We start from the raw sequence: 110,061 nt of genomic DNA, 5'->3' as shown, positions 1-110,061 counted from the left end.
GCGCCGTGACATGCCGGAGATTTCCCAGCGGGTGCTGACCGCCGAGCTGCGTGCGCTGGAAGAGGCGGGGCTGGTGACTCGCACCGTGTATCCCGAGGTTCCGCCGCGCGTGGAGTACTGCCTGAGCGATGACGGCGACCGGCTGCGGCCGGTGGTCGAGGTGATCAAGACCTTCGGCCTCTGGCTCAAGGCCCGTCCGGAGCTGTAGGACGGGGGCGCCAGGCCCCACGGAACGCTGCTGAAGGCGCGCTTCGCCGCTACCGCTGGCGGTTGTGCCGCTGCCAGCGCAGGCCGTGCCGGCCGATCGCAAGCATGGCTCGCTCCTACAGGGTGTTCCCCTGCGAATTTCGGGTTGCACCTTTTCCAGCCCTGGCACGAACACTGCTTTCTTCCTGCCGTCCAGCCAGCCCCTGCGGGTTGCAGCCGGGCGAGCCCGTGGCCGTGCTCCGTTTGGTAGCGCCGTGTGTGGGAAATGTCACCGGTTGCACCGGATCTGCGCGTACGACCAACGGCTTGTTTTTATTGGGTTGCACCTGGTTGCACCTTGAGAATCGGCGGTATAACCTTGCGCCGTTTTCAGGCAAACCTTCTAACAACAGGAAGCCCCATGGCCACCACCACCCTTGGCGTGAAGCTCGACGACGCCACCCGCGAGCGCCTCAAGCTGGCTGCCCAGCAACTCGACCGTACCCCGCACTGGCTGATCAAGCAGGCCATCTTCTCCTACCTGGAGCAGGTGGAAGGTGGGCTGACCCCGGCCGAACAATCCGGCCTGGCAGCGGCGGCGGGCGAGGAGTCGCTGGATTCGCTGAACGAACAAGGGTTGCAGCTCTTCCTCGATTTCGCCGAAAGCATCCTGCCGCAGTCCGTGCTGCGTGCGGCCATCACCGCCGCCTACCGCCGCCCGGAAACCGAAGCGCTGCCGATGCTGCTGGACCTTGCCCGCCTGCCGAAAGAGCAGGCCGGCGCCGCCAGCAAGATGGCACTGGGCATCGCCGAGAAGCTGCGTAACCAGAAGAACGCCGGTGGCCGTCAGGGCCTGGTGCAGGGTCTGCTGCAGGAGTTCTCGCTGTCGTCGCAGGAAGGTGTGGCGCTGATGTGCCTGGCCGAGGCGCTGCTGCGTATCCCGGACAAGGCCACCCGTGACGCGCTGATCCGCGACAAGATCAGCAACGGCAACTGGAGCCAGCACCTGGGCCAGAGCCCGTCGATGTTCGTCAACGCCGCCTCCTGGGGCCTGCTGATCACCGGCAAGCTGGTGGCGACCCACACCGAAGCCGGCATGTCCTCGTCGCTCAACCGCATCATCGGCAAGTCCGGCGAGCCGCTGATCCGCAAGGGCGTGGACATGGCCATGCGCCTGATGGGCGAGCAGTTCGTCACCGGCGAAACCATCGCCGAAGCCCTGGCCAATGCGGCCAACATGGAGTCCCGCGGCTTCCGCTACTCCTACGACATGCTCGGCGAAGCGGCGCTGACCTTTGACGACGCCAAGCGCTACCTGGCTTCCTACGAGCAGGCGATCCATGCCATCGGCAAGGCCTCCCACGGCCGTGGCATCTACGAAGGCCCGGGCATCTCGATCAAGCTCTCCGCGCTGCACCCGCGCTACAGCCGCGCGCAGTACGACCGCGTGATGGACGAGCTGTACCCGACCGTGCTCGGCCTGGTGAAGATGGCCCGCGACTACGACATCGGCATCAACATCGACGCCGAGGAAGCCGACCGCCTGGAAATCTCCCTCGACCTGCTCGAACGCCTGTGCTTCGAGCCGTCGCTGGCCGGCTGGAACGGCATCGGCTTCGTCATCCAGGCCTACCAGAAGCGCTGCCCGTACGTGATCGACTACGTCATCGACCTGGCCAAGCGCAGCCGCCACCGCCTGATGATCCGCCTGGTGAAGGGCGCCTACTGGGACAGCGAGATCAAGCTGGCCCAGGTCAACGGCCTGGAAGGCTATCCGGTCTACACCCGCAAGCCTTACACCGACGTGTCCTACCTGGCCTGCGCGCGCAAGCTGCTGGCCGTGCCGGAATCCATCTACCCGCAGTTCGCCACCCACAACGCCCACTCGCTGTCGGCCATCTACCAGCTGGCCGGGCAGAACTACTACCCGGGCCAGTACGAGTTCCAGTGCCTGCACGGCATGGGCGAGCCGCTCTACGAGCAGGTGGTGGGCAAGGTCGCCGACGGCAAGTTCAACCGTCCGTGCCGCATCTACGCCCCGGTGGGCAGCCATGAAACCCTGCTGGCGTATCTCGTTCGCCGCCTGCTGGAAAACGGCGCCAACACCTCCTTCGTCAACCGCATTGCCGACCACAGCATCTCCCTCCAGGACCTGGTGCTCGACCCGGTGCTGCAGGTCGAGCAGATGGCCGCGCAGGAAGGCACCCTGGGCCTGCCGCACCCGCGCATCCCGCTGCCGCGCGACCTCTATGGCGACAGTCGCCTGAACTCCGCCGGCATCGACCTGGCCAACGAGCACCGCCTGGGTTCGCTGTCCTCGGCGCTGCTGTCGAGCACCAACCACGCCTATGTCGCCGAGCCGATGCTGGGCCTGGCCGATGCCGCGCCCGGCGAGCCGCAGCCGGTACGCAACCCGGCCGACCTGCGCGACGTGGTGGGCCACGTGCGGGAAGCCAGCGAAGCCGATGTGAACAACGCCATCCTCGGTGCGCTGTCCAGCGCGCAGATCTGGCAATCGACCCAGCCGGCCGAGCGCGGCGCCATCCTGCAGCGTGCCGCCGACCTGATGGAAGCCGAGATCCAGTCGCTGATGGGCGTACTGGTGCGTGAATCGGGCAAGACCTTCGCCAACGCCATCGCCGAAGTGCGCGAGGCGGTGGACTTCCTGCGCTACTACGGCGCCCAGGCCAGCACCCACTTCGCCAACGACAGCCACCGCCCGCTGGGCCCGGTGGTGTGCATCAGCCCGTGGAACTTCCCGCTGGCGATCTTCAGCGGCCAGGTGGCCGCCGCCCTGGCAGCCGGCAACACCGTGCTGGCCAAGCCCGCCGAGCAGACTCCGCTGATCGCCGCGCAAGCCGTGCGCATCCTGCTGGAAGCCGGCGTACCCGCCGGCGCCGTGCAGCTGCTGCCGGGCCGTGGTGAAACCGTCGGCGCCCGCCTGGTGGGCGACGAGCGCGTGCGTGGCGTGATGTTCACCGGCTCCACCGAAGTGGCCGGCATCCTCCAGCGCAACATCGCTGGCCGCCTCGACGCCCAGGGCCGCACCATCCCGCTGATCGCCGAAACCGGCGGCCTCAACGCGATGATCGTCGACTCCTCGGCACTGGCCGAGCAGGTGGTGGTGGACGTGGTCAACTCCGCGTTCGACAGCGCCGGCCAGCGCTGCTCCGCGCTGCGCGTGCTGTGCGTGCAGGAAGACGCCGCCGACCGCGTGGTGCAGATGCTCAAGGGCGCCATGGCCGAGTACCGCGTCGGTGCGCCGGAGCGCCTGCACACCGACATCGGTCCGGTGATCGACGAGGAAGCCAAGGGCAACATCGACAAGCACATCCAGACGATGCGCGACAAAGGCCGCAAGGTCTTCCAGAGTGCTCGCGTGGATGCCGAGGAAATCAAGCGCGGCACCTTCGTCGTGCCCACCCTGATCGAGCTGGACAGCTTCAGCGAGCTCAAGCGTGAAATCTTCGGCCCGGTGCTGCACGTGGTGCGCTACCAGCGCGCCGACCTGGACCAGCTGCTCGCGCAGATCAACGAATCCGGCTACGGCCTGACCCTGGGCGTACACACCCGCATCGACGAGACCATCGCCCAGGTGGTGGGCACCGCCCATGTCGGCAACCTCTACGTGAACCGCAACGTGGTTGGCGCCGTGGTCGGCGTGCAGCCCTTCGGTGGTGAGGGCCTGTCCGGCACCGGTCCGAAGGCCGGCGGCCCGCTGTACCTGTATCGCCTGCTGTCGACCCGTCCGCAGGATGCCGTGGCCAACCAGCTCAAGGGCGACGGCGCCCAGGCGCTGCCGCGTCCGAAGGATGCCCAGCAGGCCGTGGACGCGCTGACCAAGTGGGCAGGGCAGCAGGACGCTGCCCTGGCGACCCTGCTCGGTGGCTACGGTGAATTGGCGCAGAGCTTCACCCAGCAGGTACTCACCGGCCCGACCGGCGAGCGCAACACCTACACCCTGCTGCCGCGCGAGCATGTGCTGTGCCTGGCGGAAGACCGCGCCGACCTGCTGGCCCAGCTGGCCGCCGTGCTCAACGTCGGCAGCCGTCCGCTGGTGGCCGAGTCCAATGCCGCTGTGGTCAAGGAACTGCCCAAGGAAGTCGCCCAGCGCATCGAGCTGGTCGCCGACTGGAGCGCGACCGACAAGGTGTTCGACGCCATCCTGCACCACGGCGACTCCGACCAGCTGCGTGCAGTCTGCGAACAGGCGAGCAAGCGCAAGGGCGCCATCGTCGGCGTCACCGGGCTGAACCGCGGGGAAACCGACATCCCGCTGGAACGCCTGCTGATCGAGCGTGCCCTGAGCGTCAACACCGCCGCTGCCGGCGGCAACGCCAGCCTGATGACCATCGGCTGATGACGGTGCCGGAAGCGCCTTACCGGGCGCTTCCGGCCAGTCTTACGGCCGCTTGCCGCGGCCAACCGGCCTGCCAGCCCTTGGGCGGAGCTACCCGCTCCCGGCAGGCCGTTACTCTCGCGCTTCCTGCGCAATCCGTCTCGGGCCAGCGCCCGGCACAACGGCGGGGCTATCCGCTCCGCCGATTCCTTTCCTGCCGACTCAGACCGGCGCCGCAGTGCGGGTCAGCTGCTCCAGCAGTTCCAAGTCAGTGCTCATGCCCGAGGTCTCGCGGATGCGCGCGAGGATTTCCTTCTTCAGGGCGATGAATTCGGGGGCCATCTTCATGTCCTGGTTGCGCTCGGCCGGCAGCGGCACCTCGTAGACGCTGTCGATGCGACCGGGGCGCGGCGCCATCAGCACCACGCGGCCACCCAGGTAGATCGCCTCGTCGACGTCGTGGGTGACGAACAGGATGGTGCTGTTCTCCAGGCGATGCACATGGCGGATCAGGTCGTGCATCACCTCGCGGGTCTGCGCGTCCAGCGCTCCGAAAGGCTCGTCCATCAGCAGAATCTGCGGCTTGGGCATCAGCGCGCGGGCGATCGCCACCCGTTGCTGCATGCCGCCGGACAGCTGGCTGGGGTAGGCCTGGGCGAAGGCCGACAGGCCCATCAGGTTGAGCAGCGCATCGGCGCGGCCGCTGGCGACCTCCACGTCGGCATCGCCGCGCACGGTGTCGGACACCACCTTGAGCCGGCGGCAGAACTTGATGTTCTCCATCACCCGCAGCCAGGGGTACAGGCTGTAGTGCTGGAAGACCATGGCGCGGTCGATGCCGGGGCCGTTCACGGCACGGCCATCGACGAGGATTTCGCCGCCGCTGTGGCGCTCCAGCCCGCCGATGCTGCGCAACAGGGTGGACTTGCCGCAGCCCGAGGCGCCGACGAAGGTGACGAACTCGTTGGCGCGAATCTCCAGGTTCACATCCTGCAGCGCCTGTACGTGCCGGCCCTGGCTGCTGAAGACCTTGTCGACGTGGCGGATGGCGATCTTGTTCTGGCTCATCAGGCTTACCTCTTCATCCAGGGGAAGGCGACCCGGCCGAGCCAGCGGAACGCCTGGTCGGTGAGCAGGCCGATGACGCCGATCAGCAGGATGCCGGCAAAGATCTTGTCGGTCTGCATGTAGCGCTGGGCGCGCAGGATGGCGTAGCCCAGACCGGAGTTGGCGGCGACCAGCTCGGCCACCACCAGGTAGGTCCAGGCCCAGCCGCAGGTGATGCGCAGGGTGTCGAGCAGCGCAGGGCGCGCCGAGGGCAGCACCACCAGGCGGATGGTCTCGGCGCGGCTGGCGCCCATGGTCTGCGCTGCCTCGATCTGCGCCATGGGCACGCGGCGCACATCCTCGGCGACCATCAGCACCATCTGGAAGAAGGTGCCGATGAAGATGATCAGTACCTTGGAGCCTTCGTCGATGCCGACCCAGAGCATCACCAGCGGGATGAAGGCCACCGCCGGCATGTAGCGAATGAAGTCGGTGAGCGGTTCGAGGAAGGCTTGAACCGGGCGGTAGGTGCCGATGTACAGGCCCAGCGGCAGGGCGATCACCGCCGAGGCGAGGAAGCCGGCCATGACCCGCCAGACGCTGATGGCGATATCGCCCAGCAGGCCTTCGTCGCCCCACCAGTGACCGATGCGCTTGAGCACGGCGTCCGGGCCGGGGAAGAACATCGGGTTGGCCAATCCGGCGGCGCTGTAGGCCCACCAGAGCAGCAACGGCAGCAGCAGGCCGGCTGCGGCCAGGGTCCAGACGGCGCTGCGTGGCAGTTCGCCGCGGATCACCCACCAGCGCTGGCTGGCGGGCTGCGCGACAGGGCGGGGCAGGGGCTGGTGGGCGGTCATGGCGTCACCTCCTCATCGGGGTACAGGGGCAGCTCGCAGGCTTGCCAGCCACCGGCGGGCGGGGTGGCGCCGAGGCTGTTGAGCCAGTGGGCGTCGCGCAGCAGTTCGGGGTGGTCGGGATCGGCATCGCTGGGCAACAGCCGGGCGCCAATACGCGCCGGCAGGGTGCTCAGTTCGATGCGCCAGGGGGCTACGCCACCCTGGTGGCGGCCAAAGCTCAGTTCGAAATCCAGCAGCTCGGGGGTGTCGCTGTCGAGCAGTGCGGCCAGCGATGGTGCGTGGGGCAGCGGCAGGCGCCGCCCGGCGGCGAACAGGAAGCAGTCGCCGGCCAGCAGCAGGCAGCCCTGACGGCCGTCCGCTCCGAGCAGCCAGGTGCCACGGTTGCGCCCGAGCGACTCGGGCAGGCGCTCCCAGACTTCGTGGTAGCTGCCGTCCAGGCCGTCCTCCAGCACCTTTTCGCTGTCCACGAAGTGCATGCGGCCGATGTCCTCGCCGCCATTGGGCGGCTGGAAGTCGATTGCGCGGTGCCACTGGCAGATATCGCCAGTGATTTCGGTGAGGCCTGCAAAACCGGCCTGGTTCGCCAGTGCTTCGGGCGTTTCGGGGGCGGGCAGTGGAATGCGCAGGTCGGCGAACAGACGCTCGGTCTGTAGCCAGTACACGCGGGTGCTGGTGTCATGCGTTCCGCCGGTGGTGGTCAGCAGGGTGCGCTGCCAGACGCCGAGGTAGGCGGACGGTACTGCGGAAGTGTTCAGGCCAGGCATGCGTTTTCCTCCCATTCGGCGAGCACGGAACGGCTGTCCAGTACGCGACCGAACAGCCCGCCTTCCACCTCGACCATGGCCAGGGCGGCGGCGTGCAGCTCGGCGCTCGGCGAGCCGCAGGCATCGCTCACCAGCGTACAGGCGTAGCCCAGCTCCACCGCCGCGCGCTGGGTGGAAGAAACGCACACTTCGGTGGTCACGCCGCAGAGCACCAGGTGGCCGATGCCGCGCCGACGCAGCAGCAGGTCCAGGTCGGTGTAAGCGAAGGCGCTGTAGCCCGGTTTGTCGATCACCGGCTCGTCGGCCAGCGGGCGCAGTTCGTCAATCAGGTCGTGACCATACTCACCACGCACCAGCAGCCGCCCCAGCGGGCCGCGTGCGCCGATGGGCGCGCCGGCCTGTTCGGCACGGCGGCGCTTGCTCTCGTGCAGGTCGGTGAGGTCGGGGCGGTGCCCTTCGCGGGTGTGCACTACCAGCAGGCCCAGGGCGCGGGCGCTGTCCAGCAGGCGCGAGATGGCCGGGATCGGCGCGCGCAGGCGGCCGATCTCCAGCCCGGCCTGGTCGGCGTAGCCGCCGGGGGCACAGAAGTCGCGCTGCATGTCGATGACGATCAGGGCGACGCTCACAGCCCGAACTCCTTGCGTACCGCAGCGGCGATGCCTTTTACGATGTCCTTCGCCATGCGCAGGCCCTTGTCGGCGCTGGAACCGCGCGCCGAGGACAGCACGCCCGAGGGCGGCACCCACTCGGTGCGGCTGGGGTACATGTCGTAGGGCGGGAAGTCGGCCGGGCCATCGTCGGGGATCAGGTCCAGGCGCACCAGGCTAGGCAGGTAGTGCAGCATCAGCGAGGTCTCGATCACCGCCGCGTGCTCCAGGGCGAAGCCGGGGAAGCCGTCGGGGAATACGTCGTTCAGCGTGGCTTCGCTGCAGAAGTCCCAGTGCTCCAGGCGCATCACTTCCAGCGGGCTGGAAGGCCCCAGCTCACGCAGCGCGAGCTGGATGCCCTCGGTGACGAACCATTGGTTCTCGTAGTGCCCGTCCACCAGCACCAGGCGGGTGACGCCGTGGCGGGCGAACTCGCGCACGGCGTCGCGCACCAGGGCGATCAGGGTCTGCCCGTCGAGGCTGGTGGTGCCGCAGAAGTGCTGGCCGCCGCCGCACTTGGGCTGGGACTTGTAGCCGTAGGACAGGGCGGGCGCGACCAGACCGTCGACCTGGCGGGCGACGTCTTCGCACAGCGCACTGGCCAGCAGTGCATCGGTGCCCAGTGGCAGGTGCGGGCCGTGCTGCTCGGTGGCGCCGCAGGGCAGGAAGACCACGGGGGATTGCTCGCGCACCCGGCGCGCGTATTCGACCCAGCTGAGCTGGTCCATGCGGACAGTCATGTTTCGGCCTCGCAGAGAGTGGGGGAAAGGTCAGGAGAGGGGCGCGCGGCGATCAGCGCCGCCGCCAGAACCAGGGAGCCGCCGAGCCATTCGCGCAGGCCCAGTTCGCGGTCGCCGAACCACGCGGCGGTGAGTACGGCGACCAGCAGTTCGATCACCACCAGCACCGAGGCGCGGCTCGCCTCGACATGGCTGAAACCATATTGCGCAGCTCCCATGGCGGCCAGCCAGAACAGCCCGAAGCCGGCCAGTTGCAGCCATTGGTGGTCGTCGAGGGCAGGCAGCGGTGTGCCTTGCAGCAGGCAGAACAGGCCGCCCAGAACGGCGCTACCGATGAAACCGCCCACTGCCTTGCTGGCCAGCGGGACCTGCTCGGCGGCGCGGGTGGCCAGGTTGTTGAGGGCGAAGGCGAAGCCGGCGGAGAGCGCCAGCCAGTCGCTGGCGGCCAGCGGGCGGAAGGTGTCGTGGCTGATGCCGAGGGTCAGGGCAATGCCGAGCATGGCCAGCGCGAGGGCGCCGAGTCGCGTAGGCGTCAGGCGTTCGCCGAACAGCAGCCGGCCACCGAGCAGGCCCAGGCCCCAGACCGGCGCGAGATAGAACAACAGCATGGCGCGCACCACGTCGCCCTCGGAGAGCGCCGCCACCAGCCCGGCCGTGGCCCAGCCGCCGAACAGGCCGATGGCGAGCAGGGCGCCGCGTTGCGGCCACCACTGCCGGCGCTGGCTCAGTACCAGCGGCACGGCCAGTGTGCAGAGCAGCCCGTAGGTGCAAAGTACCAGCGGCATGCCGGCAAGGCCCTGGCCGGCGAAGTGCGCCAGGGGCATCCAGCCCAGGCCCCAGATGGCGGCGCCCAGCAGCAGGACGATTTCCGCGCGCATCAGCCGCCCATCCAGGCGCCGCCATTGGCGCCGAGTATCTGTCCGTGGAAGAAGCTCGCGCCGGGCGAGACGAGGAACAGCACCGCCGCGGCGATCTCCTCCGGCTGGCCGAGGCGGCCGGCGGGGATGGCGGTTTCGCGGGCGATCATCGCCTCGCTCATGTGCTCGACCGAGACCATCGGTGTCTCCACCGGGCCCGGCGCCACGCCGTTGATGCGGATGTGCGGGGCGAACTCCCGCGCCAGCGCCTTGGTCAGGCCGATCACCCCGGCCTTGGCGGCGCAGTACGCGGCGTAGCGTTCGCGGCCGAGCTGGCCCAGCTCCGAGGCAATGTTGACAATGCTGCCGCTGCCGCGCGCCTGCATGTGCATCAGGGCATGGCGGCAGCAGCGGTAGACAGCGTGCAGGTCGACGCCGAGCAGGTTCGCCCAGTCGTCTTCGCTGGTATCGAGGAAGGGCTTTTCCAGGATGATCCCGGCGTTGTTCACCAGGATGTCCAGCTCGCCTTCGGCGAGCACGCGGGTGAACATCTCGGCGACCTGTTCCGGCTCCGCGACGTCGGCCTGTACGGCATAGGCGCGCCCCCCGCTGGAGGCGATGCGCGCTACCAGCGCGGTGGCAGCTTCCGGCTGGTCGAGGTGGTTGATCCACACCTGCGCGCCGGCTCCCGCCAGCGCCAGGGCGATGGCCCGGCCGATGCCCTGGGTGGCGCCGGTGACCAGGGCGGTCTGTCCTGCGAGCGGTTTCATCAGTGCATCACCTCACCATGGCTGACCGACAGCGCCTGACCGGTAATGGCGCTGGCCAGTGTGCTGCCGAGGAACAGGAAGGTGCCGGCGAGATCAGCCGGCGTGAGCAGCTCCGGCACCGCCTGGGCGGCGAGGATCTGCGCCAGCTCGTCGCTCTCGCTGCGGCCGTTGGCCTCGGCCATCACCCGCAGAGAACGCATTGCAGCTTCGGTGGCGATCCAGCCGGGGCACACGGCGTTGACGCGAACGCGCCTTGGCCCCAGTTCCCACGCCAGCGAGCGGGTCAGGCCGATCACCGCGTGCTTGCTGGCGACATAGGCGGAGAAGCCCGGCACGCCTTTCAGGCCCCAGATCGATGCCTGGTTGATCACGCAACTGCCGGCGTGCAGTTGCGGCAGCAGGGCGCGGGTGAGGCGCAGCATCGAGGCGACGTTGTTGTCCAGCAATGCCTGCCAGCGCTGGTCGGTCTCGGCGTTGCCGCCCTCCAGCGGCGTGGCGTACTCCACGCCGGCGTTGTTGATCAGCACGTCGAGCGCAGCGCCCTGGCGGCTGTCGGCAAAGGCGGCGATGGCGTCGCTGTCGCCCAGGTCGAGGGTGGCGGTGCGCAGGTCGCACAGTGCTGTCAGCCCGTCCGCCACGCCTTGCAGCGCCTCGGTGTTGCGGTCGAGCAGCTCCAGCGTCGCGCCCTGTTCGGCGAACGCCCGCGCCAGGCCCTTGCCGATGCCGCTGGCGGCGCCGGTGATGAGGACGCGCTTGCCCCGGTAGTCGATCATGCTCAGACCGCCGTCAGGAAGGAGACGCCCACAGCGCCATAGAAGCCGTCCGCGCGGTCGTTGCCCGCGGGCGCGACCTCGCCGTAGTTGTCGTCCACCACGCGGCGCAGGCGGTGCTGGTGGAAGCCCTTGAACAGCAGGTGCATCGGCAGCACCTGGGCGTAGCCGTCGCCGTACAGTTCGTGGTGCAGCTTGCGCAGGCGGTACCAGGGCGCCACGGGTTTCTCGTGGTGGGCGTTGTGGTAGGCGAAGTTGAGCAGCAGCAGGTCGAGCACCGGCCAGCGCACCGAGACCACGTTGGAGAAGGTGTTCATCTGCTCGTAGGTGCGGTCGCGGGACTTGTCGTCGGGAATCTTGCCGCCGTCCTCCAGCACCGCGAAGGCGTCGTAGGTGTGCTGGTAGGCGTCGGTGAAGCGCAGCACGATGATCATCAGCGTCCAGGCGACGAAGTAGAGCAGCAGCGCCTTGAACGACACGGCGGCGACCACGCCGAACAACGCGCCGCGCACCAGCAGGGTCAGCGCCACACGGCGGCGGTTGGCGCGGTGGCGCGGGTTGTCGGTGATGAAGGGCAGGAGGATCACGTAGTAATGCATGATCAGCTCCACCGCCGGTACGTAGGCCCACTCGGCGGCCAGCACCACGGCGCGCACCCAGCGAGGGCTGCGTGCGAGGAAGGCCTTGGTGTCGAAGGTGATCACGTCGGCGCGGTCGACGTGGTGGCGCATGTGCTTGCGGCGCAGGTCCTGAAAGCCCGCGTAGCAGCTGCCGCAGAGCCAGCTGCAGGCCTCGCCGGCCCAGGTGTTGTGCGCCGGCTTGGCGAAGATGGTGCCGTGGGCGAACTCATGGATCAGGTAGGCCGCGACTATCATCGCGTGGCCCAGCAGCAGGGTGCCGGCGGCATTGAGCAGCCAGTTGTCGGCGAACAGCAGGGCGAAGCCGGCGGCGTAGCCACCGAAGGCGTAGGCCAGGGCCAGGCTGTTGGGCAGTCGGCCATCGGCGTAGCGGTACAGGGACGCGGACATGAAGAACCTCCGTAGGCGTTCCCGCCCTCCCGGCGGGAACGGTGGGTGGGTGCCTTACTGGGCGAGGGCCTGGACGAACTGCGCGTCGAAGGTCTGGGCGAAGTCGGGTATCGCCGGAATCTGACTGTTGTCCTTGAGCAACTGGGCGATCACCGCGCCGCTGCCGAAGAAGGAGCTGGTAGCGTCGGATTTCTCGAAGTTCCTGTTCATTTCCGCCAGCGGGATGTTGTAGACCCCGGCCATCTGCTCCTTGGCCTCGGCGGCGCTGACGCCCAGCACCTTGCCGATGATCTCGGCGGACTCGTCCGGGTGCGCCTTCATGTAGGCCAGACCGTCGACGTAACCCTGGATCATCGCGCTGATCGCCTTCTGGCGTTTGCCGATGACCTCCTGGTTGAACACCAGCACGTCGGTGATCAGCCCCGGCGCGTCCTTGGAGGAATACACGACGTGGAACTTGTCGCCGGGCATGCCGAGGATCTGCGAGACGTTGGGCTCGTACGTCACGCCCACCGGCAGGCTGCCGGAGGCCATGGCGCCGGGGATGCCTTCGGGCGTCATGTTCACCGGGTTGATGTCCTTGTCGCTCAGGCCGTGGCTCTTGAGCGCGTAGGCGAGCAGGAAATCGGATGGCGAGAGCGGGTTGAAGCCGATCTTCCTGCCCTTGAAATCGGCGACCGACTTGATCGACTTGTCGGCGACGATGGCGTCCCCGCCGTTGGAGAAATCGATGGGCATCACCACGCGGTACGGCTGCCCCTTGGCGACACCGCCGACCACCTGGTCGTAGGTGAGCATGCCGCCGTCGAGGGCGCCGCCGGTCATGGCGGTGGGGATCAGCGCCGGATCGTTGAAGAACTGCAGCTCCACCTTCAGCCCGTGGGGCTTGTAGAGGTCGAGCTTGTCGGCGACGTAGAAGGGCGCGTAGCCGGCCCAGACGACGGTGCCGATCTTGAGCTTCTCGGCGGCCTGGAGCGTCAGCGGCACGACCCCGGCGGCAGCAAGCAGACAGGCACCGAGCAGGGTCTTGCGCAGGGAACGCAGGGAAAGCGGCATGGTCATGGCATTGCTCCTAACGGTTGGAAATCGGCACGGGATGACATCACGTCTCCCGGGCTTTTCTCCCGCCGTGTAGCCCTGTCCCTAGGGCCGGAAAACTCTCGGACCAGACGCCTTTCTTGCGAAAGACCGGAACCCTAGTTCGCCTGTGGTGCAACTCCAGTGTGCCTTGCAGCGTTCGCCCACCCGGTGGCTACCTTGCCGTGGGTGATGCATCCCGTTGCAGGGGACAGAGCAATTGAAATGCCAGCTTTTCCGAAACCCCCAAAACCGCCGGGGATTTCAATCGCTTAGCGGAAATCCCCGGTGCAGGGCGGGTGCCGGCCGGGCCATGGCCGGCACCAAGTCGATGCGCCTTGCCTTCTATTGAGGCATCAGGCGGTGCGCAGGGCGGTGCGCCGCAGTGAGGCGGCAGCCGTGGCCACGAACAGCCCGGCGGCGAGCGCCAGTGCGACCGGCACGCCTTGCGGGCCGAGGTCCATCAGGCTGCCGCTGAGCAGCGGCCCGAGCAGGCTGCCGACGCCCCACAGCATGCCGGCAGCGGCGTTGGCGGTGACCAGGTCTCGGCCGCGGAAGCGCTGGCCGATCAGCACCAGTGCCAGGGTGTAGACGCCACCGGCCACTGCGCCCAGTAGCATCAGCGCCGGCCACAGCAGCGCCGGCTGGCTGATCAGCCAGGGCAGGGCGAGGCCGATCAACATTGCCGCGACGCCGCAGGCAAGGTGCAGGGTGGGCCGGTCGAGGCGGTCGGACAGCCAGCCCAGCGGCAGCTGGCAGAGCATGTCGCCGAGCAGGATCACCGTCGCCATGAACGCAGCGATGCCCACCGCGTAGCCGTGACTGGAGGCGTAAACGGGGAAGAGCGAGAGCACCACGCTGTCGAAGAAAGAGAAGAACAGCACGCCCATGCACAGCGCAGGAGCCACCCGCAGGAAACCGGCCAGGGAGAAGCTGCGCGGCTCCTCGACATGTTCGTGAATGCCTTCCTCGGGCATGGCGAAGGCCACGGTGGCCAGGGCGATCAGGTGCCCTGCGCTGACCAGCAGCACCACCCAGGGCGTCTGCGCGCCGAGCAGCGCCACCAGTGTCGGGCCGAGCAGCTGGAAGGCGGTGAAGCTGGTGGCATAGAGGGCCACGATGGTGCCGCGGTTCTTCTCGCCGCACAGCTCGTTGACCCAGGCTTCGCCGAGGATGATCGCGATGCCCATGCCGACGCCCAGTGCCAGGCGTGCCGCCGCCAGCAGCCAGAGGGAGTGGCTGCTGAATTCGATGGCTGCGGTGCTCGCGGTACACAGCACGAAGCACAGCAGGTACAGGCGGCGCCGGCTCATCAGCTGGCAGGCGCGGTCCACCAGGGTGGCGGCGAGGATCATGCCGGCCGCTGGCACCGCCGACAGGACGCCGATCTGCAGCGCGCTGGCGCCGTTGTCCAGCAGGCGCAGCGCTACCAGCGGCAAAGTCGCGCCCAGGCTCAGGCCGACGATGGAGACGGCGAACAGCAGCACCGCGAGAAGCGGTTTGTTGAGGGGGCTTGGGGTATTCATGGAAACCTTCTCTTGCCCCGGCGCTCAGGCCGTAGGGCGAACACATGCGAACGAGCCCGCCGGCGCTTACCGGAGGGCGGAATCGGAATGCGGAAATGCCGGCGCGAACGCGCGGCTTCCGGCTCAGCAGCCGGCGGGCGGAGAGAAGGTGAAGGCGAACAGCACGCTGCGGCGACGGCGCAGCACCGTATCAATCTTGCGTACGCGCGGAGGCTCTCGCAGCAGGGCGAGGCTCGGGTCGGCGAAGCGGTAGAACGGGGTCATGGTGCAGGTATTACGGGGGATGTAGGAAACCGCGCACTCTAGTGAGTGCGCGGCAGGGCGTCAATCTCGGCCAGCCGCACGGTATCGCGGCAAGCGTCGGCGCCGTAAGCCCTGCTTGCGGATCGCCGGCATCGTCAGCGCCCATCGAGTGCGCCGCAACTACCGGCCGAAGGCCGGTTCCCCGGCCGGCACTTCCTGCGGGCGGCTCAGCACATCGCGCCCCGGCAGGAAGCGCCCGAACCCACGCTCCTTGCCCAGTGCCTCCGGGAAGCCGCTCTCGCGCCGATAGGCCACGCGCCCGTTGATCAGCGTGGCGTCCACCGCATCGTCGTTGCGCTTCACCAGCCGCGTCAGGCCGATGATCTCCATGGGCGCTTCGCAGACGTCATCCAGCTCATCGGTCAGGCCGGCCGGGTTGACCACCACCAGATCGGCGCGGTCGCCGACGCGGATGTAGCCGGCGTCGATCCCGGCGAAGTCCGCCAGCTCGCCGGTCAGGCGGTGGATGGCGCGGCCGGTGTCCATGAAGCTCTGTCCGGCCAGTTCGGCATCGCGCACGTACTTGAGCATGCGCAGCGGGAAGTTGTACTGCGCGTGGGAAGCCAGGTGCGCGCCGGAGTCGGCGAAGCCCGGCTGGGTCCAGGGGCTGGCCAGCAGCTTGCCCATGATGTCCGGGCGGTGGTTGCCGTAGCAGGTGGTCCACTTGAGCTCGTTGCGGTACTGGCCGGCCAGCTCGAAGAAGGCGTCCACCGGGTCCAGACCGCGCTCGCGGCCGATGTCCTCGAAGTTGCGCCCGACCATTGAGGCATCCGGGCATTCGCGCACCCAGCAGTCGGACAGGTTGCGGTGCCACAGGCCGAGGCTGAGGGTGGCCTTGATGTCTTTCTTGAAGCGTTCGCGGAAGGCCGGGTCCTGGATGCGCGTGTAGAGCTCTTCCGGGTCCTTGATGTCGCGCAGCACCTCGCCGGCGCCGAACTCCTCGAAGCCGTTCATGTTCAGCCCCTCGATGCGTACCACGAAGGGCGCGGGCAGGGTCTGCCAGCGGTAGCGGCCGCGCAGCAGGCGGTTGGCGACCCAACCGGAGGCGCGGGTGATGCGGTGCATGAAGGGCTGGGATTTCAAGTCCAGCGCAGTGAGCATCGAGCACTTGAGCGGGCGGCGGAACCAGCCGTGAGCCTGGTAGAGGAAGGCGAACACGTTGATCTTGGTGACCGCGTTGGGTGCGCCCTGCATCAGCGCGTTGCGCCGGCGCAACACCGCGAACAGGCGGGAGAATTCCTTCCAGCTGGCAAAGGTGGAGGGCAGCGGGCTGGACCAGGCACGGTCGCCGTCCATTTTGTCGAGCCGCGTGGTCATCACCGAGAGACCGAAGCAGCCGGCATCCAGCGCCTGTTCCAGCAGTTCCTCCATGCGCGAAAGCTCCGCTTCGGTAGGCTTGGCACCGCTGATGGCGCGCTCCAGGCCCATTACCGTGACGCGCAGCTCCGAGTGGCCGAGGAAGGAGCAGAGGTTGGGCCCCAGCGGCTGCTGGTCGTAGAAGGCGCGGTAGCCTTTGGCGTCCTTCCAGGTGCGCTTGTCACGCAGGATCGGCAGCACCTGCTCGCGTGGCACGGCTTCGACACGGGTGAACAGGTCCGAACAGTCCTCGGCCTCGCCCAGCACCATGCTGATGGAGCAGGAGCCCACCGACACGGTGGTCACGCCATGGCGCACCGACTCCTTCAGTGCCGGCGCCGCGATGGCTTCGGCATCGTAGTGCGAGTGGATTTCCAGGAAGCCGGGAGTGACCCACTTGCCGGCGGCGTCGATGATCTGCGTGCAGCCGCTTTCGTCCAGCGGACTGACGCTCAGGGTGTCGATGCGGCCATCCTTGATGCCGACGTGGCGCAGGCTGCCGGGGGCATCGCTGCCGTCGAAGTACAGGCCGTTCTTGATGATGATGTCGTAGCTCACAGGAGGCTCCAGGGCGACAGCAGCAGGACGCCGCTGACCAGCAGCAGGCAGTGGATGGCGAGGCGGAAGTGGTGTTCCTCGAAGCGGTGGTGCAGGCGTTCGCCCAGCCATACGCCGAGCAGCAGCAGGGGCGCGTAGGCGAGTACCTGGGGCAGCGCCGGGCGTAGACGACCGTCGAGGAGGAAGGCAAGGGTCAGCAGGCCGTTGAGGGTGAACCAGACGCAGACCAGGGTGGCGCGCAGGCGGGTCTTGTCCAGCGGGCGGGTTGAGAGCGCGTAGACCAGCAGTGGCCCGCCGGAAGCGAACAGGCCGTGGCAGACCCCGGCGGCGCCGGTGGCCAGGCGCACCACCCAGTTGGGCGTTCTGCCGCGCTCCGGGGCACTGGCGCGCAGGCGCCACAACTCACGGCCGGCGAACCAGAGGATCAGCACGCCAAGGCCGCGCTTGAGCGGTTGCGGGTCCAGGTGCGGCAACAGCAGGTAGCCGATCAGCATGCCGATGAGCATCCCCGGCAGCACGGTGCGCAGCAGCAGGCGCGTGTCGATCAGGCGGCGGTGGCGCCAGCACAGGTAGCCGGTCATGCCGATGTTCAGCGGCACCAGGATCGGCAGCAGTGTCTCGATGGGCATCAGCAGCGCGCCGAGGGACAGGGCGATCACCACGCTGCCGAAGCCGGTGATGGCTTCCAGGGTGTAGGCCAGCAGGATGAAACCGCCGAGGGCGAGGGCGGGCGCATTCATGACGCCGTCACCGCGGCGGCGCGGGGTTCGCGGCGCGCCCAGAGTTGCGCCAGTACCAGCCCGGAGAACAGCTGCCAGCAGCCCCAGAACGCCGCGATCAGCAGCATGCCGCCGGCCTGCGGGAAGAAGGTGAGGATCAGCGCCATGCCCAGCGCGGAGTTGTGGATGCCGCTTTCCAGGGTCACCGCACGCACGTCGGCGTCCGGCAGCTTCCACAGCCGCGCGCAGGTGTAGCCCAGCAGCAATGCAGTGCCGTTGAGTAGCAGCACCAGCCAGAAGAACAGGTGGAAGTAGCCCATGAACTGCTGGAAGTTCTTGGCGAAGGCCATGCCGACGAAGCCGAGCATCACCAGGAGCGACAACTGCCGCAGCGGCTTCTCCAGGCGCTGTGCGAGCTGCGGTTTGTGCCGGCCCAGGGCCATGCCCAGCAGCATCGGCAGGATCAGCACCAGCACCACGACGCCCACCAGTTCCAGCGGGTCGATGTGGATCTGCGTGAGGCGGTCGCGGGTCGCTGGGTTCAGCCCCGCGTAGAGGGCGAAGTTCAGCGGCGTGAAGATGCCCGCGCTCAGCCCCGATACGGCAGTGACGCTGGCCGACACCGCGACGTTGCCGCGGGCCATCCAGGTCATGATGTTGGAGAAGGTGCCGCTGGGGCAGGTGGCGACCAGGATCATCCCCAGCGCCAGTTCCGGGTCGATCGGCAGGGCGATGGTCAGCAGGCAGGTGGCGGCGGGCAGCAGCAGGAACTGCACGAGCATGCCGATCACCGGCGCCTTGGGCTGGCGCAGGATGCGGGCGAAGTCGTCGCGGCGCAGTTCCAGCGATACACCGAACATCATCAGGGCGATGATGGCGTTCAGCGCGATCATCGAACCGCCGGAGAATTCGAGATGGACTTCAGGCATCGCCGTTCTCCCGCAGCAGGAGGGCGGGGAATGGCGAACGGGCAGTAGCCGGCGGCAAGGGCGCGGCTCCGGTTTCAATCAGCATGCAAGGCGACTCTTGTTTGTATTTATCGTTGTAATTGGCAAGCATAGGGGAGCGTTACCGCCCGGTAACGGCTCAATCGGGACCTTCGCCGGTTAATTCGGGACCATGCCGCACACCATTACCGTCCATTACGCCCAGGGCATCCTGCAGGCCGCCCAGCGCCTGGGGCTGCCGGTGCCTGCCGATCTGCAGGCCGCCAGCCTCGAACCGCGCATCCCCCTGCAGCGCCAGGACGCCTTCTGGGAAGCCCTCTGCGCCGCCTCCGGCGACCCGCTGCTGGGCCTGCACCTGGGCAGCGCCCTGCAGGTCGGGCACCTGGACATGGTCGGCGCACTGCTGATGAGCTGCGAGCATTACGGCGAGGCGCTGGACGCCTTGCTCGAGTACTACCCGATCATTGCCGAGGGCAGCGAGTTCCAGAGTGAGCAGGACGCTACGCAGGTGCGGCTGGTCTATCGCCCCAGCTACAGCGTACGCCGCGAGGAGCGGGTGGAGGCCGCATTGGCCAGCCTGGTGCACCTGACGCGCTGGATCACTGGCGACCGCGTCAGGCCGCAGCGCCTGGCTTTGAGCCATGCCGCACGGGGCGAGCCTTCACGTTACGTCGGGTTGCTGGAGTGCCCGGTGGATTTTTCCTGCACCGAGAACGCGCTGAGCTTCGCCCTGGCCGATCTCGACGTGCCGCTGATCCAGGCCAATGCGCTGATGCGCGAGCACCTGCGTGCGCTGGCCGATGCGCAGCTGGAGCGCCTGGGCGCGCAGAGCCTCGCCGCGCGCGTGCAGCAACTGCTGCGGCAGAACCCGCGCTGGGGCAAGGAGAAGGTGGCCGATCAGCTGGAACTCAGTGGCCGTCATCTCAATCGCAAGCTGGCCGACGAGGGCACCAGCTTCAAGCTGCTGCGCGAGCAGGTGTTGTACACCATGGCCGAGCAGCTGCTGCGCGATTCGTCGCGGCTGGGCGAGGTGGCCGAGCGCCTGGGTTTCTCCGACGAGAGCGCCTTCGCCAAGGCCTTCCGACGCTGGAGCGGGATGACGCCGGGGCAGTTCCGCCAGGGCAACTGAAGCGCTTACTGGCGGTTATGGTTCACCGTTGCCAGCGCCTGGGCAGCGGGCAGGTCCAGGCGCCGGGGAACGCTGCGCTGGTGCTCGATGACACCGGTGCTCGGCAGCTTCGACACGAAGAACTGATCGACGCCGAAGAACAGCAGGATCAGGGCGATGGCGCCGATCCAGCAGAGCACGTCGTAGTCCAGACGCCAGCCACGGTGCTGGCGCTGCGAGCGGAGGGGAGGCTGGCTTTTCTTCATGGCGGTCACTGCGTTCGGATAGAGAGTCGGCGAAACCAGGGAGTGCCTGGATTCGCCGGCCATTGTCCGGTGTGCGGTGCTGCCGGTGATTCAGAGAGCTCTGTAGGACGAGTAGGAATTACCTCTGAATGAATTGTCCGATACCTTCATGTGCAATTCGATTCAGGCTCCCGGCAGCGCCTTGTCCTTGGGCCACAGCAGCCACAGCTGGCCGTCCTGCTTCATGTGCCCGGCCAGCTCGCCGGCAGCGTCGCCAGTGCCCCAGAACAGGTCCGCGCGCACTTCGCCGACGATGGCGCCGCCGGTGTCCTGGGCAGCTACCGGGCGCACGACTGGCGCGCCGTCCGGGCGAGTGGTGGAAAGCCACATCAGGCTGCCCAGCGGGATGACCTTGCGGTCGATGGCCACGCTGTAGCCGGGCGTCAGCGGCACGTTCAGCGAGCCGCGCGGGCCCTCGTTACTGTCCGGGCGCTGGCTGAAGAACACGTAGCTGGGGTTGCTGGCCAGCAGCTCGTCGACGCGCTGCGGGTGCGCGCGAGCCCAGTCGCGGATGCGCGCCATGCTGACCTCTTCCTTGCTCAGCTCCCCCTGTTCCACCAGCCAGCGGCCCACCGGCTTGTACGGTCGACCGTTCTGGTCCGCATAGCCCAGGCGCAGCTGGCGTCCGGAGGCGAGCTCCACGCGGCCGGAGCCCTGGATCTGCAGGAACTGCAGGTCCATCGGGTCGGGCAGCCAGGCGAGCACGGGAGCATTGACGCCATCGCGGCGGATGCCGGCGGCGTCGGCGTAGGGCACCAGGGTGTTGCCTTCGAGTTTGCCGCGCAGGCGCTTGCCCTTGAGTTCCGGGTAGACGCTGTCCAGCGCCACGGTGATCAGGTCCTTCGGTACGCCGTAGACCGGTACGGTGTGCTTGGCGTCGCGCTGCTGGCTGCCGCGGTAGACGGGCTCGTAGTAGCCGGTGATCAGGCCATTCTTGCTGCCTTCGCCGGAACGAAGCTGGTAGGGCTGCAGGTGCGCCTGCATGAACTGGCGGATCGCCGGGGCGGAGGCCGGCACGCTGGCGGCGTCGGCGCAGGTCGCGGCCCAGATGTCATCCTTCTTCAGGCGCACCGCGCAGGCCGAGCGCCAGGCGCTGAAACCTTGCAGCACGTCGGTGTCGGCGGTCTGCGGCAGGTCCGACCAGTCGGCCTTGGAATAGGTGGGCGCCTGGGCTTCTTCGGGCTTTTCGCCGAACAGGCCGCAGCCGGAAAGCAGGGTGGCAAAACACAGGGTGGCGAGGAGAGGGCGGGTCCAGTGGCGGGACGAATCGGTCACGGGCGAGTCCTGGCAGGCAAACGAAAGCCCGCTAGCTTGGGCAGACGCGGGGCGTGCGTCAAACGCATCGGTCGGATTTACATGCCTTGCAACGAATCCTCAGGCGGACCGGTAGAATGTCGGCATGAATCGACTGACGGGTGGTTAGAGCGTGGAGGCAAGGCAGGGTTTCGTCCTGACGCGACATTGGCGGGATACGCCCGAGGGCACCGAGGTGGGTTTCTGGCTGGCCACCGATGACGGGCCCCGGCACGTGCTGCTGCCGCCGCAGACGTCGGTAGCCTTCGTGCCGGCCGAACAGCGCGCCCGAGCCGAGAAGTTGCTGGCCGGCGAGCGCGGCGCCGAACTGCGCCCGCTGGGTCTGCGCGACTTCCAGCAACGCCCGGTGCTGGGCCTTTACTGCCAGCAGCATCGCCAGCTGATGAACCTGGAAAAGCGTCTGCGCGAGGCTGGCGTCGAGGTGTTCGAAGCGGACATCCGCCCACCCGAGCGCTACCTGATGGAGCGCTTCATCACCGCCCCGGTCACCTTCAGCGGCGAGCCGGGCGAGGGCGGCAGCGCCGTCACCGCCCAACTGCGGCCGGCGCCGGAGTACCGGCCAAAGCTGAAGCTGGCCTCGCTGGACATCGAAACCAACATCCGTGGCGACCTCTATTCCATCGCCGTGGAAGGCTGCGGCCAGCGCCAGGTGTACATGCTCGGCCCGGCCAACGGTGTCGATGGCGAGCGCGATTTCGAGCTGGAGTACTGCGACAGCCGCGCGCAGCTGCTGGAGCGCCTGAACCAGTGGCTGGCGGAGCACGACCCCGATGCGATCATCGGCTGGAACCTGGTGCAGTTCGATCTGCGCGTGCTGCAGGAGCACGCCAAGCGCCTGGAGATTCCCCTGCGCCTGGGGCGCGGTGGCGACGAGATGGGCTGGCGGCAGCACGCCTCGAGCAACCACTACTTCGCCGCGGCGGCGGGGCGGCTGATCATCGACGGCATCGAGGCGCTGCGTTCGGCGTTCTGGAGCTTCCCGTCGTTCAGCCTGGAGAGCGTCTCGCAGCAGCTGTTGGGCGAGGGCAAGTCCATCGACAACCCCTACGACCGCATGGCCGAGATCGACCGCCGCTTCGCCGAGGACAAGCCGGCTCTAGCGAAATACAACCTCAAGGACTGCGAGCTGGTCACGCGCATCTTCGACAAGACCCGCATCCTCGACTTCCTGCTCGAACGCGCCAGCGTCACCGGGCTGCCAGCGGACCGCAGCGGCGGCTCGGTGGCGGCCTTCACCCACCTGTACCTGCCGCCGATGCACCGGCTGGGCTACGTGGCGCCGAACCTCGGTGGCAAGGCACCGGAAGCCAGCCCCGGCGGCTTCGTCATGGATTCGCGCCCGGGGCTCTACGAGTCGGTGCTGGTGCTGGACTACAAGAGCCTGTACCCGTCGATCATCCGTACCTTCCTGATCGACCCGGTGGGGTTGGTGGAGGGCCTGAGCGACCCTTCGGACGAGGCGTCGATTCCCGGCTTCCGTGGCGGGCGTTTCTCGCGCACGCAGCACTGCCTGCCGGCCATTGTCGAGCGCGTCTGGCAGGGTCGCGACGCCGCCAAGCGCGACGGCAATGCGCCGCTGTCCCAGGCATTGAAAATCATCATGAACGCCTTCTACGGCGTGCTTGGCTCCAGCGGTTGCCGTTTCTTCGACTCGCGCCTGGCCTCGTCCATCACCATGCGCGGCCACGAGATCATGCGGCGCACCCGCGAGCTGATCGAAGGGCAGGGGCACCGGGTGATCTATGGCGACACCGACTCCACCTTCGTCTGGCTGGGTCGCGCCCACGACGAGGAAGCCGCCGCCGAGATCGGCCACGCGCTGGTGCGTCACGTCAACCAGTGGTGGGGTGACCACCTGCGCGAGGAGTACGGGCTGGAGAGCGCGCTGGAAATCCAGTTCGAACGGCACTTCCGGCGCTTCCTGATGCCGACCATCCGTGGCGCCGAAGAGGGCAGCAAGAAGCGCTACGCGGGCCTGGTGCGACGTGATGACGGCAGCGACGAGATGGTCTTCAAGGGCCTGGAAACGGTGCGCACCGACTGGTCGCCACTGGCCCAGCAGTTTCAGCAGGAGCTGTACCTGCGCATCTTCCAGCGCCAGCCATACCGGGACTACGTCCGCGACTACGTGAACCGCACGCTGGCGGGCGAGCAGGATGACCTGCTGATCTTCCGCAAGCGCCTGCGTCGCCAGCTCGGCGACTACGAACGCAACGTGCCGCCCCACGTGCGCGCCGCGCGTATCGCCGACGACTACAACGAGCGCCAGGGCCGCCCGCGCCAATACCAGCGCGGTGGCTGGATCAGCTACGTGATCACGGTCAACGGCCCGGAGCCGCTGGAAACGCTCAGCTCGCCGATCGATTACGACCACTACGTCAGCCGGCAACTGCAGCCCATCGCCGACGCCATCCTGCCCTTCGTGGACGATGACTTCAGCGCGCTGGTCGACCGCCAGATGGGGTTGTTCTGAGGCCTGGCGCGCCGAAATGAAAAAGGCCGGCAATGGCCGGCCCTTTTTCATGGCGTGGGGCGCATCAGTCGCCGCGGTATTCGCAACCGCTGGTGCAGGTCTCGTGCACGCGCACCTTGGACAGCTCCGGCAGCAGCGGCTTGAGCTGTTGCCAGATCCAGCGGCAGAGGTTTTCGCTGGTGGGGTTTTCCAGGCCGGGGATGTCGTTCAGGTAGTTGTGGTCGAGTTGGTCGTAGATCGGCTTGAAGATCTGCTTGATCTCGGCGAAATCACGAATCCAGCCGGTATGCGGATCGACCTCGCCCTCGATGTAGATGGCGGCCCGGAAGGAGTGGCCATGCAGACGTCCGCACTGGTGCCCGGCGGGAACATGGGGCAGGCGGTGGGCGGACTCGAAGGTGAATTCCTTGAACAGTTCCAAAGTAGCGTGCTCTGTGACGATCGCCGGCCCTGGAACGGGCCGGCCGGAAAATGGGCGCACAGTCTATCACCATCGCACCCTCCGGGCCGGCCGATCCGGCCAGCGGCTCACTTGATCGCCAGGCGTTTCGCCAGGCGATTGAGGTTGGCGCGGTCCAGCCCCATCTCGCGCGCCACGGCTGCCCAGTTGCCTTCGTGGCGTTCCAGGCTCTGGCTGATCATCCGGCGCTGGAGGGCGTCCACTGCCGGGCGAAGCTCGCCTGCCAGCTCCTCGCCGATGGCATTGTCGCCTTTGCTCGCACTAGCCTCAGATGCACCTTTGTGCAGGGCGTTCAGAGTGAGGTCGTCGACACCCAGGCTGAGGATGCGCGAGCGCTGCGAGTGGTTCGCCAGGGCCTTGAGCGAGGCGCGGCCGATCAGGTGTTCCAGCTCGCGCACGTTGCCCGGCCAGGCGTAATCGACCAGCGCGGCCTGGGCTTCGCGGGTCAGGCGCAGGCTGCGCAGGCCCAGGCGCGGGCGGTTCTGTTCGAGGAAGTAGCCGGCCAGCAGCAACACGTCGTTGCCGCGCTCGCGCAGGGGCGGAACGCGCAGCGGATAGACGCTCAGGCGGTGGTAGAGGTCGGCGCGGAAACGGCCAGCGCGGACCTCCTCGGCGAGGTCACGGTTGGTGGCGGCGATCAGGCGCACGTCCACATGGTGTTCGCGGTCCGAGCCCAGGCGCTGCAACTGGCCGCTCTGCAGCACGCGCAGCAGCTTGGCCTGGATCGCCAGCGGCAGCTCGCCCACTTCGTCGAGGAACAGGGTGCCGCCGTCGGCCAGTTCGAACTTGCCGCGACGCTCGCCCACGGCGCCGGAGAAGGCGCCCCGGACGTGGCCGAAGAGTTCGCTTTCCACCAGGGTTTCCGGCAGCGCCGCGCAGTTCAGGCTGATCAGCGGCTCGGTGCGGCGCAGCGAATTGGCGTGGATCGACTGCGCGACCAGTTCCTTGCCGACGCCGGTTTCGCCGGTGATCAGCACGCTCAGGTCGCTGCCGGCCACCACCTGGATTTCATTCATCAGCGCCTGGTGCGACTTGCTCTGGCCGATCAGCTCCCTGGGCTGGTCGCCGGAGGCGCGCTGGTAGGCGTCGGCGCGCTGCTGCTCGTGCTCGGCGCGCTGGACCAGGTCGGTCATGCGCTGGTTGGCCTTCACCGTGGCGGAGGCGAGGCTGGCGAAGGCTTCCAGGTTGTCCAGGTCGCCGGTGGAGAAGCGCTCGGGGTCCAGTGCATCCAGGGTCAGCAGGCCCCAGGGCTGCTCGTCCACCAGCAGCGGGCAGCCGAGGCAGTCGTGGACTTCCAGGTGGCCGTGCAAGCCCTCCACCAGCCCGTCATAGGGGTCCGGCAGGCCGCAGTCGGCGGCGAAATGGGTCGGGCCGGGGTGCTCGATGAGGGCGCGCAGGCGCGGATGCTCGCTGATCTTGAAGCGGCGACCGAGGGTGTCCTGGCTCAGGCCATCGACGGCCAGCGGCACCAGTTGGTCGCCTTCCAGGCGCAGCAGGGCGGTGGCATCGCACGGCAGCAGACCGCGCAGGGCTTCCAGCAGGCGGCGATAGCGTTCGCTTTCCGGCAGCTCGCGGGACAGGTCGGCAACCAGTGGAAGCAGGGTGGCCAGAAGAGGGTTGCGAGTCATATTGACCTCTTTGGAGTCGTTTTGACCTGGTGTTTGCGTGGTCATTATGACTCATTTTCAGGCGAAAGTCCCGGAAACAGAGGCCTGCGGGATTGGCACGCTTCCTGAAATACCTCAGTCAGAAAGCTCAGGCGCACCCACTCATTGCCTGGCCAACCCGAGGAGATCCACATGCTGTCCAACGAACACCGTACCCTGGTCAAGGCCACTGTCCCGCTGCTGGAGACCGGCGGAGAGACCCTGACCCAGCACTTCTACAAGATGATGCTCAGCGAGTACCCGGAAGTTCGTCCGCTGTTCAACCAGGCGCACCAGGCTTCCGGCGACCAGCCCCGTGCGCTGGCTAACGGCGTGCTGATGTACGCCCGCCACATCGATGAGCTGGAGCAGCTCGGCCCGCTGGTGGCGAAGATCGTCAACAAGCACGTTGCCCTGCAGATCCAGCCGGAACATTACCCGATCGTTGGCAGCTGCCTGCTGCGGGCGATCCGCGAAGTGCTGGGCGAGGAGATCGCCACCCAGGCCGTGATCGACGCCTGGGCCGCCGCCTACGGCCAGCTGGCCGACATCCTGATCGGCGCCGAAGAGTCGGTGTACCAGCAGAACGCCGAGCAACATGGCGGCTGGCGTGGCGCGCGGCGCTTCCGTATTGCCCGCAAGGAAGCCGAGAGCGAGGAAATCACCTCCTTCTACTTCCAGGCGCTGGATGGCGAGCCGCTGCTGGACTTCCAGCCCGGCCAGTACATCGGCCTGTCCCTGGAGATCGATGGCGAGGAAGTGCGTCGCACCTACTCGCTGTCCGACGCGCCGAACGGCCGTGAGTACCGCATCAGCGTGAAGCGTGAACCCGAAGGCAAGGCGTCCAACTACCTGCACGATCGCCTGAGCGTGGGCGACGAGCTGGACCTGTTCCCGCCGGCGGGCGATTTCGTCCTGCGCGGTGGCGACAAGCCGCTGGCCCTGATCACCGCCGGCGTGGGCATCACCCCGGCGCTGGCGATGCTCAAGCCGGCGCTGGAGTCCGGGCGTGAAGTGCACTTCATCCACTGCGCCCGCCACGGTGGCGTGCATGCGTTCCGCGAATGGGTCGAGGCGCAATCCGACGAGCATCCGCAGCTCAAGCATTACTTCTGCTACAGCGAGCCGCGCGCGCAGGACGCGTCCCACGTCGAAGGCTTCCTCAGCCGCGAGCTGCTGGCGGACTGGCTGCCGGAAGACCGCGACCTGGACGCCTACTTCCTCGGTCCCAAGCCATTCATGGCCCAGGTGAAGCGCCACCTGCGTGATATCGGCGTGCCCGAGCAACAGTCCCACTACGAGTTCTTCGGCCCGGCCAGCGCGCTGGAGGCCTGAACCTGAGCGCCGGCCCGATGGCGGGCCGGCGCAACCCGAGGAGGTGTGTGATGGAAAGTCTGTTCGCCTGCCCGCAACGCAATCTGTCGATGTCCTGGTCGCTGCTGACCGGCGGGCTCGTATTACTGCTGCTGGGAATCGTGGGAGCCTATTTCGTCGATAGCCATCTGAACCTGCAAAGCATTGTCGCAGCGCATGCCTTCACCATCCTCGGCCCGACACTATTGAAGCTGGGCTATGTGCTGCGGCTGGTAGCCCAACATCAGATGCGCAAGGAAGGCTGGGAGGCTTGCTGTGTTACTGGTTGATCGAAAAGCGCTGTTGACCATACCGCCCCTGTGGCGCCTGGGCTTCCGCCCGTTCTTCCTCGGTGGCGCGGTGTTCGCGCTGATCGCCATCGCGGCCTGGGCGGCGGTACTGCTCGGTGTGCTGCCGGCCTGGCAACCGCTGGGCGGCTGGCTGGCCTGGCACCGTCATGAAATGCTCTTCGGCTTCGCGGCGGCGATCATCGCCGGCTTCCTGCTGACCGCGGTGCAGACCTGGACCGGCCGCCCCGGTGTCAGCGGCAAGCCGCTGATGGTGTTGTCGCTGGTCTGGCTCGCGGCGCGGGTTGGCTGGCTCGTGGGTGCGCCGCTGTGGCTGGTCACCGTGCTCGAGCTGGCGTTCATGCCGGCGCTGGCCTTCTTCATCGGCCGCAGCCTGTGGCAGGTCCGGCAGAAGCGTAACTATCCGATCATCGCGGTGCTGAGCCTGCTGACACTCGCCGACGCGCTGGTGATGGCCGGCGTCTGGACCGGCAACGATGCCTGGCAGCGCGGTGGCGCGCTGGGTGCGCTATGGCTGGTGGCGGCGCTGATGGGCCTGATCGGCGGCCGCGTGATTCCCTTCTTCACCCAGCGCGGGCTGGGCCGCACCGCCCAGGTGCCGGCCTGGAACTGGCTGGACAATTCGCTGCTGGGCGGCACCATGCTGGTGGCGGTGCTGAGCGCAGTCGGCATCGGCCTGACGCCGCACCCGCTGGTGGGCCTGCTGTTCGCCGCGCTGGCGGTGGGGCACCTGGTCCGTCTGTGGCGCTGGTACGACAAGGACTACTGGGGCGTGCCGCTGCTCTGGTCGCTGCACCTGGCCTATCTGTGGATGATGCTGGCCCCGGCAGGCATGGCGCTGTGGAACTTCTCGCCGAGCTTCAACGTGAGCCTGGCAATCCACGCGCTCACCGTGGGTGGCGTCGGCGGGCTGATCCTGGCGATGGTCGCGCGGGTGAGCCTTGGCCACACCGGTCGCCCGCTGCAACCGCCGAAGGTGATGTCCTGGGCCTTCGCGCTGCTCAACCTGGGTGTCGTCGCGCGGGTGCTGCTGGTGATGTGGTGGCCGCTGGAAGGCCTGAGCATCGCGGCAGCGTGCTGGGTGGTGGCGTTCCTGATGTTCGCCTGGCACTACGGTCCGATGTTCTGGAAGCCGCGGCTGGATGGGCAGCCGGGCTGATCGGAGTGTTGCGGTAACGCCGTCTTCGGCGGTGGTTCGTGGGCATGGCCCGCTCCTACAGGTCGTAGGGCGGATAACGCGCCAGCGTTATCCGCCGCTGGCCCATCGGCGGATAACCCGTTCCGGGTTATCCGCCCTACGGACCTGAGCGGCCTGGGGGCCGCCGTGGACGCAGTCCGCTGCTACGCATTTGCGGGAAAGCTTCACTGAGGCTGGCGTAGCCGCTTGAGCTCGTCATTCAGCCAGGCGCTGGAGTCCTGCTTGCCCGCCGGGCAATCCACCTGATAGCGCTGGCCGCTCATGCTGCTCTTGGTCGCGGCGCGCTCGATGAAGTCTTCTGCGCTGCTCACCATGTTCTTGTTTTCCAGGTAATCCAACTTCTTCTGCAGGTGCGCGCGTGCTTCGGCAGCCGGGTACTCGCTGCCGTTACGGATGAACTGGCAGCCGCTGTGCTCGACGAAGTCCAGCAACTGGGTGATTTCCCGCTGCGCCTTGGCATCGACTGCGGCCTGCGCGCCCATGCTGATGAGCAGGAGAGCGCCCAGAAGCGAGCGAAGCTTTCGAGAGTGCGGCATGGCGATTCCTTGCTGTAGGCGTGAAGCCGCTGATTATGTCAGCGGCTGCAGCCGTTCGCCGAGGCGCCCGTTGTCTACCAGTTCAAGGAACTCGTCACCCATCCGCCGGCTTTCATCCATTGCCTTGCGCCAGTAGCGCTCGCGGCCCGCGTCGTCGCCCAGGTAGCGGTGGAAGTCCTTGCGGTCCGGCAGCTTGTTGTGCGGCAGGAGTGCCAGGTAGTCCTTCGACGGCGCCAGCAGCAGCACGTCCTGCAGGCGGCCGGCGTCGCCGCGGCGCCAGGGCAGGCCCTTGTCGAACCAGCCGGGGATGACCTTGTCGGTGAAGTGCGGGTAGAGCACCACGCCCTCGGGTTGGTAGGGCAGGTCCAGGTGGTAGTCCAGCAGCCCGCCGTCGCGGTAGGTGCCGGGGCCGGCGCCGGGGATGTCGCGCACGCCTTCCATGACCATGGGAATGGAGCCGGAGGCGAGCAGGGCATGGCGCAGGTTGGCCAGGTCCAGGTGCAGGTAGCGCGAGGGGAAGTCCGACAGCGCCTCCAGCGGTGGTGCGCGGCGGGCGTCGTGGATGATCAGACGCTCGAAGTGCCGGTGCAGGTGGCGGCGGCCGACCAGGTTGTCGCGGATCACCGCGCCCAGGCCCAGGCCGAGGTTGGCCTTGCCGTCCTGCGCGAGGCGACCGTGGCTCTTCACCACCACGACGTTGAGGCGGTACCAGGGGTTGTCCAGCACGCTGGCATCGTGGCCATCGAGCAGGTCGTCGAGCATCTTCGCGCAGCTTTTCGATACGTCGCTGATGCTCGCGTTGCGGGCGAAACGTTGCTGGGTGTAGAGCTCGCCGAGGCGGCGGATGCCGGCGGCCGGGTCGGGCAGGCAGGCGCTGGCGAAGCGCCAGGAACCGATGGAGGCGCCGATCAGCGAGCGCTCACGCGGTGCGCGCGGCAGCCATTCACCGAACAGGGCGAGGTCCAGGCCCTGGATGCCCAGCGCCTTCGGGCCGCCAGCGGCGCCGGGGAGGATGCCTACATCGGCAGGGGCCAGCCCCTGTTCGCGGATGCGCTGGAGCGCGCGGCTTCCGGCCTTGAGGGTGAGGGCGGGGGTCTTGATCTGGATGGCGGTCATGCGGGCCTCGCTTTGGCAGGCCGCGATTATAGAGCCTGTACGCAGGGAGCAAGGATACTTCACCAGGTGAATGATCCTTGCCGATTCAGCTTGAATTAAGTCCTTCGCCTTAGTCTGGAGATAAGAAGATTCTGACGAGGTACGCTCATGAAATGGCTGCTGATCCTGACCGCGCTCTCCGCCCTGCTGCTGGGTGCGGGCGCTGCCACGGCCCACGACATCGGCCCGGACGAGGCGCTGCGCCTGCGCGATGCCGGCACCATCCGCAACTTCGAGGAGCTCAACCGCACTGCGCTGGCCAAGCATGTCGGTGGTTCGGTGTACGATAGCGAGCTCGAGCTGGAACATGGCCGCTATCTCTACAAGGTCGACCTCAAGGACGCCCAGGGCGTGAAGTGGGATGTCGAACTGGATGCGGTCACCGGCGAAGTCCTCACCGATCACCAGGATGACTGATGAAGACCGTTCTGCCGCGCGTGGCGCTGCTCGGCCTGGCGCTTGCCGCCATTGCTGGCGTCGCGCAGGCCCATGACCTGAGCCAGGACGAAGCCCTGCGCCTGAGCAAGGAAGGGGTGATCCGCCCCTTCGAGGAAATCCTCCCCGCCGCGCTGAGCCGCTACCCCGGCTCGCGCCTGCTCGAAGCCGAGCTGGAGAAGGAGCACGACACCTACATCTACGAGGTGGAACTGCTGACCACCGAAGGCGTGGTGCGCGAACTGGAACTGGATGCCCGCGACGGCCGCATCCTCAAGGATAAGGAAGACGACTGATGCGCCTGCTGCTGGTGGAAGACCACGTACCCCTGGCCGATGAGCTGCTGGCGACCCTGACCCGCCAGGGCTATGCGGTGGACTGGCTGGCCGACGGCCGCGACGCCGCCGTGCAGGGTGCCAGCGAGCCCTACGACCTGGTGATCCTCGACCTCGGCCTGCCGGGCCGTCCCGGCCTGGAAGTGCTGCAGGAGTGGCGCGGCATGGGGCTTTCGATTCCGGTGCTGATCCTCACCGCCCGCGGCTCCTGGGCTGAGCGCATCGATGGCCTGAAGGCCGGTGCCGACGATTACCTGACCAAGCCGTTCCATCCCGAGGAACTGTTGCTGCGCATCCAGGCACTGCTGCGTCGTGCCCGTGGGTTGGCCAACCAGAGCCAGCTGGAAGTCGCCGGCCTGAGCCTCGACGAGTCGCGCCAGTGCGTGCAGCAGGGCGGCAAGGAGGTCGACCTGACGTCCGCCGAGTTCCGTCTGTTGCGCTATTTCATGCTGCACCCCGGCCAGTTGCTATCGAAATCGCACCTGGCCGAGCACCTGTATGACGGCGAGACCGAGCGCGATTCCAACGTCATCGAGGTGCATATCAACCACCTGCGGCGCAAGCTCGGCCGCGAGATCATCGAAACCCGCCGGGGCCAGGGCTACCGCTTCACCGGCAACGGAGTCGGCCGTTGATGTCGATCCAGCGCCGGCTCGGACTCGGGCTTGGCGTGGTGCTGGTGGTGGTCGGCCTGGCGTTGGCCCAGGCGGGTCTCTGGTTGTTCGACCAGGGTTTGCGCCGTTACCTGGTGAACGGCCTGCAGGACGAGGCGGAAAGCCTGCTGGTGGGCATCACCCGTGGCCCGGCAGGGCTGCAGCTGGACGGACAGCGGGTCGACGCCACCTATGAGCGGCTGTTCTCCGGGCGCTACTTCGTGATCCGCTTCGATGACCAGACCTGGCGTTCGCGCTCGCTGTGGGACAACGAGCTGAAGCTGCCGTCGCACAAGGGCCTGGCCAGCAAGCTGGAAAAAGGCCCGGAGGGTCAGCGCCTGCTGGTCTTCCGCGGTGACTACAAGCGTTACGGCAAGAAGCTCAACATTGTCGTCGCGCAGGATTACACACCCGTCCTCAAGAGCTTCAACCGCCTGCGCAATATCGGCCTGGGGGCCGGCGCGCTGGCGTTGCTGCTGATCCTGGTGTTCCAGAGCTTCGCCGTGCGCCGCGCGCTGCGCCCGCTGGAGCGCGTGCGCCAGCAGATCGCGCAGTTGCAGGAGGGTCAGCGCAGCCAGCTGGATCGCCAGGTACCGCGCGAGCTGGAGCCGCTGGTGGAGCAGACCAACCATCTGCTGCAGCACACCGAGGACACCTTGCGCCGCTCACGCAATGCGCTGGGCAATCTCGGCCATGCCTTGAAGACGCCGCTGGCCGTGCTGATCAGCCTGGCCGACCGCGAGGAGCTGCGCGAGCACCCCGAGCTACGGCGTGTGTTGCAGGAGCAGCTGGAGCAGATCGAGCAGCGCCTGGCCCGCGAGCTGGGACGCGCGCGGCTGGTGGGCGAGGCATTGCCCGGCGCCCACTTCGATTGCGATGCGGAGCTGCCAAGCCTGTGCGACATGCTCAAGCTCATCCATGGCGACCACCTCGCCATCGACTGGCAGGCGCCGCCCGCGACGCGCCTGCCGTATGACCGGGAGGACCTGCTGGAGATGCTCGGCAACCTGCTGGATAACGCCTGCAAATGGGCCGATGCCCAGGTTCGCCTGACGGTTGAGAAGGGCGCCGATGCCTACCGGTTGAGCGTTGATGACGATGGCCCCGGCATTGCCGAGGACCAGCGTGACAGCGTGCTGGAGCGTGGCACGCGGCTGGATGAGCAGGTGGCCGGGCACGGCCTGGGCTTGGGTATCGCGCGGGATATCGCGGCGGCCTGCGGTGGTGGCCTGACCCTGGAAAGCAGCGAGCTGGGCGGGTTGCGGGTGGTGGTGGAGCTGCCGCGCCGCACGGTCTGACCTGACGCCGGTCTTGCCGGCGGATCGCGGGCATGGCCCGCTCCTACAAGGTCCGGTATGACTCGGCGTTCACCTGTAGGAGCGGGCCATGCCCGCGACCGATCCTGCTGCGGGGCTCAGACGCGGAACTGATCCATCAACCCCTGCTGATGGTTCGCCAGCTTGTTCAGCGACTGGCTGACCTGCGCCGATTCCTGCGCCTGGCTGGACAGCGATTCGGTGACGTCACGGATGCCCGCCACGTTGCGGTTGATCTCCTCGGCCACCGCGCTCTGTTCCTCGGCGGCGCTGGCGATCTGCAGGTTCATGTCGGTAATCACACCCACGGCGTCGCCAATGCGCTTCAGCGCGGCCACGGCCTGTTCGACCTGGTTCACGCTGTCCTGCGCCTGGCGGTGGCTGTTGTTCATGGCGCCGACTACCTCGCGGGTACCGTTCTGCAGGCCTTCGATGACCTGGCGGATTTCCTCCACCGAGTCCTGGGTGCGCTTGGCGAGGTTGCGCACCTCGTCGGCGACCACCGCGAAGCCGCGCCCGGCCTCACCGGCGCGGGCCGCTTCGATGGCGGCATTGAGCGCCAGCAGGTTGGTCTGCTCGGCGATGCCGCGGATGACTTCCAGCACCGAGCCGATCTGCTCGCTGCTCGCCGCCAGCCCTTCCACCTGGCTCATGGCGCTGCTCATGTCGCTGGCCAATTCGTCGATCAGGCGGGTGGTGTTGTCGATCACGCTGAGGCCGTCGCGGGTCGCGCCGTCGGCGCCACGGGCGGCATCGGCGGCCATGGCGGCGCTGTTGGCGACGTCATGGGCGGTGGCGCTCATTTCCTGGGAGGCTGTGGCGACCTGATCGACTTCGCGGAACTGCTGCTGCATGCCGGCGCTGGTCTGGCTGGCGATTTCCGAGGATTGGTCGGCAGTGGCGCGGGCGTCCTGCACCGAGGATTTCACGTCACGGATGATCGGCTGCAGCTTGTCGAGGAAGCGGTTGAACCAGCCGGCCAGTTCACCCAGCTCGTCCTTGCCGCTGTAGTCCAGGCGTTTGGTCAGGTCGCCTTCGCCGCTGGCAATGTTGCGCAGCATGGCGGCGACGTTGAGGATCGGCCGGGTCACGCCGCGGGCGGTGAGCCACATGGCGAACAGGCCGATCAGGATGGCGATCAAACCGAAGCCGAGTTGCGAGACGGTGCCCTGCACGCGCTGGTTGTCCAGTTCGTTCTGCAACTCGATGGCCGGGCCGAGCAGGACATTTTGCGGGACCTCCAGCAGCACGCCCCAGGGCTTGGAGCCGGGGATCGGTTGCAGCGGCTCGACCACGCGCAGTTGATCGTCCTGACGGAATACCTGCTCATGGTTGGCGGCGATGGCCTGCAGCAGGTCGGCGCCCTGGTTGGGGTAGACCTCCTTGAGGTTCTTGCTCAGTTTGGAGGCATCCGCGCTGTGCCCGGCGAGCAGGCCGGCGGCGCTGACGATGCTGACGCGACCCTGGCCGTCGTACAGCTCCTGGCTGCCCTCGACGCTGATTTCCTGCAGCTTCTCCATGCTGATGTCCAGGCCCATGACGCCGATGACCTTGCCGTCCAGTTCCAGCGGGAAGGCGATGCTGGTCATCAGCATGCGCTTGTTGCCGACGTCGTCGAAGTACGGGTCGAGTACGCAGGGTTGGCCGGTGGTCTTGGGGCAGGTGAACCAGGCGTTGTAGGCGCTGCCGCTCGGGCCTGGGCTGGTGTCCTGCAGCAGCGACTCGGCCATGGCTTCGGATTCCAGGTGGCCCGGGGTGGCCTGCGACCAGTAGATGGAGAAACGGCCCGCGTCGTTACTGCCCAGCTCGCCCTGGCCGGCGAAGAGCTTGTCCTTGCCGTCCAGCGCATCGGGTTCGAAGGCGACATAGAGGCCCAGCAGTTCCGGGTTGCCTTCCAGCGCGGTCTTCACCTGGCGGGTCAGGTCTTCGCGCAGGTCATAGGCATCGAGGAAGCGCTTCTGCGCCTGGTCGCGCAGGAACAGTACCTGCCGCGAGAAGCCCTTGCCGTACTGGTAGGCATCCATGATGTAGCGCTGGATACGCATGGCCTGGACTTCGCCGCGCGATTGCAGGCGGGCCTTGGCCGCTTCATCGAGCATTTCGGTGCTCGATTGCTTGACCAGCGCGGTGCTGGTTTGCGTGCGGTAGACGGACAGGCCGGAGAGCAGCGAGACGACGCCGAGCAGACACAGCCCGGCAAGCAACGTGATCTTCCACTGGATGGAGAGACGGCGCAGCAGCATGGAGGGGAATCCTTGTTTGAACTAAGCGCTGGGATGCCTGATATATCGGCCTTTCCCGAATCTTCTTGACCCGTGACGGGGCGAAACGCGGGAAAACAGGCGATTCTGGCGTGCCCTGACGACGGGCGGCGACTTTCAGGCAAAAAGCGTGCAAGCGGCGGTGAAATTCACGCCTGGCGACTCTGGAAACGTCTTGATTCGACACGGGTTTTGACACCCCGCCAGGGGTTTGGCAGAGTGCGCGCCTTTTGCCCGCGCCCAGGCGCGGCGATCCGCGAGAGGAGTGGTGAAGATGAATGCGGTGCTGATCGCCATTGGCCTGATGCTGGTCCTGAGCCTGTGTCGCGTGCATGTGGTGGTCGCATTGATCGCCGGCGCGGTGGCCGGTGGTTTGCTGGGCGGCCTGGGCATGGACGGCACGCTGAAGGCCTTCAACGAAGGCCTGGGTGCCGGTGCGACGGTGGCGCTGTCCTACGCCATGCTCGGCGCCTTTGCCGTGGCCATCGCGCGCTCCGGAATGGCGCACGCGCTGGCCGATCGCGCCCTGGCGATGCTCGGTCGCCACGAGGTGAACGGCTCCAATGGCTTCAAGTGGATGATGGTCGGCCTGCTGCTGGTGGTGGCGATCTCCTCGCAGAACATCCTGCCGATCCACATCGCCTTCATCCCGCTGCTGGTGCCGCCACTGCTCTATGTGCTGACGCGCCTGCAGATCGACCGCCGGCTGATCGCCTGTGTCATCACCTTCGGCCTGATCACCCCCTACATGTTCCTGCCGGTGGGTTTTGGCAACATCTTCCTGAACCAGATCCTGCTGGCCAACGTGGCCCGAGCGGGCGTCGACGTGCAGGGCATCAACGTCACTCACGCCATGCTGATTCCGGCTCTGGGCATGGTCTGCGGCCTGCTGATCGCGGTGCTGTTCAGCTACCGCCGCAAACGTGACTACGACCTGGAACGCATCGAGCAGGCCGAGCGGGTCGATACCCCTTACAGCAGGATGAGCCTGGTCGTGGCGGGCGTTGCCGTCGCGGCGGCCTTTGCCGTGCAGCTGCTGCTGGACTCGATGATCCTCGGCGCGCTGGTGGGCTTCCTGGTGTTCTCGCTGTCCGGCGTGGTGCGCTGGAAGGAAGCGGACGACCTGTTCACCGAGGGCATGAAGATGATGGCGATGATCGGCTTCATCATGATCGCCGCCCAGGGCTTCGCCGCGGTGATGACTGCCACCGGGCAGGTCGCCAGCCTGGTGGACAGCGCCGCCGGCTGGATCGGCAGCAGCAAGGCGCTGGGCGCCTTCATGATGCTGCTGGTGGGCCTGCTGGTGACCATGGGCATCGGTTCGTCGTTCTCCACGGTGCCGATCATTGCAGCGATCTTCGTGCCGCTGGCGGTGCACCTGGGCTTCAGTCCGCTGGCCATCGTCAGCATCGTGGGGACTGCGGGCGCATTGGGCGATGCGGGCTCGCCAGCGTCGGACTCCACCCTCGGCCCGACCTCGGGCCTGAACGTGGACGGTCAGCACAACCATATCTGGGACACCGTGGTGCCGACCTTTCTGCACTACAACCTGCCGCTGCTGGTATTCGGCTGGGTGGCCGCAATGGTGCTCTAGAGCGCTCGCGCGCACGGAACGCGCGCTGAAAGTTGCACTTGGCGGGGCAACTGCTGACTAATGAGCAGGTTTATCCATCCATGGACCCGCTCATGTTCGAATCGAAACTGGAATACCGGACGTTCCTCGCCCTGCTGCTGGTGGTGACGCTCGCCTTCGGCTGGATCCTGCTGCCGTTCTACGGGGCGGTCTTCTGGGGCACCATCCTGGCGATCATCTTCGCGCCGCTGCAGCGCCGCCTGCGGGTGAAGCTCAATGGGCGCAACAACCTCGCCGCGCTGCTTTCCCTCGCCGTTTGCTTCCTGATCGTGATCCTGCCGGTGACCTTCATCGCCGGCGCGCTGGTGCAGGAGGGGGCGACCGTCTACCAGCGGCTGAAGTCCGGTGAGCTGAACTTCATCGCCTACTACCAGCAGGCAGTCGCTGCGCTGCCGGGCTGGGCGCATCAGCTGCTGGAGCGCTTCGACCTGGCGGACCTCTCCAGCCTGCAGGAAAAGCTCTCGGCAGGCGCGATGCAGGCCAGCCAGCTGGTGGCCACCAAGGCCTTCAGCATCGGCCAGAACACCTTCGAATTCGTCATCAGCTTCGGCATCATGCTGTACCTGCTGTTCTTCCTCCTGCGCGATGGCCCGACGCTGGGACGTCGCATCAAGCAGGCGGTGCCGCTGAGCGTGGAGCACAAGCAGCACCTGTTCGCCAAGTTCACCACGGTGATCCGCGCCACGGTGAAAGGCAACATCGCCGTCGCTGCGACCCAGGGCGCGCTGGGCGGGCTGATCTTCTGGTTCCTAGGCATCCAGGGCTCGTTGCTCTGGGGCACGCTGATGGCCTTCCTCTCGCTGCTGCCGGCAATTGGCGCGGGGCTGATCTGGGTGCCGGTGGCGGCTTACTTCCTGCTCACCGGAGCGATCTGGCAGGGCGTGGTGCTGACGCTGTTCTGCGTGGTGGTGATCGGCCTGGTGGACAACATCCTGCGCCCTATCCTGGTGGGCAAGGACACCAAGATGCCCGACTACGTGGTGTTGATCTCCACCCTCGGCGGCATGTCGCTGTTCGGCCTCAACGGCTTCGTCATCGGCCCGCTGATCGCGGCGCTGTTCATGGCCTCGTGGGATCTGTTCACCGGTCGTGAAGGCGAAGCAGCCAAGCCGGCAGAGTAGGGCAGAGCACCCATCCTACGAAAAGCCGCAACGCCTCACGGCAATAAATCCGCCGAATGAAAAACCCCGCCGAAGCGGGGTTTTTTGTTGCCTGTCGACCTTAGCCGGCGATGGCTACCAGGCCGCTGTGCTGGAGGATGTCCAGCAGCGGTTGCGGGTAGACGCCGAGGAAGAAGGCGAGCAGGGCGATGGCTACCAGCATGATGCCGCCGGCGCGCTGGGCCCAGTCCAGGGGCGCGTCGTGGCGCTTCATGTTCGGCTCGACCAGGAACATGGTCACCATGACGCGCAGGTAGTAGAACAGGCCGATGGCGCTGCCCAGTACCAGGGCGCCGACCAGCCACCAGTGCTGGGACTCGACACCGGTGGCGACGATGTAGAACTTGCCGATGAAGCCGGCGGTCAGCGGGATGCCGGCCAGGGACAGCATCATCACGGTCATTACCGCGGTCAGCACCGGACGGCGCCAGAACAGGCCGCGGTATTCGAACAGCGCGTCGGCGTCGCGGCCGCTGTACGGGGTGGACATCAGGGTGACCACGCCGAAGGCGCCCAGGGTGGTGACGACGTAAGTGGTCAGGTAGACGCCGACCGCTTCCACGGCCAGACCCTTGCTCGCCACCAGGGCGATCAGCAGGTAGCCGAAGTGGGCGATGGACGAGTAGCCCAGCAGGCGCTTGATGTTGCTCTGGGTCAGCGCCAGCAGGTTGCCGATCAGGATCGAGGCGACGGCGATTACTGCGATGGCGTCATGCAGCAGGCCGTTGTTCAGGGCCGCCGGAGCGATCTGGAACAGGCGCAGCAGCACGGCGAACACAGCGACCTTGGCGGTGGTGGCCAGGAAGGTGGCGACCGGAGCCGGCGCGCCTTCGTAGACGTCCGGGGTCCACAGGTGGAACGGCGCCAGGGACAGCTTGAAGCCCAGGCCGACGACCATCATGCCGACGCCGATGGCCAGCAGCGGACCGTGGCTGGTGCCTTCGGCCAGCGAGGCACCGATGGCGGAGAAGCCCAGGTTGCCGGACTCGGCGTAGAGCAGGGCCATGCCGAACAGCAGGAACGCGGAGCCGGCGGCGGACAGTACGGTGTACTTGATGCCCGCTTCCAGGGTGCGCTTGTTGAAGAAGGCGTAGGCCACCATGCCGTAGACCGGAACCGACAGCAGCTCCAGACCGATGAACAAACCGGCCAGGTTCTGCGCGCTGACCAGTACCAGGCCGCCTGCGGTGGAAAGCAGGAGCAGCAGGTACAGTTCCTCGCGGTTGCCCGGGAAGCTTTCCATGTAGGCGTGGGCGAGGGTAGTGCAGGCCAGGGCGCCGATGAGGATCAGGGCCATGTAGAAGCAGGCGAAGTTGTCGACCACCATGAGCGGCGTGACTTCGATCGGGGTGACTTTCAGCACCGGGATGATCGACAGCAGGGCCAGGTTCAGACCGATCACCGAGAGGGTGGCGGCCATCGAGTGGTTACGCTTCCAGGCTACCGCGAGCATCACCACCACCAGGGTGGCGCTGGTGATGAGCAGTGGCAGGAGCGCGATGAAGTGTTGAATCGTGAAGGTCATTTCGCGCTTACCGTGCTGCCAGAGTGGAGAGGGCGGCACCCAGCCATTGCTGGACGCCGTGCATGGTTGCCGCGGAGGTGTCGAGGACCGGCTGCGGGTAGACGCCGAGCACGATCAGCAGCACCGCCAGGCCGAGCACCATGGAGAGCTCGCGGAAGTTCAGACCGGCGATGGCGGTGTCGGACTTGGCCGGGCCGAAGTAGGCGCGGTGGATCATGATCAGCGAGTAGACCGAACCGAACACCAGGCCGAAGGTGGCAATCACGGTGATCACCGGAACGACCTTGAAGCTACCCAGCAGGATCAGGAATTCGCCGACGAAGTTGCCGGTGCCCGGCAGACCCAGCGATGCGGTGGCGAAGAACAGGGCCACGGCCGGCAGGTACGGGATGCGCGACCACAGGCCGCCCATCTTGCGCATGTCACGGGTGTGCAGGCGCTCGTACAGCTGGCCACACAGGATGAACAGCGCGGCAGCAGAGAGGCCGTGGGCGATCATCTGCACGACGACACCCTGCAGCGCCTGGGGGCTGCCGGAGTAGATGCCGATCATCACGAAGCCCATGTGCGACACAGAGGAGTAGGCCACCAGGCGCTTGATGTCGGTCTGTGCGAACGACAGGAAGGCGCCGTAGAAGATGCCGATCAGACCCAGGGTCATGGCAATCGGGGCGAACTCGGCCGAGGCGTTGGGGAACAGCGGCAGGGCGAAGCGGATCAGGCCGTAGGCGGCGGTCTTCAGCAGGATGCCGGCCAGGTCCACGGAACCGGCGGTCGGCGCCTGGGCGTGGGCGTCCGGCAGCCAGGAGTGTACCGGCACGACCGGCATCTTCACCGCGAAGGCGACGAAGAAGCCGAGCATCAGCAGCCATTCGGTGTGCGGCGGCAACTGGGTCTTCAGCAGGTCGGCGTAGTTGAAGGTCAGGACGCCGGTGCTGTTGTAGTGCACGAACACCAGGCCCAGGATCGCCACCAGCATCACCAGGCCGCTGGCCTGGGTGAAGATGAAGAACTTGGTGGCGGCGTAGATGCGGGTCTTCTTGCCATCGTCCGAACTATGACCCCAGAGCGCGATGAGGAAGTACATCGGCACCAGCATCATTTCCCAGAAGAAGAAGAACAGGAACAGGTCGACGGCCAGGAACACGCCGATCACACCGCCCAGGATCCACAGCAGGTTCAGGTGGAAGAAGCCGATGCGACGCTGGATCTCGTTCCACGAGCAGAGGACGGACAGCACGCCGAGCAGGCCGGTCAGCGCGACCATCAGCAGGGACAGGCCGTCCATTGCCAGGTGCACGCTGATGCCGAAGCGCTCGATCCAGGGCACCTGGAACTGCAGGGTCCATTGCGGCTCGCCACCGGGCGCCGGGGCGAGCTGGAAGTCACCGGTGTGCCACACCCACAGGCTCAGCGCCAGGGTGAGGACCATCGATCCCAGGGCGACCCAGCGGGGCAGGGTCTTGCTGGTGTACTCGGCGATCCAGCAAAGGAAGCCGCCGATGAAGGGGATCAGGATTAGCCAGGGCAGAATCATGTCGGGCTCAATCTCTTTCGTGAATTCATTAAGCCAGCAGCAGCGCGCCGAGGAGCAGCGCGGCGCCACCCACCAGGGAAGCGGCGTACCAACGCAGGCGGCCGTTCTCGGTGAGGCTGAGGAGTTTGTGACCACCGCGGGCGGTGAGCGGGACCAGGACCAGGGTCTTGTCGATCGGGTCCGCGGCCAGCAGGCGGCAGATCAGCAGATAGGGTTTCACGAACAGCTTGTCGTACAGCCAGTCGAAGCCCCAGGCATGCAGCCACCAGGTACCGAAGAAGCGGCCCGGTGCGCTCTGGGCGACGGCAGTGACGAAGCGGCGCTTGCCGAGGAACAGCAGGCCCGCCAGCAGGATACCGGCGATGGCGATGGCGCCCGAGGCGATTTCCAGGCTGTGCTTGGCTTCACCACCGGCGTGACCGGCGCTTTCCGGCAGGACGCCGGCCAGCGGCGGAGTGATCAGCGCGCCGATGAAGGTGGAGAGCACGATCAGGACACCCAGCGGCAGCCAGTGGCTGACGCCATGGCCGGCGTGCGCTTCGGTCTTCGCTTCACCGTGGAAGGCGATGAAGATCAGGCGGAAGGTGTACAGCGAGGTCATGAACGCACCGACCAGCCCTGCGATCAGCAGGTTCTGGTGACCGCTGGCGAAGGCTTCCCAGAGGATCTCGTCCTTGGAGTAGAAGCCGGCGGTCAGGAAGGGCAGGGCGGACAGGGCCGCACCACCGACCACGAAACTCGCGTAGGCCAGCGGCAGTTTCTTCCACAGACCACCCATCTTGAAGATGTTCTGCTCGTGGTGGCAGGCGACGATCACCGCACCCGAAGCAAGGAACAGCAGGGCCTTGAAGAAGGCGTGGGTCATCAGGTGGAAGATCGCGCCACCCCAGGCGCCAACGCCAAGGGCCAGGAACATGTAGCCGATCTGGCTCATGGTCGAGTAGGCGAGGATACGCTTGATGTCGGTCTGCACCAGGGCGGCGAAGCCGGCCAGGACCAGGGTCACGGCGCCGATGATACCCACCAGCTCGAGGACATTCGGAGCCAGTTCGAACAGGCCGTGGCAGCGCGCGACCAGGTAGACGCCCGCGGTCACCATGGTGGCGGCGTGGATCAGTGCGGAGACCGGCGTCGGGCCGGCCATCGCGTCCGCCAGCCAGGTCTGCAGCGGCAGCTGGGCGGATTTGCCGACGGCGCCGCCGAGCAGCATCAGGGCAGCCAGGTTGATCCACAGGTCGCCCTTGGCGAAGTGCTGCGGAGCCAGGACCAGCAGCTCCTGGATGTTCAGCGTGCCCAGGTGCTGGAACAGGATGAACATGCCGATGGCGAAGAACACGTCACCCACGCGGGTCACGATGAAGGCCTTCAGCGCTGCGTTGCCGTTGGGTACGTGGTTGTAATAGAAACCGATCAGCAGGTAGGAGCAGAGGCCCACGCCTTCCCAGCCGAAGTACATGAACAGCAGGTTATCGCCCAGCACCAGGAACAGCATGCTGGCGATGAACAGGTTGGTGTACGCGAAGAAACGCGAGTAGCCGGTTTCACCGCGCATGTACCAGGAGGCGAACAGGTGGATCAGGAAGCCGACGCCGGTGACCACGCCGAGCATGGTGACCGACAGGCCGTCCAGGTACAGGGTGAAGTTGGTCTTGAAGTCGCCAACGCTCATCCATTGCCACAGCACCAGGCTGTAGGCGCCACCTTCGGGCGGGTTGCTGTGGAAGCTCCAGATCGCCCAGAAGGCGGAGAGGGCCGCGAGGCCCACGGAGCCGACACCCACCAGTGCCGAGAGATTTTCCGACCACTTGCCACGGGAGAACGAGAGCAGCAGGAAGCCGACCAGGGGGAACAGGAAAGTAAGGGGCAGCAGGTTCATCCGCGCATCTCGCTGGCAGCGTCGATATCGAGGGTATGGAAGCGGCGATACAGCTGGAGCAGGATCGCCAGGCCAATGCTGGCCTCGGCCGCAGCCAGGCTGAGCACCAGGATGAACATCACCTGGCCGTCAGGCTGGCCCCAGCGGGCGCCACCGACCACGAAGGCCAGAGCGGCGGCGTTCATCATCACTTCCAGGCTCATCAGTACGAACAGGATGTTGCGTCGTACCATCAGGCCCACCAGGCCGAAGCAGAACAGCACACCGGCGAGCGCCAGTCCGTGTTCGAGAGGGATTGCATTCATGGTGTTAGTCCTTCGCTTCGTGGCGGCCGAGGTGGTAGGCGGCGACCAGTGCCGCCAGCAGCAGCATCGAGGCCAGTTCGACGACCAGCAGGTACGGGCCGAACAGGCTGATGCCCACGGCCTTGGCGTCCACGGTGGTGTGGCCGATGCCGATGCCGCTCGGAGTGCGCGAGAGCATCCACAGCAGTTCGACCAGCAGCACGGCAGCCAGGGCGCCGGGGCCGATCCAGACGCCGGGCTTGAGCCACTTGCGCTCCTGCTCGGCAATCGCCGGGCCAAGGTTGAGCATCATGACCACGAAGACGAACAGCACCATGATCGCGCCGGCGTAGACGATGATTTCCAGGGCACCGGCGAACGGGGCGCCGAGGCTGAAGAAGGTCATCGAGACTGCGAGCAGCGAGATGATGAGGTAGAGCAGGGCATGCACCGGATTGCTGTTGGTGATGACCCGGAAGGTTGCCAGCACGGCGACGCCGGCGGCGAAGTAGAAAGCGAATTCCACGCGACGTCTCCTTACGGCAGCAGGCTCTTGACGTTGATCGGTTCGGCCTCGTTCTGCGCGGCGCCTTTCGGCTTGCCGGCGATGGCCATGCCGGCAACGCGGTAGAAGTTGTAATCCGGGTTCTTGCCGGGGCCGGAGATCAGCAGGTCTTCCTTCTCGTAGACCAGGTCCTGGCGCTTGAACTCGCCCATCTCGAAATCCGGAGTCAGCTGGATCGCGGTGGTCGGGCAGGCTTCTTCGCACAGGCCGCAGAAGATGCAGCGGGAGAAGTTGATGCGGAAGAACTCGGGGTACCAGCGACCGTCGTCGGTTTCGGCCTTCTGCAGGGAGATGCAGCCGACCGGGCAGGCCACGGCGCACAGGTTGCACGCAACGCAGCGCTCCTCGCCGTCGGGATCGCGGGTGAGCACGATGCGGCCACGGTAGCGCGGCGGCAGGTACACGGGCTCTTCCGGGTACTGCAGGGTGTCACGCTTGCGGAAGGCGTGACCGAAGATCATCACCAGGCTGCGCAGCTGGGTGTAGGTGCCGTGCACCACGTCGAAAATGTACTTGATCATGGTCCTACTCCTTACTGGCTGGCCAGCACGACAGCGCCGGTCACCAGCAGGTTGATCAGGGTCAGCGGGAGGCAGAACTTCCAGCTGAAGGCCATCACCTGGTCATAGCGCGGGCGTGGGATGGAGGCCCGCAGCAAAATGAACATCATGATGAAGAAGCCGGTTTTCAGGGCGAACCAGAAGAACGGGATCTGCGGCAGGATGCCGAAGGGACCGTGCCAGCCGCCGAAGAACAGGGTCGCCAGCAGCGCGGACACCAGCACGATGCCGATGTACTCGCCGACGAAGAACATGCCCCATTTCATGCCGGCGTACTCGATGTGGTAACCGTCGGCCAGTTCCTGTTCGGCTTCGGGCTGGTCGAACGGGTGACGGTGAGTCACGGCGACGCCGGCGACGAAGAAGGTCATGAAGCCGAAGAACTGCGGAATGATGAACCACACGTGCTGGGCCTGGTATTCGACGATGTCGCGCAGGCTGAACGAACCGACCTGGGCGACGATACCCATCAGCGACAGGGCCAGGAACACCTCGTAGGAGATGGTCTGGGCCGAGGCGCGCAGGCTGCCGAGGAGGGCGAACTTGTTGTTGCTCGACCAGCCGGCGAACAGCACCGCGTACACGGTCAGGCCAGCCATGGCGAAGAAGAACAGAATGCCGATGTTCAGGTCCGCCACGCCCCAGTTCGGGGTGATCGGGATGACCGCGAAGGCCACCAGCAACGCACCCATGGCGATCATGGGGGCGAGGGTGAAGATCATCTTGTCGGCGAACGGCGGGGTCCAGTCTTCCTTGAAGAACATCTTCAGCATGTCGGCGCCGAGCTGGAAGGCACCGAAGGGGCCGACCCGGTTCGGACCGTAGCGGTCCTGCCAGAGGCCGAGCAGACGACGCTCGACCCAGCTGAGCAGCGCGCCGCAGACGACCACGGCGAGCAGGATGACGATGGCCTTGATGACCTCGATCAGGATGTCGACGATGGCGGGTGTCAGCCAACTCATTGCGCAGCCTCCTGCAGACCTTCAGCGACAGCGCCGATGACACCGGCAGGAATGCCTTGCAGACCGATCGGCAGGGCAACCAGGCCGGCGCCGAGCTCTTCGCTCACGCGCAGCGGCAGGCGCAGTTCCTGGCCCTTGACGGTCAGGCGGATGATCGCGCCTTCGTTCACGCCCAGACGGTCAGCCTCGGCCTTGGCCAGGGTGACGTAGGTCTGCGGGATGCGCTCCTGCACCGGAGCGGCTTTCGAGGAGTTCTCCTCGCTGCCGAACAGGTGATAGAAGGGCACCACCTTGAACTGGCTGGCGGCGGTGTGGAACGGCGCAGGAATCTCGCTGAACCACAGGGCATCGCCTTTGGCCTCGATCAGGCGTACGCCCGGATCGCCGGCACGCAGGTGACCACCGACTTCGTCCTGGAACTTGTTCCAGGCCTGCGGGGAGTTCCAGCCCGGGGACCAGGCGAACGGAATCTGCTGACGTGGCTCGGCGCTGCCGGCGTAGCCTTCCATGGAGAAGGCGAACGCGGAGTCGATGTCCTGCGGCTGACGCGGCTCGCTGACATTGATGTTGGCACGCATGGCAGTGCGGCCGGAGTAGCGGTGGGGCTCGCGCGCCAGCTTCAGACCCTTGATGCGGAACGCGGCGTTCGGTGCGGCTTCGCGGATGCCGGCCAGTTGCGGCTTGGCAGCGACGACGGCGTCGATCACGTGGTCCAGTTGGGTCCAGTCGACACGCTTGCCTTCGAGGGTGCTGTGCAGGGCATGCAGCCAGCGCCAGCCTTCGCGAACCAGGATGTCGGCGTTGTAGTAGGTCGGGTCGTAGACCTGGAAGAAGCGCTGGGCGCGGCCTTCCTGGCTGACCAGGGTGCCATCGCCTTCGGCGAAGCTGGCGGCCGGCAGCAGGACGGTGGCCTTGGCGCTGGTGGCGGTCTGCTGGTGATCGGCGACGACGACGATCTTCGCGGCGGCCAGGGCGGCATCGACAGCAGCAGCGTCGGCGCGGCGGTACAGGTCGTTCTCCAGGATCACCACGGCATCGGCGGCGCCGGAGGTCAGCTGTTCCAGGGCGGCTTCAACCGAGGCGCCACCGAACAGGGTGAGGCCCAGGCTGTTGGCTTCCGGAACGATCAGGCTCAGGGAGCCGTTCTTCTCGCGGTTCTTCAGCGCGCTGGCGATGTTGGCCGCGGCTTCGATCAGGGCGTTGCTGCCCAGCGAGGTGCCGGAGATGACCAGCGGACGCTTGGCGGCGACCAGTGCATCGGCGATGCGTTGGGCGAGGGCGGCGGCTTCGGCGTCGAGGCCGGCGACGGCCGGAGCGCTCGAGTCGATCGCGTGTGCCACGGCGAAGCCCAGGCGCGCCAGGTCTTCGGTAGCGGCGTGCACGCACTCGGCGGCTACGTCGTCGAGACGGGTTTCATCCAGGCTGGCGATGAACAGCGGGTTCATCTCATGCTGGGCGATGGTCTTCACCGCGGCGTCGAGCCAGGGCTGGATCTTCATCGCGGCGGCCATGTCCTCGCCCTTGCCCTTGACCGACTGACGCAGGGCCAGGGCGATACGGGCAGCGGTCTGGGTCAGGTCTTCGCCAAGCACGAATACCGCGTCGTGGTCTTCGATGTCACGGATGGTCGGCACCGGCAGCGGGCCTTCCTGCATGACTTTCAGGACCAGCTGCAGGCGTTGCAGCTCGTCAGCGGAGATGCCGCTGTAGAAGTTCTGCGCGCCGACCAGTGCGGACAGGGCGTAGTTGCTTTCCAGGCTGGCGCGCGGCGAACCGATGCCGATGACCTTGCGACCCTTGAGCAGCGCTGCGGTCTGGTCCAGGGCGCCGTCCAGCGAGAGCTTCTGCTTGCTCAGCATCAGCTGCGGCTGGCGCGGGCGGTCTTCGCGGTTGACGTAGCCGTAGCCGAAGCGGCCGCGGTCGCACAGGAAGTAGTGGTTCACCGAGCCGTTGTAGCGGTTCTCGATGCGGCGGATTTCACCGTAACGCTCGCCGGGGCTGATGTTGCAGCCGCTGGAGCAGCCATGGCAGATGCTCGGGGCGAACTGCATGTCCCACTTGCGGTTGTAGCGCTCGGAGTGGGTCTTGTCGGTGAACACGCCGGTCGGGCAGACCTCGGTCAGGTTGCCGGAGAATTCGCTCTCGAGCACACCGTCTTCGATACGGCCGAAGTAGACGTTGTCGTGCGCACCATAGACGCCCAGGTCGGTGCCGCCGGCGTAGTCCTTGTAGTAGCGGACGCAGCGGTAGCAGGCGATGCAGCGGTTCATCTCGTGGGCGATGAACGGGCCGAGTTCCTGGTTCTGGTGGGTGCGCTTGGTGAAGCGGTACCGGCGCTGGTTGTGGCCGGTCATCACCGTCATGTCCTGCAGGTGGCAGTGACCGCCTTCCTCGCAGACCGGGCAGTCGTGCGGGTGGTTGGTCATCAGCCATTCGACGACGCTGGCACGGAATGCCTTGGATTCTTCGTCTTCGATGGAAATCCAGGTGTTGTCGGTGGCGGGAGTCATGCAGGACATGACGATGCGACCGCGGGTGTCGTTCTCGTCGGTGTACTGCTTGACCGCACACTGGCGGCAGGCGCCGACGCTACCGAGCGCCGGGTGCCAGCAGAAGTAGGGGATGTCGAGACCGAGGGAGAGGCAGGCCTGCAACAGGTTGTCCGCTCCGTCGACTTCTAACGTCTTGCCGTCTACGTGGATCGTGGCCATGGGTCTAAGTCTTCGTTGGCCCGTTGTCAGCGGGCGTGGCTAATAGAAATCACGGTTTCATCGGGCCGGCGGCACGCCGCGGCACTACAACGAAACAACGCCGGGCGCAGCGCCCGGCGATCAAAGCATCAAGCGCCGACGGTCTGCGGTGCTTGTACGGCCTGAGCCTGGCGGGAGATGCCCGCTTCGAACTCGGGACGGAAATACTTCAGTGCGCTGCCCAGCGGCTCGACGGCACCCGGTGCGTGGGCACAGAAAGTCTTGCCTGGGCCGAGGAAGTTGACGAGCTGCTCGAGGGTCTCCAGGTCGCCCTGGGCGCCTTCGCCTTTCTCCAGCGCGCGCAGGACCTTCACGCTCCACGGCAGGCCGTCGCGGCACGGAGTGCACCAGCCGCAGGATTCGCGGGCGAAGAACTCTTCCATGTTGCGCAACAGGGAAACCATGTTGACGCTGTCGTCCACCGCCATGGCCAGACCAGTACCCATACGGGTGCCGACCTTGGCGACGCCGCCAGCGTAGAACAGGGCGTCCAGGTGTTCCGGCAGGAGGAAGCCGGTACCGGCGCCGCCCGGCTGCCAGGCCTTGAGCTTGTAGCCGTCGCGCATGCCGCCGGCGTAGTCCTCGAACAGCTCGCGGGCCGGAAGGCCGAAGGGCAGTTCCCAGATGCCGGGGTTCTTCACCTTGCCGGAGAAGCCCATGAGCTTGGTGCCCATGTCTTCGCTGCCCGGACGGGCGAGGCCCTTGTACCAGTCGACGCCGTGCTCGACGATCGCCGGCACGTTGCACAGGGTCTCGACGTTGTTCACGCAGGTCGGCTTGCCCCAGACGCCAACGGCGGCGGGGAAGGGCGGCTTGGAGCGCGGGTTGGCGCGGCGGCCTTCCAGCGAGTTGATCAGCGCGGTCTCTTCGCCACAAATGTAGCGGCCGGCGCCGGTGTGCACGAACAGCTCGAAATCGAAGCCGCTGCCGAGGATGTTCTTGCCCAGCAGGCCGGCGGCCTTGGCTTCATCGATGGCGCGATTCAGGTTGCGGGCGGCGTCGACGTACTCACCGCGCAGGAAGATGTAGCCCCGGTAGGCCTTGAGGGCGCGCGCGGAGATCAGCATGCCTTCCACCAGCAGGTGCGGCAGCTGCTCCATGAGCATGCGGTCCTTCCAGGTGTTGGGCTCCATCTCGTCCGCGTTGCACAGCAGGTAGCGGATGTTGAGGGATTCGTCCTTGGGCATCAGGCCCCACTTCACGCCGGTGGGAAAGCCCGCACCGCCGCGGCCCTTGAGGCCGGAGTCCTTGACGGTCTGGACGATGTCGTCGGTGGCCATCTGCGCCAGCGCCTTGCGCGCGGCAGCGTAGCCGTTCTTCGACTGGTACTCCTCCAGCCAGACCGGGGCGCCGTCGTCACGCAGGCGCCAGGTCAGCGGGTGGGTTTCGGCCGCGCGCGCAGTGCGGTTGGGCGTGCCGTAGGAGGTGAGGCGACTCATACGTAGGCCTCCAGCAGTTTGGCGACGCCGTCGGGACGCAGGTCGCCGAAGGTGTCGTCGTCGATCATCATCGCCGGGGCCTTGTCGCAGTTGCCCAGGCAGCACACCGGCAGCAGGGTGAAGCGGCCGTCGGCGGTGGTCTGGCCGAGGCCGATGCCCAACTGCTTCTGAATCTCGCCAACCACGGACTCGTGGCCGCCGATGTAGCAGACCATGCTGTCGCAGACGCGGATGATGTGGCGGCCGACCGGCTGGCGGAAGATCTGGCTATAGAAGGTAGCCACGCCTTCGACGTCGCTGTCGGGAATGTCGAGGATGTCGGCGATGGCCGGGATGGCGCCGTCCGGCACCCAGCCGCGCTGCTTCTGGACGATCTTCAGGGCTTCGATGGACGCCGCGCGGGAGTCCTCGTAGTGATGCATTTCGTGCTCGATGGCCGAGCGCTCGGTTTCGCTGAGTTCGAAACGATCAGTCTGGATAAGGGTACTCATGATCAGCGGTCCACGTCGGCCATAACGAAGTCGATACTGCCCAGATAGGCGATCAGGTCAGCGATCATGCTGCCGTTGATCACCGACGGAATCTGCTGCAGGTGCGGGAAGCTGGGCGTCCGGATACGGGTCCGGTAGCTCATGGTGCTGCCATCGCTCGTCAGGTAGTAGCTGTTGATGCCCTTGGTCGCTTCCACCATCTGGAAGGCTTCGTTGGCCGGCATGACCGGGCCCCAGGAAACCTGCAGGAAGTGGGTGATCAGGGTTTCGATGTGCTGCAGCGTGCGCTCTTTGGGCGGCGGCGTGGTCAGCGGGTGGTCGGCCTTGTATGGGCCTTCGGGCATGTTCTTCAGGCACTGCTCGATGATGCGCAGGCTCTGGCGCATCTCACCCATCTTGACCATGCAGCGGTCGTAGGCGTCGCCGTTGGCCGCCAGCGGTACTTCGAATTCGAAGTTCTCGTAGCCGGAGTAGGGGCGGGCTTTACGCAGGTCGAAATCACAGCCGGTGGCGCGCAGGCCGGCGCCGGTGGTGCCCCATTCCAGCGCTTCCTTGGTGTTGTACGCGGCAACGCCGATGGTACGGCCACGCAGGATGCTGTTCTTCAGGGCAGCGGTTTCGTACTCGTCCAGGCGCTTGGGCATCCAGTCGAGGAACTCGCGGACCAGCTTGTCCCAGCCGCGCGGCAGGTCGTGGGCGACGCCGCCGATGCGGTACCAGGCCGGGTGCAGGCGGAAGCCGGTGATGGCTTCGACGACCTTGTAGGCGCGCTGGCGGTCGGTGAAGGTGAAGAACACCGGGGTCATCGCGCCCACGTCCTGGATGTAGGTACCCAGGTAGAGGAGGTGGTTCAGGATGCGGAAGAACTCCGACATCATGATGCGGATGACGTCGACGCGCTGCGGTACCTTGATGCCGGCGAGCTTCTCGACCGAGAGCACGTACGGCAGGTTGTTCATCACTCCGCCGAGGTAGTCGATACGGTCGGTGTAAGGAATGAAGCTGTGCCAGGACTGACGCTCGGCCATCTTCTCGGCGCCACGGTGGTGGTAGCCGATCTCAGGAACGCAATCGAGGATCTCTTCACCGTCCAGCTGCAGGATGATGCGGAACGCACCGTGCGCGGACGGGTGGTTCGGGCCGAGGTTGAGGAACATGAAGTCCTCGTTCTCGCCGTGGCGCTTCATGCCCCAGTCTTCGGGCTTGAAGCGCAGGGCTTCCTGCTCGAGGTCCTGCTTGGCGGCGGACAGCGCGTAGGGGTCGAACTCGGTGGCGCGCGCCGGGTAGTCCTTGCGCAGCGGGTGACCTTCCCAGGTGGGCGGCATCAGCATACGGGTCAGGTGCGGGTGACCGTTGAAGGTGATCCCGTACATGTCCCAGACCTCACGCTCGTACCAGTTGGCGTTCGGCCAGATACGGGTGGCGGTGGGTACGTTGAGGTCGCCTTCGGACAAGGCCACCTTGATCATCACGTCACTATTACGCTCGAGCGACATCAGGTGGTAGAACACGCTGAAGTCGGCGCCCGGCAGGCCGCGACGATGAGTGCGCAGGCGCTCGTCGACACCGTGCAGGTCATAGAGCATGACGTACGGCTTGGGCACATTGCGCAGGAAGGTGAGGACGTCGATCAGGCGCTCACGGGCAACCCAGAGCACCGGCATGCCGGTGCGGGTGGCCTGGACGGTGAAGGTCTCGGCGCCAAAGCGGGAATTCAGTTCGACGACGATATCTTGGTCGTCTGCCTTGTAAGGCGGGATGTACAGAGCGGAGTCTGCATTCATAGTCTTTAAGTCACTCGGTCAACGGTGGAGTGAAAACGGGCCTCTCGTGGAGGGCCGGATCACACTTCGTCGGGGCTGCGCAGGTTGGTGACCGCAATGCGCTGTTCGCGCTTGAGATCCTTCTGGGCAGGCATGTCGGCGCGATAGACGCCTTGATCGCCTACAACCCAGGACAACGGACGACGCTCCTGGCCGATGGATTCCTGCAGCAGCATCAGGCCTTGCAGGAATGCCTCCGGACGGGGCGGGCAGCCGGGGATGTACACGTCCACGGGGAGGAACTTGTCGACCCCCTGAACGACCGAGTAGATGTCGTACATGCCGCCGGAGTTGGCGCACGACCCCATCGAGATCACCCACTTGGGTTCCAGCATCTGCTCGTACAGGCGCTGGATGACCGGAGCCATCTTGATGAAGCAGGTGCCGGCGATGACCATGAAGTCAGCCTGGCGCGGCGATGCACGGATCACTTCGGCGCCGAAACGGGCGATGTCGTGCGGCGCGGTGAACGCCGTGGTCATCTCCACGTAGCAGCAGGACAGCCCGAAGTTGTACGGCCACAGGGAGTTCTTGCGACCCCAGTTGACTGCACCGTTGAGAACATCCTCGAGCTTGCCCATGAAGATGTTCTTGTGGACCTGCCCTTCGATGAGCGGGTCTTCTACCGTTTCGCGTTCGCCGATCGGGTATTGATCATTGGGCGCATCCGGATCGATCCGGGTAAGTTTGTATTGCATCGCCAAAGCCTCATTGTTTTAGCTTCGCCTGCCGTGCGCGACGTGCCGCCGGCGCCCAATCGAGCGCGCCGATACGCCACAGGTAGACAAGACCTGCCAACAGAATTGCTATGAAAATGGTTGCCTCGATCAGACCCGCCCAACCGCTTTCACGGACGGACACGGACCAGGCGAAGAGGAAGAGGGCTTCGACGTCGAAGATCACGAAGAGCATCGCGACCAGATAGAATTTTGCCGACAGACGCAGGCGGGCGCTGCCGGTAGGAACGATCCCCGATTCGAACGGTTCGTTCTTGCTGCGACCAAATGCCTTACTGCCAAGAAGGCTGGAAACCCCTAGCATGAAGGCGAGCAGGCCCAGCACTCCTAAAAGGAAGGCGGCGAGTCCCCAGTGTTGAGCTGCAAGTTCAGCTGGATTGGGCATGCCGATACTCCTTCCTACAAATAACGATTGTCTTGGGTTCCGGGCGCAACGCCCGACTACTGCGAACCCGACAACTCAAGGATAGTGAGCTAAGGGTTCAGGTCATCTTTCCAATTTTATGCCCAAAGCCTTCAGCAAGTAAATTTTTCCAACACAAACAGATGCTTCTATTTCGGGCAAAAGGCTTTTGCATTTCCCGTAGCGCCCTGTTTGCGCGGCTCTGGATGCCTAGTGTGACGGCACTTCGGCTTTGGTCGAATAGTACTTTCGAGGTATTTGACCGCAATAAATCGGCAGTCTATAAATGATAAATATTATCATTTGCAGTGTCGTATATCCGTAACTTTACTACATATAAGCGGCGCGGCTTTTATTTCGCCTGGTATGTGACTTCGAATTATCCCTCTGTGAACTCGTTGGTCGCCCCCGCATCCGGGTGGTTCAATTTCCCTTCCGAATCCACGCCCAGCGCATCTCGCAGCGCACCGGTTCGGCCCCGGAATCGTCCAGAAGGGTCACCTGCACCAGCGCCTCGCCGCGATCATCGTCCTGCATTGCGCGGCGCTGTTCCGGCGTCAGCGTGGCGATGGCGCGCAGGCTGCCGCTGGCCCGGCGCAGGTAGTCGACCTTGAGGGTCTTGATCAGCGGCAGCTTGTGATCGGGCAGGTTCATGCCGACCATGCAGCCGCTGGCGGACTCGGCCAGCAGCGCCATGGCTGCGGCATGTAAGCCGCCGATGTGATTGCGGGCGCGGCGATGGTTGGCCAGGCTCATTCTCACTTCATCATTGGAGAGCCTCTGGATGCGTACGCCGGCGGTTCCGGCAAAGCGCACCTGGGAGCAGAACAGGCGACTCAGCAGTGGCTCGTGGAGGCGGCTGGGCAGGCGCTGGATGAGGTGGGCGGCGAGGGCGAGGCGGTTGCGCTTGGGTTTATTGCTCATGGGGCGTTCCGTTCATATAAAGGAAGCCCGAGGCTGGCACGTCGAAGCGGTTCTGCCCTTGGCGGGCGGGGAAGGGGTTGCTGGCGGTTCGGCCAAGCGCGATTCGGCCAGGCACAAAAAGCAAGACCCCGGCTGGGGCCGGGGTCTTGCGGAGCCTCCCAGCCCCGAGGGGCTGGTCGAGCCAGTTCTTAGTGGAACTGGTTCATGGTGTTGTCTTTACCCGAGGCTTTCAGAGCGGCTTCGCCAGCGAAGTACTCTTTGTGGTTGTCGCCGATGTCCGAACCGGCCATGTTCTGGTGCTTGACGCAGGCGATGCCCTGACGCAGTTCCTGACGCTGAACACCCTTCACGTAGGCCAGCATGCCCTGGTCGGCGAAGTAGCCCTTGGCCAGGTTGTCGGTGGACAGCGCGGCGGTGTGGTAGGTCGGCAGGGTGATCAGGTGGTGGAAGATGCCGGCGTGGGCGGAGCCGTCACGCTGGAAGGTGCGGATCTTCTCGTCAGCAACCTGGGCCAGTTCGGTCTCGTCGTACTCGACGCTCATCAGCTTGGCGCGGTCGTAGGCGGAAACGTCCTTGCCTTCGGCGACGAACGCATCGAACACCTGCTGGCGGAAGTTCAGAGTCCAGTTGAACGACGGGCTGTTGTTGTAAACCAGCTTGGCGTTCGGGATGACCTGACGGATGCGGTCAACCATGCCCTTGATCTGGCCAACGTGCGGCTTCTCGGTTTCGATCCACAGCAGGTCGGCGCCGTTCTGCAGCGAGGTGATGCAGTCCAGGACGCAGCGGTCTTCGCCGGTGCCCTTGCGGAACTGGAACAGGTTGGAAGCCAGGCGCTTGGGACGCAGCAGCTTGCCGCCGCGGTTGATCACCACGTCGCCGTTCTGCAGCTCGGCAGCGGAAACTTCTTCGCAGTCCAGGAAGGAGTTGTACTGGTCGCCCAGGTCGCCCGGCTCTTTGGTCACGGCGATCTGCTTGGTCAGGCCGGCGCCCAGGGAGTCGGTACGGGCAACGATCACGCCGTCGTCAACACCCAGTTCGAGGAACGCATAGCGAACGGCGTTGATCTTGGCGAGGAAGTCTTCGTGCGGAACGGTCACTTTGCCGTCCTGGTGGCCGCACTGCTTCTCGTCGGAAACCTGGTTCTCGATCTGGATGCAGCAGGCACCGGCTTCGATCATTTTCTTGGCCAGCAGGTAGGTCGCTTCCGGGTTACCGAAGCCGGCGTCGATGTCGGCGATGATCGGTACTACGTGGGTTTCGTAGCCGTCGATCTGAGCCTGGATTTCGTCCTGCTTGACCTTGTCGCCGGCAGCGCGAGCGCTGTCCAGAGCGGTGAAGAGCAGGTCCAGTTCGCGGGCGTCAGCCTGGCGCAGGAAGGTGTACAGCTCTTCGATCAGGCCGGAAACGGCGGTTTTCTCGTGCATGGACTGGTCGGGCAGCGGGCCGAAGTCGGAACGCAGCGCGGCAACCATCCAGCCGGACAGGTAGAGGTAGCGCTTGTTGGTGGTCTTCAGGTGCTTCTTGATCGAGATCAGCTTCTGCTGACCGATGAAGCCGTGCCAGCAGCCCAGGGACTGGGTGTAGACGGAGGTGTCGGCGTCATACTCGGCCATGTCCTTGCGCATGATGGCCGCAGTGTACTTGGCGATGTCCAGACCAGTCTTGAAGCGGTTCTGAGCGCGCATGCGGGCAACCGACTCGGGGTTGATAGCGCTCCAGCTGTTACCGGTTTTCTCTTTCAGAGCGGCAACGGCCTTGATGTCGTTTTGATAAGCGGACATGGTCAATCCTTCAAAGTATGTGTGTGGTTGAGCACCGACTTACCCACTCAAACCCGTATCTACACGGAATTGACTGCGGGTTGCTCGCCGCGGGATGGCGAAGGTGCGACCGAAAGAAGGAATGACACTGGAGGAGTGGGGTAGAGCGGCGTACAGACGGGTGACTGCAGCGGTGACATCCAGAATCGCTTGCCGGCTCGTGGCAGCCGTTGGGCGATGGTGGACGGCTGAATCCGTCACTTCGTACTGTTGCTAAGGCTTGCTTCCCCGTCCCTCAGGACAACCTCTTGCCAGTCGCAACCTCGTCGATCCGCCTTGTGGGCTTAACAACACGGACCAGCGCGGCGGGTGGGCCACAGGCTCGGTCCGGAGGGCTTTGAGACCCTCTGGTTAGCGGGAGCGAAGCCATCATGCACTTTCAAACGAGCGTTCGTCAAACGTTTTGTAGTGTTTTTTTTGGACTACTACACGAAGGTCTAACGAGGACTGCCAGGTCACCTACGGAAGGATTAGTCGAGCACTTCGACCTTCACCCGCAGGCTGCTGTCGCTGCGCCCCTGGGTGCTGTATTGGCGGGTGTAGCCGCTCTGCGTGCTCTGGTTGGTCTGGCTGACGCCGCCGACCTCGATCCACTGGCCGATGGGGCCGCTGACGCTGGTATCGGCCGAACTGGTGTTCATCGAACCCTGGTAATTGCCGTTGAAGCGGTCGTTGCGGGTACTCAGGGTGATGTGCACCAGGTTGCCGGTGAGGCTGGCGGTCACGTACATGCCCTGGTTGGCGTCGCGGTATTCGGTCTGGCTGTAGACCTGGCCGTAGGGGCCGATGCCGGCGTTGGTCACCGGCTGGCTCTGGCCCACCTGGATGAAAGCGGGCGAGCCCTCGGTGGTGCGCACCTGCTGGGTGCCGCCTCCGCGACTGTTGGTGGATCGATTGATGATGCGCACCTGGTCGCGGCCGTTGACTTCGCCGCGACCCGCCTGGATTTCCACATTGCCGGCGCTCACCGAGCCATTCACCGAGTAGCCGCTCTGGCTGCCCTGGCTGCCATCGAGTGTATCGATGCTGATCAGTAGCTGATGTGGGCGCGTATCCAGTTGTTCGAGCACCTGCTGTAGTTCGCGGATCTTCGCCAGTTCGGCGTTGACTACCAACTGGTTGCCGTAGGCGGTGACCCGGCCTTCGTTGCCCAGCACCTGCTGCGCCACCGGCAGCACGTCTTCGGCGGTGCGATAGTTGAGCGGGATGATCTCGGTACGCGGCGCTGCGGTAGCGGTGAGGCTGATCGCGCAGGCGAGCATCAGGGCGAGAGGGTGTCGGCTCAAATCAGGAAACTCCGCAGGTTCGGGTCGAGAACGCTGGTGTTCCAGGTCTGTTCGAATTGCGCGATCAGTTGGCGGACGCGGCCAGCGTTGTTGTAGTGCGCGTAACCGGCGTACTCGCCCGGCTCCGGGCGCAGCAGCAGGCCGCAATCGTCGGCGAGGAGAAAGGCATGCTCTTCGCTCGGGTAGTCGGGATTGATCCGGCGGATCTGGCAGTAGCTCGACAGCCGCCGGCTGAGATTGAGCAGGCGATGGCCTTCCTTCACGGCCCGGGTGCTGTCGCGCACCAGGATCATCAGGCGATTGCGCGGATTGCGCAGCAGCAACTGTGTGCAGGCTTCCTGGATGCTGCTGTGGTGGTACAGCCAGGGCTCCAGGTCTGGGGTGTAGAGGTAGAGGGTGCGGCGCGCCTGCTGGATCAGCGCCAGCGCATGGGCGCGGGCGTCATCCGGCTTGCTGAAGCGGTGCAGCTGGTCGCCCTCGCCGAGGCGAAAAGGCGCCGGCTCAAGGGCTTCGGGCGTCAGCGCTTCGCTGGGCGGGTTGTGGACGGCAAAACGCCCCGGTGACTGAAACTCGATGTCCGGCAGTTCTACCGGGAGGTCGTCTTGGTCCGGGGCGTTTTCCATGTCGCTCCTTTGAGTCGTTGCTCAGGCGCTCTCGCGCACCATGTCCACGTGGGGGAGGCCGGCGTCGAGGAATTCGCCGCTGGCCACCTGGAAGCCTAGCCGTTCGTAGAAGGGAATGGCGTAGACCTGCGCCGTCAGCAACTGGCGCTGCAGGCCCTGGCTTTCCGCCTGCTCGATGGCGGCGCGCATCAGCAGGTCGCCGACCTTCAGGCCGCGCCAGTCCTTGAGGACCGACACCCGGCCGATGTGCCCGTCCGGCAGGAGGCGGGCGGTGCCGATGGCGTAGTCGCCTTCGAAGGCCAGGAAGTGCACGGCTTCGACATCCTCGGCGTCCCATTCGAGTTCCGGCGGGACCGATTGCTCAGCGATGAACACCGCCTCGCGAATGCGCCGCAGATCGGCATTATCCTTCTGCCAGTCCGCGACGCGAACCCTGATCTTGCTACTCATCGGCAAACTCCAGACTGCCCTGTTTGATCAGTTCTCCGATGAGCTTACGCCCATCGTCGTCGGCCAGCCATTGGCCGAGATTCCCTTCGTGCAGCGACTGGGCCGAGCACACCAGCTTTAGCAGGTCGCGCAGTTTTTCCGGCAGGACCACGGTCTGGCCGCTGGCGAACAGCAGCAGGCCGACGTCCACTTCGCTCCAGGCCATGCGGGCGCTGGGGTTGCGGATCAGCACTTCGCCGTCTTCGATGGCGGCGGTCAGGTCGTCTTCCTCGATCTCCTCGCCGGCCACCAGTTCCGGGTAGCGCGGCTCGGTCATGAACTGGCCGAACCAGGTGAGCAACAGGCGTTCGTCGCTCATGTGCTCCTGCAGCAGGTTCTTCAGGCGATCGAGGGCGTCGCGCTGGATCTGGTGCTGGTCGAAGTCGCCTTTCATCGCCGCCATGCCGGCGTCGCTGTAGCGCTCCTCGTCGGAGAGGAACTGGGCGAGGAAGTCGGTGAAGTGGGTCAGTACTTCGGCGGCGCTGGGTGCGCGGAAACCGACCGAGTAGGTCATGCAGTCGTCTTCGGCGATGCCGTAGTGAGCCACGCGCGGCGGCAGGTAGAGCATGTCGCCGGGTTCCAGCACCCAGTCGGCGCTTTCTTCGAATTCGGCGAGGATGCGCAGGTCGGCGTGGGGCAGCATCGGGCTGCTGGCGTCGCAGGTCTGGCCGACTTTCCAGCGACGGCGACCGTGGCCCTGCAGCAGGAATACGTCGTAGTTGTCGAAGTGCGGGCCAACGCCGCCGCCCGGTGCGGCGTAGCTGATCATCACGTCATCGATGCGCCAGCTGGGCAGGAACTTGAAGTGTTCCAGCAGCTCGGCGACTTCCGGGATGAACTGGTCGACGGCCTGCACCAGCAGGGTCCAGTCGCGCTCGGGCATCTGGCTGAAGGTGTCTTCCTGGAACGGGCCGCGGCGCAGCTCCCACGGGCTGTCGCCGTGTTCGAGGACGATGCGCGATTCGATCATCTCTTCCAGGGCGAGGCCGGCCAGTTCGTCAGGGTCCAGCGGGCTCTTGAAATCGGGGATGGCCTGGCGCACCAGCAGGGGCTTTTTCTGCCAGTAGTCGCGGAGGAATTCTTCGGCGCTGATGCCGCCCAAAAGCTGAAGAGGAATAGCAGGATTCATGGTTAAGTCCTTGAAACAAAAACGCCCGGCACAGCCGGGCGTGCAAAGTCAGGGCGAATCTCAGATACGCTTGGCCTGGGCGACAGCGTTACCGATGTAGTTCGCGGGGGTCAGTTTCTTCAGCTCGGCCTTGGCTTCTGTCGGCATGTCGAGGCCTTCGATGAACACCTGCAGGGCTTCGGCGCTGATGCCTTTGCCGCGGGTCAGCTCCTTGAGCTTCTCGTAGGGGTTCTCGATGCCGTAGCGGCGCATGACGGTCTGTACCGGCTCGGCCAGGACTTCCCAGCAGGCGTCCAGGTCATCGGCGATGCGTGCGGCGTTCAGCTCCAGCTTGCCGATGCCTTTCAGGCTGGCTTCGTAGGCGATGACGCTGTGGGCAAAACCGACGCCCAGGTTGCGCAGCACGGTGGAGTCGGTCAGGTCGCGCTGCCAGCGGGAGATCGGCAGTTTGCTGGCCAGGTGCTGGAGCAGGGCGTTGGCGATACCCAGGTTGCCTTCGGAGTTCTCGAAGTCGATCGGGTTGACCTTGTGCGGCATGGTCGAGGAGCCGATTTCCCCGGCGACGGTCTTCTGCTTGAAGTAGCCCAGGGAGATGTAGCCCCAGATGTCGCGGTCGAAGTCGATGAGGATGGTGTTGAAGCGCGCTACGGCGTCGAACAGCTCGGCGATGTAGTCGTGCGGCTCGATCTGGGTGGTGTAGGGGTTCCAGTTCAGGCCGAGGTCGCCTTCGATGAATTCGCGGGCGTTGGCTTCCCAGTCAACCTGCGGGTAGGCCGACAGGTGGGCGTTGTAGTTGCCCACCGCGCCGTTGATCTTGCCCAGCAGCTCGACCGAAGCGACCTGCTTGATCTGGCGCTCCAGGCGGTAGACGACGTTGGCCAGTTCCTTGCCCAGGGTGGTCGGGGAGGCCGGCTGGCCGTGGGTGCGCGAGAGCATCGGCACGTCGGCGAACTTCACCGCGAGCTCGCGGATGGAGTCGGCGATCTGGCGCATCAGCGGCAGCAGTACGGTGTCACGGCCTTCGCGCAGCATCAGGGCGTGGGACAGGTTGTTGATGTCCTCGGAGGTGCAGGCGAAGTGGATGAACTCGCTGACCTTGGCCAGTTCCGGCAGCTTGGCGGCTTGTTCCTTGAGCAGGTACTCCACGGCCTTGACGTCGTGGTTGGTGGTGCGCTCGATGTCCTTGATGCGCTGCGCGTGCTCCAGCTGGAAGTCGTCGGCCAGCTGGTTCAGCAGGGCGTTGGCTTCGGCGGAGAAGGGCGCGACTTCAGGGACGCCGGCGTGGGCGGCGAGACGCTGGAGCCAGCGAACCTCCACCAGGACGCGGAAACGGATCAGGCCGTATTCGCTGAAAATCGGACGCAGGGCGCTGGTCTTGCTGCCGTAACGGCCGTCAACGGGGGATACCGCGGTAAGGGAGGAAAGCTGCATGGGGCGTTCTCGTAGCTGTCGGTCAACGAAAAGGGCGCACATCATACATGAATGGCGCGAACCGGTCGCCCTTGCGACGACCGGAAGGACGTGTTTCAGCCGCGCAGCAGGGGGCGCAGTTCGTTCAGCATTTTCTTCCGGCTGAAGAGCATCTGCCAGCGGTTGCCGCCGAGCTGTCGCCACAGGCGCGCGGAGCGGATGCCGGCCAGCAGCAGGGCGCGGATACGCGCGGCGTTGGCGTTGATCTGCAGGTGGCGCATGTCACCGTGCACCTGGATGCGCTGGCGGAAAGTGCTCAGAGTGTCCTGGTAGAGGCCGGCGCAGGAAGCGATGACGTTCTCGTGGACCAGGCCGAAGTGCTGTACCTGCTGCTGAACCTGGTCCAGACGGGTGCCCATGATGTCGAGCATGTCGGGACGCTTGTTGAGCTGGCGTTCCAGGCCGATCAGCGACAGGGCGTAGCGCAGCGGCTCGCGCTGCAGGCTGTTGGGGTCGCGCTCGAGGGCGCTGACCAGGGCGCGGAAGCCCTCGCGCAGGTTGGCGGTGTCGCCGCCGTAGACGTCGAGGGTGGTCTTCGGGTCGCGCACCAGCAGGCTGCCGAGCATGCAGCCCAGCGGCGCCTCGGGGATCTGCCCGGTGCGGGCGAGGCGGTCTACCAGCGAGGCGGCTTCGAAGACGCCGGAGAGGGCGATGATCTGGTCGTGCAGATCGCTCATTTACTGTCCTTAGCGAACGCGGGTTCAGCGGATTCGATGACGCCGCCACCGAGGCAGACTTCGCCGTCATAGAAGACGACGGACTGGCCCGGGGTGACGGCGCGCTGCGGCTCGTCGAAGACGGCGCGGTAGCCGTTCTCGGTACGTTCCAGCACGCAGTCCTGGTCGGCCTGGCGGTAGCGCACCTTGGCGCGCAGGGCCTTGGGCTGGTCCAGGTCGATGGGGTTGACCCAATAGATGTGCGAGGCGTGCAGGGCTCGGGAAAACAGCCATGGATGGTCGTTGCCCTGGCCGACGACCAGGACGTTGCGTACCAGGTCCTTCTCCAGCACGTACCAGGGGCTGTCGTCGGCATTCTTCAAGCCGCCGATGCCCAGGCCCTGGCGCTGGCCGATGGTGTGGTACATCAGGCCGACGTGCTTGCCGATGACCGTGCCGTCGGTGGTCTCGATATTGCCCGGCTGGGCTGGCAGGTACTGCTTGAGGAAGTCGCTGAAACGACGTTCGCCGATGAAGCAGATGCCGGTGGAGTCCTTCTTCTTTGCGGTGGCCAGGCCGTATTTCTCGGCGATGGCACGAACCTCGGGCTTTTCCAGTTCGCCGACCGGGAACAGGGTCTTGCCGATCTGCTCGCCGCCCACGGCGTGGAGGAAGTAGCTCTGGTCCTTGTTCGGGTCCAGGCCCTTGAGCAGCTCGCTGCGGCCGTCGATGTCGCGGCGGCGCACGTAGTGCCCGGTGGCGATCAGGTCGGCGCCCAGGGCGACGGCGTAGTCGAGGAAGGCTTTGAACTTGATTTCGCGGTTGCAGAGGATGTCCGGGTTCGGCGTGCGGCCGGCCTTGTATTCCTCGAGGAAATGCTCGAAGACGTTGTCCCAGTACTCTGCGGCAAAGTTGGCGGTGTGCAGCTTGATGCCAATACGGTCGCAGACGGCCTGGGCGTCGGCGAGGTCGGTCATGGCGGTGCAGTACTCGGTGCCGTCGTCTTCTTCCCAGTTCTTCATGAACAGTCCTTCCACCTGATAACCCTGCTCCTTGAGGAGGAGGGCGGAGACGGAGGAATCCACGCCGCCGGACATGCCGACGATGACGCGGGTGTTCTGGGGGGCTTTGGGGGAGCTAGACATGGCAGCGGGTCACGAGCGCAGGTAAAGAGGGCGATTCTACCAGAGCCGAGCGCCAGAGGCTCGGCTGCCGGCTTGAGGTTGGCTCAGTCGCGGATCAGGGCCAGCGGGAAGCGCTCGCCTTCGAGGTAATCGTCGATGCAGCGCAGCACCAGATGACTGCGCCAGCGATCGGGTTGTGCGGCCAGCTCTTCGCGGGTCATCCAGCGGGCGCCGAGGATGCCGTCGTCGAGCTCGCGCTCGGGATGATGGCGCAAGGGGCGCGCGGCGAAACAGACGCGCTGGTAGGTCACGCCGTTGCTCGGCGCGGTGTACAGGTAGATGCCGGTGACGGCGGTCAGCTCCACGTCCCAGCCGGTTTCCTCGAGGGTTTCGCGCACGGCGGCCTCGAGCAGGGTCTCGTTGGCTTCCAGGTGGCCGGCGGGCTGATTGAAGACCTGCTTTTTGTCAGCGGACATTTCCTCCACGAGCAGGAAGCGGCCCTGGTCTTCGACGATGGTGGCGACGGTGACGTGTGCTAGCCAGCGCATGGTAACGATCTCGTTGGGGCGAAAAGGCGCGAGTTTAACGTGGCGGGGTGCAGAAAGCAGAACCCCCGGGAAGGCCCGGGGGTTCTGGTATCACGCGAAAAGGCTTACGCCAGTGCGTCGATCGCGGCGTTGAAGGTCGCGCTCGGGCGCATGACCTTGCTGGTCAGCTCCGCGTCGGAACGGTAGTAACCACCGATTTCCGCCGGCTTGCCCTGTACGCCGTTGAGTTCGGCGACGATGGCCGCTTCCTTCTCGGTCAGGGTCTTGGCCAGGCCGGCGAAGTGAGCCTTCAGCTCGGCGTCGTCGTTCTGCTCAGCCAGGGCCTGGGCCCAGTACATGGCCAGGTAGAAGTGGCTGCCACGGTTGTCGATCTCACCGATCTTGCGCGACGGCGACTTGTTGTTGTCGAGCAGCTTGCCGGTGGCGATGTCCAGGGTCTTGCCCAGTACCTTGGCCTTGGCGTTGTCGGTCTTGATGCCTTCTTCTTCGAAGGAGACGGCCAGAGCCAGGAACTCGCCCAGGGAATCCCAGCGCAGGTAGTTCTCTTCCACCAGCTGCTGTACGTGTTTCGGAGCCGAGCCGCCGGCGCCGGTTTCGTACATGCCGCCGCCCGCCATCAGCGGAACGATGGAGAGCATCTTGGCCGAGGTGCCCAGTTCCATGATCGGGAACAGGTCGGTCAGGTAGTCGCGCAGGACGTTGCCGGTCACCGAGATGGTGTCCAGGCCGCGCAGCTGACGCTCCATGCTGGTACGGATGGCTTCGTTGTAGCCTTTGACGCTGATGTCCAGACCGGTCAGGTCGTGGTCCTTCAGGTACAGCTCGACCTTCTTGCGCAGCTCGTTGTCGTGGGCGCGCTCCGGGTCCAGCCAGAAGATGGCCGGGGTGTTGGAAGCGCGGGCGCGGGTAACGGCCAGCTTGACCCAGTCACGGATCGGGGCGTCCTTGGTCTGGCAGGCGCGCCAGATGTCACCGGCTTGAACTTCGTGCTGCATCAGGACCTTGCCGTCGGCGTCGACAACGCGCATCACGCCGTCAGCTTCCAGTTCGAAGGTCTTGTCGTGGGAGCCGTATTCCTCGGCTTTCTGCGCCATCAGGCCGACGTTCGGTACGCTGCCCATGGTGGTCGGGTCGAACGCGCCGTTGGTTTTGCAGAAGTTGATCATTTCCTGGTAGATGCGGGCGTAGGTGCTTTCCGGCATTACCGCTTTGGTGTCTTTCTGCTTGCCGTCCTTGCCCCACATCTGGCCCGAGTTGCGGATCATGGCCGGCATGGAGGCGTCGACGATCACGTCGCTGGGGATGTGCAGGTTGGTGATGCCCTTGACCGAGTCGACCATCGCCATTTCCGGGCGGTGGCTGTACACCTCGTGGATGTCGTGCAGGATTTCTTCCTGCTGCGAGGCCGGCAGCGACTTGATCTTGTCATAGACGCTGGAGATGCCGTTGTTCGGGTTCACGCCCAGCTCTTCGAACAGCTGGCCGTACTTCTCGAACACGTCCTTGTAGTAGACGGTGACGGCGTGGCCGAAGACGATCGGGTGGGAGATCTTCATCATGGTGGCCTTGACGTGCAGGGACCACATGACGCCGGTTTCCTTGCAGTCCTGCAGGGTCTTCTCGAAGAAGGCGCGCAGTTTGCTGCAGCTCATGAACATGCTGTCGAGGACTTCGCCGTCCTGCATCTTCAGGGTCTTCTTGGTCTCGACCTTGCCGTCCTTGCCGACGAACTCGATGCGGACTTCACCGGCCTTCGGAATGGTGACCGACTGCTCGCTGGAGAAGAAGTCGCCGCCACGCATGTAGTCGGCGTGGGAGCGCGAAGCCATGCTCCACTTGCCCATGCTGTGCGGGTGCTTGCGAGCGTAGGCTTTCACGGCAGCCGGGGCGCGGCGGTCGGAGTTGCCTTCACGCAGGACCGGGTTCACGGCGCTGCCCAGGACCTTGGCGTAGCGGGCGCGGGTGTCTTTCTCGGCGTCGGTCTGCGGATCTTCCGGGAAGTCCGGAACGGCGTAGCCCAGCTTCTGCAGCTCGGCGATGGCGCCCTTGAGCTGCGGTACCGAAGCGGAGATGTTCGGCAGCTTGATGATGTTGGCTTTGGCGTCGGTGGCCAGTACGGCCAGGTAGGCCAGATCGTCTTCGATGGCCTTGTCGCCGAGCTTGTCAGCGAAGGAGGCCAGGATACGGCCCGAAAGAGAGATGTCGCGGGTCTCGACGTCGATGCCGGCGGAAGCGGCAAAGGCTTTTACGATAGGAAGAAGCGAATAGGTGGCAAGGGCGGGTGCTTCGTCGGTGAAGGTGTAGGTGATCTTCGAGCGGATGGACATCTCGTTCTAACTCTCTTCTTTGCTGGGCGCGCACAGAGTCTCGAATCGCGTTGGTACACGCTTGCGGTCAGCGAAGTGGTTGACCGACCTTCGAGATTTGCCGCGGGGATATTGGGGCGCCAGTAGAGCGTTGTACGGCGGGATCCTGGTGAGGACGTGCGCCGCTGCGAGGAGAGAGTCTGGTCCCAGACTGCTCGGACCTCGATGACCATTAAGTCATGCCGGCCAGTATACCACCCTAAAGGCAGGGTGAAGCGTGTCCCTTTTTTAGACTAAGGAATGATGTAGTTCGATTACCGACTTGTGAGCTACCCTCAGTGGCTGCAAGAGGGTTTCAATCAAAAAGCGGAGTTCAGCATGGGATACCAAAAGATCCAGGTGCCGGCCGGTGACAAAATCACCGTCAACGCCGATATGTCCTTGAATGTACCGAAGAACCCGATCATCCCCTTTATCGAGGGTGATGGCATTGGCGTCGATATCAGCCCGGTCATGATCAAGGTCGTCGACGCTGCCGTCGAGAAAGCCTACAAAGGCGACCGCAAGATCGCGTGGATGGAAGTCTATGCCGGCGAGAAAGCCACTCAGGTCTACGACCAGGATACCTGGCTGCCCCAGGAAACCCTGGATGCCGTTCGCGACTACGTCGTATCGATCAAGGGCCCGCTGACCACTCCGGTGGGCGGCGGCATTCGCTCGCTGAACGTGGCGCTGCGCCAGCAGCTCGACCTTTATGTCTGCCTGCGCCCGGTGCGCTGGTTCGAAGGTGTGCCGAGCCCGGTGAAGAAGCCCGGTGACGTGGATATGGTGATCTTCCGCGAGAACTCCGAAGACATCTATGCCGGCGTCGAGTGGAAGGCCGGTACTCCCGAAGCCCAGAAGGTCATCAAGTTCCTCACCGAGGAAATGGGCGTCAAGAAGATCCGCTTCACCGACGATTGCGGCATCGGCATCAAGCCGGTTTCCCGGGAGGGCACCAAGCGCCTGGTGCGCAAGGCCCTGCAGTACGCCGTGGACAATGACCGCAGCTCGGTCACCATCGTCCATAAAGGCAACATCATGAAATTCACCGAGGGTGCGTTCAAGGACTGGGGCTATGAGCTTGCCCGTGACGAGTTCGGTGCGCAGCTGCTCGATGGCGGCCCGTGGATGCAGTTCAAGAACCCGACTACCGGCAAGAATATCGTGGTGAAGGACGTGATCGCCGACGCGATGCTGCAGCAGATCCTGCTGCGTCCGGCCGAGTACGACGTGATCGCCACCCTCAACCTGAATGGCGACTACCTGTCCGACGCCCTGGCGGCGGAGGTGGGTGGTATCGGCATTGCGCCGGGTGCCAACCTGTCCGACTCGGTGGCCATGTTCGAGGCAACCCATGGTACTGCCCCCAAGTACGCCGGCCTGGACAAGGTCAATCCGGGTTCGGTGATCCTCTCCGCCGAGATGATGCTGCGCCACATGGGCTGGCCGGAAGCGGCCGACCTGATCATCGACGGCGTGAACGGCGCCATCGCCGCAAAGACCGTGACCTACGACTTCGAGCGACTGATGGACGGTGCCAAGCTGCTGTCGTGCTCCGAGTTCGGCGACGCGATCATCGCCAAGATGTAACCGGGTGATTCTTCGCCCATGAAAAAGGCCGGCTTACTGCCGGCCTTTTTCGTTTCGTCTGATCCTTGACGAATCAGGCTTCCGCCGTGAGGTTCTCTACCTCGCTGCTCGGGGCAGTCTGCGCGGACGGGGTGGATGCATTGGCGTTGACGGGCTGGATGTTCACCGCGTGCAACCCCTTCGGACCTTGCAGGATCTCGAAACTGACGGGTTGGCCGGCCTTGAGAGTCTTGTAGCCATCCATCTGGATTGCCGAGTAATGAGCAAACAGGTCCTCATCTCGGCCATCAGCCAGGATGAAACCGTAGCCCTTGGCGTTGTTGAACCACTTGACCTTACCGCTAAGCATGCTGATATCCCTCTGCAAAGGACTCCATCGCTGGAGTATCATCCACTACTATTCCGCTATGCCTTTTTCTGAAGACTGGCGTCCGGAACTCCTGATACCCTCCGGGGGGTATCCTTTGGTTGTAACACCCTTTTGCCGTTAGTCAAGGCGGCGTCGTCTGGGCCTGAGAGGCGATTCAAACTCCGGCCGGCCCACTCATTCACCCACTCGCAAAGCTTTTATTCCAGCATGCATGCAAGTAGCCAGATTCGACTAACATTCAATCAGGACCGCCCGGATCCAATGGAAGACGACGGGACGGGGCTGGCGGTTGAAGAAGCCAAACCTGCCCTGAAGGCGCCGTCCATGTATCGGGTCATCATGTTCAACGATGATTACACCCCGATGGATTTCGTGGTTGAGGTGCTCGAGCTGTACTTCAACATGAACCGCGAGCAGGCAACCAAGGTCATGTTGACTGTGCATACCCAGGGCAAGGCGCACTGCGGGACCTTTACCCGCGATGTCGCGGAAACCAAAGCCATGCAGGTCAATCAATATGCGAGGGAGAGCCAACATCCACTGTTGTGCGAAATTGAGATAGAAGGTTGATGCGGATGTTTGGGAGCGAGGTGAAGTCATGTTGAATCGAGAGCTCGAAGTCACCCTCAATCTCGCCTTCAAGGAGGCGCGGGCGAAGCGGCATGAGTTCATGACCGTTGAGCACTTGCTGTTGGCGCTTCTGGATAATGAGGCTGCCGCGACGGTTCTGAAGGCGTGCGGTGCGAACCTGGACAAGCTGCGGCGAGACCTGCAGGAGTTCATCGATTCCACCACGCCGCTGATCCCCCAGCACGACGAGGATCGCGAAACCCAGCCGACCCTGGGCTTCCAGCGCGTCCTGCAGCGTGCCGTATTCCACGTGCAGAGTTCCGGCAAGCGCGAAGTCACCGGCGCCAACGTACTGGTCGCCATCTTCAGCGAGCAGGAGAGCCAGGCGGTGTTCCTGCTCAAGCAGCAGAGCGTCGCGCGGATCGACGTGGTCAACTACATCGCCCATGGCATCTCCAAGGTGCCGGGCCATGCCGAGCATCAGGACAGCGAGCAGGAGATGCAGGACGAGGAGGGCGGCGAGTCTTCCACTTCCAGCCATCCGCTGGATGCCTATGCCAGCAACCTGAACGATTTGGCGCGCCAGGGTCGCATTGACCCGCTGGTCGGTCGTGAGTCGGAAGTCGAGCGCGTCGCGCAGATCCTCGCTCGTCGCCGCAAGAACAACCCGCTGCTGGTGGGTGAGGCTGGCGTTGGCAAGACCGCCATCGCCGAGGGCCTGGCCAAGCGCATCGTCGACGGCCAGGTGCCGGACCTGCTGTCCGACAGTGTCGTCTACTCCCTGGATCTGGGTGCGCTGCTGGCGGGCACCAAGTACCGCGGCGACTTCGAGAAGCGCTTCAAGGCGCTGCTCAACGAGCTGCGCAAGCGCCCGCATGCGGTGCTGTTCATCGACGAAATCCACACCATCATCGGTGCCGGTGCGGCATCGGGCGGGGTGATGGATGCTTCCAACCTGCTGAAGCCGCTGCTGTCGTCCGGTGAGATCCGCTGCATTGGTTCGACCACCTTTCAGGAATTCCGCGGCATCTTCGAGAAGGATCGCGCGCTGGCTCGTCGCTTCCAGAAGGTCGACGTCACCGAACCGTCCGTCGAAGACACCTTCGGCATCCTGAAAGGCCTGAAGCCACGCTTCGAGCAGCACCACCACATCGAGTACAGCGATGAAGCGCTGCGTGCCGCCGCCGAGCTGGCTGCCCGCTACATCAATGACCGGCACATGCCGGACAAGGCCATCGATGTGATCGACGAGGCCGGTGCCTACCAGCGCCTGCAGCCGGAAGAGAAGCGCGTGAAGCGCATCGAGGTGCCGCAGGTCGAGGACATCGTCGCGAAGATCGCGCGGATTCCGCCCAAGCACGTGTCCAGCTCCGATAAAGAGCTGCTGCGCAACCTTGAGCGTGATCTGAAGCTGACCGTGTTCGGTCAGGCTGCGGCCATCGAGTCGCTCTCCACGGCCATCAAGCTGTCACGCGCCGGCCTCAAGTCGCCTGACAAGCCTGTCGGCTCCTTCCTGTTCTCCGGTCCGACCGGGGTGGGCAAGACCGAGGTGGCTCGTCAGCTGGCCAAGGCGTTGGGTGTGGAGCTGGTGCGCTTCGACATGTCCGAGTACATGGAGCGGCATACCGTGTCCCGTCTGATCGGCGCGCCTCCGGGTTATGTCGGTTTCGACCAGGGCGGCCTGCTTACCGAAGCGATCACCAAGACGCCGCACTGCGTGCTGCTGCTGGATGAGATCGAGAAGGCGCACCCGGAAGTCTTCAACCTGCTGCTGCAGGTGATGGACCACGGCACCCTGACCGACAACAACGGGCGCAAGGCGGACTTCCGCAATGTCATCCTGATCATGACCACCAACGCTGGTGCAGAAACTGCGGCGCGGGCCTCCATCGGCTTCACGCAGCAGGACCACTCCACCGATGCGATGGAAGTGATCAAGAAGAGCTTTACGCCAGAGTTCCGCAACCGCCTGGACACCATCATCCAGTTCGGCCGTCTGAGTCACGAGACCATCAAGAGCATCGTCGACAAGTTCCTCACCGAGCTGCAGGCGCAGCTGGAGGACAAGCACGTGCAGATCGAGGTCAGCGATTCGGCGCGCGGCTGGCTGGCCGACAAGGGCTACGATCCGCAGATGGGCGCTCGCCCAATGGCGCGGCTGATCCAGGACAAGATCAAGCGGCCGCTGGCCGAGGAGATCCTGTTCGGCGAGCTGGCCGAGCACGGCGGTGTGGCTCATGTGGACCTGAAGGATGGCGAGCTGGCCTTCGAGTTCGAAGTGATCGCCGCAGAGCCGGCCTGACGAGTATTAATCAGGCCCAAACGAAAACGCCCGGCAATGCCGGGCGTTTTTCTGTGTGCCGGCTTTTGCCGGCACCTACCGTCTGTCAGCGAGCGCGGTAGGTGATGCGACCCTTGGACAGGTCGTAGGGCGTCAGTTCAACGCGAACTTTGTCGCCGGTCAGGATGCGGATGTAGTTCTTGCGCATCTTCCCGGAGATGTGCGCGGTAACGACGTGCCCGTTCTCCAACTCCACGCGGAACATGGTGTTGGGCAGGGTGTCGACGACAGTGCCTTCCATTTCGAAGCTGTCTTCTTTCGACATGCAGTAGAACCCTCGGTATCTATGGTTGCCTGAAGTTTCAGGGCATTAAAAAAGGCACACATTGTGCCTGAAATCGCCCCACAACGCCAATGGCTGTTTTCGCTTCAGTTCAGCGCTACCCAGCGCTGGTTCACGAAAAGCTCGATCGGGCGGTACTGGGTCTTGTAGTTCATCTTCCGGCAATTCTTGATCCAGTAGCCCAGGTAGACGGCGTGCAGGTTCAGGCGCTCGGTCTCGGCGACCTGCCAGAGGATGGCGAATCGGCCGAGACTGCGGCGCTCCTCGTCCGGGTCGTAGAAGGTATAGACCGCGGAGAGTCCGTTGGGCAGGACGTCAGTCACCGCGACGGCAAGCAGTCTGCCTTGGAGGCGGAACTCGAAGAAGCAGCTGAACGGCAGGTCACGCACGAGGAAGGTGGCGAACTGGTCGCGGCTGGGTGGGTACATGTCGCCGTCTGCATGGCGCTGCTCGATGTAGCGCATGTAGAGGGCGTAGTACTCCTCGGTGAAGGCGGGACGCTTGCGGACAACTTCCAGGTCGGCGTTGCGCTTGATGATGCGCTTCTGCTGGCGATTTGGTTGGAAGCCGGCGGCCGGAATGCGCGCCGGGATGCACGCGGTGCAGTGCTGGCAGTGCGGCCGGTAGAGATGCTCACCGCTGCGCCGGAAACCCACCTCGGACAGCGAGGCGTACAACTGCGCGTCCATGGGCTGGCTGGGGTCGAGGAACAGGGTGGTGGCCTGCTCCTCGGGCAGATAGCTGCATGGATGCGGTTGCGTGGCGTAAAACTTCAGGCGGGCGAGCTCGGTCATCTTCAACCCCTGCGAGGTCCCTCAGGCAAGTTTAAGACAGGCTGAGCGGGTCCGCCTGCGAAGTCCAGTCCTGCGATGGTGTTTCGTCGAGATGACGGCGCAGGTAGCTGGCGAATTCACGGCGGGAAATGGCGCGGGCGCCGAAACTGTGCAGGTGCTGGGTCGGCATCTGGCAGTCGATCATCACGAAGCCGGCGGCCTTCAGGCGCTGTACCAGAGTGACGAATGCGACCTTGGAGGCATTGTCGGCGCGGCTGAACATGGATTCGCCGAAGAACAGGCGGCCGATGGCCAGTCCGTAAAGCCCGCCGACCAGTTCATTGTCTTGCCAGGCCTCTGCCGAGTGGGCGACACCCAGGCGGTGCAGCTGGTAGTAGGCGTCCTGCATTGGTGTGGTGATCCAGGTGCCGTCCGCATAATCGCGCGGGCCGGCGCAGCCGTGGATGACCTGCTTGAAGGCCTGGTCGATGGTGACCTGATACTGCTGCTGGCGGATGAACTTGGCCAGGCTGCGGGAGACGTGCAGTTCTTCGGGAAACAGAACGGTGCGCGGGTCCGGTGACCACCAGAGGATCGGCTGGCCGTCCTGGTACCAGGGGAAGCAGCCATGGCGGTAGGCCTGGATCAGGCGCTGCGGGTTGAGGTCCCCGCCGGCCGCAAGCAGGCCGTTGGGCTCATGCAGGGCCTTGTCGAGGGGTGGGAAGTCGAAATTGCTGCGGGAAAGCCACTTGAGCATAGGGAGGAGGGGAGGGCGAGCCTCCCCTGGCGCCGATCAGTTGTCGTCGAGGAACTTTTCGGCGTCCAGCGCGGCCATGCAGCCGGCGCCGGCGGAAGTGATCGCCTGGCGGTAAACGTGGTCGGCAACGTCGCCGGCGGCGAACACGCCGTCGATGCTGGTCAGGGTCGCGTTGCCTTCGGCGCCGCCCTTGATCTTCAGGTAGCCGTCGTGCATCTCCAGTTGGCCCTTGAACAGGTCGGTGTTGGGCTTGTGGCCGATAGCGATGAATACGCCGGACAGGTCCAGCTGGCGGGTTTCGCCGCTTTCAGCGTCTTTCAGGCGGACGCCGATCACGCCCATGTTGTCGCCCAGGACTTCGTCAAGGGTGGTGTTCCAGTGCAGGCGCACGTTGCCGTTCTTCGCCTTCTCGAACAGCTTGTCCTGCAGGATCTTCTCCGAGCGCAGCTTGTCGCGGCGGTGGATCAGGTGGACTTCCTTGGCGATGTTGGACAGGTACAGCGCCTCTTCCACGGCGGTATTGCCCCCGCCGACCACGCAGACGACCTGGTTGCGGTAGAAGAAACCGTCACAGGTAGCGCAGGCAGAAACGCCCTTGCCCATGAAGGCCTCTTCCGAGGACATGCCCAGGTACTGGGCCGAAGCGCCGGTGGCGATGATCAGCGCGTCGCAGGTGTAGGTACCGCTGTCGCCCTTGAGGGTGAAGGGCTTCTGCTGCAACTCGGCGGTGTGGATGTGGTCGTAGACGATCTCGGTATCGAAACGCTTGGCGTGCTGCTCCATGCGCTGCATCAGCGCCGGGCCGGTCAGGCCCTCGACGTCGCCGGGCCAGTTGTCGACCTCGGTGGTGGTGGTCAGCTGGCCGCCGGGCTGGATGCCGGTGATGACAACAGGCTTGAGGTTGGCGCGCGCGGCGTACACGGCCGCGGTGTAGCCCGCGGGGCCGGAGCCCAGGATGATCAGGCGCGAATGCTTGACTTCACTCATAAAAAGACTCCATAAGCCTTTGTCACGTAAGAGAATGCATGCTCCAATTGAGCAGCCGAAAAGCGGTGTTGGGCTATGCTACACCGAACCCCGGAAAGCCGGCAAAAGCGCAGTCAGGCACACCCGGGTTCGCTGGCATCGGCCGGCCAAAGCCGTACAATAGGCCCGTTTCGCGGCCCAACGACTCTCGGACGCGCGTATAGCGCAGGAATAGAAGCGTTTTGAAGGACACCACAGCAAGCCATGCCGCCGCCTGGCGCCAGCAACTGCATTACCGTCTGAAGGAAGGGGCCCTGATCGCGCTCGGCGCGCTCTGCCTTTACCTCTGGATGGCACTGCTCACCTACGATTCCTCCGATCCGGGCTGGAGCCACTCCAGCCACGTCGAACAGGTGCAGAACGCGGCCGGCCGCCTGGGCGCGCTGAGCGCTGACATCCTGTTCATGGTGCTGGGCTATTTCGCCTACCTGTTTCCGCTGCTGCTGGCGGTGAAGACCTATCAGGTCTTCCGCAAGCGCCACATGGCCTGGGAGTGGAGCGGCTGGCTGTTCTCCTGGCGTCTGATCGGCCTGGTGTTCCTGGTCCTGTCCGGCTCCGCGCTGGCTTACATCCATTTCCACACCAGCGGTGCCCACATGCCGGCCACGGCTGGCGGGGCCCTGGGCGAGAGCCTGGGCCAACTGGGCATCAATGCGTTGAACGTGCAGGGCAGCACGCTGCTGTTCCTGGCGCTGTTCCTGTTCGGCATGACGGTGTTCGCCGACCTGTCCTGGTTCAAGGTGATGGACGTCACTGGCAAGATCACCCTCGATCTGTTCGAGCTCATCCATAACGCCACCAACCGCTGGTGGAGCGCCCGCAGCGAGCACAAGCAGCTCGTCGCCCAGTTGCGTGAAGTCGACGAACGTGTGGCCGAAGTCGCCGCGCCCATCGTTGCCGATCGCCGCGAGCAGGCCAAGGTCAAGGAACGCCTGATCGAGCGCGAGGAAGCGCTGGTCAAGAGCGTGCAGGAGCGCGAAAAGCGCGTGGCGCCGAAGATCGACGTCCCGCCACCGCCCACCAAGCCGGCCGAGCCGAGCAAGCGCGTGCTGAAAGAGAAGCAGGCGCCGCTGTTCGTCGATACCGCCGTGGAAGGCACGCTGCCGCCGCTGTCGATCCTCGACCCGGCGTCGGAAAAGAAACAGAGCTACTCGCCCGAGTCCCTGGAGGCCATGTCGCGCCTGCTGGAGATCAAGCTCAAGGAGTTCGGTGTCGAGGTCATCGTCGAGTCCGTGCATCCGGGCCCGGTGATCACCCGTTTCGAAATCCAGCCGGCCGCCGGCGTGAAGGTCAGCCGCATCTCCAACCTGGCCAAGGACCTGGCGCGCTCGCTGGCCGTAATCAGCGTGCGCGTGGTGGAAGTCATCCCCGGCAAGACCACCGTCGGCATCGAGATTCCCAACGAAGACCGGCAGATGGTGCGCTTCTCCGAAGTGCTGATGACGCCGGAATACGACGAGCACAAGTCCACCGTGCCGCTGGCCCTGGGTCACGACATCGGCGGCAATCCGATCATCACCGACCTGGCGAAGATGCCGCACTTGTTGGTGGCCGGTACTACCGGTTCCGGTAAGTCGGTAGGCGTGAATGCCATGCTGTTGTCGATCCTGTTCAAGTCCACGCCCGAAGAGGCGCGGCTGATCATGATCGACCCGAAGATGCTGGAACTGTCGATCTACGAAGGCATTCCGCACCTGCTCTGTCCGGTGGTCACCGACATGAAGGAGGCCGCCAACGCGCTGCGCTGGAGCGTCGCCGAGATGGAGCGCCGCTACAAGCTGATGGCGGCCATGGGCGTGCGTAACCTCGCAGGCTTCAACCGCAAGGTGAAGGACGCGGAGGAAGCCGGCACCCCGCTGACCGACCCGCTGTACCGCCGCGAGAGCATGGAAGACGAAGCGCCACTGCTGCAGACGCTGCCGACCATCGTGGTGGTGGTCGACGAATTCGCCGACATGATGATGATCGTCGGCAAGAAGGTGGAAGAGCTGATCGCCCGTATCGCCCAGAAGGCGCGTGCGGCGGGCATCCACCTGATCCTCGCGACCCAGCGTCCGTCGGTGGACGTGATCACTGGCCTGATCAAGGCGAACATTCCGACCCGTATCGCCTTCCAGGTTTCCAGCAAGATCGACTCGCGCACCATCCTCGACCAGGGCGGCGCCGAACAACTGCTGGGGCACGGTGACATGCTCTACCTGCCGCCGGGCACCGGCCTGCCGATCCGCGTCCATGGCGCTTTCGTCTCCGACGACGAAGTACACCGCGTCGTCGAGGCGTGGAAGCTGCGTGGCGCGCCGAACTACATCGAGGACATCCTCGCTGGCGCCGAAGAGGGCGGTGGCGGTTCGTTCGAGGGCGGTGGTGGCGGCGAAGGCGGCGAGGGCAGCGAGGACGATCCGCTCTACGACGAGGCCGTGCGCTTCGTGACCGAAAGCCGCCGGGCTTCGATCTCCGCCGTGCAGCGCAAGCTGAAGATCGGCTACAACCGCGCCGCGCGGATGATCGAGGCAATGGAGATGGCCGGCGTGGTCACTCCGATGAATACCAATGGCTCGCGCGAAGTAATGGCGCCGGCCCCGATCCGTGATTGATTCGACTTCGAGGATTTCGATGCGTCTGATCCGCCTGTTGTTCGTTGCTGCGCTGGCTGTTGCCGGCGTCCAGGCCCATGCCGACGAGGCTGCTGCGCAGCGCCTGAGCGGGATGCTCACCAAGGCACAGACAATGACCGCGCGCTTTTCCCAGTTGACCCTGGACGGCAGCGGCACCCGCCTGCAGGAAACCGCCGGCACCCTGGGCCTGAAACGTCCGGGGCTGTTCCGCTGGCACACCGATGCTCCGAACGAGCAGCTGTTGATCTCCAATGGCGAGAAAATCTGGCTGTACGACCCGGACCTGGAACAGGTGACCATTCAGAAGCTCGACCAGCGCCTGACCCAGACCCCGGCGTTGCTGCTCTCCGGTGATGTGTCGAAGATCGGCCAGAGCTTCGACATCACCGCCAAAGATGGCGGCAACGTGGTCGACTTCACCCTCAAGCCGAAGTCCAAGGACACCCTGTTCGACAGCCTGCGGATTTCCTTCCGCAGTGGCGTGGTGAACGACATGCAGCTGATCGACAGCGTCGGCCAGCGCACCAACATCCTGTTCTTCGACGTGAAGATGAACGAGGCGATGGACGCCAAGCAGTTCGTCTTCGAGGTGCCCAAGGGCGTCGACGTCATCCAGGAGTGACCGGTACTGCGCGCCTGCGTCAAGTCCCCAGCTTTGAGTGATAAATAGGTAAGACCTTGGATCTGTTCCGCTCCGCCCCCGTTTCCCAGCCCCTGGCCGCGCGCCTGCGCGCGACCAGCCTGGACGAGTACGTCGGCCAGGAGCACCTGCTCGCCCGCGGCAAGCCGCTGCGCGAGGCGCTGGAGCAGGGCGCGCTGCACTCGATGATCTTCTGGGGCCCGCCTGGGGTCGGCAAAACGACTCTGGCGAAGCTGCTGGCCCAGGTCACCGACGCGCACTTCGAGACCATCTCGGCGGTGCTCTCTGGCGTCAAGGAAATCCGCCAGTCGGTGGAAGTGGCCAAGCAGCACGCCGCGCAGTACGGCCGCCGCACCATCCTCTTCGTCGACGAAGTGCACCGCTTCAACAAGAGCCAGCAGGACGCCTTCCTGCCCTATGTGGAAGACGGCACGCTGATCTTCATTGGCGCGACCACCGAGAACCCGTCTTTCGAGCTGAATAACGCGCTGCTCTCCCGCGCCCGCGTCTATGTGCTGAAAAGCCTGGACGAAGCAGCCCTGCGACGACTGGTCGAGCGCGCGCTGACCGAGGAGAAGGGGCTGGGCAAGCGCAACCTGAGCCTGCCTGACGACAGCTTCGCCATCCTCATGGCTGCCGCTGATGGTGATGGGCGGCGCCTGCTCAACCTGCTGGAGAACGCCTCCGATCTCGCCGAGGACAACGGCGAGATCAGTGCCGAGCTGCTGCAGAACCTGCTGGGCGACTCGCGCCGGCGCTTCGACAAGGGCGGCGAGGCCTTCTACGACCAGATCAGCGCGCTGCACAAGTCGGTGCGCGGCTCCAGCCCTGATGGCGCGCTGTACTGGTATTCGCGCATGCTCGATGGCGGCTGCGATCCGCTGTACATCGCCCGTCGCGTAGTGCGCATGGCCAGCGAGGATATCGGCAATGCCGATCCGCGCGCCCTGACCCTGTGCTTGCACGCCTGGGATGTGCAGGAGCGCCTCGGCAGCCCCGAAGGTGAATTGGCGATTGCGCAGGCTATCGTGTACCTGGCCTGCGCGCCGAAGAGCAATGCCGTCTACAACGCCTACAACACGGCGCGCCGTGACGTGGCGGAGAGCGGTTCGCTGGAAGTGCCGCTGCATCTGCGCAACGCACCGACCAAGCTGATGAAGAACCTGGGCTATGGCGACGAGTACCGTTATGCCCATGATGAGCCGGATGCCTATGCGGCCGGAGAAGACTACTTCCCCGAGTCCATGGAACCGCGCCAGTATTACCAACCCGTGCCGCGCGGGCTCGAACTGAAGATCGGCGAAAAGCTGCGCCACCTGGCCAGCCTCGACAAGGCCAGTTCCCGCCGTCGCAGAAAATCCTGAAGTGGCGCCCGCGAGCGCCGCCTGACACTAGACACGAGAAGACACCATGCTCGATTCCAAACTGGTTCGTACCCAGCCGCAGGAAGTGGCCGAACGCCTGGCCACCCGTGGCTTCACCCTGGATGTGGCGCGCATCGAAGCGCTGGAGAGCCAGCGTAAATCCGTGCAGACCCGCACCGAGACGCTGCAGGCCGAGCGCAACTCGCGCTCCAAGGCCATCGGCCAGGCCATGAAGAATGGTGAAGACGTCGCGCCGCTGAAGGCCGAGGTCAACCGCATGGCCGAGGAGCTGGAATCCGGCAAGCGCGAGCTGGACGCCATTCAGGCCGAGCTGGACAGCCTGCTGCTGAACATCCCCAACCTGCCGCACGAGTCCGTGCCGGTGGGCGCTGACGAGGAAGAGAACGTCGAAGTCCGTCGTTGGGGAACCCCGCGCACCTTCGATTTCGACATCAAGGACCACGTCGCCCTCGGTGAGCAGCACGGCTGGCTGGACTTCGAGACCGCCGCGCGCCTGTCCGGCGCCCGCTTCGCGCTTATGCGCGGCCCGATCGCCCGCCTGCACCGCGCCCTGGCGCAGTTCATGATCGACCTGCACACCCGCGAACACGGCTACGAAGAGGCCTACACCCCGTACCTGGTGCAGGCTCCGGCGCTGCAAGGCACCGGCCAGCTGCCGAAGTTCGAGGAAGACCTGTTCAAGATCCAGCGCGAAGACGAAGCGGACCTGTACCTGATCCCGACCGCCGAAGTCTCGCTGACCAACATCGTTGCCGGCCAGATCCTCGATGCGAAGGAGCTGCCGCTGAAGTTCGTCGCTCACACCCCCTGCTTCCGCAGCGAAGCCGGTGCGTCGGGCCGCGATACCCGCGGCATGATCCGCCAGCACCAGTTCGACAAGGTCGAGATGGTGCAGATCGTCGAGCCGTCCAAGTCCTGGGAGGCCCTGGAAAGCCTGGTCGGCAACGCCGAGAAGGTCCTTCAGGCCCTGGAGCTGCCGTACCGCGCCCTGGCGCTGTGTACTGGCGACATGGGCTTCGGCGCGGCCAAGACCTATGACCTCGAAGTCTGGGTGCCGAGCCAGGACAAGTACCGCGAGATTTCCTCCTGCTCCAACTGCGGCGACTTCCAGGCCCGCCGCATGCAGGCGCGCTACCGCAACCCGGAGACCGGCAAGCCGGAGCTGGTGCACACCCTCAACGGCTCGGGCCTGGCCGTGGGCCGCACCCTGGTCGCCGTGCTGGAGAACTACCAGCAGGCCGACGGCTCGATCCGTGTACCGGAAGTGCTCAAGCCGTACATGGCGGGCATCGAGGTCATCGGCTGAGATGGACTTCCTGCCGCTGTTCCACATCCTGCGCGGACGTCGCGCGCTACTGGTCGGCGGCGGTGATGTCGCACTGCGCAAGGCGCGCCTGCTGAGCGACGCCGGCGCAGTGCTGCGAGTCGTGGCTCCGGAAGTGCATTCGGAGCTGCGTGAGCTGATCGAGGAGGGCGCGGGCGAATTGCTCCTGCGCCCCTACGCTCAGGGTGATCTTCAGGATTGCGTTCTGGTCATCGCCGCCACCGACGATGAGCCGCTCAATGCCCAGGTTTCCCGCGACGCCAACGAGCGTGGCGTTCCGGTCAATGTCGTCGATGCGCCGGCCCTGTGCAGTGTGATCTTCCCGGCCATTGTCGACCGCTCGCCACTGGTGGTGGCGGTTTCCAGTGGCGGCGATGCGCCGGTACTGGCACGCCTGCTGCGCGCCAAGCTGGAAACCTGGATTCCCGCGACCTACGGCCAGTTGGCTGGTCTCGCCAGCCGCTTCCGCGAGCGCGTGAAGCAGCGCCTGCCGAACCTGCAGCAACGCCGCAAGTTCTGGGAGGAGGTGTTCCAGGGCCCGGTCGCCGAGCGCATGATCGCCGGCCAGCCAGGCGAGGCCGAGCGCCTGCTGGCGGGCAAGCTGGAATCGCCGCAGGCGGAGTCTCGCGGTGAGGTCTATCTGGTTGGCGCCGGTCCGGGCGATCCCGACCTGCTGACCTTCCGCGCCCTGCGCCTGATGCAGCAGGCCGACGTGGTGCTCTACGACCGCCTCGTTGCGGAGGCCATCCTCGAGTTGTGTCGCCGTGACGCGGACCGACTCTACGTCGGCAAGCGCCGTGCGGACCACGCCGTGCCGCAGGACGAGATCAATCGCAAGCTGGTCGAGCTGGCCCAGCAGGGCAAGCGCGTGCTGCGCCTGAAGGGCGGCGACCCGTTCATCTTCGGACGTGGTGGCGAGGAAATCGACGAACTGGCAGCCAATGGCATCCCATTCCAGGTTGTGCCGGGCATTACGGCGGCCAGCGGTTGCGCGGCCTACGCCGGTATTCCGCTGACTCATCGTGACTACGCGCAGTCCGTGCGCTTCGTGACGGGCCACCTGAAAGACGGCAGCACCGACCTGCCGTGGAACGATCTGGTCGCCCCCGGGCAGACCCTGGTGTTCTACATGGGCCTGGTTGGCTTGCCGGTCATTTGCGAGCAACTGGTGCGTCACGGTCGTTCCGCCGATACGCCGGCGGCGCTCATCCAGCAGGGCACCACAGTGCACCAGCGCGTGTTCACTGGCACCCTGGCAAACCTGCCGGAGCTGGTGGCCGAGCATGAAGTGCATGCACCGACTCTGGTGATTGTCGGGGAAGTGGTGCATCTGCGTGAGAAGCTGGCTTGGTTCGAGGGGCAGCAGTGATATCCCCGCGCGTTGCGATCCTGGGCGCTGCGTGTGCGCTGGGTTGCATCGCCTTGCCAGCCCATGCGGCCAGCTTCGACTGCAAGAAGGCCAAGCAGGCGGACGAGAAGGCCATCTGCGCGGATCGCCAGCTTTCCGAGATGGATGTGCAGGTGGCGACCACCTACCGCCTGCTGCGCGGCCTGTTCGCCATGGGCATGCGCGGAAACCTGGGTGACTCCCAGCTCGCCTGGCTGGAGCAGCGCCGCGCCTGCGGCGCCAACAAGGCCTGCCTCAAGCAGCGCTACCAGGAACGCCTGGACGCGCTGCAGAAGGTCTACGACGGTATCGACAAACCGATCTGACTCGGTACTCCTGCAGGCGCGGACCTTGTCCGTGAATCGCAGCGTGTGGCCCGCTCCCACAGGTGCAGTGCTGCTAGTCAGCCCTTGTGCGCGATACCTTTGCCCGGCAGGTGGCCCCGACCGTGCGGTCCGGTGAAGTCCTGCAGGGGGCCGAGCGGCACGACGCCGGTCGGGTTGATGGTGCGGTGGCTGGCGTAGTAGTGGTTCTTGATGTGCTGGAAATCCACGGTTCCGGCAACGCCCTCCAGTTGATACAGCTCGCGCAGCCAGCCGGACAGATTCGGGTAGTCCGCCAGGCGCCGTAGGTTGCACTTGAAGTGGCCGTGGTAGACCGCGTCGAAGCGGATCAGTGTGGTGAACAGCCGCACGTCGGCTTCGGTCAGGTATTCACCGGCCAGGTAGCGCTGCTTGCTCAGGCGCTCTTCCAGCCAATCCAGTTCGTTGAACAGGGTCTTGAAGGCCTCTTCGTAGGCGTCTTGCGTCGTCGCGAAACCGGCGCGGTACACGCCGTTGTTCACTGCCGGGTAGATGCGCTCATTCAGTTCGTCGATCTGCGCGCGCAGCGGCTCCGGGTAGAGGTCCAGCGGGTTGCCGGTGATGCCGTCGAAGGCGCTGTTGAACATGCGGATGATCTCCGCCGATTCGTTGCTGACGATGCGTTGCTCGTGCTTGTCCCACAGCACCGGCACGGTCACGCGGCCGGTGTAGTTCGCGTCGTCCTTGGTGTAGCGCTGATGGAGGAAGGTCAGGCCGTCGAGCTTGTCGCCCGTGGAGCCGAGGGCTTTGTCGAAGGTCCAGCCGTTTTCCAGCATAAGCCAGCTGACCACCGAGACGTCGATCAGCGATTCCAGGCCCTTGAGCTGGCGGTAGATCAGCGTGCGGTGGGCCCAGGGGCAGGCCAGGGATACATAGAGGTGATAGCGGCCGGCTTCGGCGCGGAAGCCGCCTTCGCCGGTGGGGCCGGGTTGGCCGTCGGCGGTAACCCAGTTGCGGCGCTGCGCGTTCTCGCGCTGGAAGCGGCCGTCCTTGCTGGTGTCATACCACTGGTCATGCCAGCGGCCATCGATCAACTGTCCCATCTCATTGCTCCAGAACACGGGGGAGATGGGACCAGTCTATCGGCTATGGCTCGATTGTTTAGCGCAAAAACAGGATTCCAAGTATCGATTAAATCGATTTATCCCGCGCAGCCCAGCGCTTGCCAGCTTCCGCGAAGGCTTCGTCGCGCTGCATTCCCATGGCGCGCAGGGCGAGTGCCATGGTCGCGCGGACGGCCAGTTCGCCGTAGGCGTCTTCGGCTTCGCCGCGCCAGAAGGCGGCCAGGTGTGCCGGGTCCAGCGTTTCCGGCTTGACGTGGCGCAGCGGCGACAGCGCCGGCCACTCTTCGTCCCAGGCTTCGCCGTCGCGGCAACCATAGAGGTGGGAGGTGGCGTCCGGGTTCATCTCGATCTCGCCGCCTTCACCTTTGATGACGATGGCGTAGTCGCCGAGCAGGCGGCTGCCCTCGCGGTGCACCTCCTGGTAGCCGGGGTGGAAAATGCTCTGCAGTACGCAGGTAGCGCTTAGCGGGTTGAGCAGGCGCACGGCCGAGTGCATGGGGGAGCGCAGACCCAGGGTATTGCGCAGGTCGATCATGTGCTGCAGGCGCGGCATCCAATCGACCAGCGGGGCGAAGGCGATACCTTTGGCGTCCAGTGCCTGGCTGACCGAGCTCCAGTCACGACACAGTGGCAGACCGAGCTGCTCGAGCAGCTGTTCGCTGTAGACCCGGCCGGCCGTATGCGCGCCGCCGCCATGCAAGAGGATGCGGGTGCCGCTGCCACCCAGGCACTTGGCGGCCAGCAGGTACCAGGGCAGGTGACGCTTCTTGCCGGCGTAGCTGGGCCAGTCGAGGTCCACGGCGATCTTCGGTGCCTGCAGGCGGGAGCGTACGGCCTCGGTAAAGCCGGCGAGTTCCTCGGCGCTTTCTTCCTTGTGCCGCAGCAACATCAGGAAGGCACCCAGCTGCGCTTCCTCGACCTTGTCGTCGAGGATCATGCCGAGGGCTTCGCGGGCTTCCTCGCGGGTCAGGCCGCGCGCGCCGCGCTTGCCTTTGCCCAGGATGCGGACGAACTGGGCGAAGGGGTGTTCGGCGGGGGTCTGCAGGACGAGCGGGGAGGTGGTCATAGGCAATTGGTCGGCTTCGGCAGGCCGGCGAGCTTGGCGGCAAGCTTGGCCGGTGTGCCCTTGAACAGGAGGTTGAGGTGCAGGCTGCTGCCCTTTTCCGGGCCCAGCTTCTGGGCGACGTACTTGATCAGCGGACGGTTGGCCGGCGAGAGCTGGAACTCGCCGTAGAACTCGCGCAGCAGCAGGAGGATTTCCCAGTGCTCGGGAGTCAGGTGGATGCCCTCGTTGTGTGCCAGGGCCTCGGCGGCGACGTCGCTCCAGTCGTTCAGGTCGACGAGGTAGCCGTCCTTGTCCAGCGGCAGGGAGTGGCCGTTGACCAGTAGGGTGCTCATAGCCAGGCGTTCACCTTGTCGAAACGGGTGCAGAGCTCGACGAAGCCGGGGTAATCCACGGCAACGACGCGGGCGGGTACATCATCCATGCCGCGGGCCTGCAGGTCTTCCAGCAGGGCGAAGAGCACATTGGCGGCGGGCATCAGCTCCAGTGCCTGGCAAGGGGCGGTGCCCTCGCGCAGGGAGTAGACGGCTTCGCCAGTCAGCAGCAGGCCATCGTCCGGGCCGAGCAGGTGCAGGCAGCTGGCGAGCCGGCCGTCATTGAAGGGAGAGTGCGAGAGCAGGTGGAGAGTAGCCATCAGATCGTGATCACCTGGTCATGGGTTTGCAGCAGGCTGCGCAGGGCGGCATCGTCCAGCGCCTGGACGGGCAGGGTCAGGCTTGCGCCGTCCAATCCGCGTTCGGTAAGGCTGCGGCTGCTGGTATAGAGCGCTTCCACGCCGAACAGCGGCAGGGCTTGCAGATTCGCCTGCAGGTCCTTCTGTTCAACTGTGCTGGGACGCTGGTCGGGAGCGAGCTGGAACACGCCGTCATCGAGAAAGAGCATCGAGATCGGCAGGTCGAAGGCGCCGCCAGCCAGGGCGATATCCAGCGCCTCGCGGGCGGCGGGGCCGGCCCAGGGCGCCTGACGGCTGATGATCAGCAGGGACTTGGCCATCAGTTGCCTCCGAAGCAGACCAGACGGTCCGCCAGTTGCGCTGCCTCATGCAGTTGGCCAAGGCCGGAAAGATCCCAGGGCGCCTGCAGGTTCGCGGCGGGACGGGAATAGCGGTTGGCTTCCTCTGGATTGAGCACGCCCCGTCGCAGCGCAGCGGCGATGCAGACCACTCCGTCCAGCTGGTGATCGGTGACGAAGCGCGTCCAGGCGGCGGCGACGTCCAGTTCATCCTGGCTGGTGACGGTGTTTGCCGAGGCGCTGTGCACGCCGTCCTGGTAAAAGAACAGCCGGGTGATTTCATGGCCGCCGGCCAATGCAGCCTCGGCGAAGCGCAGGGCGCGGCGGGCTGCCGGCGAATGCGGCGGGGAGAAAAGGGCGATGACGAACTTCATGGAGCGGGCCTGATCGGCGAATTTTCGCTGGATGATACGGCGCTATGCAGATGTTTGCCGCGCCGGAAATGAAAAAAGCCCGTCGAGACGGGCTTTTTCCTGGGAGGCGCGAGGATCAGTCGTCACTGCCCATGATGCCGAAGATCTGCAACAGGCTGATGAACAGGTTGTAGATCGACACGTACAGGCTGATGGTGGCCATGATGTAGTTGCGCTCGCCACCGTGGATGATCGCACTGGTCTGGAACAGGATCATCGCCGAGGAGAACAGCACGAAGCCGGCGCTGATGGCCAGTTGCAGGCCGCTGATCTGGAAGAAGAGCGAGACCAGAACGGCGCCCAGCAGCACGAAGAAGCCCGCGGTGATGAAGCCGGACAGGAAGCTCATGTCCTTGCGGGTAGTGAGTACGTAGGCGGAAAGGCCGAAGAACACCAGGGCAGTCATGAAGAAGGCCGAGGAGATGATGCTCGCGCCATTGGCCATGCCCAGGTACATGTTCAGGATCGGGCCGAGGGTGTAGCCCATGAAGCCGGTGAGGGCGAAGGTGCTGACCAGGCCCCAGGCGCTGTTGCGCAGCTTCACGGTGAGGAAGAACAGGCCGTAGAAGCCCAGCAGCACCACGAAGAAGCTGGGGTAGGGCAGACGCATCTGCTGCGAGGCGAAGGCCACCAGGCCGCTGAAGGCCAGAGTCAGGGCCAGCAGGCCGTAGGTATTGCGCAGGACGCCGCTGACCTCTTTCTGCTCCACGGCTGTGGAGTCGAGATATTGCCGTTCTTGCATGTCGAGACACTCCTGTTAAGCGGGATACGGATCCATGACCGTAGTGGTGCTCATCATAACAGAGGGAAAAGCGCGCTGAATCATCAGAGTTTGACAGTGTGTTGCGATCCGGTAATATTGCCGCCCGCTCATGTGGAAGCGTGGCCGAGTGGTTTAAGGCAACGGTCTTGAAAACCGTCGACGGGCAACTGTCCTAGAGTTCGAATCTCTACGCTTCCGCCACTATTACAACGTTGAAAGCCCCGCCATGCGGGGCTTTCGCGTTTTTGGCGATCAAGCACCGCTTGTGGAATTTTCTTCCAATTTCACGTCGTACTCATGGCAATTGCATTGCACAAGTTGAACAACGTCAGAAAAGGCAGTCATCCCGATCGATGATTCTGTAGGACGTTGATCTGCTCAGTTAAACTTCAAGTACCACCTTCCGGAAAACCCTGAATGAACCAAGTCGAAGATCTCGAGCGGCAGATGCGCGAAGCGCTTGGCGTTGCTCCGAAGAAAGTGAAAACCACTCGCGAAGCCAGCAACCCCATGCGGGGCTATCTGATTGTTCTCAGCGTGCGCGCAGAAAGTGGGCCCGCCTTCCGCTTCGAGCATCGTTCGCGCTCGCTGAGTCGCACCGAGGCGATCCTCGAAGCGGAAAAGGCAGCGCGCGCAGCAGGCTACAAGCCGTGGGCCCTGCTGGATGCCGTCGAAGCCTGAGTTCCACCTGCATTGCAGTCGATCCTTCCTGGTAGGGAATTTTCCGGTACGACCGTCCTAGACGGTCTGGTGGGCATCTGTCAGCATTTATTCCGCCTGCGCTGCATTTCTCTGGCGCTTGCATTTTGGCGAACCGCTTCCAAGCTAGGTCGTAGAGCCGCTTTCTGTTAAGGTTCGGCAATTGTTCGAGGTCCCTTTTCGGGTCTCACCATTCCATTCTGTGCAAGGGGTGCTGCGTGATTAAGGTGCTGGTGGTCGATGATCACGATCTGGTGCGCACCGGAATTACCCGCATGCTGGCTGATATCGACGGCCTGCAGGTCGTCGGGCAGGCCGACTCCGGCGAGCGTGGATTGCAACTGGCTCGCGAGCTCAAGCCCGATGTTGTGCTGATGGACGTGAAGATGCCCGGCATCGGCGGCCTGGAAGCCACCCGAAAACTGCTGCGTAGCCAGCCCGACGTGCGCGTCGTGGTAGTGACGGTGTGCGAGGAGGACCCGTTCCCGACTCGCCTGATGCAAGCTGGTGCGGCTGGCTATCTCACCAAGGGCGCGGCTCTGGATGAGATGGTCCAGGCTATTCGCCAGGTGTTTGCCGGCCAGCGCTATATCAGCCCGCAGATCGCCCAGAACCTGGCGCTGAAATCCTTCGAGCCGGAAAGAAACGCATCGCCGTTCGATACCCTTTCCGAGCGCGAGATCCAGATCGCGCTGATGATCGCCAACTGCCACAAGGTGCAGAGCATCTCGGACAAGCTTTGCCTGTCGCCCAAGACCGTGAATACCTACCGCTACCGCATCTTCGAGAAGCTCTCGATTACCAGTGATGTCGAACTGGCGTTGCTGGCTGTCCGGCACGGCATGGTCGACGCCAGCAACTGATCATGGTGCAGCTGTTCGATTCGGCGGCTTTCCTGGCCACCTGCAGCGGGCGGCCGGGCGTCTATCGCATGTTCGACGCCGAGGCCAAGCTGCTGTACGTCGGCAAGGCGAAGGACCTCAAGAAGCGTCTCTCCAGTTATTTCCGCAAGTCCGGCCTGGCGCCGAAGACGGCCGCCCTGGTGGCGAAGATCGCTCAGGTCGAGACGACCATCACCGCCAACGAGACCGAGGCGCTGCTGCTCGAGCAGACGCTGATCAAGGAATGGCGGCCGCCGTATAACATCCTGCTACGCGACGATAAGTCCTATCCCTACGTCTTCCTGTCGAGCGAGGACGCGTTCCCGCGCCTGACCATCCACCGTGGCGCGAAGAAGGCCAAAGGGCGCTACTTCGGCCCTTACCCGAGCGCTGGCGCCATTCGCGAAAGCCTCGCGCTGCTGCAGAAGGCTTTTTTCGTGCGCCAGTGCGAGGATAGCTACTACCGCAACCGCACGCGTCCGTGCCTGCAGTACCAGATCAAGCGCTGCAAGGCTCCCTGTGTCGGGCTGGTGAGCGAGGAGGAGTACGCCGAAGACGTGCGCCACTCGATCATGTTCCTTGACGGGCGCAGCAATGTGTTGGCCGAAGAGCTGTCCACCAGCATGGAGCAGGCGGCTATGCGCCTGGACTTCGAGAAGGCGGCGGAATTGCGCGATCAGGTGCAGATCCTGCGCCGCGTGCAGGACCAGCAGAGCATGGAGTTCGGTACGGGCAACGTCGATGTGGTGGCGGCCATCGTCAATCCGGGCGGAGCCTGTGTGCACCTGATCAGCGTGCGCGGTGGGCGGGTGCTGGGCAGCAAGAACTTCTTCCCGCAGGTGGCGATCGAGGAGGAGGTGGGTGACGTCCTGTTGGCCTTCCTCGGGCAGTACTACCTCAGCCATCACGAGCGTGATCTGCCGAGCGAGTTGATCGTCAACGCCGTGCATGAGGACTTCCCGATCCTCGCTTCGGCCATCGAAGAGTCCCGTGGTCGCCTGCTGGAAATCTCGCCCCGAGTTCGAGGCACGCGTGCGCGCTGGCAGCAGCTGGCCGTGACCAACGCAGAACAGGCGCTGGCCGCCCGCCTCGCGAACCGCCAGCACATGGCTGCGCGCTTCGATGCGCTTGGCGAGGCGCTGGATCTGCCCGAGCCGCCGCAGCGGCTCGAATGCTTCGACATCAGTCACTCCAGCGGTGAGGCGACTGTGGCTTCCTGCGTGGTCTTCGGGCCTGAAGGCGCGCTGAAGTCGGATTATCGCCGGTTCAATATCGAGGGCATTACCGGCGGCGACGATTACGCCGCCATGCACCAGGCGCTGACCCGCCGCTTCAGCCGCTTGAAGGAAGGCGAGGGCAAGATGCCCGACATTCTTCTGGTGGATGGCGGCAAAGGGCAGTTGGCAATGGCCCAGGAAGTGCTCCAGGAGCTGGCGGTGGTAGGCTTGACGTTGCTTGGCGTCGCCAAGGGCGTCACCCGCAAGCCTGGTCTGGAAACCCTTTACCTCAACGACGCCGAACACGAATTCACCTTGCCCGCCGACTCGCCCGCGCTGCACCTGATCCAGCAGATCCGCGATGAGGCACACCGCTTTGCCATCACCGGCCACCGTGCTCGGCGCGGCAAGGCCCGTCGCACCTCGACATTAGAAGACGTCGCTGGCGTCGGGCCCAAGCGCCGTCGCGACCTGCTCAAGCATTTCGGCGGGTTGCAGGAACTGGGCAGAGCCAGTATCGATGAAATTGCCAAAGCCCCCGGTATCAGCAAAAAGCTGGCAGAGCAGATTTATGCTGCACTGCACAGCGAGTAGAATGCCGGCTCAACTCGCAGACCTTCCGACCCGATGAATATCCCGAACCTGCTCACATTGCTCCGCGTTCTGCTCATTCCGATCTTCATCCTGCTGTTCTATCTCCCGTTCCCGGCCAGTCACCTGGCTGCCAGCGCCGTGTTCGCACTTGCCGCCGCCACCGACTGGCTGGATGGCTACCTGGCGCGTCGACTGGGGCAGAGCACTCCCTTTGGCGCCTTCCTTGACCCGGTAGCGGACAAGCTGATGGTTGCCACTGCACTGGTGCTGTTGGTGGAGGAGCACGCGAATCTGTGGCTGACGCTGCCGGCCGCAATCATCATCGGCCGCGAGATCGTGGTCTCGGCGCTGCGCGAATGGATGGCGGAGATAGGGGCGAGGGCGCATGTCGCCGTTTCCAGTCTGGGCAAGTGGAAGACTGCGGCGCAGATGCTGGCGCTGGTGATTCTGCTGGCCAATCCGCCGCTGATGACCTTTTGGGTCCTGGTTGGCTATGCACTGCTGATCGTTGCGGCCATCCTCACCCTGTGGTCGATGCTGCACTATCTAGTGGCGGCCTGGCCGCACCTGAACACGACTCCGAAAGAGAAATAAGTATTTTTGAATCAAGGAGTTGACAGGCATTTCCAAATCGTTAGAATGGCGCCCGTCAACACGACAGCGCGGGAATAGCTCAGTTGGTAGAGCACGACCTTGCCAAGGTCGGGGTCGCGAGTTCGAGTCTCGTTTCCCGCTCCAGATTTTGATGATTCGCCTTGAGTCATCCGTGTTATGGCTGAGTAGCAGAGTGGTTATGCACCGGATTGCAAATCCGTGAACGCCGGTTCGATTCCGACCTCAGCCTCCAATAGAAAAGCCCTGTAAATCGAAGATTTACAGGGCTTTTTCTTTAGTGGCCCGCTGCAGGGATTGCGAGTTTCAGCAACTTGCGCAGCGGGGGTGGGGCTGTATATAGTCCAGCCCTTTCCGGGGTTGCACCTGGAAACACTGCAACGCGCTGCCGCCCGGATGGCGAAATCGGTAGACGCAGGAGACTTAAAATCTCTCGCCCTTTGGGCGTGCCGGTTCGAGTCCGGCTCCGGGCACCATCTTCAAGAGCAATGGCTGCCAGCCATTGCGTCCCGTCTTCCTCCAATCCTTATGCTCCGGGGCGGACAGAAATCTAGCCATCTCCATCTACCTCTCACTGACGCGAGTCAACGACTTCAGGTCGTCCTTGGCAAAGCCCGTTGGAGATGCGGAATGCGCGAGCACGATACTGTCTTCATAGTTTGTTGCAGGCTGAGGCTGGGAGTGCCGCGTATTGCATGATCGTGAGCTGCATGCCGTTCTTGCATGGCGAGCGACGTATATTCTTGCCAGCGAACTCTATACAGCCTAAGGTTTCAACCGGTTCTGTATTGCCTTTGATACGAGGCGAACCTCGTGTGCGAAAGGGTAGCTATCCAAAGGCGGATGTTCCGGAGTCAATTCGATAGCTTTTATAGAAAACATTTAGGATTTTCAAAGCGATGCAGTCTTTTTCCTGGGAAGGTGAAGATGTTCTTGCACGAAAAATCCTCATCGATGTATTCGGTATGACGCGCGGCCGATACCTCGATATAGGGGCTCATCACCCATATAACCTCAGTAATACTGCTCTTCTTTACTCTGAAGGCTGGCGAGGCATAAACATAGATGCGATGCCGGGGAGTATGGAGGAGTTCAGGCTTCATAGGCCGGACGACGTCAACATTGAGTCGCCAGTCGCTGCCGCTCCTGGAGTTCTGCGCTTCACGGTTTTCAATGATCCTGGGTTGAATGGATTTGTGGATGATCGGCAGGTAGAGGCTCACAAGCTGCGAGGTATTGAGGTCCTTGATCAATTCGAACTGCAGTGCAAGACGGTGGAGTCGCTGCTTGATGAGCATCGCATCTCAAGCATTGACCTGATGTCCATCGATGTTGAGGGCTTGGACGGGGAGATTCTCGCAACCTTCCCGTTTCACAGGGTCAGACCAAAACTTATAATCACCGAGGTTCTGGCTTGTCATTCTGCGTCTGATGTGAAGCGTACGCCATCGCATAAGGTGCTCCGCCGGAAAGGTTATATGCTTTTTTCTCGGCTTCACATGTCCTGCATATATATTGATCGAGCCGCGTATTGCTCGCGCATCGCCTCGCGGGAGCGACCTGTCTACGCCGCATCCTGGCTTAGTTGGATATGGGTGAGGCTGAAGATAAAGATGGGCTTTATAGCAAGCTATTAAGGCGGAATTTTTACTGGTCTAGCGTTCGTGTATCCGCTGATGGCAAGAAGCCTATTGTGCCTATGCCGGTTGCTCCTGATAGGGAGTCCATTCGAGCTGCTTGAGATCGCACGGGTTACAAATTCAAGAGCCAGGTCCGCGTGAAACCGGTAAGAAATAAAAACCCGGCTTTGTGCCGGGTTTTTATTTCGCGTTTGTCAGGCGCTCACGTTCGCCATCGAGCGCAATCTTGCGCCGGCCTTGACGATGCGGCGCTGGCGCAGCGGCTCGGCAGACTCGTAGAAGTTCTGCAGAGGAACCTCTGCCTTGAAGTGGTCGGCATCGCGCTCCTGCAGCGGGCCGTACTCGGTCGCCAGATCGCGACGAATGCGGCCAACCAGGCTGGTCAGCAGCTCTTCGTTGCGTTGCTCTTCCTGGCGCACCACGCGACAGGCGATGTGTTCGCCCGCATCCTTGCTCAGCGTCATGATCAGATTGCCGTCCGGTCGAGCCGTGAAGCTCACGTCGAAATCGGAGAAGGCCTGGCAGAGGTATTGGGCGGCAGGCAGGCGGTCGATAGGCATGGTGTCGTCCTCGGCAATGAATGGGTGGTTTCTTCCCTTTTCATTGCAGGGTGCATACCAATCTGGCGTAAATAGAAAATCCTTAAAAATCAGATAGTTGAAATATCTATCCGCCTCGCTTGTCATGCAGCCTGCATGGCAAGGAGAAAATGCCATGGCATTTTGCACGACTGAAGATTTCAGTGAGGGATAGGCTGGTGTCGCGAGGAGTCGGCTTTCGCTTTGTGCCTGGGCCTCTGCAGGCGGGCCCGACGCATCGGTACGCGAAGGATCGCCCACAGCGTAACTACTGCCAGCAGGACCCAGCCGAAAATCATGAGCGTGACGAACGTGCCTGGATTCATATCGATATCCTCACCCCTCCCTAAGGGTAGTCCACCGTCATCGGTGCGCTGTCCTTTCGGTTGAGCGGCATTTCTTGCTGGAGGTTCCATTCAATAGCTTGTCGGGCTGACAGGTATCTGCTATCTGTATGTATATACAGTATCTGGAGAAAGGTCATGCAGCAAACCATTCTGGAAGTCCGAGATGTTATGCAGACTGGTGCAATGGCCGGTGTTGCGGCTCTTCATACGTACATAGTCCGTGCATGTGGCGAAGGTATGACGCAAGCGGGCATTCACGACTGCGACCTGCTGCTGGTCGACCGCTCTGAGCTGGCGGCACCTGGTGAGATTGTGGTGGCGGCGCTCAACGGCGAGGCACTGATCCGTCGCCTCGCCATTGTCGACGGTTCCTTCGCGCTGCAGGCGGCGAGCGATGAATATCCGACGCTGAAAGTCGAGGAGGGCGATGAGCTCTCAATATGGGGAGTGGTGCGTCAGCGGCTTTCTGGAAGTGACGTTGCGCAGGGCCCCAGGGCGTAGCGTTGTGGTGTGTTGGAGCGAGATGCTGCCCATTTGCCAGTAACTTCGAGAACTAAATCGGGGCCTTGGTGGTCAGATGCGCGTGCCACCGGTTTCGCAAGTCCTCACAAGAGTCGTGCAGCTTGCAATCCGGGGCATTGTAAGGCGGGCGCAGCCTGATTAGACTGCGCGCAACTCGCACCCCTGTCCCTCTCGAAGGACTCCCATGATCAAGAAATGTCTGTTCCCGGCCGCCGGCTACGGTACCCGCTTCCTCCCGGCCACCAAGGCCATGCCCAAGGAAATGCTGCCGGTGGTGAACAAGCCGCTGATCCAGTACGCCGTTGAAGAGGCACTGGAAGCCGGTCTCGGTGAAATCGGTATCGTCACTGGCCGCGGCAAGCGCTCCCTCGAAGACCACTTCGACATCAGCTACGAGTTGGAGCACCAGATTCGCAACACCGACAAGGAAAAGTACCTGGTCGGTATTCGTCGCCTGATCGACGAATGCACCTTCTCCTACACCCGTCAGGTCGAGATGAAAGGCCTGGGTCACGCTATCCTGACCGGCCGCCCGCTGATCGGTGACGAACCCTTCGCCGTTGTGCTGGCGGACGACCTGTGCCTGAACCTCGAAGGCGACAGTGTCCTCAAGCAGATGGTCAAGCTTTACAACCAGTTCCGCTGCTCCATCGTGGCGATCCAGGAAGTGCCGCCGGAAGAGACCAACAAGTACGGCGTGATCGCCGGCGAGATGATCCGCGACGACATCTACCGCGTGAACACCATGGTCGAGAAGCCGAAGCCCGAAGACGCCCCGTCGAACCTGGCGATCATCGGTCGCTACATCCTGACTCCGGATATCTTCGACCTGATCGAGCAGACCGAGCCGGGCAAGGGTGGTGAAATCCAGATCACTGACGCCCTGATGAAGCAGGCCCAGGACGGCTGCGTGCTGGCCTACAAGTTCAAGGGCAAGCGCTTCGACTGCGGTAGCGCCGAGGGTTATATCGAGGCGACCAACTTCTGCTACGAACACCTCTACAAGACTGGCAAGGCCTGGTAAGTCCGGACCTTTCCACTCTTCGGGAAAGCCACCTTCGGGTGGCTTTTTCGTTTTTCCGGCCTACATCGAGCGTGGAATCGGCATCGCCTCCGAGCCGGGCCCGAGCGGCTGGCCGTAGCTGGACTCGACGTAGTTGCCGGCCGGGTCGCGCAGGCCGCAGTAATAACCAACGGGGTAGGGTTCTTCCCGTGGCGCCCAGATCAGGCAGCCGGCAGTCTCGGCATCCCTGGCGACGCGATCGACCTCATCGCGGGTGTCCACGGCGAAGCCGAAGTGGCTGTAGTCATCGCTTGCCAGGTGGCGTTCCTCGCCGCCGGGCATGATGACGAAAATGAAGCGGTGCTCCTTGCCCGGCTCCGCCATCCAGACGATGCGCGAGCCCTTGCCTTCGCGCTCGTGGATCACGCGCATGCCGCAGAATTGCTCGTAGAACGTCACGCAGGCTTCCAGGTCAGGCACGTGCAGGGCCAGGTGGGTCAGGGTGGGGCGCATGGCAATACCTCCTTCGGGACCGGCAGTTGGCAGGATAGGTCAGGCGCCATGAGGTATGCTGCCCGACATATCCAAGCGGAGAACCATGATGTCTTTCGATTTTGACCTGTTCGTCATCGGTGCGGGTTCCGGTGGTGTGCGCGCCGCGCGCTTCGCCGCAGGCTTTGGCGCCAAGGTGGCTGTGGCGGAAAGCCGCTACCTGGGCGGCACCTGCGTCAATGTCGGTTGCGTGCCGAAGAAGCTGCTGGTGTACGGGGCGCACTTCCATGAAGACTTCGAGCAGGCCGCCGGATTTGGCTGGACCCTGGGCGAAGCGAACTTCGACTGGAAGACCCTGATCGCCAACAAGAATCGCGAAATCCACCGGCTCAATGGCATCTACCGCAACCTGCTGGTAAACAGCGGCGTTTCCCTGCTGGAAGGCCATGCAACGCTGCGGGATGCGCACACCGTGGAAGTCGACGGGCAGCGTTTCAGCGCCAAGCACATCCTCATCGCTACCGGTGGATGGCCGCAGGTGCCGGACATTCCCGGAAAGGAACACGCGATCACCTCCAACGAAGCCTTCTTCCTCGAGTCGCTGCCGCGTCGGGTGCTGGTAGTCGGCGGTGGTTACATTGCGGTCGAGTTCGCTGGCATCTTCCATGGCCTGGGTGCGCAGACTTCGCTGCTGTACCGCAAGGATCTGTTCCTGCGTGGTTTCGATCGCAGCGTGCGTGAGCACCTGCGCGATGAGCTGACCAGGAAGGGGCTGGACCTGCAATTCAACAGCGACATCGCGCGCATCGACAAGCAGGCCGATGGCACCCTGGCCGCCACCCTCAAGGATGGTCGCGTGCTGGAGGCGGATTGCGTGTTCTACGCCACTGGCCGCCGGCCGCAGCTGGACAACCTGGGCCTGGAGAGCGTCTCCGTAGAGCTGGACGACCGCGGCTACGTGAAAGTGGATGAGGCTTATGGCACGAGCGAGCCGTCGATCCACGCCATCGGCGATGTCATCGGTCGCGTGCAGCTGACCCCCGTGGCGTTGGCCGAAGGCATGGCGCTGGCGCGCAAGCTGTTCCGCCCGGACGAGTACCGCCCGGTCGACTACAAGCTGATCCCCACCGCGGTATTCAGCCTGCCGAACATTGGCACCGTTGGCCTCACCGAGGACGAGGCGCGCAGCAACGGGCACAAGGTGAAAGTCTTCGAGAGCCGCTTCCGGCCGATGAAGCTGACGCTCACTGAAAGCCAGGAGCGGACTCTGATGAAGTTGATCGTCGATGCCGACAGCGACAAGGTGCTGGGCTGCCATATGGTGGGCCCGGATGCCGGGGAGATGCTCCAGGGCATCGCCATTGCGCTGAAGGCCGGGGCGACCAAGCGGGTGTTCGATGAAACCATCGGCATCCACCCGACGGCTGCCGAGGAATTCGTCACCATGCGCACGCCAGTCGGTGCCTGACAGCGAGGCAGCAATAAAAAGCCGGTGCAGATGCACCGGCTTTTTTGTGGGCGTCAGGTCGTCAGTTACTGCGTTCCAGCGAGGCGTGACTGTCTTCCTGGCGCTGCGCGTAGCGCTGGGCGAGCACGGCGCAGACCATCAGCTGGATCTGGTGGAACAGCATCAGCGGCAGCAGGATCACACCGACCGTGCTGCTGGCGAACAGCACCGAGGCCATGGGCACGCCGGTGGCCAGGCTCTTCTTCGAACCGCAGAAGACGATGGTGATGCGGTCTTCCAGGGAAAAGCCCAGGTAACGGCCGAGCAGGTTGGTGGCGATCAGCGCCAGGGCCAGCAGTACGCAGCAGGCAACGACCAGGCCGGCCAGGGCGGGCAGCGGGATCTGGTGCCAGAGGCCCTGGATCACGGCGGCACTGAAGGCGGTGTAGACCACCAGCAGGATCGAGCCCTGGTCGACGTACTTCAGCACTGGCTTGTTGCGCTCGACCCAGGCGCCGATCCAGGTGCGCAGCAGTTGGCCTGCCACGAAGGGTACCAGCAGTTGCAGGGTGATCTTGCCAATCGCGTCGAGGGTCGATATGCCGGTGTCGCCGTGGGCGCCGATCAGCAGTTGCACCAGCAGCGGGGTGAGGAACACGCCCATCAGGCTGGAGGCCGAGGCGCTGCAGATCGCGGCAGGCACGTTGCCGCGCGCGAGCGAGGTGAAGGCGATGGACGACTGCACGGTAGCCGGCAGGGCGCAGAGGTAGAGCATGCCCAGGTACAGGTCCGGGGTTACCAGCGGCGATAGCGCAGGCTTGAGCGCCATGCCGAGGATCGGGAAGAGAATGAAGGTGCAGGCGAACACCAGCAGGTGCAGGCGCCAGTGGGTGGCGCCGGCGATGATCGCCTGGCGCGACAGCTTCGCACCGTGGAGGAAGAACAGCAGCGCGATGCCCAGGTTGGTGATCCAGCCGAAGATCACGGCGGCGGTGCCTTCGCAGGGCAGCAGGCTGGCAACGGTCACGGTGGCGATCAGCGCCAGGGTGAAGTTGTCGGGGAGCAGGCGTGGGCGAGCCATGGGCACATCTCTCATCGTTGTTGTGTGTGAAAGACCGCTAGGGTCAGGTTCGCACTCTAAGCCCGGGAGGATGTGCCGGCTAACGCCAGAAAGCCAGCTTATGTCGCTGAAAGGACAGTTTCCACACCTTGCACGTGCAGATCGACAGAGCACACGCTGACCATGCCGCGCATGCGCTGTGCGATGACCTCGGCACGGTAGCGCGGCAGGGTATTCACCCGCAGGGCAATGTCCATCCAATCCTCCCGGCGAGAGGACTCGACTTCGGCCGGGACGTGGCCCTGAAGCGCGAACTGGTTCAACAGGCGGCAGAGAATGTCGGCGTCGATCTCGGCGCGAATCAGGTAGCGCGCGTCGGCGGCCGCTTCGGTGGGAACCGGGCGGTCCTGTTGATCCAGGGGGAACTCGACGAGATGGAGAGCAGGGAGCGTCATGACGGCTGGCCGATGCAGGGGGAGTGAGGAATATTCTGCGGCCCGTGCCGAGGATTTATTTGCCTGTTTTTGGCCATGTGGCGGTAATTTGTGCATTAATGATTCTCTGAATTTACTAAGGGCGAATCATCTATGCCTGTTTCGCTGGATGCCCATGACCGCAAGATCCTCGCCTTGCTGCAGGACGAGGCCACTCTTTCCACGGCGGAGATCGCCGAACGTATCGGCCTGTCCCAGTCACCGTGCTGGCGGCGGATTCAGCGGTTGAAGGAGGAAGGGGTGATCCGCAAGCAGGTGACCCTGCTGGATCGCAAGAAGATCGGCCTGAATACCCAGATATTCGCCCAGGTGAAGCTCAATGCCCACGGGCGCAATCACCTGACGGATTTCGCGCAGGCCATGGAGGCGTTTCCCGAGGTGCTGGAGTGCCATGTCCTGATGGGCGCCGTGGACTTCATGCTGCGCATCGTCACGGAAGATGTGGAGGCGTATGAGCGCTTCTTCTTCGAACGGCTGTCCCAGGTGCCGGGGGTCCAGGAGATCAACTCCATCGTGGCGCTCTCGGAGATCAAGTCCACCACCACGTTGCCGCTGCCGCGCGGCTGAAGGGCGCCGGGGAGGCCAGCGCCCGGGGCGGTCAGACGCCGCCCAGGTAATCCATCTTGCCGACTTCCACGCCGTTGTGGCGGAGGATGTCGTAGGCCGTGGTGATGTGGAAATAGAAGTTCGGGTTGACGAAGCCCAGCAGGAAGTCCGAGCCCTTGAAGCTGACTTCGCGGGTGCGCAGCTTCAGTTCGATGGTGCGGTCTTCGGCGCCTTCGAATTGCTCGGGCTTGAGGGTCTTGAGGAACTCGATGGTCCTGGCGATGCGCGTCTGCAGTTGGTCGAAGGTGGTTTCGTCATCGGCGTAGCTCGGCACATCTACGCCGGCCAGACGCGCGCCGGCGCCCTTGGCGGAGTCGGAGGCGATCTGCACCTGGCGAGCCAGGGCGAACATGTCCGGGGCGAGGCGGGCGTTGATCAGGACGGAAGGGTCGATGGATTTGGCCTGGGCGTGCTCGGCAGCCTTGGTGAGGATCACCGAGAGGTTGCCGAGCATGCGGATGAAGACGGGAACGGAAGCCTGGTAGATCGAGAGGGACATGCTGCGTACTCCAGACAGATAAAGGTGGGGCTCGTCACGCGGGACGGCTGTCGGAGTCTACTGCTGGCGCCTGCGGCTGTCGCCAGGCTTCAGCGCCTGGCCACTTTCGGCGTCGGGCAGCGGTCGGTTTCGATCGGGCCGACATAAGGGTTGCCCCAGCCCATCACGCAGCCAACCATCTGGTTTCGCTGCCGCTCCCAGGCTTCCACCGGGTACTGCTTGTTCCAGGCGGTGAACAGCTGGCGGTCCTGGTTGGACAGCTTCAGGCCGTAGCGGTCGCTCATGTAGAAGTAGGTGCGGGCGATCATGCCGCGAATCTGCGCGCGGGGCATGGCCTTGCGCGCCTTGAAGTCCACCACCATCGGGCAGGCGCCGTACTGCGAGGGCTTCTGCTGCAGCCAGCCGAAGCTGTAGTTGGCACGGTCACCGTTCACCTCGCCGATGCTCGGCACGAGGTTGTGCAGGTCGGCCTCGGCCTTCTGGTACACCCGGTCATTGCGCGAGCAGTTCTTGCGCCCGCCGCTCTGCCAGCACTGACGCTGATGGCCGATCACCCACGCGGGGACAATGTGCTCCCACTCGATGCGCGAAGCCCGGTTGGCATTCTTGCGCGGGCTATAGCCGCAGCTCTTCAGGTCGACCTTGGTGCCGTTGTAGCGGCAGCCGCAATAGAACTCCACCGACTGGCGGGCATACAGCTTGCGCCCGACCTTCTTGGCTTCCTCGAAAGTGCGCGGGGCGGCGGCGGAGGCGACGGTGGGGATGGCGAGGATCAGCAGCAGGGTCAGGCAGCGTCCGAACATGAGGCGTTCCTTACGAAAGTCGCTGCATCTTACTGATTGAGAAAGAAATGCCAATCGTGGCAATGGAATGGCAAGGGCTGGATTTCCCGGCTGGAGGCGAGGGCTGGGCCGCCGCGGTATGCGCCCGCTGGGAACGCTTCGCAGCAGACCCCTGATGTCTCTTGTAAAGGTTTAGAAAATCTATTTATCTGATTGTTTTTAAAGGGAAAAATATTCTATAAAAAGCTTTAAGAATCGACGCTATCCGGTTGTTTAAACGAGGGATGAGGGAGTCGTACGGGGCTATGGTGGCAAGCAGCCCCCTGAGGAGGCTTTTTCCTATAGTTGACATGATATTTGTTTTTTAAAGTATTGATATATAATGATTTATATTGAATTTTCGCACTGCTCTGTACTGAGCGGCGAGGCTTGGTAAGCTGGAGCCTTTCCACCAGTCGGGAGCTCGCCATGATCGGTCTCAGGATCCTTGGGGCAATCGCCTGTTGTGCCCTGGCGCTACCCGTCTACGCGCAGCAGTTTTCCACGCAGGAAAGACAGTCCCAGCAGAACTATCAGGGCCAGCCGCACTGGCAGCAGTCGCCGCCAGTGATCCAGCGCATCTACATCAGCCCGGGTGCGAGCGGCAGCGTGGAGAGTTCCTCCAGTTGGCAGCGCAATGACGGTTATGGCGGTGTGCAGGTGCCGCGCAGCTACGGCGAGACGCGCTCGGGCACAGTGATCATCGACCAGGGCAGCGGTGGCATCCGGCAGAGCATCGAATACCCCAACGGCGCGGTCTATCCGCGCGGTAATGGCTATTACCAGCAGCAGTAGGTCGGATCAGTCGATCAGGTCGTCGCGGGTCAGGCGGGATTTGCGCAGGCCGCCGTGGCTGTAGAACAGCCCGGTATCGCCGCGCCAGTGGAAGAGTGTGGCGAGGAACGCGGAGCTGACCCGGCCCACATCCCAGCTACGGAGTTTGCGGTAGGCCCAGAGCCAGCTGTCGTCGGCGGAAGGGTCGCTCATGGAATCGTCCTTGATTCGGCAAGCGGGGAAAAGTGCATGGGACATTAGTGCGCCGGGTGGGCCTTCGCAAGTCGCTGCTCCCGCAACCGCGACCTGCGAAAAAGCCCGCGCGCTCAGGCGGTGCTGACCGCCTTCGATTCCTCGACGTACTCCTTCAGCCAGCGCAGGACTTCCACGGCATCCCAGCGACTGGGATCGAACATGGCATAGGCCTGGCCCTGGTAGCCCACCACATCCAGCGGCCGGTGATAGCCGGCGCGCTGCATCAGGGCCTCGATTTCCGCGAAGCAGACGTTGAAGTGGGTGCGGCTGAAGGGCGTCTTGCCCTCTGTGACCAATCCCTCCAGCAGCAGTTCCGATACGGCTTCGCTGACTTCATCGATGGCCATGTGGTTCACGGTGTATTTCAGCTGATGGATGCTCACCATCGCTTGCTCCTCAATGGGGTTCTGGCCCATGCCCTGTGATCCGAGGTGATCGACGTAGCCAATGGACTGTGGCCTTTCGTCGAGGTTTAAAAAATTTTCGCAAAATACTGTATGCATGAACAGTATTTTCTCCTAGTATCCCTCTCGCGGTCTGACAGAAACCCTGAAGTGCCCGTCGCCACTGGCCTGGCGGGCACTCTTCGAAGAACAGGAGCGATGGCGATGTTGCAGAAACTGATGCTTTGCGCAGGTGTGGCGATGCTGGCGGGTTGTGCCCAGCCCCAGGCGGACGTCCCGCGCGCCAATGGCGCCTACCTCATCATCGAGGGCAAGGAGGCCTGGGCCGTGCTGGTGGCCGACGGCAAGCGCATCGAGGAGCGCGGCACGGTACGCGACGCCGTCCGCCTGCCGAAGGAGCGCTCGGCCATCGCCGCCAGCTATGTGATCGACACGCCCAACTGTGGCCGCCTGCAGTGGCTGACTGAAGGCGAGGGCGACTCCACCGTGCGTCTGTCCTCGCGGGGCGCGGCGGACGATCTGTCGAGCTGCCAGATCAGCGATGGGCTCAGCCGCGTCTGGACCGCGCTGGACTATTCGAGCTGAGCGCTAGCCTCCAGAGAGTGGATCTCCAACAAAATGTTTCGGCTGCCCTTCGCTTCACGTTTTTTTCACACTCGGGGGCAGAGGATGAAAACCAGCTAAAGGACTAGCTCCCCATCGAAAAGCCCGCTTGATTGCGGGTTTTTTATTGCCTGTCGACCAAGGTCGGCTCGCCCGTCTGACGCTGCGCGGCTAAGGTGAAATTCCAAGGAAAAGGCGGAGATAGAGATGCAGCGTGTTCTAGCGGAGCGACTTTGGATTGCCCTGGGCGGCCAGGCCGAACGCCTGAGTCACCTGGCCTTTCGCAGCGAAGGCTCCCTGCCTTCGGCTTTCTTCGTCACCGAACTGGCCGCCGCCAGCATCGCCAGCGCGGGGCTCGCGCTGGGCGAGTGGCTGGAGCCGGACTCCGGTGCCGCCACGTCCCTGGTTGTGGACCGCCGGCTGGCTTCCTTCTGGTTCTCCACTTCCTTGCGCGCCCAGGGCTGGACGCCTCCCGACCTGTGGGACGCCATCGCCGGCAACTACCGCACCCGCGACGGTTGGGTTCGCCTGCACACCAATGCCCCGCATCACCGCGCCGCTGCCCTTCGGGTGCTCGGTGCCGAGAATGATCGTGATCGGGTCGCAGACGCCGTGGCGAATTGGGATGCGGGCGAACTGGAACTGGCGATCGTGAAGGAGGGCGGCTGTGCGGCCGAGATGCGCTCCTGGGACGCCTGGAAACAGCACCCGCAAGGCCTCGCCGTTGCCCGCGAGCCGCTGGTATTGCGCGATCTCCAACTGGTCTCCGCGCCTTCCCTGGATATCGAGATCGACCGCGAGCGACCGTTGGCTGGACTGCGCGTGCTGGACCTGACGCGCGTGCTGGCCGGGCCGATTGCCACACGCTTTCTTGCCGGCTTTGGCGCCGAGGTCCTGCGCATCGATCCGCCGGATTGGGATGAGCCTGGCGTGGTGCCGGAAGTCACCCTGGGCAAGCACTGCGCGCGTCTGGACCTGCGCCAACCTGCGGGCCGCGAGCGCTTCCAGGCGCTGCTCGCCAGCGCCGATGTGCTGGTGCACGGCTATAGGGCCGATGCCCTGGACCGCCTGGGGTTCGGCGCCGATGTACGGCGGACCATTGCGCCGGGATTGGTGGATGTCAGCCTGAATGCCTACGGCTGGTCGGGCCCCTGGAGCGACAGGCGCGGTTTCGACAGCCTGGTGCAGATGAGCAGCGGCATCGCCGATGCCGGGCGCGTCTGGCGGGGCGAAGACAACCCCGTCCCCTTGCCGGTGCAGGCGCTCGATCATGCCACCGGCTACCTGATCGCTTCGGCGGCCTTGCGCGGATTGGCCGAGCGCCGGCGTAGCGGCCGCGGGAGTCGTTGGCGCCTGTCCCTGGCGCGCACGGCGCAATGCCTGCTGGAGGCGGGAGTTTCGTCGGTGGGTTCGCTGGAGCTGGCGGCAGAGACAACCGCCGATCTGGCACCGGGCATCGAGACAACGCCCTGGGGGCGCGCGCGGCGCTTGCGTCCGCCGCTGCAGGTCGCGGGCTCGCCGCTCTACTGGGAGCTGCCGGCCTCCGAGTTGGGCTCGGCGCCGGCAACCTGGCAGCTGGTCAGCCCCGACTGACCTGGAACGCCTCGCCGGTGGCGAAGAAGGCGCCGCCGGCCTGGTAATGAATGGTGCGCAGCTCGTCGCTGGGGAAGTGCCAGCGGCCATTGGAGAAGGCGCGCTCATCCGCATAGGCGGCGACTACTTCGGCGATGAACAGGTCGTACTTCTCCTGGTTGTGTGGCTCGCTGATTACCTTGCACTCCAGGTAGGCGACGCAGCCATCGACGATCGGCGCCTCGACCTGCTTCGCACGGGAAGTGCGAATGTCCAGCTGCTCGAACTTGTTGCCTTCGCCACCGTTGCTCGAGCCAACCGCCAGGGTCAGCTCAGCCTGCTGGCGCGTCGGCAGCTGGATGACGAAGGCGGCCGAGCCTTCCACCAGATGGCGCGACCAGGTGTTGCGGTCGAGCACCAGCATCAGCTTGGGTGGATCGAAGTCCAGCGGCATGACCCAGGCGGCGGCCATGACGTTGGCGACACCCTCGTGCTCGCTGGTGACTATGGTGCTCGGGCCGTGGTTGAGCAGCAGGTAGGCCTTGTTCAGCGGCACGTCTTTCAGGTGGTTCATTCAGGGGTCCTCAAGTCCGGATCAGAGCAGCAGGCCGTCCACCGGCTTCAGCGGTTCGGGCAGGTCGGTCTCGCCGAGGATTTCCAGCACGGCGATTTCCATGTTGCGGCTCATGGCGTCCAGCGGCAGGTCGTTGGGTTGGGTATCGAAAGGGTCGGCGATCTGGTCGCCCAGTGCATCCAGCCCGAAGAAGGTGTAGGCCAGCACGCACACCGCCAGCGGGGTGAACCAGCCGATGCTGTCCACCAGGCAGAACGGGAGCAGGAAGCAATAGACGTGCACGATGCGGTGCAGCATCAGGATGTACGGGTAGGGGATCGGCGTGTTGCGGATGCGCTCGCAGCCACCCAGCACGTACGACAGGCGGGTCATCTGCTGGTCGATGGCGGCCAGGGTGATGTCGCTGGCGCCGCTGGCGCGGCCACGGTCGGCGAAGCGTTGGCCGAGGCTGGCGAGCAGCACGTTGGTCGGGCTGCGGCTGGTAGCCAGCGCGGCGGCTTCGTCGCCCAGCAGGCGGCGCACGTCCTCGCTTTGCGGGGTGCCGCGCAGCTGGTCGCGCAGGGCGTAGCTGAAGGCGATCAGCTGGTTGCCCAGCTGGCGACGGCTTTCGCTGTCCAGGTCCGGCAGGAGCGAGCGGGTCTGCCGCGCCAGGTTGCGGGTGACGATCAGCAGTTCGCCCCACAGCGTGCGCGCTTCCCAGAAGCGCTGGTAGGCGACGTTGTTGCGGAAGCCGAGGAAGATCGCCAGCGTCAGGCCCCAGAGGGTGAAGGGCGTGGAGGTGATGATCACCTTGTAGTGATACAGGGTGCCGTGGGTGGCCACCACCAGTGAGCTGAGCAGTACCGTGTAGAGCACCTTGCGCCAGATGGCGGGGATGATCGAACCCTTGAGGGAGAACAGCAGGACCCAGAGTGTCGGGGTTTGCGGGCGGAGGATCATCGGGCGGCATCCGGTGGGGCGGAGCGCGCATGATAGCCGAGATAGAGGCGGGGATGCGGTTCGCTGGCCCCCGTGGGAGCGTGCCATGCACGCGATCGCGTCCATGGCACGCTCCTGCAGGGAATTGCCGAGATCAGCCCTGTTCGTACAGCTTCACGATGGCCGAGAAGTCCAGCTGACCGTTGCCCTGGTTGCTGAAGGTCTGGAACAGCTGCTGGGCCAGGGCGCCGAGCAGCACGGGCTGGCGCACCTGGCGCGCTGCCTCGCTGGCCAGACCGAGGTCCTTGAGCATCAGGTCGGTGCCGAAGCCGCCGCTGTAGCCGCGCGCCGCCGGGGCGCCGGTGAGCGGGTTGTTCACTTCCGAGCTCCAGCAGCGGCCGCTGGAGGTGTTGATGATGCCGGCCAGCACTTCTGCGTCCATGCCCAGCTTCACGCCCAGGGACATGGCTTCCGCCACACCGATCATGGAGATGCCCAGCAGCAGGTTGTTCGCCACCTTGGCCACCTGGCCGTTACCGGCGCCGCCGCAGTGCACGATGTTCTTGCCCATCGCCGCGAGTACCGGACGGGCGCGATCGAAGTCGGCCTGATCGCCACCGACCATGAAGGTCAGGGTGCCCGCGGCAGCGCCAGCGGTGCCGCCGGAAACCGGCGCATCGAGCATCGGGTTGCCGTGGGCGAGGGCGGCGGCGCTGACCTCGCGGGCGTTCAGCGGGTCGATGGTGGACGAATCAATCAGCAGCACGCCGGGTTGCACGTTGGCCAGCAGGCCGTCGTCACCGAGGAAGACCTGCTTCACGTGGGTGGCGGCGGGCAGCATGGTGATGATCACCTCGACATCGTCGCGCGCCACTTCGGCGGGGGATGCCAGGGTGCGGGCGCCGAGGGCGACGGCCGCTTCCACGGCCTTGGCGGAGAGATCGAAGACGCTCAGGTCGAAGCCGGCCTTGAGCAGGTTGGCGGCCATGGGGCCGCCCATGTTGCCGAGTCCGATGAAGCCGATGCGCATGGGTTGGTCCTCTTCTTCTTGTTCGGGGCGCCCGGTCGATCAGGCGCGAAAGGAGGTGCCCGCCCGCGTGGTGCCGGGTCCGGAACAGCATCCTTGCTGAAGTCCGGATCGGCTCGGGGCGAGCGGGCGGGCAGGCTGATTTATTTGAGGTTGATGGTGGTGTTCACCGCGCCGCCGACCTCGTTCTCGTCGAACCAGCGTTCGGTGACGGTCTTGGTCTGGGTGTAGAACTGCACCACCTGCTTGCCGTACGGGCCCAGGTCGCCCAGCTTGGAGCCGCGCGAGCCGGTGAAGGAGAACAGCGGCACCGGCACCGGGATCGGCACGTTGATGCCCACCTGGCCGACATCGATCTCTTCCTTGAAGTGCCGCGCGGCAGCGCCGGAGCGGGTGAACAGCGCGGTGCCGTTGCCGTTGGGGTTGGCGTTGATCAGCTCGATGGCCTCGTCGAAGGTCTTTACCGACACCACGCAGAGCACCGGACCGAAAATCTCCTCGCGGTAGATGGTCATCTGCGGGGTGACGCCGGAGAACACGGTCGGGCCGACGAAATTGCCCTTGGCGTAGCCGGACACCTGCGGGTTGCGGCCGTCCAGCTCCAGCCTGGCGCCTTCCTGGGTACCGCGTTCGATCAGGCCGCTGACGCGATCCAGCGCCGCGCAGGAGACCAGCGGGCCGACGTCGGTATTGGCCTCGGTACCGCCGCTGACCTTGAGGGTCTTGGCCTTGGCCACCAGGTCGGGAATCCAGTCGTGGGCTTCACCCACCAGGATCGCCACCGACAACGCCATGCAGCGTTGCCCGGCGGCGCCGAAGGCCGCACCGGCAATGGCGTTGAGGGTCTGCTCCTTGTTGGCGTCGGGCAGCACGATGGCGTGGTTCTTCGCTCCCATCATGCACTGCACGCGCTTGCCGGCCTGGGATGCGCGGTTGTAGACGTGGGTGCCGACGCGGGTGGAGCCGACGAAGGAGACGGCCTTGATGTCCGGGTGGTCGCAGATGGCGTTCACCACGTCCGGGCCGCCATGGATGACGTTGAGCACGCCCGGCGGAACGCCGGCTTCATGGGCCAGCTCGACCAGGCGCATGGTCACCATCGGGTCCTGCTCGGAGGGCTTGAGGACGAAGGTGTTGCCGGTGGCAATGGCCATCGGGAACATCCACAGCGGAATCATCGCCGGGAAGTTGAAGGGGGTGATACCGGCGCAGACGCCGATGGGTTGCAGGATGGTGAAGGTATCGACGCCGCCGGCCACGTTGTTGGCCAGCGCGCCCAGTTGCAGATTGCCGATCCCTGCGGCGTGCTCGACCACTTCCAGGCCGCGGAACACGTCGCCCTCGGCATCGGGCAGGGTCTTGCCCTGTTCGGCGGTGAGGATCGCCGCCAGTTCCTTCATGTTCTCGCGGATCAGCTGCTGGTACTTGAGGAAGATGCGCGCGCGGGCGCCGATGGGCGTCTTCTTCCAGGTCTTGAACGCGGCCTTGGCGCTGGATACCGCGCGCTCGACTTCCTCGGGCGTGGCGAAGGGCACGCGGGCGAGGACTTCCTGGGTGGCGGGGTTGATCACGTCGCGCCATTCGGTGGTGGTGGACTCGACGGGCTTGCCGTCGAGGAAGAGTTTGACGGTCGGGACGGCAGTTGCAGTCATCGGGGTTCTCCCAGCCTGAAGGCTTTCTTGTTGTCTGGAACGATCCTAGCAGTGCATTTTTGATGTGCTCAATGAGGTGATGTGCAAGTATGCTCTGCATTTTTGCAGACACGGCCCGTGCTGAGGCAGATATGGACTGGGACAACCTGCGGTTTTTCCTCGAGCTTTCCCGGGCCGGCAAGCTGACCGTGGCCGCGCGACGCCTGGGCGTGGACCACACCACGGTCGCCCGCCGCCTGCAGGCGCTGGAGAAGAGCATCGGCGCCCAACTGCTGGTGCGCGAGCCCGCCGGCTATCGGCTGACCGAGGCCGGCCACGGGCTGCTGCCCCAGGCCGAGGCCATGGAAAGCGCCTGCAAGGTGATCGAGAAGCGCCTGGCCGGCGCCGAAGACAATCTCTCCGGCAAGGTGCGCATCGGCGCCACCGAGGGTTACGGCTCGACGCTGCTGACCTCGCAACTGGTGGAGCTGAACCAGCGCCACCCGCACCTGGGTGTGGACCTGCTGGCGGTCCCACGGGCGTTGCAACTGTCGCGCCACGAGGCGGACATAGTGATCACCCTGGAGCGCCCCGGCCGCGGGCCTTACCTGATTACCCGGCTGACCGACTACGTGCTGCGCCTCTACGCCTCGCAGGACTACCTCGCCGAGCGCGGGCCGATCCGCAACCGCGACGACCTGCGCGAGCACGCCCTGGTCGGCTACGTCGACGACCTGCTCTACAGCAAGGAGCTGCAGTACCTCGACGAGATCGGCCGGCCGTTGCACATGGCGCTGCGCTGCACCAGCATCCTCGCCCAGCAGCGCGCGGTGTCGGAGGGCGCCGGGCTGGCGATCCTGCCGGCGTTCGCGGCAGCCGAAGACCCGTCGCTGCAGCCGGTGCTGGCAGGGGAAATCGAGTTCGTGCGGACCTTCTGGATGCTGATGCCGACCGAACTCAAGGATATCGCGCGGATGCGCACCACCTGGGATTTCCTGCGGGAAAAGGCCGAAGGCAGCCAGCACGTACTGATGGGCCGCGCCGTTTGAGTGTCGGCAGGATGGAAGTTTCAACAGTGACAGGGACCCGCCAGGACAGCGCGGGAACCGTTTGAGGAGAAGGAAGCATGGCTGAAATCATCCCGCTGTCGGCGGAGCTGGAACAACAACTGGCAGACCTGCAACAGCAGGGCCTGGAGCTGCTTCAGCTGGCGCCGGAGTTGCCACCCCATGAGGTGGTCGCGGCGATTACCCAGTACGTGCGCGAAGCCAAGGCGCAGCAGCGTGAGGTGGACGATGACACGGTGTTCGCACTTGGCGCACTGCTGGGACGGCAGTTCGTGCTGGGGCTGGGGTGGCACTGGGGCGATGTCACCTGGGACAACGATCCCGACTCGGCAGCTATCGGTGTGCTCAACCCGGATGATTCGCTGTTCAACAACCCCATCGGCTGGGTCAGCCAGGCGCTGGGCAGCGAGGGCGGCGTGACCTTCATGCTGAGCTACAACATGATTCAGGCCAACGAAACTCCGGTGTTCGAACCGGGGAGCGCGACCGGGCTGTACTGACGGTGGCGCGAGGGAGACGGGTTTGCCCCATCTCCCCTGGGGTGCCTTGCTGTTACGCCAGGCCGACGTAGAGGTTCTGCACGTCGTCGTTGCCGTCGAGGGCATCGAGGAAGGCTTCGACTTCCTCCAGCTCCGCGTCGGACAGGCTTACCGGGTTCTTCGCCTTGTAGCCGAGCTTGGCCGAGGCGACGGTGAAACCGTGCTCGGGCAGGGCGCGGCAGACGGCGTCCAGATCGGTGGAGTCGGTGAGGAACAGGGTGTCGCCTTCTTCCTCGCCCGGCTCGAAGTCCTGGGCGCCGGCTTCGATGGCGGCCAGTTCCGGGTCGGCGTCAGCGCTGGCCGGGGTGGCCTCGACCAGGCCCAGATAATCGAAGTCCCAGGAGACCGAGCCGGAAGCGCCCAGCTGGCCCTTGCGGAACAGCACGCGGATTTCCGCGATGGTGCGGTTCACGTTGTCGGTCAGGCATTCGACGATCACCGGCACGCGGTGCGGGGCGAAGCCTTCGTAGACCACGCGCTCGAAGGTGGCGGCGCCGTCCAGCAGGCCGGCGCCTTTCTTGATGGCGCGCTCCAGGGTATCGCGCGGCATCGAGGCCTTCTTGGCCTGCTCGACGACCAGGCGCAGTTTCGGGTTCATGTCCGGGTCGGCGCCATTGCGCGCGGCGATCATGATTTCCTTCGACAGTTTGCCGAAGATGCGGCCCTTGGCGTTGGCGGCGACTTCTTTATGTTTGGCTTTCCACTGGGCGCCCATAGTGATCTCTTGCTGGCGGTTGCTGATGGGCGGCAAGTCTAAGGCCTCGCGCGGCCGCTGGCGATATCCGCTGGATCAGTGCGGGACCGCGAACACCGCACTGGCCTGCGCCACCACCTTGTCGCCCACCGACAGCAGCGCATTGGCGAAGGCCATCTGCCGGCCGTGCCGGTTGTGCAGCAGGCGGATGCTCAACCAGTCGCCGACCTGCGCAGTGGAGACGTAGTCCAGGGTCAGGCTGGCGGTGACCAGCGGCTGCGGCGGCTGGCTGGAGAAGGCCATGGCGTAACCCATGCCGATGTCCGCCAGGGTGGCGAGGATGCCACCGTGTACGCCGCCGCGGCTGTTGGTGTGGCGTTCGTCCAGCAGCAGGCCGAGTTCCAGTGAATCACCTTCGCCGCGCACCAGGAACGGGCCGAGCAGGTCCAGCAACGGATTGCGCCGCTGCAGCGGCTGGAAGCCTTCGGGGTAACCCAGGTCGGCGATCGCGTTCATTGCCAGCCTCCGGTGTGCTGCTGCAGCACGGCGCGGACGGTTTCGATGACCCGTTGCGGGACGCGGTAATCCGGGTGGGCGCGGAACACCGCCGCCGCATCGGCCAGGCGGGTGAGGGCGAGCAGCTCGCTCTCGGCCTTGCGGGTATCGCTGGCGCCCGCCGGCAGGGCCAGTGCCTGGCGCTCGCAGGAACAGGCTGCCTGCGCGTTGACCAGCCCGCAGTGCTGCTGCATGAACTCATCCAGCCGCAGGCGTGCCCGTGACAGGCGCTTGCGATAGGCCGCCGGCTCGATCTCCAGCACCGCTGCCGCCGTCTCCGAGACCAGCCCGAAGGCGATGTCGAGCACATAGGCCAGGCGCTGCTCGCGCTCCAGGCACATCAGCATGCCCTGGGTGCAGGCCAGCGCGATGCGCTCGGCGGTAAGCTTGTCGGCGGGCTCCAGCGGGCGTTCATTGGCCTCCGCCAGGCGCAGGCCGAGGTCGAGCTTTTCCGCCAGCGCCTCCAGCGACACGGTGGGCGTCTCGCGGACCTTGGTGCGCGCAGTCAGCAGCGCGTTGCTTGCGATGCGGAAAGCCCAGGTGGAGAACTGGCTGTCGCCGCGGAAGCTGGCGAGGTGCGTGGTGATGCGCAGGAGGATTTCCTGGCTGGCGTCCTGGGCATCTTCTCGGCGGCCGAGCATGCGCAGGGCGAGGTTGTAGACCGGTGATTGCAGGGCCACCAGCAGT

The 110,061-nt window shown here is 64.8% G+C and carries 109 protein-coding genes, 4 tRNA genes and 1 riboswitch (2 of these 114 cut by a window edge); of the genes, 40 read left to right on the top strand and 73 right to left on the bottom strand.

Features of this window, described 5'->3' with window-relative positions:
* Positions 1-208, top strand: partial view of a winged helix-turn-helix transcriptional regulator gene (locus IB261_RS16510; protein WP_081520525.1) — the 3' portion only. The gene continues 116 nt to the left of window position 1, outside the view; the window shows 208 of its 324 coding nt (coding positions 117-324); the start codon falls outside the window, past its left edge; the stop codon is at positions 206-208.
* 399 nt (positions 209-607) lie between these two features.
* On the top strand, positions 608-4,546 hold the full coding sequence (gene putA, locus IB261_RS16505; protein WP_192382599.1) for a trifunctional transcriptional regulator/proline dehydrogenase/L-glutamate gamma-semialdehyde dehydrogenase: 3,939 nt from the start codon (positions 608-610) through the stop codon (positions 4,544-4,546).
* 201 nt (positions 4,547-4,747) lie between these two features.
* Here putA and IB261_RS16500 read toward each other — a convergent pair whose 3' ends face one another.
* From IB261_RS16500 to IB261_RS16430, 15 genes are all read right to left on the bottom strand, one after another.
* On the bottom strand, positions 4,748-5,593 hold the full coding sequence (locus IB261_RS16500; protein ID WP_081520523.1) for an ABC transporter ATP-binding protein: 846 nt from the start codon (positions 5,591-5,593) through the stop codon (positions 4,748-4,750).
* Between the two features lie 5 nt (positions 5,594-5,598).
* A complete protein-coding gene (locus tag IB261_RS16495; protein WP_081520522.1) occupies positions 5,599-6,429 on the bottom strand; it encodes an ABC transporter permease in 831 nt (276 codons plus the stop codon).
* Positions 6,426-7,193 carry a hypothetical protein gene (locus tag IB261_RS16490; protein WP_081520521.1) on the bottom strand — a complete coding sequence of 256 codons (768 nt, stop codon included), beginning with the start codon at positions 7,191-7,193 and terminating at the stop codon, positions 6,426-6,428. The genes IB261_RS16495 and IB261_RS16490 overlap by 4 nt, the downstream gene beginning before the upstream one ends.
* Positions 7,181-7,792: a cysteine hydrolase family protein gene (locus IB261_RS16485; RefSeq protein WP_081520572.1), complete on the bottom strand. Its 612-nt coding sequence runs from the start codon at positions 7,790-7,792 to the stop codon at positions 7,181-7,183. The genes IB261_RS16490 and IB261_RS16485 overlap by 13 nt, the downstream gene beginning before the upstream one ends.
* Before the next feature lie 23 nt (positions 7,793-7,815).
* Positions 7,816-8,580, bottom strand: coding sequence for a creatininase (locus IB261_RS16480; RefSeq protein WP_192296329.1), 765 nt, complete (start codon positions 8,578-8,580; stop codon positions 7,816-7,818).
* On the bottom strand, positions 8,577-9,458 hold the full coding sequence (locus IB261_RS16475; RefSeq protein WP_192382598.1) for a DMT family transporter: 882 nt from the start codon (positions 9,456-9,458) through the stop codon (positions 8,577-8,579). The genes IB261_RS16480 and IB261_RS16475 overlap by 4 nt, the downstream gene beginning before the upstream one ends.
* Complete coding sequence (locus tag IB261_RS16470; protein ID WP_192382597.1) at positions 9,458-10,207, bottom strand: SDR family NAD(P)-dependent oxidoreductase; 750 nt, start codon at positions 10,205-10,207, stop codon at positions 9,458-9,460. Before IB261_RS16470 ends, IB261_RS16475 begins: the two co-directional genes overlap by 1 nt.
* On the bottom strand, positions 10,207-10,980 hold the full coding sequence (locus IB261_RS16465; RefSeq protein WP_192382596.1) for an SDR family NAD(P)-dependent oxidoreductase: 774 nt from the start codon (positions 10,978-10,980) through the stop codon (positions 10,207-10,209). The genes IB261_RS16470 and IB261_RS16465 overlap by 1 nt, the downstream gene beginning before the upstream one ends.
* Before the next feature lie 2 nt (positions 10,981-10,982).
* The gene (locus tag IB261_RS16460; RefSeq protein ID WP_192382595.1) at positions 10,983-12,005 is read right to left on the bottom strand and encodes a fatty acid desaturase family protein; all 1,023 of its coding nucleotides are present in this window, start codon (positions 12,003-12,005) and stop codon (positions 10,983-10,985) included.
* Between the two features lie 54 nt (positions 12,006-12,059).
* Positions 12,060-13,067 carry an ABC transporter substrate-binding protein gene (locus IB261_RS16455; RefSeq protein WP_225594992.1) on the bottom strand — a complete coding sequence of 336 codons (1,008 nt, stop codon included), beginning with the start codon at positions 13,065-13,067 and terminating at the stop codon, positions 12,060-12,062.
* A 44-nt stretch (positions 13,068-13,111) separates the two neighbouring features.
* Positions 13,112-13,216, bottom strand: a riboswitch (guanidine-I (ykkC/yxkD leader).
* Positions 13,217-13,438: 222 nt separating this feature from the next.
* The gene (locus IB261_RS16450) at positions 13,439-14,608 is read right to left on the bottom strand and encodes an MFS transporter (protein WP_192223628.1); all 1,170 of its coding nucleotides are present in this window, start codon (positions 14,606-14,608) and stop codon (positions 13,439-13,441) included.
* Between the two features lie 123 nt (positions 14,609-14,731).
* Positions 14,732-14,872 carry a hypothetical protein gene (locus IB261_RS16445; protein ID WP_167523196.1) on the bottom strand — a complete coding sequence of 47 codons (141 nt, stop codon included), beginning with the start codon at positions 14,870-14,872 and terminating at the stop codon, positions 14,732-14,734.
* A 159-nt stretch (positions 14,873-15,031) separates the two neighbouring features.
* Positions 15,032-16,825 carry an N-acyl-D-amino-acid deacylase family protein gene (locus IB261_RS16440; protein ID WP_151187286.1) on the bottom strand — a complete coding sequence of 598 codons (1,794 nt, stop codon included), beginning with the start codon at positions 16,823-16,825 and terminating at the stop codon, positions 15,032-15,034.
* On the bottom strand, positions 16,822-17,565 hold the full coding sequence (locus IB261_RS16435; RefSeq protein ID WP_081520512.1) for a sulfite exporter TauE/SafE family protein: 744 nt from the start codon (positions 17,563-17,565) through the stop codon (positions 16,822-16,824). Before IB261_RS16435 ends, IB261_RS16440 begins: the two co-directional genes overlap by 4 nt.
* The gene (locus tag IB261_RS16430) at positions 17,562-18,473 is read right to left on the bottom strand and encodes a bile acid:sodium symporter family protein (protein ID WP_081520511.1); all 912 of its coding nucleotides are present in this window, start codon (positions 18,471-18,473) and stop codon (positions 17,562-17,564) included. The genes IB261_RS16435 and IB261_RS16430 overlap by 4 nt, the downstream gene beginning before the upstream one ends.
* A 190-nt stretch (positions 18,474-18,663) precedes the next feature.
* Here IB261_RS16430 and IB261_RS16425 point away from each other — a divergent pair, with 190 nt between their 5' ends.
* On the top strand, positions 18,664-19,620 hold the full coding sequence (locus IB261_RS16425; RefSeq protein ID WP_151187284.1) for an AraC family transcriptional regulator: 957 nt from the start codon (positions 18,664-18,666) through the stop codon (positions 19,618-19,620).
* 5 nt (positions 19,621-19,625) lie between these two features.
* Here the strand turns inward: IB261_RS16425 and IB261_RS16420 are convergent, their stop codons facing one another.
* Positions 19,626-19,865, bottom strand: a complete 240-nt coding sequence (locus tag IB261_RS16420; RefSeq protein ID WP_192382594.1) for a hypothetical protein — start codon at positions 19,863-19,865, stop codon at positions 19,626-19,628.
* Between the two features lie 162 nt (positions 19,866-20,027).
* Complete coding sequence (gene mltA, locus IB261_RS16415; RefSeq protein ID WP_192382593.1) at positions 20,028-21,179, bottom strand: murein transglycosylase A; 1,152 nt, start codon at positions 21,177-21,179, stop codon at positions 20,028-20,030.
* A 151-nt stretch (positions 21,180-21,330) separates the two neighbouring features.
* On the opposite strand from mltA, the gene IB261_RS16410 reads away from it, so the two are divergent.
* The gene (locus IB261_RS16410; RefSeq protein WP_192382592.1) at positions 21,331-23,691 is read left to right on the top strand and encodes a DNA polymerase II; all 2,361 of its coding nucleotides are present in this window, start codon (positions 21,331-21,333) and stop codon (positions 23,689-23,691) included.
* A 64-nt stretch (positions 23,692-23,755) separates the two neighbouring features.
* Here the strand turns inward: IB261_RS16410 and queD are convergent, their stop codons facing one another.
* Both queD and norR read right to left on the bottom strand, forming a co-directional pair.
* Positions 23,756-24,112, bottom strand: coding sequence for a 6-carboxytetrahydropterin synthase QueD (gene queD, locus IB261_RS16405; RefSeq protein ID WP_017516521.1), 357 nt, complete (start codon positions 24,110-24,112; stop codon positions 23,756-23,758).
* Between the two features lie 107 nt (positions 24,113-24,219).
* A complete protein-coding gene (gene norR, locus IB261_RS16400) occupies positions 24,220-25,779 on the bottom strand; it encodes a nitric oxide reductase transcriptional regulator NorR (RefSeq protein ID WP_192382591.1) in 1,560 nt (519 codons plus the stop codon).
* A gap of 171 nt (positions 25,780-25,950) precedes the next feature.
* On the opposite strand from norR, the gene hmpA reads away from it, so the two are divergent.
* The 3 genes from hmpA to IB261_RS16385 are packed head-to-tail and all read left to right on the top strand — an operon-like array spanning position 25,951 to position 28,617.
* Positions 25,951-27,132: an NO-inducible flavohemoprotein gene (gene hmpA, locus IB261_RS16395; protein WP_192223620.1), complete on the top strand. Its 1,182-nt coding sequence runs from the start codon at positions 25,951-25,953 to the stop codon at positions 27,130-27,132.
* Between the two features lie 50 nt (positions 27,133-27,182).
* Positions 27,183-27,440, top strand: coding sequence for a transmembrane sensor/regulator PpyR (locus IB261_RS16390; protein ID WP_192382590.1), 258 nt, complete (start codon positions 27,183-27,185; stop codon positions 27,438-27,440).
* Complete coding sequence (locus IB261_RS16385) at positions 27,427-28,617, top strand: NnrS family protein (RefSeq protein WP_192223619.1); 1,191 nt, start codon at positions 27,427-27,429, stop codon at positions 28,615-28,617. The genes IB261_RS16390 and IB261_RS16385 overlap by 14 nt, the downstream gene beginning before the upstream one ends.
* Before the next feature lie 203 nt (positions 28,618-28,820).
* Here IB261_RS16385 and IB261_RS16380 read toward each other — a convergent pair whose 3' ends face one another.
* Positions 28,821-29,192, bottom strand: coding sequence for a YfeK family protein (locus IB261_RS16380; RefSeq protein WP_192382589.1), 372 nt, complete (start codon positions 29,190-29,192; stop codon positions 28,821-28,823).
* A gap of 33 nt (positions 29,193-29,225) precedes the next feature.
* Positions 29,226-30,308, bottom strand: coding sequence for a patatin-like phospholipase family protein (locus IB261_RS16375; protein ID WP_192382588.1), 1,083 nt, complete (start codon positions 30,306-30,308; stop codon positions 29,226-29,228).
* A gap of 147 nt (positions 30,309-30,455) precedes the next feature.
* Here IB261_RS16375 and IB261_RS16370 point away from each other — a divergent pair, with 147 nt between their 5' ends.
* Genes IB261_RS16370 through IB261_RS16355 form a run of 4 tightly spaced genes read left to right on the top strand, consistent with a single transcriptional unit; the run spans position 30,456 to position 33,068 of the window.
* A complete protein-coding gene (locus IB261_RS16370) occupies positions 30,456-30,764 on the top strand; it encodes a PepSY domain-containing protein (protein WP_081520500.1) in 309 nt (102 codons plus the stop codon).
* The gene (locus tag IB261_RS16365; RefSeq protein WP_081520499.1) at positions 30,764-31,078 is read left to right on the top strand and encodes a PepSY domain-containing protein; all 315 of its coding nucleotides are present in this window, start codon (positions 30,764-30,766) and stop codon (positions 31,076-31,078) included. Before IB261_RS16370 ends, IB261_RS16365 begins: the two co-directional genes overlap by 1 nt.
* On the top strand, positions 31,078-31,752 hold the full coding sequence (locus IB261_RS16360) for a response regulator transcription factor (protein WP_081520498.1): 675 nt from the start codon (positions 31,078-31,080) through the stop codon (positions 31,750-31,752). The genes IB261_RS16365 and IB261_RS16360 overlap by 1 nt, the downstream gene beginning before the upstream one ends.
* A complete protein-coding gene (locus IB261_RS16355) occupies positions 31,749-33,068 on the top strand; it encodes an ATP-binding protein (protein ID WP_167523195.1) in 1,320 nt (439 codons plus the stop codon). The genes IB261_RS16360 and IB261_RS16355 overlap by 4 nt, the downstream gene beginning before the upstream one ends.
* Positions 33,069-33,184: 116 nt before the next feature.
* On the opposite strand, the gene IB261_RS16350 is transcribed toward IB261_RS16355, so the two are convergent.
* On the bottom strand, positions 33,185-35,329 hold the full coding sequence (locus tag IB261_RS16350) for a methyl-accepting chemotaxis protein (protein ID WP_192382587.1): 2,145 nt from the start codon (positions 35,327-35,329) through the stop codon (positions 33,185-33,187).
* 292 nt (positions 35,330-35,621) lie between these two features.
* Here IB261_RS16350 and IB261_RS16345 point away from each other — a divergent pair, with 292 nt between their 5' ends.
* Together IB261_RS16345 and IB261_RS16340 are read left to right on the top strand one after the other, a co-directional pair.
* The gene (locus IB261_RS16345) at positions 35,622-36,941 is read left to right on the top strand and encodes a Na+/H+ antiporter family protein (RefSeq protein WP_081520496.1); all 1,320 of its coding nucleotides are present in this window, start codon (positions 35,622-35,624) and stop codon (positions 36,939-36,941) included.
* A gap of 92 nt (positions 36,942-37,033) precedes the next feature.
* Positions 37,034-38,101, top strand: a complete 1,068-nt coding sequence (locus IB261_RS16340) for an AI-2E family transporter (RefSeq protein WP_081520570.1) — start codon at positions 37,034-37,036, stop codon at positions 38,099-38,101.
* Between the two features lie 100 nt (positions 38,102-38,201).
* Here IB261_RS16340 and nuoN read toward each other — a convergent pair whose 3' ends face one another.
* The 24 genes from nuoN to IB261_RS16220 all read right to left on the bottom strand — a co-directional run bounded on the left by nuoN (position 38,202) and on the right by IB261_RS16220 (position 65,491).
* Positions 38,202-39,665, bottom strand: coding sequence for an NADH-quinone oxidoreductase subunit NuoN (gene nuoN / locus IB261_RS16335; protein ID WP_081520495.1), 1,464 nt, complete (start codon positions 39,663-39,665; stop codon positions 38,202-38,204).
* A gap of 7 nt (positions 39,666-39,672) precedes the next feature.
* A complete protein-coding gene (nuoM, locus tag IB261_RS16330; RefSeq protein WP_081520494.1) occupies positions 39,673-41,202 on the bottom strand; it encodes an NADH-quinone oxidoreductase subunit M in 1,530 nt (509 codons plus the stop codon).
* A 28-nt stretch (positions 41,203-41,230) separates the two neighbouring features.
* Positions 41,231-43,078: an NADH-quinone oxidoreductase subunit L gene (gene nuoL / locus IB261_RS16325; protein ID WP_192382586.1), complete on the bottom strand. Its 1,848-nt coding sequence runs from the start codon at positions 43,076-43,078 to the stop codon at positions 41,231-41,233.
* Positions 43,075-43,383 carry an NADH-quinone oxidoreductase subunit NuoK gene (gene nuoK, locus IB261_RS16320; protein WP_017517116.1) on the bottom strand — a complete coding sequence of 103 codons (309 nt, stop codon included), beginning with the start codon at positions 43,381-43,383 and terminating at the stop codon, positions 43,075-43,077. Before nuoK ends, nuoL begins: the two co-directional genes overlap by 4 nt.
* Before the next feature lie 4 nt (positions 43,384-43,387).
* Positions 43,388-43,888 carry an NADH-quinone oxidoreductase subunit J gene (gene nuoJ / locus IB261_RS16315; protein ID WP_017517115.1) on the bottom strand — a complete coding sequence of 167 codons (501 nt, stop codon included), beginning with the start codon at positions 43,886-43,888 and terminating at the stop codon, positions 43,388-43,390.
* Between the two features lie 11 nt (positions 43,889-43,899).
* The gene (gene nuoI, locus IB261_RS16310; protein ID WP_015477483.1) at positions 43,900-44,448 is read right to left on the bottom strand and encodes an NADH-quinone oxidoreductase subunit NuoI; all 549 of its coding nucleotides are present in this window, start codon (positions 44,446-44,448) and stop codon (positions 43,900-43,902) included.
* 11 nt (positions 44,449-44,459) lie between these two features.
* Positions 44,460-45,449, bottom strand: a complete 990-nt coding sequence (gene nuoH, locus IB261_RS16305) for an NADH-quinone oxidoreductase subunit NuoH (protein WP_081520492.1) — start codon at positions 45,447-45,449, stop codon at positions 44,460-44,462.
* Positions 45,446-48,160 (bottom strand): NADH-quinone oxidoreductase subunit NuoG, encoded by a 2,715-nt coding sequence (gene nuoG, locus IB261_RS16300; RefSeq protein WP_192382585.1) that lies wholly within the window; start codon positions 48,158-48,160, stop codon positions 45,446-45,448. Before nuoG ends, nuoH begins: the two co-directional genes overlap by 4 nt.
* A 128-nt stretch (positions 48,161-48,288) precedes the next feature.
* Entirely contained in the window at positions 48,289-49,638 is a 1,350-nt protein-coding gene (nuoF, locus tag IB261_RS16295) for an NADH-quinone oxidoreductase subunit NuoF (RefSeq protein WP_081520490.1), read from the bottom strand.
* Positions 49,635-50,135, bottom strand: a complete 501-nt coding sequence (gene nuoE, locus IB261_RS16290) for an NADH-quinone oxidoreductase subunit NuoE (RefSeq protein ID WP_192382801.1) — start codon at positions 50,133-50,135, stop codon at positions 49,635-49,637. Before nuoE ends, nuoF begins: the two co-directional genes overlap by 4 nt.
* Complete coding sequence (nuoC, locus tag IB261_RS16285; RefSeq protein WP_081520488.1) at positions 50,132-51,913, bottom strand: NADH-quinone oxidoreductase subunit C/D; 1,782 nt, start codon at positions 51,911-51,913, stop codon at positions 50,132-50,134. The genes nuoE and nuoC overlap by 4 nt, the downstream gene beginning before the upstream one ends.
* A 59-nt stretch (positions 51,914-51,972) precedes the next feature.
* Positions 51,973-52,650, bottom strand: coding sequence for a NuoB/complex I 20 kDa subunit family protein (locus tag IB261_RS16280; RefSeq protein ID WP_045214755.1), 678 nt, complete (start codon positions 52,648-52,650; stop codon positions 51,973-51,975).
* A gap of 10 nt (positions 52,651-52,660) precedes the next feature.
* Complete coding sequence (locus IB261_RS16275; RefSeq protein WP_017517108.1) at positions 52,661-53,074, bottom strand: NADH-quinone oxidoreductase subunit A; 414 nt, start codon at positions 53,072-53,074, stop codon at positions 52,661-52,663.
* Between the two features lie 441 nt (positions 53,075-53,515).
* Entirely contained in the window at positions 53,516-54,016 is a 501-nt protein-coding gene (locus tag IB261_RS16270) for a DUF4442 domain-containing protein (RefSeq protein ID WP_192382584.1), read from the bottom strand.
* A 188-nt stretch (positions 54,017-54,204) separates the two neighbouring features.
* Positions 54,205-55,800 carry an isocitrate lyase gene (locus IB261_RS16265; RefSeq protein ID WP_045214761.1) on the bottom strand — a complete coding sequence of 532 codons (1,596 nt, stop codon included), beginning with the start codon at positions 55,798-55,800 and terminating at the stop codon, positions 54,205-54,207.
* A 509-nt stretch (positions 55,801-56,309) separates the two neighbouring features.
* Positions 56,310-57,101 (bottom strand): secretin N-terminal domain-containing protein, encoded by a 792-nt coding sequence (locus IB261_RS16260; protein ID WP_081520486.1) that lies wholly within the window; start codon positions 57,099-57,101, stop codon positions 56,310-56,312.
* Positions 57,102-57,121: 20 nt separating this feature from the next.
* Positions 57,122-57,748 (bottom strand): DUF7931 domain-containing protein, encoded by a 627-nt coding sequence (locus IB261_RS16255; RefSeq protein WP_192210958.1) that lies wholly within the window; start codon positions 57,746-57,748, stop codon positions 57,122-57,124.
* A 21-nt stretch (positions 57,749-57,769) separates the two neighbouring features.
* Positions 57,770-58,198, bottom strand: coding sequence for a GNAT family N-acetyltransferase (locus IB261_RS16250; protein WP_017517103.1), 429 nt, complete (start codon positions 58,196-58,198; stop codon positions 57,770-57,772).
* Positions 58,191-59,366, bottom strand: a complete 1,176-nt coding sequence (locus IB261_RS16245; RefSeq protein ID WP_081520484.1) for a ribosomal protein uL16 3-hydroxylase — start codon at positions 59,364-59,366, stop codon at positions 58,191-58,193. Before IB261_RS16245 ends, IB261_RS16250 begins: the two co-directional genes overlap by 8 nt.
* 60 nt (positions 59,367-59,426) lie before the next feature.
* Positions 59,427-60,797 (bottom strand): adenylosuccinate lyase, encoded by a 1,371-nt coding sequence (gene purB / locus IB261_RS16240; RefSeq protein WP_081520483.1) that lies wholly within the window; start codon positions 60,795-60,797, stop codon positions 59,427-59,429.
* 95 nt (positions 60,798-60,892) lie between these two features.
* Positions 60,893-61,513, bottom strand: a complete 621-nt coding sequence (hflD, locus tag IB261_RS16235; RefSeq protein WP_081520482.1) for a high frequency lysogenization protein HflD — start codon at positions 61,511-61,513, stop codon at positions 60,893-60,895.
* Positions 61,510-62,637 (bottom strand): tRNA 2-thiouridine(34) synthase MnmA, encoded by a 1,128-nt coding sequence (gene mnmA / locus IB261_RS16230; protein ID WP_151187254.1) that lies wholly within the window; start codon positions 62,635-62,637, stop codon positions 61,510-61,512. The genes hflD and mnmA overlap by 4 nt, the downstream gene beginning before the upstream one ends.
* Positions 62,638-62,720: 83 nt before the next feature.
* Positions 62,721-63,164, bottom strand: coding sequence for an NUDIX hydrolase (locus IB261_RS16225; protein ID WP_151187252.1), 444 nt, complete (start codon positions 63,162-63,164; stop codon positions 62,721-62,723).
* 104 nt (positions 63,165-63,268) lie between these two features.
* Complete coding sequence (locus IB261_RS16220) at positions 63,269-65,491, bottom strand: NADP-dependent isocitrate dehydrogenase (RefSeq protein ID WP_192382583.1); 2,223 nt, start codon at positions 65,489-65,491, stop codon at positions 63,269-63,271.
* A gap of 357 nt (positions 65,492-65,848) precedes the next feature.
* Between IB261_RS16220 and icd the strand changes: the two genes are divergently transcribed.
* A complete protein-coding gene (gene icd, locus IB261_RS16215) occupies positions 65,849-67,102 on the top strand; it encodes an NADP-dependent isocitrate dehydrogenase (protein WP_081520478.1) in 1,254 nt (417 codons plus the stop codon).
* A gap of 73 nt (positions 67,103-67,175) precedes the next feature.
* On the opposite strand, the gene cspD is transcribed toward icd, so the two are convergent.
* On the bottom strand, positions 67,176-67,451 hold the full coding sequence (cspD, locus tag IB261_RS16210) for a cold shock domain-containing protein CspD (protein WP_045214920.1): 276 nt from the start codon (positions 67,449-67,451) through the stop codon (positions 67,176-67,178).
* 228 nt (positions 67,452-67,679) lie between these two features.
* On the opposite strand from cspD, the gene clpS reads away from it, so the two are divergent.
* Positions 67,680-68,042: an ATP-dependent Clp protease adapter ClpS gene (gene clpS / locus IB261_RS16205; protein ID WP_081520477.1), complete on the top strand. Its 363-nt coding sequence runs from the start codon at positions 67,680-67,682 to the stop codon at positions 68,040-68,042.
* 28 nt (positions 68,043-68,070) lie between these two features.
* Positions 68,071-70,344: an ATP-dependent Clp protease ATP-binding subunit ClpA gene (gene clpA / locus IB261_RS16200; protein WP_081520476.1), complete on the top strand. Its 2,274-nt coding sequence runs from the start codon at positions 68,071-68,073 to the stop codon at positions 70,342-70,344.
* 85 nt (positions 70,345-70,429) lie between these two features.
* Here the strand turns inward: clpA and infA are convergent, their stop codons facing one another.
* The 4 genes from infA to trxB all read right to left on the bottom strand — a co-directional run bounded on the left by infA (position 70,430) and on the right by trxB (position 73,183).
* Positions 70,430-70,648, bottom strand: coding sequence for a translation initiation factor IF-1 (gene infA, locus IB261_RS16195; RefSeq protein ID WP_002553999.1), 219 nt, complete (start codon positions 70,646-70,648; stop codon positions 70,430-70,432).
* Between the two features lie 104 nt (positions 70,649-70,752).
* The gene (locus tag IB261_RS16190; RefSeq protein ID WP_081520475.1) at positions 70,753-71,460 is read right to left on the bottom strand and encodes an arginyltransferase; all 708 of its coding nucleotides are present in this window, start codon (positions 71,458-71,460) and stop codon (positions 70,753-70,755) included.
* A gap of 31 nt (positions 71,461-71,491) precedes the next feature.
* On the bottom strand, positions 71,492-72,196 hold the full coding sequence (aat, locus tag IB261_RS16185) for a leucyl/phenylalanyl-tRNA--protein transferase (RefSeq protein ID WP_192382582.1): 705 nt from the start codon (positions 72,194-72,196) through the stop codon (positions 71,492-71,494).
* Between the two features lie 36 nt (positions 72,197-72,232).
* Entirely contained in the window at positions 72,233-73,183 is a 951-nt protein-coding gene (trxB, locus tag IB261_RS16180) for a thioredoxin-disulfide reductase (protein ID WP_081520473.1), read from the bottom strand.
* Between the two features lie 221 nt (positions 73,184-73,404).
* On the opposite strand from trxB, the gene ftsK reads away from it, so the two are divergent.
* The 6 genes from ftsK to IB261_RS16150 are packed head-to-tail and all read left to right on the top strand — an operon-like array spanning position 73,405 to position 80,899.
* Entirely contained in the window at positions 73,405-75,816 is a 2,412-nt protein-coding gene (gene ftsK, locus IB261_RS16175; RefSeq protein WP_081520472.1) for a DNA translocase FtsK, read from the top strand.
* A gap of 19 nt (positions 75,817-75,835) precedes the next feature.
* The gene (gene lolA / locus IB261_RS16170) at positions 75,836-76,459 is read left to right on the top strand and encodes an outer membrane lipoprotein periplasmic chaperone LolA (protein ID WP_045214800.1); all 624 of its coding nucleotides are present in this window, start codon (positions 75,836-75,838) and stop codon (positions 76,457-76,459) included.
* Positions 76,460-76,515: 56 nt separating this feature from the next.
* Positions 76,516-77,841 carry a replication-associated recombination protein A gene (locus IB261_RS16165; protein ID WP_081520470.1) on the top strand — a complete coding sequence of 442 codons (1,326 nt, stop codon included), beginning with the start codon at positions 76,516-76,518 and terminating at the stop codon, positions 77,839-77,841.
* A gap of 46 nt (positions 77,842-77,887) precedes the next feature.
* A complete protein-coding gene (gene serS / locus IB261_RS16160) occupies positions 77,888-79,168 on the top strand; it encodes a serine--tRNA ligase (RefSeq protein WP_081520469.1) in 1,281 nt (426 codons plus the stop codon).
* Between the two features lies 1 nt (position 79,169).
* Positions 79,170-80,555 carry a siroheme synthase CysG gene (gene cysG / locus IB261_RS16155; RefSeq protein WP_192382581.1) on the top strand — a complete coding sequence of 462 codons (1,386 nt, stop codon included), beginning with the start codon at positions 79,170-79,172 and terminating at the stop codon, positions 80,553-80,555.
* A 53-nt stretch (positions 80,556-80,608) separates the two neighbouring features.
* Positions 80,609-80,899 carry a lysozyme inhibitor LprI family protein gene (locus IB261_RS16150; RefSeq protein ID WP_225594993.1) on the top strand — a complete coding sequence of 97 codons (291 nt, stop codon included), beginning with the start codon at positions 80,609-80,611 and terminating at the stop codon, positions 80,897-80,899.
* Between the two features lie 77 nt (positions 80,900-80,976).
* On the opposite strand, the gene IB261_RS16145 is transcribed toward IB261_RS16150, so the two are convergent.
* The 7 genes from IB261_RS16145 to IB261_RS16115 form a co-directional block, all read right to left on the bottom strand.
* On the bottom strand, positions 80,977-81,978 hold the full coding sequence (locus IB261_RS16145) for a glutathione S-transferase family protein (protein ID WP_081520467.1): 1,002 nt from the start codon (positions 81,976-81,978) through the stop codon (positions 80,977-80,979).
* Between the two features lie 88 nt (positions 81,979-82,066).
* Positions 82,067-83,065, bottom strand: coding sequence for a glycosyl transferase family protein (locus IB261_RS16140; RefSeq protein ID WP_192382580.1), 999 nt, complete (start codon positions 83,063-83,065; stop codon positions 82,067-82,069).
* The gene (locus tag IB261_RS16135; RefSeq protein ID WP_192382579.1) at positions 83,062-83,397 is read right to left on the bottom strand and encodes a TusE/DsrC/DsvC family sulfur relay protein; all 336 of its coding nucleotides are present in this window, start codon (positions 83,395-83,397) and stop codon (positions 83,062-83,064) included. The genes IB261_RS16140 and IB261_RS16135 overlap by 4 nt, the downstream gene beginning before the upstream one ends.
* Positions 83,394-83,699 (bottom strand): sulfurtransferase complex subunit TusB, encoded by a 306-nt coding sequence (gene tusB, locus IB261_RS16130; protein WP_139791686.1) that lies wholly within the window; start codon positions 83,697-83,699, stop codon positions 83,394-83,396. The genes IB261_RS16135 and tusB overlap by 4 nt, the downstream gene beginning before the upstream one ends.
* Positions 83,696-84,055, bottom strand: coding sequence for a sulfurtransferase complex subunit TusC (gene tusC / locus IB261_RS16125; RefSeq protein ID WP_081520463.1), 360 nt, complete (start codon positions 84,053-84,055; stop codon positions 83,696-83,698). The genes tusB and tusC overlap by 4 nt, the downstream gene beginning before the upstream one ends.
* Positions 84,055-84,447: a sulfurtransferase complex subunit TusD gene (gene tusD / locus IB261_RS16120; protein ID WP_151187236.1), complete on the bottom strand. Its 393-nt coding sequence runs from the start codon at positions 84,445-84,447 to the stop codon at positions 84,055-84,057. The genes tusC and tusD overlap by 1 nt, the downstream gene beginning before the upstream one ends.
* A gap of 115 nt (positions 84,448-84,562) precedes the next feature.
* Positions 84,563-85,228, bottom strand: coding sequence for a Bax inhibitor-1/YccA family protein (locus IB261_RS16115; protein WP_024765156.1), 666 nt, complete (start codon positions 85,226-85,228; stop codon positions 84,563-84,565).
* 134 nt (positions 85,229-85,362) lie between these two features.
* On the opposite strand from IB261_RS16115, the gene IB261_RS16110 reads away from it, so the two are divergent.
* The 9 genes from IB261_RS16110 (at position 85,363) to IB261_RS16070 (ending at position 90,889) form a co-directional block, all read left to right on the top strand.
* Positions 85,363-85,450 (top strand) — tRNA-Ser (locus tag IB261_RS16110).
* 216 nt (positions 85,451-85,666) lie between these two features.
* Entirely contained in the window at positions 85,667-85,930 is a 264-nt protein-coding gene (locus IB261_RS16105; RefSeq protein ID WP_225594994.1) for a hypothetical protein, read from the top strand.
* Positions 85,931-86,166: 236 nt separating this feature from the next.
* On the top strand, positions 86,167-86,811 hold the full coding sequence (gene gacA, locus IB261_RS16100; RefSeq protein WP_017517075.1) for a response regulator transcription factor GacA: 645 nt from the start codon (positions 86,167-86,169) through the stop codon (positions 86,809-86,811).
* Between the two features lie 2 nt (positions 86,812-86,813).
* Positions 86,814-88,640, top strand: coding sequence for an excinuclease ABC subunit UvrC (gene uvrC / locus IB261_RS16095; protein WP_081520461.1), 1,827 nt, complete (start codon positions 86,814-86,816; stop codon positions 88,638-88,640).
* Between the two features lie 33 nt (positions 88,641-88,673).
* Entirely contained in the window at positions 88,674-89,234 is a 561-nt protein-coding gene (gene pgsA / locus IB261_RS16090) for a CDP-diacylglycerol--glycerol-3-phosphate 3-phosphatidyltransferase (RefSeq protein WP_081520460.1), read from the top strand.
* Positions 89,235-89,302: 68 nt separating this feature from the next.
* Positions 89,303-89,378, top strand: a tRNA-Gly gene (locus IB261_RS16085).
* A gap of 35 nt (positions 89,379-89,413) precedes the next feature.
* Positions 89,414-89,487, top strand: a tRNA-Cys gene (locus tag IB261_RS16080).
* A gap of 155 nt (positions 89,488-89,642) precedes the next feature.
* Positions 89,643-89,728 (top strand) — tRNA-Leu (locus IB261_RS16075).
* Between the two features lie 423 nt (positions 89,729-90,151).
* A complete protein-coding gene (locus IB261_RS16070; RefSeq protein WP_192382578.1) occupies positions 90,152-90,889 on the top strand; it encodes an FkbM family methyltransferase in 738 nt (245 codons plus the stop codon).
* 197 nt (positions 90,890-91,086) lie between these two features.
* Here IB261_RS16070 and IB261_RS16065 read toward each other — a convergent pair whose 3' ends face one another.
* On the bottom strand, positions 91,087-91,452 hold the full coding sequence (locus tag IB261_RS16065) for a DUF3509 domain-containing protein (RefSeq protein ID WP_225606093.1): 366 nt from the start codon (positions 91,450-91,452) through the stop codon (positions 91,087-91,089).
* Positions 91,453-91,952: 500 nt separating this feature from the next.
* Here IB261_RS16065 and IB261_RS16060 point away from each other — a divergent pair, with 500 nt between their 5' ends.
* Both IB261_RS16060 and galU read left to right on the top strand, forming a co-directional pair.
* Positions 91,953-92,318, top strand: a complete 366-nt coding sequence (locus IB261_RS16060) for a LexA family protein (protein ID WP_192382576.1) — start codon at positions 91,953-91,955, stop codon at positions 92,316-92,318.
* A gap of 205 nt (positions 92,319-92,523) precedes the next feature.
* Entirely contained in the window at positions 92,524-93,363 is an 840-nt protein-coding gene (gene galU, locus IB261_RS16055; RefSeq protein WP_024767166.1) for a UTP--glucose-1-phosphate uridylyltransferase GalU, read from the top strand.
* A gap of 60 nt (positions 93,364-93,423) precedes the next feature.
* Here galU and IB261_RS16050 read toward each other — a convergent pair whose 3' ends face one another.
* Positions 93,424-93,855 carry a VOC family protein gene (locus IB261_RS16050; protein WP_192382575.1) on the bottom strand — a complete coding sequence of 144 codons (432 nt, stop codon included), beginning with the start codon at positions 93,853-93,855 and terminating at the stop codon, positions 93,424-93,426.
* 88 nt (positions 93,856-93,943) lie between these two features.
* Here IB261_RS16050 and gorA point away from each other — a divergent pair, with 88 nt between their 5' ends.
* Positions 93,944-95,302, top strand: a complete 1,359-nt coding sequence (gene gorA, locus IB261_RS16045; protein ID WP_192382574.1) for a glutathione-disulfide reductase — start codon at positions 93,944-93,946, stop codon at positions 95,300-95,302.
* A 61-nt stretch (positions 95,303-95,363) separates the two neighbouring features.
* Here the strand turns inward: gorA and IB261_RS16040 are convergent, their stop codons facing one another.
* A complete protein-coding gene (locus tag IB261_RS16040; RefSeq protein WP_081520455.1) occupies positions 95,364-96,362 on the bottom strand; it encodes a bile acid:sodium symporter family protein in 999 nt (332 codons plus the stop codon).
* A 98-nt stretch (positions 96,363-96,460) separates the two neighbouring features.
* Positions 96,461-96,796 carry an ACT-like domain-containing protein gene (locus tag IB261_RS16035; RefSeq protein WP_192223534.1) on the bottom strand — a complete coding sequence of 112 codons (336 nt, stop codon included), beginning with the start codon at positions 96,794-96,796 and terminating at the stop codon, positions 96,461-96,463.
* Positions 96,797-96,928: 132 nt separating this feature from the next.
* On the opposite strand from IB261_RS16035, the gene IB261_RS16030 reads away from it, so the two are divergent.
* Positions 96,929-97,402 (top strand): Lrp/AsnC family transcriptional regulator, encoded by a 474-nt coding sequence (locus IB261_RS16030; RefSeq protein WP_081520453.1) that lies wholly within the window; start codon positions 96,929-96,931, stop codon positions 97,400-97,402.
* A gap of 31 nt (positions 97,403-97,433) precedes the next feature.
* Here IB261_RS16030 and IB261_RS16025 read toward each other — a convergent pair whose 3' ends face one another.
* Both IB261_RS16025 and IB261_RS16020 read right to left on the bottom strand, forming a co-directional pair.
* Positions 97,434-97,940: a DUF1993 domain-containing protein gene (locus IB261_RS16025; protein ID WP_192223533.1), complete on the bottom strand. Its 507-nt coding sequence runs from the start codon at positions 97,938-97,940 to the stop codon at positions 97,434-97,436.
* Between the two features lie 89 nt (positions 97,941-98,029).
* A complete protein-coding gene (locus tag IB261_RS16020; RefSeq protein WP_192382572.1) occupies positions 98,030-98,743 on the bottom strand; it encodes an endonuclease in 714 nt (237 codons plus the stop codon).
* Between the two features lie 447 nt (positions 98,744-99,190).
* Here IB261_RS16020 and IB261_RS16015 point away from each other — a divergent pair, with 447 nt between their 5' ends.
* Positions 99,191-99,556, top strand: coding sequence for a hypothetical protein (locus IB261_RS16015; RefSeq protein ID WP_081520450.1), 366 nt, complete (start codon positions 99,191-99,193; stop codon positions 99,554-99,556).
* A gap of 6 nt (positions 99,557-99,562) precedes the next feature.
* Here the strand turns inward: IB261_RS16015 and IB261_RS16010 are convergent, their stop codons facing one another.
* Together IB261_RS16010 and IB261_RS16005 are read right to left on the bottom strand one after the other, a co-directional pair.
* Positions 99,563-99,748, bottom strand: coding sequence for a hypothetical protein (locus IB261_RS16010; RefSeq protein WP_151187225.1), 186 nt, complete (start codon positions 99,746-99,748; stop codon positions 99,563-99,565).
* Positions 99,749-99,861: 113 nt separating this feature from the next.
* Positions 99,862-100,176, bottom strand: coding sequence for a transcriptional regulator (locus IB261_RS16005; protein WP_081520448.1), 315 nt, complete (start codon positions 100,174-100,176; stop codon positions 99,862-99,864).
* Positions 100,177-100,398: 222 nt separating this feature from the next.
* Here IB261_RS16005 and IB261_RS16000 point away from each other — a divergent pair, with 222 nt between their 5' ends.
* Both IB261_RS16000 and IB261_RS15995 read left to right on the top strand, forming a co-directional pair.
* Entirely contained in the window at positions 100,399-100,779 is a 381-nt protein-coding gene (locus IB261_RS16000; protein WP_192382571.1) for a hypothetical protein, read from the top strand.
* Between the two features lie 225 nt (positions 100,780-101,004).
* Positions 101,005-102,390, top strand: coding sequence for a CoA transferase (locus IB261_RS15995; protein WP_192382570.1), 1,386 nt, complete (start codon positions 101,005-101,007; stop codon positions 102,388-102,390).
* On the opposite strand, the gene IB261_RS15990 is transcribed toward IB261_RS15995, so the two are convergent.
* The 4 genes from IB261_RS15990 to IB261_RS15975 form a co-directional block, all read right to left on the bottom strand.
* Positions 102,377-102,943, bottom strand: a complete 567-nt coding sequence (locus IB261_RS15990; protein WP_151187222.1) for a flavin reductase family protein — start codon at positions 102,941-102,943, stop codon at positions 102,377-102,379. The genes IB261_RS15995 and IB261_RS15990 overlap by 14 nt on opposite strands.
* 21 nt (positions 102,944-102,964) lie before the next feature.
* Entirely contained in the window at positions 102,965-103,882 is a 918-nt protein-coding gene (locus tag IB261_RS15985; RefSeq protein ID WP_192382569.1) for a bestrophin family protein, read from the bottom strand.
* A gap of 133 nt (positions 103,883-104,015) precedes the next feature.
* Positions 104,016-104,891: a 3-hydroxyisobutyrate dehydrogenase gene (gene mmsB, locus IB261_RS15980; RefSeq protein ID WP_192382568.1), complete on the bottom strand. Its 876-nt coding sequence runs from the start codon at positions 104,889-104,891 to the stop codon at positions 104,016-104,018.
* Positions 104,892-105,031: 140 nt separating this feature from the next.
* Positions 105,032-106,540: a CoA-acylating methylmalonate-semialdehyde dehydrogenase gene (locus IB261_RS15975; protein WP_192382567.1), complete on the bottom strand. Its 1,509-nt coding sequence runs from the start codon at positions 106,538-106,540 to the stop codon at positions 105,032-105,034.
* Between the two features lie 131 nt (positions 106,541-106,671).
* Between IB261_RS15975 and IB261_RS15970 the strand changes: the two genes are divergently transcribed.
* Together IB261_RS15970 and IB261_RS15965 are read left to right on the top strand one after the other, a co-directional pair.
* Positions 106,672-107,568, top strand: a complete 897-nt coding sequence (locus IB261_RS15970; protein ID WP_192382566.1) for a LysR family transcriptional regulator — start codon at positions 106,672-106,674, stop codon at positions 107,566-107,568.
* A gap of 77 nt (positions 107,569-107,645) precedes the next feature.
* Positions 107,646-108,086 (top strand): hypothetical protein, encoded by a 441-nt coding sequence (locus tag IB261_RS15965; protein WP_225606063.1) that lies wholly within the window; start codon positions 107,646-107,648, stop codon positions 108,084-108,086.
* A 52-nt stretch (positions 108,087-108,138) separates the two neighbouring features.
* Here the strand turns inward: IB261_RS15965 and IB261_RS15960 are convergent, their stop codons facing one another.
* The 3 genes from IB261_RS15960 to IB261_RS15950 form a co-directional block, all read right to left on the bottom strand.
* Complete coding sequence (locus IB261_RS15960) at positions 108,139-108,840, bottom strand: YebC/PmpR family DNA-binding transcriptional regulator (RefSeq protein WP_081520439.1); 702 nt, start codon at positions 108,838-108,840, stop codon at positions 108,139-108,141.
* A 75-nt stretch (positions 108,841-108,915) separates the two neighbouring features.
* Positions 108,916-109,335, bottom strand: coding sequence for a PaaI family thioesterase (locus tag IB261_RS15955; RefSeq protein ID WP_192382565.1), 420 nt, complete (start codon positions 109,333-109,335; stop codon positions 108,916-108,918).
* Positions 109,332-110,061 carry the 3' portion of an RNA polymerase sigma factor gene (locus IB261_RS15950; RefSeq protein ID WP_192382564.1) on the bottom strand. Its footprint extends 71 nt past the window's final position, so only the last 730 of its 801 coding nucleotides appear in the window; the start codon falls outside the window, past its right edge — the gene reads right to left on this strand; the stop codon is at positions 109,332-109,334. The genes IB261_RS15955 and IB261_RS15950 overlap by 4 nt, the downstream gene beginning before the upstream one ends.

Source organism: Pseudomonas sp. PDM20, assembly GCF_014852575.3.
Taxonomy (GTDB): domain Bacteria; phylum Pseudomonadota; class Gammaproteobacteria; order Pseudomonadales; family Pseudomonadaceae; genus Pseudomonas.
Note: the sequence above shows the minus strand (reverse complement) of the source record. Positions and strands in the feature narration are given on the sequence as shown.

What these genes read in the sequence shown, in the direction of transcription:
- putA (WP_192382599.1), top strand. Translation starts at nt 608, where the DNA reads ATGGCCACCACCACCCTTGGCGTGAAGCTCGACGACGCCACCCGCGAG.
- IB261_RS16500 (WP_081520523.1), bottom strand. Translation starts at nt 5,593, where the DNA reads ATGAGCCAGAACAAGATCGCCATCCGCCACGTCGACAAGGTCTTCAGC.
- IB261_RS16495 (WP_081520522.1), bottom strand. Translation starts at nt 6,429, where the DNA reads ATGACCGCCCACCAGCCCCTGCCCCGCCCTGTCGCGCAGCCCGCCAGC.
- IB261_RS16490 (WP_081520521.1), bottom strand. Translation starts at nt 7,193, where the DNA reads ATGCCTGGCCTGAACACTTCCGCAGTACCGTCCGCCTACCTCGGCGTC.
- IB261_RS16485 (WP_081520572.1), bottom strand. Translation starts at nt 7,792, where the DNA reads ATGCAGCGCGACTTCTGTGCCCCCGGCGGCTACGCCGACCAGGCCGGG.
- IB261_RS16480 (WP_192296329.1), bottom strand. Translation starts at nt 8,580, where the DNA reads ATGACTGTCCGCATGGACCAGCTCAGCTGGGTCGAATACGCGCGCCGG.
- IB261_RS16475 (WP_192382598.1), bottom strand. Translation starts at nt 9,458, where the DNA reads ATGCGCGCGGAAATCGTCCTGCTGCTGGGCGCCGCCATCTGGGGCCTG.
- IB261_RS16470 (WP_192382597.1), bottom strand. Translation starts at nt 10,207, where the DNA reads ATGAAACCGCTCGCAGGACAGACCGCCCTGGTCACCGGCGCCACCCAG.
- IB261_RS16465 (WP_192382596.1), bottom strand. Translation starts at nt 10,980, where the DNA reads ATGATCGACTACCGGGGCAAGCGCGTCCTCATCACCGGCGCCGCCAGC.
- IB261_RS16460 (WP_192382595.1), bottom strand. Translation starts at nt 12,005, where the DNA reads ATGTCCGCGTCCCTGTACCGCTACGCCGATGGCCGACTGCCCAACAGC.
- IB261_RS16455 (WP_225594992.1), bottom strand. Translation starts at nt 13,067, where the DNA reads ATGACCATGCCGCTTTCCCTGCGTTCCCTGCGCAAGACCCTGCTCGGT.
- IB261_RS16450 (WP_192223628.1), bottom strand. Translation starts at nt 14,608, where the DNA reads ATGAATACCCCAAGCCCCCTCAACAAACCGCTTCTCGCGGTGCTGCTG.
- IB261_RS16445 (WP_167523196.1), bottom strand. Translation starts at nt 14,872, where the DNA reads ATGACCCCGTTCTACCGCTTCGCCGACCCGAGCCTCGCCCTGCTGCGA.
- IB261_RS16435 (WP_081520512.1), bottom strand. Translation starts at nt 17,565, where the DNA reads ATGAATGCGCCCGCCCTCGCCCTCGGCGGTTTCATCCTGCTGGCCTAC.
- IB261_RS16430 (WP_081520511.1), bottom strand. Translation starts at nt 18,473, where the DNA reads ATGCCTGAAGTCCATCTCGAATTCTCCGGCGGTTCGATGATCGCGCTG.
- IB261_RS16425 (WP_151187284.1), top strand. Translation starts at nt 18,664, where the DNA reads ATGCCGCACACCATTACCGTCCATTACGCCCAGGGCATCCTGCAGGCC.
- IB261_RS16420 (WP_192382594.1), bottom strand. Translation starts at nt 19,865, where the DNA reads ATGAAGAAAAGCCAGCCTCCCCTCCGCTCGCAGCGCCAGCACCGTGGC.
- norR (WP_192382591.1), bottom strand. Translation starts at nt 25,779, where the DNA reads ATGACTCGCAACCCTCTTCTGGCCACCCTGCTTCCACTGGTTGCCGAC.
- hmpA (WP_192223620.1), top strand. Translation starts at nt 25,951, where the DNA reads ATGCTGTCCAACGAACACCGTACCCTGGTCAAGGCCACTGTCCCGCTG.
- IB261_RS16390 (WP_192382590.1), top strand. Translation starts at nt 27,183, where the DNA reads ATGGAAAGTCTGTTCGCCTGCCCGCAACGCAATCTGTCGATGTCCTGG.
- IB261_RS16380 (WP_192382589.1), bottom strand. Translation starts at nt 29,192, where the DNA reads ATGCCGCACTCTCGAAAGCTTCGCTCGCTTCTGGGCGCTCTCCTGCTC.
- IB261_RS16375 (WP_192382588.1), bottom strand. Translation starts at nt 30,308, where the DNA reads ATGACCGCCATCCAGATCAAGACCCCCGCCCTCACCCTCAAGGCCGGA.
- IB261_RS16370 (WP_081520500.1), top strand. Translation starts at nt 30,456, where the DNA reads ATGAAATGGCTGCTGATCCTGACCGCGCTCTCCGCCCTGCTGCTGGGT.
- IB261_RS16365 (WP_081520499.1), top strand. Translation starts at nt 30,764, where the DNA reads ATGAAGACCGTTCTGCCGCGCGTGGCGCTGCTCGGCCTGGCGCTTGCC.
- IB261_RS16360 (WP_081520498.1), top strand. Translation starts at nt 31,078, where the DNA reads ATGCGCCTGCTGCTGGTGGAAGACCACGTACCCCTGGCCGATGAGCTG.
- IB261_RS16350 (WP_192382587.1), bottom strand. Translation starts at nt 35,329, where the DNA reads ATGCTGCTGCGCCGTCTCTCCATCCAGTGGAAGATCACGTTGCTTGCC.
- IB261_RS16345 (WP_081520496.1), top strand. Translation starts at nt 35,622, where the DNA reads ATGAATGCGGTGCTGATCGCCATTGGCCTGATGCTGGTCCTGAGCCTG.
- IB261_RS16340 (WP_081520570.1), top strand. Translation starts at nt 37,034, where the DNA reads ATGTTCGAATCGAAACTGGAATACCGGACGTTCCTCGCCCTGCTGCTG.
- nuoN (WP_081520495.1), bottom strand. Translation starts at nt 39,665, where the DNA reads ATGACCTTCACGATTCAACACTTCATCGCGCTCCTGCCACTGCTCATC.
- nuoM (WP_081520494.1), bottom strand. Translation starts at nt 41,202, where the DNA reads ATGATTCTGCCCTGGCTAATCCTGATCCCCTTCATCGGCGGCTTCCTT.
- nuoL (WP_192382586.1), bottom strand. Translation starts at nt 43,078, where the DNA reads ATGAACCTGCTGCCCCTTACTTTCCTGTTCCCCCTGGTCGGCTTCCTG.
- nuoK (WP_017517116.1), bottom strand. Translation starts at nt 43,383, where the DNA reads ATGAATGCAATCCCTCTCGAACACGGACTGGCGCTCGCCGGTGTGCTG.
- nuoI (WP_015477483.1), bottom strand. Translation starts at nt 44,448, where the DNA reads ATGATCAAGTACATTTTCGACGTGGTGCACGGCACCTACACCCAGCTG.
- nuoH (WP_081520492.1), bottom strand. Translation starts at nt 45,449, where the DNA reads ATGAGTTGGCTGACACCCGCCATCGTCGACATCCTGATCGAGGTCATC.
- nuoG (WP_192382585.1), bottom strand. Translation starts at nt 48,160, where the DNA reads ATGGCCACGATCCACGTAGACGGCAAGACGTTAGAAGTCGACGGAGCG.
- nuoF (WP_081520490.1), bottom strand. Translation starts at nt 49,638, where the DNA reads ATGAGTCGCCTCACCTCCTACGGCACGCCCAACCGCACTGCGCGCGCG.
- nuoC (WP_081520488.1), bottom strand. Translation starts at nt 51,913, where the DNA reads ATGAATGCAGACTCCGCTCTGTACATCCCGCCTTACAAGGCAGACGAC.
- IB261_RS16280 (WP_045214755.1), bottom strand. Translation starts at nt 52,650, where the DNA reads ATGCAATACAAACTTACCCGGATCGATCCGGATGCGCCCAATGATCAA.
- IB261_RS16275 (WP_017517108.1), bottom strand. Translation starts at nt 53,074, where the DNA reads ATGCCCAATCCAGCTGAACTTGCAGCTCAACACTGGGGACTCGCCGCC.
- IB261_RS16270 (WP_192382584.1), bottom strand. Translation starts at nt 54,016, where the DNA reads ATGAGCAATAAACCCAAGCGCAACCGCCTCGCCCTCGCCGCCCACCTC.
- IB261_RS16265 (WP_045214761.1), bottom strand. Translation starts at nt 55,800, where the DNA reads ATGTCCGCTTATCAAAACGACATCAAGGCCGTTGCCGCTCTGAAAGAG.
- IB261_RS16260 (WP_081520486.1), bottom strand. Translation starts at nt 57,101, where the DNA reads ATGCTCGCCTGCGCGATCAGCCTCACCGCTACCGCAGCGCCGCGTACC.
- IB261_RS16255 (WP_192210958.1), bottom strand. Translation starts at nt 57,748, where the DNA reads ATGGAAAACGCCCCGGACCAAGACGACCTCCCGGTAGAACTGCCGGAC.
- IB261_RS16250 (WP_017517103.1), bottom strand. Translation starts at nt 58,198, where the DNA reads ATGAGTAGCAAGATCAGGGTTCGCGTCGCGGACTGGCAGAAGGATAAT.
- IB261_RS16245 (WP_081520484.1), bottom strand. Translation starts at nt 59,366, where the DNA reads ATGAATCCTGCTATTCCTCTTCAGCTTTTGGGCGGCATCAGCGCCGAA.
- purB (WP_081520483.1), bottom strand. Translation starts at nt 60,797, where the DNA reads ATGCAGCTTTCCTCCCTTACCGCGGTATCCCCCGTTGACGGCCGTTAC.
- hflD (WP_081520482.1), bottom strand. Translation starts at nt 61,513, where the DNA reads ATGAGCGATCTGCACGACCAGATCATCGCCCTCTCCGGCGTCTTCGAA.
- mnmA (WP_151187254.1), bottom strand. Translation starts at nt 62,637, where the DNA reads ATGTCTAGCTCCCCCAAAGCCCCCCAGAACACCCGCGTCATCGTCGGC.
- IB261_RS16225 (WP_151187252.1), bottom strand. Translation starts at nt 63,164, where the DNA reads ATGCGCTGGCTAGCACACGTCACCGTCGCCACCATCGTCGAAGACCAG.
- IB261_RS16220 (WP_192382583.1), bottom strand. Translation starts at nt 65,491, where the DNA reads ATGTCCATCCGCTCGAAGATCACCTACACCTTCACCGACGAAGCACCC.
- icd (WP_081520478.1), top strand. Translation starts at nt 65,849, where the DNA reads ATGGGATACCAAAAGATCCAGGTGCCGGCCGGTGACAAAATCACCGTC.
- cspD (WP_045214920.1), bottom strand. Translation starts at nt 67,451, where the DNA reads ATGCTTAGCGGTAAGGTCAAGTGGTTCAACAACGCCAAGGGCTACGGT.
- clpS (WP_081520477.1), top strand. Translation starts at nt 67,680, where the DNA reads ATGCATGCAAGTAGCCAGATTCGACTAACATTCAATCAGGACCGCCCG.
- clpA (WP_081520476.1), top strand. Translation starts at nt 68,071, where the DNA reads ATGTTGAATCGAGAGCTCGAAGTCACCCTCAATCTCGCCTTCAAGGAG.
- infA (WP_002553999.1), bottom strand. Translation starts at nt 70,648, where the DNA reads ATGTCGAAAGAAGACAGCTTCGAAATGGAAGGCACTGTCGTCGACACC.
- IB261_RS16190 (WP_081520475.1), bottom strand. Translation starts at nt 71,460, where the DNA reads ATGACCGAGCTCGCCCGCCTGAAGTTTTACGCCACGCAACCGCATCCA.
- aat (WP_192382582.1), bottom strand. Translation starts at nt 72,196, where the DNA reads ATGCTCAAGTGGCTTTCCCGCAGCAATTTCGACTTCCCACCCCTCGAC.
- trxB (WP_081520473.1), bottom strand. Translation starts at nt 73,183, where the DNA reads ATGAGTGAAGTCAAGCATTCGCGCCTGATCATCCTGGGCTCCGGCCCC.
- lolA (WP_045214800.1), top strand. Translation starts at nt 75,836, where the DNA reads ATGCGTCTGATCCGCCTGTTGTTCGTTGCTGCGCTGGCTGTTGCCGGC.
- serS (WP_081520469.1), top strand. Translation starts at nt 77,888, where the DNA reads ATGCTCGATTCCAAACTGGTTCGTACCCAGCCGCAGGAAGTGGCCGAA.
- cysG (WP_192382581.1), top strand. Translation starts at nt 79,170, where the DNA reads ATGGACTTCCTGCCGCTGTTCCACATCCTGCGCGGACGTCGCGCGCTA.
- IB261_RS16145 (WP_081520467.1), bottom strand. Translation starts at nt 81,978, where the DNA reads ATGGGACAGTTGATCGATGGCCGCTGGCATGACCAGTGGTATGACACC.
- IB261_RS16140 (WP_192382580.1), bottom strand. Translation starts at nt 83,065, where the DNA reads ATGACCACCTCCCCGCTCGTCCTGCAGACCCCCGCCGAACACCCCTTC.
- IB261_RS16135 (WP_192382579.1), bottom strand. Translation starts at nt 83,397, where the DNA reads ATGAGCACCCTACTGGTCAACGGCCACTCCCTGCCGCTGGACAAGGAC.
- tusC (WP_081520463.1), bottom strand. Translation starts at nt 84,055, where the DNA reads ATGGCCAAGTCCCTGCTGATCATCAGCCGTCAGGCGCCCTGGGCCGGC.
- tusD (WP_151187236.1), bottom strand. Translation starts at nt 84,447, where the DNA reads ATGAAGTTCGTCATCGCCCTTTTCTCCCCGCCGCATTCGCCGGCAGCC.
- IB261_RS16115 (WP_024765156.1), bottom strand. Translation starts at nt 85,228, where the DNA reads ATGCAAGAACGGCAATATCTCGACTCCACAGCCGTGGAGCAGAAAGAG.
- IB261_RS16105 (WP_225594994.1), top strand. Translation starts at nt 85,667, where the DNA reads ATGAACCAAGTCGAAGATCTCGAGCGGCAGATGCGCGAAGCGCTTGGC.
- uvrC (WP_081520461.1), top strand. Translation starts at nt 86,814, where the DNA reads ATGGTGCAGCTGTTCGATTCGGCGGCTTTCCTGGCCACCTGCAGCGGG.
- pgsA (WP_081520460.1), top strand. Translation starts at nt 88,674, where the DNA reads ATGAATATCCCGAACCTGCTCACATTGCTCCGCGTTCTGCTCATTCCG.
- IB261_RS16070 (WP_192382578.1), top strand. Translation starts at nt 90,152, where the DNA reads ATGCAGTCTTTTTCCTGGGAAGGTGAAGATGTTCTTGCACGAAAAATC.
- IB261_RS16065 (WP_225606093.1), bottom strand. Translation starts at nt 91,452, where the DNA reads ATGCCTATCGACCGCCTGCCTGCCGCCCAATACCTCTGCCAGGCCTTC.
- IB261_RS16060 (WP_192382576.1), top strand. Translation starts at nt 91,953, where the DNA reads ATGCAGCAAACCATTCTGGAAGTCCGAGATGTTATGCAGACTGGTGCA.
- galU (WP_024767166.1), top strand. Translation starts at nt 92,524, where the DNA reads ATGATCAAGAAATGTCTGTTCCCGGCCGCCGGCTACGGTACCCGCTTC.
- IB261_RS16050 (WP_192382575.1), bottom strand. Translation starts at nt 93,855, where the DNA reads ATGCGCCCCACCCTGACCCACCTGGCCCTGCACGTGCCTGACCTGGAA.
- gorA (WP_192382574.1), top strand. Translation starts at nt 93,944, where the DNA reads ATGTCTTTCGATTTTGACCTGTTCGTCATCGGTGCGGGTTCCGGTGGT.
- IB261_RS16040 (WP_081520455.1), bottom strand. Translation starts at nt 96,362, where the DNA reads ATGGCTCGCCCACGCCTGCTCCCCGACAACTTCACCCTGGCGCTGATC.
- IB261_RS16035 (WP_192223534.1), bottom strand. Translation starts at nt 96,796, where the DNA reads ATGACGCTCCCTGCTCTCCATCTCGTCGAGTTCCCCCTGGATCAACAG.
- IB261_RS16030 (WP_081520453.1), top strand. Translation starts at nt 96,929, where the DNA reads ATGCCTGTTTCGCTGGATGCCCATGACCGCAAGATCCTCGCCTTGCTG.
- IB261_RS16025 (WP_192223533.1), bottom strand. Translation starts at nt 97,940, where the DNA reads ATGTCCCTCTCGATCTACCAGGCTTCCGTTCCCGTCTTCATCCGCATG.
- IB261_RS16020 (WP_192382572.1), bottom strand. Translation starts at nt 98,743, where the DNA reads ATGTTCGGACGCTGCCTGACCCTGCTGCTGATCCTCGCCATCCCCACC.
- IB261_RS16015 (WP_081520450.1), top strand. Translation starts at nt 99,191, where the DNA reads ATGATCGGTCTCAGGATCCTTGGGGCAATCGCCTGTTGTGCCCTGGCG.
- IB261_RS16010 (WP_151187225.1), bottom strand. Translation starts at nt 99,748, where the DNA reads ATGAGCGACCCTTCCGCCGACGACAGCTGGCTCTGGGCCTACCGCAAA.
- IB261_RS16005 (WP_081520448.1), bottom strand. Translation starts at nt 100,176, where the DNA reads ATGGTGAGCATCCATCAGCTGAAATACACCGTGAACCACATGGCCATC.
- IB261_RS16000 (WP_192382571.1), top strand. Translation starts at nt 100,399, where the DNA reads ATGTTGCAGAAACTGATGCTTTGCGCAGGTGTGGCGATGCTGGCGGGT.
- IB261_RS15995 (WP_192382570.1), top strand. Translation starts at nt 101,005, where the DNA reads ATGCAGCGTGTTCTAGCGGAGCGACTTTGGATTGCCCTGGGCGGCCAG.
- IB261_RS15990 (WP_151187222.1), bottom strand. Translation starts at nt 102,943, where the DNA reads ATGAACCACCTGAAAGACGTGCCGCTGAACAAGGCCTACCTGCTGCTC.
- IB261_RS15985 (WP_192382569.1), bottom strand. Translation starts at nt 103,882, where the DNA reads ATGATCCTCCGCCCGCAAACCCCGACACTCTGGGTCCTGCTGTTCTCC.
- mmsB (WP_192382568.1), bottom strand. Translation starts at nt 104,891, where the DNA reads ATGCGCATCGGCTTCATCGGACTCGGCAACATGGGCGGCCCCATGGCC.
- IB261_RS15975 (WP_192382567.1), bottom strand. Translation starts at nt 106,540, where the DNA reads ATGACTGCAACTGCCGTCCCGACCGTCAAACTCTTCCTCGACGGCAAG.
- IB261_RS15970 (WP_192382566.1), top strand. Translation starts at nt 106,672, where the DNA reads ATGGACTGGGACAACCTGCGGTTTTTCCTCGAGCTTTCCCGGGCCGGC.
- IB261_RS15965 (WP_225606063.1), top strand. Translation starts at nt 107,646, where the DNA reads ATGGCTGAAATCATCCCGCTGTCGGCGGAGCTGGAACAACAACTGGCA.
- IB261_RS15960 (WP_081520439.1), bottom strand. Translation starts at nt 108,840, where the DNA reads ATGGGCGCCCAGTGGAAAGCCAAACATAAAGAAGTCGCCGCCAACGCC.
- IB261_RS15955 (WP_192382565.1), bottom strand. Translation starts at nt 109,335, where the DNA reads ATGAACGCGATCGCCGACCTGGGTTACCCCGAAGGCTTCCAGCCGCTG.